67 protein-coding genes, 1 tRNA gene and 1 riboswitch (1 of these 69 cut by a window edge) are annotated in these 82476 nt (G+C 69.1%); of the genes, 30 read left to right on the forward strand and 38 right to left on the reverse strand.

All coding sequences use genetic code 11. From position 1 onward, the window contains the following. The 5 genes in view from ACI7BZ_RS13080 to ACI7BZ_RS13100 are tightly spaced (at most 32 nt apart) and all read right to left on the reverse strand, a layout consistent with a single transcriptional unit that may run on beyond the window. A protein-coding gene (locus tag ACI7BZ_RS13080) for a precorrin-8X methylmutase (RefSeq protein ID WP_414117581.1) crosses the window boundary here: on the reverse strand, nt 1-526 show its 5' portion. It extends 110 nt beyond the left edge of the window; 526 of the gene's 636 nt are visible here — the first part of the coding sequence; its start codon is at nt 524-526; the stop codon falls past the left edge of the window. Nucleotides 527-539: 13 nt separating this feature from the next. Continuing rightward, nucleotides 540-1835, reverse strand: a complete 1296-nt coding sequence (cobG, locus tag ACI7BZ_RS13085) for a precorrin-3B synthase (RefSeq protein ID WP_414117582.1) — start codon at nt 1833-1835, stop codon at nt 540-542. Next, entirely contained in the window at nt 1832-5179 is a 3348-nt protein-coding gene (gene cobN, locus ACI7BZ_RS13090) for a cobaltochelatase subunit CobN (protein WP_414117583.1), read from the reverse strand. Before cobN ends, cobG begins: the two co-directional genes overlap by 4 nt. Nucleotides 5180-5211: 32 nt before the next feature. Beyond that, nucleotides 5212-6249, reverse strand: coding sequence for a cobalamin biosynthesis protein CobW (cobW, locus tag ACI7BZ_RS13095; protein ID WP_414119165.1), 1038 nt, complete (start codon nt 6247-6249; stop codon nt 5212-5214). Continuing rightward, the gene (locus ACI7BZ_RS13100; RefSeq protein WP_414117584.1) at nt 6246-6713 is read right to left on the reverse strand and encodes a DUF1636 family protein; all 468 of its coding nucleotides are present in this window, start codon (nt 6711-6713) and stop codon (nt 6246-6248) included. Before ACI7BZ_RS13100 ends, cobW begins: the two co-directional genes overlap by 4 nt. Nucleotides 6714-6787: 74 nt before the next feature. Next, nucleotides 6788-6989: riboswitch (cobalamin riboswitch) on the reverse strand. Nucleotides 6990-7158: 169 nt separating this feature from the next. Between ACI7BZ_RS13100 and chpT the strand changes: the two genes are divergently transcribed. Continuing rightward, nucleotides 7159-7842: a histidine phosphotransferase ChpT gene (chpT, locus tag ACI7BZ_RS13105; protein WP_414117585.1), complete on the forward strand. Its 684-nt coding sequence runs from the start codon at nt 7159-7161 to the stop codon at nt 7840-7842. Nucleotides 7843-7928: 86 nt separating this feature from the next. On the opposite strand, the gene ctrA is transcribed toward chpT, so the two are convergent. Further along, entirely contained in the window at nt 7929-8630 is a 702-nt protein-coding gene (gene ctrA, locus ACI7BZ_RS13110; RefSeq protein WP_414117586.1) for a response regulator transcription factor CtrA, read from the reverse strand. 585 nt (nt 8631-9215) lie between these two features. Between ctrA and ACI7BZ_RS13115 the strand changes: the two genes are divergently transcribed. From ACI7BZ_RS13115 to ACI7BZ_RS13125, 3 genes are all read left to right on the forward strand, one after another. Next, the gene (locus ACI7BZ_RS13115; RefSeq protein ID WP_414117587.1) at nt 9216-9611 is read left to right on the forward strand and encodes a flagellar export protein FliJ; all 396 of its coding nucleotides are present in this window, start codon (nt 9216-9218) and stop codon (nt 9609-9611) included. Nucleotides 9612-9759: 148 nt separating this feature from the next. Continuing rightward, on the forward strand, nt 9760-10299 hold the full coding sequence (locus ACI7BZ_RS13120) for a sigma factor-like helix-turn-helix DNA-binding protein (RefSeq protein WP_414117588.1): 540 nt from the start codon (nt 9760-9762) through the stop codon (nt 10297-10299). After that, complete coding sequence (locus ACI7BZ_RS13125; protein ID WP_414117589.1) at nt 10296-12662, forward strand: hypothetical protein; 2367 nt, start codon at nt 10296-10298, stop codon at nt 12660-12662. Before ACI7BZ_RS13120 ends, ACI7BZ_RS13125 begins: the two co-directional genes overlap by 4 nt. 15 nt (nt 12663-12677) lie before the next feature. On the opposite strand, the gene ACI7BZ_RS13130 is transcribed toward ACI7BZ_RS13125, so the two are convergent. After that, nucleotides 12678-13883, reverse strand: coding sequence for a GGDEF domain-containing protein (locus tag ACI7BZ_RS13130; protein ID WP_414117590.1), 1206 nt, complete (start codon nt 13881-13883; stop codon nt 12678-12680). Nucleotides 13884-14098: 215 nt separating this feature from the next. Here ACI7BZ_RS13130 and speB point away from each other — a divergent pair, with 215 nt between their 5' ends. The 4 genes from speB (at nt 14099) to ACI7BZ_RS13150 (ending at nt 17668) form a co-directional block, all read left to right on the forward strand. Beyond that, on the forward strand, nt 14099-15079 hold the full coding sequence (gene speB, locus ACI7BZ_RS13135; protein WP_414117591.1) for an agmatinase: 981 nt from the start codon (nt 14099-14101) through the stop codon (nt 15077-15079). A gap of 90 nt (nt 15080-15169) precedes the next feature. Beyond that, the gene (locus tag ACI7BZ_RS13140) at nt 15170-16354 is read left to right on the forward strand and encodes a calcium:cation antiporter (RefSeq protein WP_414117592.1); all 1185 of its coding nucleotides are present in this window, start codon (nt 15170-15172) and stop codon (nt 16352-16354) included. Between the two features lie 89 nt (nt 16355-16443). Continuing rightward, nucleotides 16444-16854, forward strand: coding sequence for an NADH:ubiquinone oxidoreductase subunit NDUFA12 (locus ACI7BZ_RS13145; protein ID WP_414119166.1), 411 nt, complete (start codon nt 16444-16446; stop codon nt 16852-16854). Nucleotides 16855-17005: 151 nt separating this feature from the next. After that, complete coding sequence (locus tag ACI7BZ_RS13150; protein ID WP_414117593.1) at nt 17006-17668, forward strand: DUF2155 domain-containing protein; 663 nt, start codon at nt 17006-17008, stop codon at nt 17666-17668. On the opposite strand, the gene aat is transcribed toward ACI7BZ_RS13150, so the two are convergent. Both aat and ACI7BZ_RS13160 read right to left on the reverse strand, forming a co-directional pair. Next, entirely contained in the window at nt 17599-18276 is a 678-nt protein-coding gene (gene aat, locus ACI7BZ_RS13155; RefSeq protein WP_414117594.1) for a leucyl/phenylalanyl-tRNA--protein transferase, read from the reverse strand. The genes ACI7BZ_RS13150 and aat overlap by 70 nt on opposite strands. A gap of 55 nt (nt 18277-18331) precedes the next feature. Continuing rightward, complete coding sequence (locus tag ACI7BZ_RS13160) at nt 18332-19519, reverse strand: pyridoxal phosphate-dependent aminotransferase (protein ID WP_414117595.1); 1188 nt, start codon at nt 19517-19519, stop codon at nt 18332-18334. A 382-nt stretch (nt 19520-19901) separates the two neighbouring features. Here ACI7BZ_RS13160 and ACI7BZ_RS13165 point away from each other — a divergent pair, with 382 nt between their 5' ends. From ACI7BZ_RS13165 to ACI7BZ_RS13195, 7 genes are all read left to right on the forward strand, one after another. After that, nucleotides 19902-21287, forward strand: a complete 1386-nt coding sequence (locus tag ACI7BZ_RS13165) for a M48 family metalloprotease (RefSeq protein ID WP_414117596.1) — start codon at nt 19902-19904, stop codon at nt 21285-21287. Nucleotides 21288-21313: 26 nt separating this feature from the next. Then, on the forward strand, nt 21314-22111 hold the full coding sequence (locus tag ACI7BZ_RS13170; protein ID WP_414117598.1) for a DsbA family protein: 798 nt from the start codon (nt 21314-21316) through the stop codon (nt 22109-22111). A 220-nt stretch (nt 22112-22331) separates the two neighbouring features. Then, nucleotides 22332-22772 carry a type II 3-dehydroquinate dehydratase gene (gene aroQ / locus ACI7BZ_RS13175; RefSeq protein ID WP_414117599.1) on the forward strand — a complete coding sequence of 147 codons (441 nt, stop codon included), beginning with the start codon at nt 22332-22334 and terminating at the stop codon, nt 22770-22772. Between the two features lie 58 nt (nt 22773-22830). Continuing rightward, on the forward strand, nt 22831-23295 hold the full coding sequence (accB, locus tag ACI7BZ_RS13180) for an acetyl-CoA carboxylase biotin carboxyl carrier protein (RefSeq protein WP_414119167.1): 465 nt from the start codon (nt 22831-22833) through the stop codon (nt 23293-23295). 28 nt (nt 23296-23323) lie between these two features. Then, nucleotides 23324-24682, forward strand: a complete 1359-nt coding sequence (gene accC, locus ACI7BZ_RS13185; protein ID WP_414117600.1) for an acetyl-CoA carboxylase biotin carboxylase subunit — start codon at nt 23324-23326, stop codon at nt 24680-24682. Between the two features lie 93 nt (nt 24683-24775). Beyond that, nucleotides 24776-25012 carry a type II toxin-antitoxin system RelB/DinJ family antitoxin gene (locus tag ACI7BZ_RS13190; protein ID WP_414117601.1) on the forward strand — a complete coding sequence of 79 codons (237 nt, stop codon included), beginning with the start codon at nt 24776-24778 and terminating at the stop codon, nt 25010-25012. A gap of 7 nt (nt 25013-25019) precedes the next feature. Beyond that, on the forward strand, nt 25020-25202 hold the full coding sequence (locus tag ACI7BZ_RS13195; RefSeq protein ID WP_414117602.1) for a type II toxin-antitoxin system YafQ family toxin: 183 nt from the start codon (nt 25020-25022) through the stop codon (nt 25200-25202). Nucleotides 25203-25298: 96 nt separating this feature from the next. Here ACI7BZ_RS13195 and eda read toward each other — a convergent pair whose 3' ends face one another. From eda to ACI7BZ_RS13260, 13 genes are all read right to left on the reverse strand, one after another. Continuing rightward, nucleotides 25299-25946, reverse strand: coding sequence for a bifunctional 4-hydroxy-2-oxoglutarate aldolase/2-dehydro-3-deoxy-phosphogluconate aldolase (eda, locus tag ACI7BZ_RS13200; protein ID WP_414117603.1), 648 nt, complete (start codon nt 25944-25946; stop codon nt 25299-25301). A 123-nt stretch (nt 25947-26069) separates the two neighbouring features. After that, nucleotides 26070-27143 (reverse strand): CobW family GTP-binding protein, encoded by a 1074-nt coding sequence (locus ACI7BZ_RS13205; RefSeq protein ID WP_414117604.1) that lies wholly within the window; start codon nt 27141-27143, stop codon nt 26070-26072. Nucleotides 27144-27219: 76 nt separating this feature from the next. Further along, the gene (locus ACI7BZ_RS13210) at nt 27220-28203 is read right to left on the reverse strand and encodes a metal ABC transporter substrate-binding protein (protein WP_414117605.1); all 984 of its coding nucleotides are present in this window, start codon (nt 28201-28203) and stop codon (nt 27220-27222) included. A gap of 13 nt (nt 28204-28216) precedes the next feature. Beyond that, nucleotides 28217-29089, reverse strand: coding sequence for a metal ABC transporter permease (locus ACI7BZ_RS13215; RefSeq protein WP_414117606.1), 873 nt, complete (start codon nt 29087-29089; stop codon nt 28217-28219). Between the two features lie 296 nt (nt 29090-29385). Beyond that, nucleotides 29386-30126, reverse strand: coding sequence for a zinc ABC transporter ATP-binding protein AztA (aztA, locus tag ACI7BZ_RS13220; protein ID WP_414117607.1), 741 nt, complete (start codon nt 30124-30126; stop codon nt 29386-29388). 2 nt (nt 30127-30128) lie between these two features. Then, entirely contained in the window at nt 30129-30341 is a 213-nt protein-coding gene (locus ACI7BZ_RS13225) for a hypothetical protein (RefSeq protein WP_414117608.1), read from the reverse strand. A gap of 181 nt (nt 30342-30522) precedes the next feature. After that, entirely contained in the window at nt 30523-32313 is a 1791-nt protein-coding gene (gene atzF, locus ACI7BZ_RS13230; protein WP_414117610.1) for an allophanate hydrolase, read from the reverse strand. A gap of 317 nt (nt 32314-32630) precedes the next feature. Then, nucleotides 32631-32834 carry a hypothetical protein gene (locus ACI7BZ_RS13235; protein ID WP_414117611.1) on the reverse strand — a complete coding sequence of 68 codons (204 nt, stop codon included), beginning with the start codon at nt 32832-32834 and terminating at the stop codon, nt 32631-32633. A 68-nt stretch (nt 32835-32902) separates the two neighbouring features. Continuing rightward, entirely contained in the window at nt 32903-33772 is an 870-nt protein-coding gene (purU, locus tag ACI7BZ_RS13240) for a formyltetrahydrofolate deformylase (RefSeq protein ID WP_414117612.1), read from the reverse strand. A 100-nt stretch (nt 33773-33872) separates the two neighbouring features. After that, a complete protein-coding gene (locus tag ACI7BZ_RS13245) occupies nt 33873-34481 on the reverse strand; it encodes a sarcosine oxidase subunit gamma (RefSeq protein WP_414117613.1) in 609 nt (202 codons plus the stop codon). Beyond that, nucleotides 34474-37434 (reverse strand): sarcosine oxidase subunit alpha family protein, encoded by a 2961-nt coding sequence (locus tag ACI7BZ_RS13250; RefSeq protein WP_414117614.1) that lies wholly within the window; start codon nt 37432-37434, stop codon nt 34474-34476. Before ACI7BZ_RS13250 ends, ACI7BZ_RS13245 begins: the two co-directional genes overlap by 8 nt. Beyond that, nucleotides 37431-37691 (reverse strand): sarcosine oxidase subunit delta, encoded by a 261-nt coding sequence (locus tag ACI7BZ_RS13255; protein WP_414117615.1) that lies wholly within the window; start codon nt 37689-37691, stop codon nt 37431-37433. Before ACI7BZ_RS13255 ends, ACI7BZ_RS13250 begins: the two co-directional genes overlap by 4 nt. Before the next feature lie 176 nt (nt 37692-37867). Continuing rightward, nucleotides 37868-39121, reverse strand: a complete 1254-nt coding sequence (locus ACI7BZ_RS13260; protein ID WP_414117616.1) for a sarcosine oxidase subunit beta family protein — start codon at nt 39119-39121, stop codon at nt 37868-37870. Nucleotides 39122-39244: 123 nt separating this feature from the next. Between ACI7BZ_RS13260 and ACI7BZ_RS13265 the strand changes: the two genes are divergently transcribed. Beyond that, entirely contained in the window at nt 39245-40228 is a 984-nt protein-coding gene (locus ACI7BZ_RS13265; protein WP_414117617.1) for a LysR family transcriptional regulator, read from the forward strand. 137 nt (nt 40229-40365) lie between these two features. Here ACI7BZ_RS13265 and ACI7BZ_RS13270 read toward each other — a convergent pair whose 3' ends face one another. From ACI7BZ_RS13270 to ACI7BZ_RS13300, 7 genes are all read right to left on the reverse strand, one after another. Then, nucleotides 40366-40566, reverse strand: coding sequence for a hypothetical protein (locus ACI7BZ_RS13270; RefSeq protein ID WP_414117618.1), 201 nt, complete (start codon nt 40564-40566; stop codon nt 40366-40368). Nucleotides 40567-40588: 22 nt separating this feature from the next. Beyond that, on the reverse strand, nt 40589-41998 hold the full coding sequence (locus ACI7BZ_RS13275) for an ammonium transporter (RefSeq protein ID WP_414117619.1): 1410 nt from the start codon (nt 41996-41998) through the stop codon (nt 40589-40591). 730 nt (nt 41999-42728) lie between these two features. Then, nucleotides 42729-44084, reverse strand: a complete 1356-nt coding sequence (glnT, locus tag ACI7BZ_RS13280) for a type III glutamate--ammonia ligase (RefSeq protein ID WP_414117620.1) — start codon at nt 44082-44084, stop codon at nt 42729-42731. 84 nt (nt 44085-44168) lie between these two features. Then, on the reverse strand, nt 44169-45506 hold the full coding sequence (locus tag ACI7BZ_RS13285) for an FMN-binding glutamate synthase family protein (RefSeq protein ID WP_414117621.1): 1338 nt from the start codon (nt 45504-45506) through the stop codon (nt 44169-44171). Between the two features lie 203 nt (nt 45507-45709). Beyond that, nucleotides 45710-46417 carry a protein glxC gene (locus ACI7BZ_RS13290; RefSeq protein ID WP_414117622.1) on the reverse strand — a complete coding sequence of 236 codons (708 nt, stop codon included), beginning with the start codon at nt 46415-46417 and terminating at the stop codon, nt 45710-45712. Further along, complete coding sequence (locus ACI7BZ_RS13295) at nt 46414-47313, reverse strand: class II glutamine amidotransferase (protein WP_414117623.1); 900 nt, start codon at nt 47311-47313, stop codon at nt 46414-46416. Before ACI7BZ_RS13295 ends, ACI7BZ_RS13290 begins: the two co-directional genes overlap by 4 nt. Before the next feature lie 146 nt (nt 47314-47459). Next, on the reverse strand, nt 47460-48119 hold the full coding sequence (locus ACI7BZ_RS13300) for a helix-turn-helix domain-containing protein (RefSeq protein ID WP_414117624.1): 660 nt from the start codon (nt 48117-48119) through the stop codon (nt 47460-47462). Between the two features lie 425 nt (nt 48120-48544). Between ACI7BZ_RS13300 and ACI7BZ_RS13305 the strand changes: the two genes are divergently transcribed. After that, nucleotides 48545-48620, forward strand: a tRNA-Phe gene (locus tag ACI7BZ_RS13305). Nucleotides 48621-48844: 224 nt separating this feature from the next. Here the strand turns inward: ACI7BZ_RS13305 and ACI7BZ_RS13310 are convergent. From ACI7BZ_RS13310 to ACI7BZ_RS13335, 6 genes are all read right to left on the reverse strand, one after another. Then, a complete protein-coding gene (locus tag ACI7BZ_RS13310) occupies nt 48845-52063 on the reverse strand; it encodes a type I restriction endonuclease subunit R (protein ID WP_414117625.1) in 3219 nt (1072 codons plus the stop codon). Further along, nucleotides 52063-53397 carry a restriction endonuclease subunit S gene (locus ACI7BZ_RS13315; RefSeq protein WP_414117626.1) on the reverse strand — a complete coding sequence of 445 codons (1335 nt, stop codon included), beginning with the start codon at nt 53395-53397 and terminating at the stop codon, nt 52063-52065. Before ACI7BZ_RS13315 ends, ACI7BZ_RS13310 begins: the two co-directional genes overlap by 1 nt. Continuing rightward, complete coding sequence (locus ACI7BZ_RS13320) at nt 53390-55270, reverse strand: class I SAM-dependent DNA methyltransferase (RefSeq protein WP_414117627.1); 1881 nt, start codon at nt 55268-55270, stop codon at nt 53390-53392. Before ACI7BZ_RS13320 ends, ACI7BZ_RS13315 begins: the two co-directional genes overlap by 8 nt. A gap of 70 nt (nt 55271-55340) precedes the next feature. After that, entirely contained in the window at nt 55341-55472 is a 132-nt protein-coding gene (locus ACI7BZ_RS13325) for a hypothetical protein (RefSeq protein ID WP_414117628.1), read from the reverse strand. 211 nt (nt 55473-55683) lie between these two features. Then, a complete protein-coding gene (locus ACI7BZ_RS13330) occupies nt 55684-57450 on the reverse strand; it encodes a thiamine pyrophosphate-binding protein (RefSeq protein ID WP_414117629.1) in 1767 nt (588 codons plus the stop codon). Between the two features lie 33 nt (nt 57451-57483). Continuing rightward, a complete protein-coding gene (locus tag ACI7BZ_RS13335) occupies nt 57484-58461 on the reverse strand; it encodes a Bug family tripartite tricarboxylate transporter substrate binding protein (RefSeq protein WP_414117631.1) in 978 nt (325 codons plus the stop codon). A 165-nt stretch (nt 58462-58626) separates the two neighbouring features. Between ACI7BZ_RS13335 and ACI7BZ_RS13340 the strand changes: the two genes are divergently transcribed. Next, entirely contained in the window at nt 58627-59454 is an 828-nt protein-coding gene (locus ACI7BZ_RS13340; RefSeq protein ID WP_414117632.1) for an IclR family transcriptional regulator, read from the forward strand. A 119-nt stretch (nt 59455-59573) separates the two neighbouring features. On the opposite strand, the gene ACI7BZ_RS13345 is transcribed toward ACI7BZ_RS13340, so the two are convergent. Next, the gene (locus tag ACI7BZ_RS13345) at nt 59574-60608 is read right to left on the reverse strand and encodes a zinc-dependent alcohol dehydrogenase family protein (protein ID WP_414117633.1); all 1035 of its coding nucleotides are present in this window, start codon (nt 60606-60608) and stop codon (nt 59574-59576) included. 303 nt (nt 60609-60911) lie between these two features. Here ACI7BZ_RS13345 and ACI7BZ_RS13350 point away from each other — a divergent pair, with 303 nt between their 5' ends. Further along, entirely contained in the window at nt 60912-62090 is a 1179-nt protein-coding gene (locus ACI7BZ_RS13350; RefSeq protein ID WP_414117634.1) for an acetyl-CoA acetyltransferase, read from the forward strand. 35 nt (nt 62091-62125) lie between these two features. Here the strand turns inward: ACI7BZ_RS13350 and ACI7BZ_RS13355 are convergent, their stop codons facing one another. Next, entirely contained in the window at nt 62126-63337 is a 1212-nt protein-coding gene (locus tag ACI7BZ_RS13355; RefSeq protein ID WP_414117635.1) for a CobW family GTP-binding protein, read from the reverse strand. Nucleotides 63338-63795: 458 nt separating this feature from the next. On the opposite strand from ACI7BZ_RS13355, the gene ACI7BZ_RS13360 reads away from it, so the two are divergent. The 11 genes from ACI7BZ_RS13360 to ACI7BZ_RS13410 all read left to right on the forward strand — a co-directional run bounded on the left by ACI7BZ_RS13360 (nt 63796) and on the right by ACI7BZ_RS13410 (nt 80673). Next, nucleotides 63796-65832, forward strand: a complete 2037-nt coding sequence (locus ACI7BZ_RS13360; RefSeq protein ID WP_414117636.1) for a sigma-54-dependent Fis family transcriptional regulator — start codon at nt 63796-63798, stop codon at nt 65830-65832. Nucleotides 65833-66252: 420 nt separating this feature from the next. Further along, complete coding sequence (locus ACI7BZ_RS13365; RefSeq protein ID WP_414117637.1) at nt 66253-68184, forward strand: hydantoinase/oxoprolinase family protein; 1932 nt, start codon at nt 66253-66255, stop codon at nt 68182-68184. Between the two features lie 16 nt (nt 68185-68200). Next, the gene (locus ACI7BZ_RS13370) at nt 68201-68587 is read left to right on the forward strand and encodes an acetone carboxylase subunit gamma (RefSeq protein WP_414117638.1); all 387 of its coding nucleotides are present in this window, start codon (nt 68201-68203) and stop codon (nt 68585-68587) included. A gap of 100 nt (nt 68588-68687) precedes the next feature. Beyond that, a complete protein-coding gene (locus ACI7BZ_RS13375; protein WP_414117639.1) occupies nt 68688-70844 on the forward strand; it encodes a hydantoinase/oxoprolinase family protein in 2157 nt (718 codons plus the stop codon). 81 nt (nt 70845-70925) lie between these two features. Next, nucleotides 70926-73202, forward strand: coding sequence for a hydantoinase B/oxoprolinase family protein (locus ACI7BZ_RS13380; protein WP_414117640.1), 2277 nt, complete (start codon nt 70926-70928; stop codon nt 73200-73202). Beyond that, nucleotides 73199-74044, forward strand: coding sequence for a hypothetical protein (locus tag ACI7BZ_RS13385; RefSeq protein WP_414117642.1), 846 nt, complete (start codon nt 73199-73201; stop codon nt 74042-74044). The genes ACI7BZ_RS13380 and ACI7BZ_RS13385 overlap by 4 nt, the downstream gene beginning before the upstream one ends. A 77-nt stretch (nt 74045-74121) precedes the next feature. Beyond that, complete coding sequence (locus ACI7BZ_RS13390) at nt 74122-75009, forward strand: transporter (RefSeq protein ID WP_414117644.1); 888 nt, start codon at nt 74122-74124, stop codon at nt 75007-75009. A gap of 707 nt (nt 75010-75716) precedes the next feature. After that, the gene (locus tag ACI7BZ_RS13395) at nt 75717-77951 is read left to right on the forward strand and encodes a TonB-dependent siderophore receptor (RefSeq protein WP_414117645.1); all 2235 of its coding nucleotides are present in this window, start codon (nt 75717-75719) and stop codon (nt 77949-77951) included. Nucleotides 77952-77990: 39 nt separating this feature from the next. Beyond that, nucleotides 77991-78566, forward strand: coding sequence for a hypothetical protein (locus ACI7BZ_RS13400; protein ID WP_414117646.1), 576 nt, complete (start codon nt 77991-77993; stop codon nt 78564-78566). Beyond that, a complete protein-coding gene (locus ACI7BZ_RS13405; RefSeq protein WP_414117647.1) occupies nt 78566-80065 on the forward strand; it encodes a PepSY-associated TM helix domain-containing protein in 1500 nt (499 codons plus the stop codon). Before ACI7BZ_RS13400 ends, ACI7BZ_RS13405 begins: the two co-directional genes overlap by 1 nt. A gap of 344 nt (nt 80066-80409) precedes the next feature. Further along, nucleotides 80410-80673 carry a hypothetical protein gene (locus ACI7BZ_RS13410; protein ID WP_414117649.1) on the forward strand — a complete coding sequence of 88 codons (264 nt, stop codon included), beginning with the start codon at nt 80410-80412 and terminating at the stop codon, nt 80671-80673. A 223-nt stretch (nt 80674-80896) separates the two neighbouring features. On the opposite strand, the gene ACI7BZ_RS13415 is transcribed toward ACI7BZ_RS13410, so the two are convergent. Further along, a complete protein-coding gene (locus tag ACI7BZ_RS13415; RefSeq protein WP_414117651.1) occupies nt 80897-82144 on the reverse strand; it encodes an Hsp70 family protein in 1248 nt (415 codons plus the stop codon). Between the last annotated feature and the right edge of the window lie 332 nt (nt 82145-82476).

Here is an 82476-nt window from a genome sequence, read left to right on the forward strand (position 1 = left end):
CCTCCTTGGATTCCGCCGCCCCCACGAAGCCCACCGGCATGCCGAGGATGGCCGCCGGGCGCGGCGCGCCGCGGTCCAGCATCTCCAGCAGATGGAACAGGGCGGTGGGCGCATTGCCGATGGCCACCACGGCGCCGCCGAGGTGCGCGCCCCACAATTCCAGCGCCGCGGCCGAACGGGTGGTGCCCAACTGCGCGGCGAGGGCGGGAACGGCGGGATCGCGCAGGGTGCAGACCACCGCGTTGCCGGCGGGAAGCCGGGCGCGGGTGATGCCGTGGGCCACCATCTGCGCGTCGCACAAGATGGGCGCGCCGGCCTTCAGCGCGGCGCGGGCGGCAGCCACGAAGCCGGGGCCGAAGGTGAAGTCGCGCGCCGCCTCCACAAGGCCGCAGGCGTGGATCATGCGCACCGCCAGGTCCTCTTCCTCGGGCGGGAAGCGGGAGAGGTCGGCCTCGGCCCGGATGATGGCGAAGGAGCGCTCGTAGATGGCGGCGCCGTCGCGCACATAGTCGAAGGGAATGCTCATTCTGGCCGGCCCGTCACGTCCTCATCCTCGGTCCTGTTGCGTCCCCGGCCGCCGCCATGCCCCACCGGGCCGCCGGAATGCGGCGGGCGAGGAGGTCGCGGCCGCTCTCCCCGGGGGCGCGGGCGCCATCGGCGAGGTCGGCGAGGGCTGCCACCAGCCCATCGGGCGCAAGCCCCGGCGCCGCCGCCTGCGACGGAGCGCCCTCATGCACCAGCGCGACGCCCGCGTCCATGCCCACGAGGGTGAGTGTGGCCGGCGCGGGATGGGCGCAGCCCTTGGCGCAGGCGGAAAGGTGCACGCGCACCGTTCCATCCAGCAGCGGCGCCAGCGCCGCCGCCACAAGGGGGGCCAGAGCGCGGGCGGGAAAATGGGCGCAGGCGCAGGCCGGCGCACCGGGGCAGGCGGCGATGAAGGCGCGCGGGTCGTCCCGCCCGGTCAGGCAGCCCAGCTGTCGGGCGGCCGCGGCGAAGGCATCGGCGGACAGGCGGCCGGTGGCCAGGAGGGCGCGGCCTGGCGCCGGGCGCAGGTCGACGGCGCCGGCGGCCTGTGCCGCATCGGCAAGGGCGTGGAGCAGGCCGGCGTCCGCGGCGCCGAACGGCAGGCCGACGCCGAACGCCGCTTCGCCCTGCTTCAGGGGAATGAGGCCGAGGGGGGCGGGCGCGTCGGCGGCGTCATCCGGCCCGGCGGTGCATCCGGGCAGGTCGGTGGCGCGGGCGCGGCGGCCGAGGGTCGCGATGCAGGCGAGGGCATCCGCCGCGGCGGTGGCGGCTGCCTCCGCGCGCATGCGCTGCGGTGCGCCGCCGCCGATGGACACGGCCCAGAGCGGGCCGCCTTCCGCCGCCACGGCGCCAAGGCGCACGTCAGCCTTCTGGCCGTCGAGGCTTACCGCGCCGCCGCCGTCGATGACCACCGACACCTTCGGCCCCAGCCGCCCCTCCAGCGCCGCGGTGGCCGCGCGGATGGCCGCGGCGAGGGGGCGCGCGTCGGCGATCTCGCCGGGATCGCGGCCGGCGAGGGGCGACACGTCGATGGCGAGGCCGGTCCGCGGCGCGATGCCCAGCGCAAGGATGGCGTCCTGAAGCGGTGCCACCGTGTGCGGCTGCAGCCCGCGCACCTGCAGGCTGCCGCGGGCGGTGACCTCCACCAGGCCGTTGCCGAAGGCGGCCGCCGCCGTCGCCACGCCGCGCAGCTGGGTGGGCGAAAGGCCGCCGTCAAGCGGCACGAGGCGCAGCAGCAGGCCGTCGCCGGTTTCCATGGGGGAAAGAAAGGCGGGGCAGGCGCCCCGGCGGGCGGGCGGGCGCGGCATCATTCCGCCGCCTCCCGTCCTTGCGCCGCCGCCAGCAGCGCCGCGAGGTCGCCGTCAAGGTCGTTGCGGCGGGCATGCCACAGGCCGCGCCGCCGGGCATCGGCGAAGCGGCGGGCGATGGCGCCGGCGGCGGCGCAGTTCTGGTCGAGCAGGAAGGCGCGCACCGCCGGGTCGGCCAGATAGGCGCCGTGCAGCCGGTCGAGGAGAGCGGAGGGCACCTGCCCGGTGGTTTCGGTGAAGGCCACCAGCCGGTCCACCGTCTCCGCCAGTTCCGCCGCCCCGCGCGGGCCGTGGCGCATCTGGCCGGTGATGAAGGTGGCCGAGACGCGGCCATGCACCAGCCGCGCAAGGGCTTCCGCCAGCGGCCGGGCGCGGGGGCGGTCGGGATCGGTGGTGTCGAGGATCACGAGGTGCGCGGCGCTGTCCAGCGCCGCCCCCGCCGCGGCAAAACCGCCGATGAAGGCGGCATCCTCGCTGCCGTCCAGGAGGTCGCGGGCGGCATCGTCGGCACCATGGATCAGCGCGTCCGCCTGGGCGAGGCGCGTGGCGAACAGGCCGGGGGCGGGCCGCGCCGCGCCGTCGGCGCCGCCATAGGCGTGGGAGGCGGCGTCGAGATAGGCGCGCCCCAGCTCGGCCCGGTCCGCGAAGGCGCCGCGCTGGAGCTGGGCCTCGATGCCCGCGCCATAGGCCCCCGGCGCCGAGCCGAACAGCCGGTCGAGGGGCTCGCCCCGGCGCCGGGCGTCGGCGAGGGGGTTCTCGTCCGCCGCCTCCTCCCGCCCGGCCACGGCCCGCACGGCGGCGTCGAGGAGGGCGATCTGGGCCGGGAAGATGTCGCGGAACAGGCCGGAGATGCGGAAGGTCACGTCGATGCGCGGGCGCCCCAGCACTGCGGGCGGCAGTACCTCGATGCCGGTGACGCGCCCGGTGGCGGCCTCCCACACCGGCCGGCAGCCGAGGAAGGCGAGCCCCTGGGCGATCTCCTCGCCGCCGGTGCGCAGGGATGCGCTGCCCCACAGGTCCATCACCAGCGCGCGGGGCCAGTCGCCATGCTCCTGCAGCAGCAGGCGCAGGGCCTCGTCGGCGGCCTTGCGGGCGAGGTCGCAGGCGGTGGGGGTGGGCAGGGTGCGCGGATCTGCGGTGAAGAGATTGCGCCCGGTGGGCAGCACGTCGCGCCGCCCGCGGGCTGGGGCGCCGGCCGGCCCCGCCGGTATGAAGCGGCCATCGAGGGCGGCCAGCAGGGCGCGGGTTTCCGCCGCTCCGCTGGCGCGGCGGGCGGGGTCGGCCTCCGCCTCCGGCACGTGGCCGAAGACATGGAGCCCGTCCTTCACCGCCAGGTCCTTCAGGTCGCACAGCCAGGCGTCGATGCGGCGCAGGGCCTCGTCCGCATCGGTGGCGGTGGTGACGCCGGCGGTGGCGGCAAGGCCGGTTTCCCCCGCCGTCTCCACGATGAGGGCGGCGAGGCGCTCCCGGCGGCGGCGGTCGAGGCCGTCGGCCTGCGCATATTCGTCCACCAGCCGTTCCAGCCGCTGCTCGGCCGCGCCGAGGCCGGCGGCGGCGAGCGGCGGCGGCAGGTGGCCGATGGTGACGGCGGCGAGCCGCCGCTTGGCCTGCGCCGCCTCGCCGGGATTGGAGACGATGAAGGGATAGACCACCGGCAGCGCCCCCATCACCGCCTGTGGAAAGCAGGCGGGGGTGAGGGCGGCGGCCTTGCCCGGCAGCCATTCCAGCGTGCCGTGGGCGCCCAGGTGAACCACCGCGTGGGCGTCCAGCCCCTCCCGCAGCCACAGGCCGAAGGCCAGGAGGGCATGGCGCGGCGGCAGCGCGGCGTCGTGATAATCGGCGCGCCGGTCCAGGGCCGTGCCGCGATCCGGCGCGAAGGCGAGGGTGAGGTGGCCGAGCCGGGCGAGGCGGAAGTGGAAGGCGCCGTCCTTCAGCTCCGCATCCGCGTCGGCCGGCCCCCATGCGGCGATGACCGCGGCGCGCGCGGCCTGCGGCAGGGTGGCGAGGAAGCGCCGGTAGGTGTCGAGGGGCAGGGCCGGGGCCGGGTTTATGGCGGCCAGCAGCGCCTTCGCATCGGCGGGGGGCGGCGCGGTGGCATAGCCTGCCGCGCGCAGGGCTTCCAGGAGGCGGCGGGCGCTCTCCGGCACGTCGAGGCCCACCGCATAGCCGCTGCGGCCTTCCGCGCCCGGATAGTCCGGCAGGATCACCGCGATCCGCCGCTGTGCGCGCGGCGTGGCGGCAAGGCGCACGAGGGCGGCGGCGCGGGCCGCCACATGGGCCACCGCATCGGGCTCCGGCCGGTTCACGGCGGGGGCGAAGGCGAGGTCGGCGTCGGCCGGGGCGAAATCCTTGAAGGAGAGGGCGCCGGCCAGCACCCGCCCGTCCAGCTCCGGCAGCACCACATGCATGGCGAGGTCGGCGGCGGAGAGGCCGCGCGGGCTCGAAGCCCAGGCGGCGCGGGCGGTGGTGGCGGGCGCCGCCTGGAGCACCGGCGGCCCGCCCGCCGGGAACAGTTCCCCCGCATCGCCGGCCGCAAAGGCGGTGGTGGTGACGATGACGGCGGGATCAAGGGCGGCCACGCCCGCGCGCACCGCGGCGCGGGCCTCCGGCGCCTTCAGGCTGGGCAGGAACAGGGGCACGGCGCAGATGCCGTGGCGGGCGAGGGCCTCGGCCAGCGCGTCCACCGGCGCGGTGTCGCCCGCCAGCCATTGGGAGCGGTAGAACAGCACGAGCGCCTTCGGCCGCGGGTCGGCCCAGGCCGCGCGGAAGGCCGCGTCGGCCGGCGCCAGCGCGTGGCCGGCACGATGCACGGCGATGGCCGGCACGGCCTGCGGCGGGGGCACGGGGGCGCCGGCGCCGAACCCCGCCGCCTGCGCCATGCGCGCCAGCAATGCCGCCATGTTGTCCGGGCCGCCGGCGCGGAAATGGCCGAGCCACAGGGCCAGATCGTCCGCCGGCAGGGTGGAGAGGGCGGCGAGGCGCGGGTCGTCCTGGTCCTCCCCCGGCAGCAAAGCCAGCGCGATGCCGCGGGCGCGGGCCAGGGCGGCCAATTGCTCGGCGCCGTAGCGCCACCAGTCGAGCCCGCCCAGCTGGCGCACCAGCACCACCCGGGCGTGGCTCGCCACCTTGGCCGTCCACAGGTCCACGGACATGGGGTGCCGCAGGTCCTTCAGCCGGGCGAGGCGCAGGCTGGGCAGGCTGTCGCGCCGCGCCCGCCAGGCGGCGGAAAGGGCGAGCAGGTCGCTGTCGGTGAAGGAGAGCGCCACCATGTCGCCGGGCGGCTGGGCGAGATCCACCGGCTCGGCCAGATCCTCCAGCGTCGTCGATGTGGTGGAAAGGATGTGCATGGGTGTCCCTCGGCCCCGGCCCGGGCCTGTCTTCAGCCCAGGATGGCCCGCTCCACCGCGGCGCGGTCGAAGCCCTTCAGGCCGATGACCACCAGCGCCCCGCGCCGCGCCTCCTCCCCGCCCCACGGCCGGTCGAAATGGTGCGACACCCGCGGGCCCACCCCCTGCACCAGCAGGCGCATGGGCTTGCCCGCCACTGCGGCGAAGCCCTTCACCCGCAGCACGTCCGGCGTTGCCGCGGCCGCCACCACGCGGGCGGCGAGGGCGGCGGGGTCGGCAATCTCGGGGAGGGGGAGGACGACGCTCTCGAACTCGTCGTGGTCGTGGTCCGCCTCGTCGTCATGATGGGTGCGACGGGCGTCGATGGCGTCTTCCGCGCCGATGCCGAGGCCGAGCAGAACCGCCGGGTCCACCCGGCCGGCCACGGCGCGCACCAGCTTCACCGCGGGCGGCAGGCTGCGGGCCACCGCCGCCTGTGCCGCATCGAGGCCGGCGGCGTCCAGGAGGTCGCCCTTGGCGAGCACCACCAGGTCGGCGCAGGCGATCTGGTCCTCGAACACCTCTTCCACCGGGTCGTCGTGGTCGAGGCTGGCGTCGTCCGCCCGCTGGGCGGCGAGGGCGGCGAGGTCCGGCGCCACCCGGCCCTGGGCCAGCGCCGGGCCGTCCACCACCGCCACCACGCCGTCCACGGTGACGCGGCCCTTGATGGCCGGCCACTGGAATGCCTGCACCAGCGGCTTGGGCAAGGCGAGGCCCGAGGTCTCGATGAGGATGTGGTCCACCCGCGGCGTGCGGGCCAGGATGAGGTCCAGCGCCGGCACGAAATCGTCGGCCACGGTGCAGCACAGGCAGCCGTTGGCCAGCTCGACGATGGTGTCTTCGGCGCAGCTCTCGATGCCGCAGCCCTTCAGGATCTCGCCGTCGATGCCCACGTCGCCGAATTCATTGACGATCACCGCGAGGCGCCGGCCGCCGGCATGCTCCAGAAGGTGGCGGATGAGGGTGGTCTTTCCGGCACCGAGGAAGCCGGTGACGATGGTGCAGGGCACCCGGGCGAGGGACGACATCAGGTATCCTCGGAGAGGGAAAGGGGCGGGATGCGCACGATCATCCCGCGCTTGAGGGGATCGGGCCGGCCGCGCCACGGCATCAGCCCGTCGGGGGCCTCGCTCAAAAGACGGGCGCCTTCCAGGAGGGCGGGGGCATCGGCGGCGGAAAGGTCGCCGAACACATAGGTCCAGCCGTCGGCACGGACCATGGCGACGGACAGGCCGCGCTTGCAATTGGCAAGGCAGCGCACGCCCCGCACGCTCACGCCCGGCGCCGCGTCGCCGCCCGTGGCCGCCGCCGCAGCTGCGGCAAGGGCGGTGCCGTCGGCGGCAAGGTCGGCATCCGCCGCCGCGTCGCGGCAGCTGGTGCAGATGAAGAGGGTGACGGGGGCCGGTGCCGGGCCGGTGGCGGCCGGCGCCGGGGGAGCGCTGTCCTGCCCGGTCGCATCCACTGCCGCGGTTTCGTGAAGATTGCCGCGCTCCACCCGTTCCATCCCAAGGGTGCGCGCTGCCCGCGCGAGACGGGCTTAAGGGACGCAGAACCGGAGCACCCCGCCCGGCGCGGACCTCGTCGAAGGCAGGTCTCCTGGCTCGCGGGTCAGTGCCCCGGCCGCCTTCCCGGATGGCTCCAGTGGCGTCTGGCGGGGGCTCGCCGCTTACAGTTGCGGGGGCAGCCGCGGCATGAGGAGGGTTGCCCCGCCCGCACCGCATTCCCTTTTGCGCCCGTGGCAAAACACGGGACCTTCGACCCGGCCACTAAAGGCAGGGCGGGGGAGATTGTCAAATGCCGCCCGGGGCGCCCGCGGCGGTGCAGCTTTCGCCCCGGCGGCGGGCGGTGTATCAGAGCCGACCTTTGTCCAGACGGATTCGGGCACGCGTTCCGCTGGTGCCGCGCGCGGCCGCCCCCGCCGTCGCCGTCCGGGAGCCGCCATGTCCATGCCCGACAGGCCTTCGTCCACGTCGTCCCAGCCCGACGCCGACCGCAACGCCGGCTCGACCCTCGATTTCGCCGCGCTGCTGTGCTCGCGCGTCTGCCACGACGTGATCAGCCCGGTGGCCGCCATCATCAACGGTTTCGAGGTGCTGGAGGACGAGAAGGCGGCGGACATGCGCGAAGTCGCCCTCGACCTCATCGCCAGGAGCGCCCGGCAGGCCTCGGCGCGCCTGCAGTTCACCCGGCTGGCGTTCGGCGCCGCCGGCTCGGCCGGGGCGCGCCTCGACCTCGGCGACGCCGAGCAGGTGGTCCGCGGCGTCATCGAGGATGACCGCACCAAGGTGGACTGGGCCCTGCCGCGAGAGCTTCTGCCCAAGAACCGGGTGAAGCTGCTGTTGAACCTGGTGCTGCTGGCCGGCAATACCATTCCGCGCGGCGGCGTCATCCATGTGGGCGCGATCGGCGCGGGGGAGCAGATGGGCTTTGCTATCGCCTCCACCGGCGTCAGCGCGCGCATTCCGCAGGGGCTGGAGGCGCTGGTGGGCGGGGCGGTGCCGCCGGACGGGCTCGACGCCCATTCGGTGCAGCCCTTCTATGCCGGGATGCTGGCCCGCGACTGCGCCCTCGCGGTGGCCTTCGCCCAGGACGGCGACACGGTGACGCTCACCGCCCTGCCATGAGCCTCATGCCCCGGCCCGTGGCCGCGCCAAAAGAAAAGCCCCGCGGCTGCGGGGCTTGTTCGGCGGCGGATGCGAGGAGGGGGTGATCAGACGGCGATGCGCTCGGCGCCGGGCATGGGCTCGCGCAGCACGTAGCCGCGGCCCCAGACGGTTTCGATGTAGTTCTTGCCCGCGGAGGCATTGGCGAGCTTCTTGCGCAGCTTGCAGATGAACACGTCGATGATCTTCAGTTCGGGCTCGTCCATGCCGCCATAGAGATGGTTGAGGAACATCTCCTTGGTGAGGGTGGTGCCCTTGCGGAGCGAGAGCAGCTCCAGCATCTGGTATTCCTTGCCGGTGAGGTGCACCCGGTTGCCTTCCACCTCCACCGTCTTGGTGTCGAGGTTGACGATCAGGTCGCCAGTCTGGATCACCGATTGGGCGTGGCCCTTGGAGCGGCGCACGATGGCGTGGATGCGCGCCACCATCTCGTCCTTGTGGAAGGGCTTGGTGAGGTAGTCGTCGGCACCGAAGCCGAAGCCCTTCACCTTGTCTTCCGTGTTGGCGAGGCCGGAGAGGATGAGGATGGGAGTCTTCACCTTCGCCACGCGCAGGCAGCGCAGGACCTCGAACCCCGACATGTCGGGCAGGTTCAGGTCCAGAAGGATGATATCGTATTCGTAGACCTTGCCGAGATCCACGCCCTCCTCACCGAGGTTGGTGGTGTAGACGTTGAAGCTCTCGGTCTTCAGCATCAATTCGATGCCTCGGGCCGTAGCACTGTCGTCCTCGATGAGCAGAACGCGCATGGCTATCCCTTTCCTCGCAACTACGCGAAAGGCGGCGATGCCGACCTTCGTTGCTCGGCCGTCGGGGGTGATTCGCGATACGTGTGTAGAATCGTTAACAGAAGCCGATTCTCGTCCACAAGGCCCCGCGGAAAAAACTTTGTGCAGAGAGCTGAAGACTGAATCATCTTCAGGCACTTAAGGTTTTTCCACAGGCCGCCGCATCCACCGTCCCACGCCGCCCGAGCCTTGTGGGCGGTGCCCGGCTCCCGCACCCAAGGATGCGTGACCCGAACCGTAGCGTCATCATTAACGAAGGCGGTAAACGATTGGTTGCCGGGACCACCTTCTCCGCGATTTTCCTCAGGAAGCGGCGCGGAGGTAAGGAAAGGGCAACCCTCGCCGGACATTCTCTCCCGGTCGAAGGGCTCCGGGCATGGCCGGGCACGGACGGCGGCGCGGGATGCTAGTGGTTCGACCGCGACAGATGGACCCCATCTGTCGCGACCAGGTCGAACCACAACGCCTTGATCCACTAGGCGCCGGTCGTGTCTCCAGCTGCGCGCACGGGGCGCATTCCCTCGTGCGTACCCGGAGTAGACGGCGATGAAGTCGCATGACCCCCTGATCCGTGCCAAGAAGTTCCAGATCGAGGACGCCCGCCGCCGGCTCGGGCAGATCGACACCATGATCGCCGATTTCGAGCGCATGGCCGGCGACCTCGACCGCGATATCGCCGCCGAGGAGGAGCGATCCGGCCAGAGCGATCCGCGCCATTTCGCCTATCCGCCGCTGGCCCTGGCCGCCCGCACCCGGCGCGACAACCTGCGCCGCTCGGCGGAAGACCTGAAGGTGCAGCAGGAGGAGGCCCGCGCCGCCCTCGCCGCGGCCGAGGCCGAGCTCGCCCGCGTCGAGGCCGCCGGAGAGATGGAACGCGCGGTGCGACTCGAGGGGCCCGCCCGCCGTTCCGCGCCGCGCCACATCGACACCGCCCGCTTCTGACGTCCGGGGCGGTAGAGGGGTAACAACTGCTGCAATGCAGCGTGTTTTTTTACCCGCGTTGCGGGTGGCGACCCCGCTTCCAGGCTTCCAATACCGGCTCCCGCTCCGTTAGCCTCTGCCCGGCTTCATCTCCGAGCGAGGGCCATCCGTGACGCCAGCCCGCAAGGTCCACGCCCTCCTTGATGCGGTCGCCGCCGGCGACCGCCGCGCGTTCGAGGACGTGTACCACCTGACGAGTCCCCGGCTCTACGGCATCGTGCTCCGGCTGCTGCGGCGGCCGGAGCTGGCGGCGCTGGCGCTGCGCCAGGCCTACGGGCGCATCCATGCGGAGGCGCACACCCTCAAGCCACAGGAGGACCCGGTCTGCTGGATGGTCGCCATCGCCCGCAGCTGCGCCCTCGACATGGCGTGGCAGCGCCCGGTGGGCGATGCGTTCGAGCCGTTCGACGCCGCCCTGCGCGGCGACGATCCGCTGGCGACCGACCGGCACAGCCCGGCCCTCTCCCGCCTTCTGGCCTGCCTCGGTAAGCTGCCGGAGGAGCGGCGGCGCATGGTGCTGCTGGCCTTTTATGACGGCTGGAGCCGCGAGGCGCTCTCGGTCTATTTCGATGCGCCGGCCGCGGGCATAAGGGCGTGGATGGCCCGCAGCGTGGCCCAGCTCGGCGCCTGCCTCGGGCGGCGGGCATGAAGGCGCCTTCGCCCGCGCCCCGGGACCCGAGGTCGCCCGCCCTGGCAGTGGTGAGCGAGGCGGAGCGCACGCTGGCGGTGGAATATGTGCTCGGCACGCTGGACCCGGAGGAGCGCAGCCTCGCCCGGGCGCGGCTGCTGTCCGATCCCGGCTTCGCCAGCCTGGTGCGCCAGTGGGAGCGACGGCTGTCGCCGCTGCACGAGCTTGCCGTTCCGGTGGCGCCGCCCTCCGCCTTGTGGCGGGCCATCGCCGCCGACATCCGGGAGGCCACCCTTGCCGCGGCCCCTTCGGGCGGGCATCCACGCCCGGTTCCGCCAGCCCCGCCCGCCGAGCCGGGGCGTCCCGTGCTCCGCAGCCGCCCGCGCGAGCGGTCCGGGGCCTTCGCGAAGATCGGCCGCCTGCTGACGCGCCCGTTCAGCGGCGGGCGTGATGCGGCCGCCGGCGAGGCGGCGCCGCGCCGGCGCTGGCCGGCCGCCCCCGAGCCTGGGCCGGCGGCCGCCGCGCCGTCAGATGCGCGCACTGCGGAGGCGCGCGCCCCGGCCGTGCGAACCCTGGGCGCCGCCGTCCGGCAGGCCGCGGCGGAAGGATTCGTGGAGCGGGAGGGCCCGCGCCCGGCGCCCGCTCCGGCCGCAAAGCCGGTGCCGGCAGTGGCGGAGGCGCCGGCACCGAAGGCTGCGGGGCGTCCCGCCGTGAGCCCTGTGGCGAATCCTGTGGCGGGCTCTGAGGGACGTGCTGCGGGTGTCCCCGCCACCGGTCCTGCACCGAATCCAATCCCCGCGCCCCCTGCCGCGCCCCCTGCCGCGCCGCCCCGTCCGCGTCCGCCGCCGGAGCCCCTGACGCCGCCGCCGGCCTTCATGTTCCTTGAGCCGGCCACGCCGGTTGCCGAGGTGGAGGCGGGCGCCGTGGCAGACGGCGCGGCGCCGGGGCCGGGGCAGGAGGGGGCGGCATCGGCGCCCGTGCCGGAAGGATCTTCGCCTGCGTCGGGGCAGGGCGGCGCTGCGCCGGTGCTCGGGCGGGAGGGTGCGTCGCCTGCGCCGGAGGGTGTCGCGCCTGCGCTCGCGCTGGAAGGGACTGAGCCGACGCCGGAAGGCCCTGCACCCGCCCCCGCGCCGGATGGCGCTTCGCTCTCCCCCGCGCCGGAAGGCGCTTTACTCTTCCCCGTGCCGGAAGGCGCTTTACTCTTGCCCGCGCCGGAAGGCGCTTCGTTCACGCCCGCGGCGCCACCCGGCGCCGAGGGGCCGCCGCCATCCTTGCCAGTGCAGGGGCCGGTGCCGTTGGTGGCGGAGGCCGTGCCGGTCTCCGCCGCTGTGCTGGCGGCGGCTGGGGAAGCCGCGCTGTCCCTGTCCCTTGACGTTACGCAGGCCGGCGCCGCCCCCGTCCCCGCCGTCCCGGTGGCCGGCGCTGCTCCACCGGCTGTCGAGGCCCGCCTGTCCGTCATCGACGGCGGTGCGGCCGGAACCGCCGTGGCTTCGCCCGTTGTGACCCCCGGCGCGGCACCCGTGCAGGACGCGCCATCGCCTGTGCTCCTTGCGTCCATGCCGGCGGAGGCCGGCAAAACGCGAGTTCCGGCGGAGGCCGGCGAAATGCGAGTTCCGGCGGAGGCCGGCGAAACGCGAGTTCCGGCGGAGGCCGGCGAAACGCGGGTTCCGGCGGAGGCCGGCGAAACGCGAGTTCCGGCGGAGGCCGGCAAAACGCGAGTTGCTGCGGAGGCCGGCGAAGCCCCGGCGCCGGCCTCACAGGACGCCGCCCCCGCCGATGGTACCGGTGATGCCCCTTCCGCCTCTTCCGCCGATGGCACGGCGGACGGGCTTCCCCTGCCGCGCTGGGCCGAGGCGGTGGCCTCCGGCGCGGTGTCGGCCCTGCCCGATTCCGCCGCGCGGCCGGGCCCGGCGGCAGAGCCTGCCGCCCCGCCGGCGCGGACCGCCGCCCTGGCCCGCTGGCGGGCGGTGGCGCTGCTGCTGGCCGCTGTCGGCCTTGGCCTTGCGGCTTATACGGCCTATCGCGAATGGGTCTGGCCGCGTGGCGGGCACTGGGTGGGCGTGCTGCAGCCGGAGCCGCTGCCGGTGGTTGCCGTGCGGGTCGATCCGGCGAGCGGTGCCGTGTTCGTGCGGGCGTTCGCGCCGGCGCCGGGGGAGGGGCAGACCTACCGCCTCTGGCTGGTGGCGCAGGGGCGCGCGCCGCTCCATCTGGGCGCCTTTTCCGCCGGCCTGGCGGCGCGCGTGCCGGACCTGCCCCAGCTGGGAACGGCCGGGTTGCGGACATCGGAGGTGGTGGTCACGCAGGAGGCGGCGGAACGGGCCATCGAGGCCGGCGCCGGCCCCGGGGAGACGGTGGTCTATCGCGGGCGCCTCGCGCCGGAATGAGGCGCCGCCGCCGCTTCAGGTGGACGGGCCGGCGGCGATGCGGGCGTCGTCCAGCGGCAGCCGGCCGGCCTCCAGGGGCGAATGCCCGGAGCCGGCCACCCGGTTGCGACCGTCCAGCTTGGCCCGGTACAGGGCCGCATCGGACGCGCCGATGAGATCCTTCACCTCGCACAATTCGCCCGTGGCGCCGCTGAAGCAGGCGACGCCGATGGTGAGGGTGACGCGGGTTTCGTATCCGTCCACCCGGTACAATTCACGCTCGGCGAGATGGCGCAGATGTTCGGCGACGGCGAGGGCGGCGGGCCCATCCGCGCCCGGCAGGACGATGCAGAATTCCTCGCCGCCGTGGCGACCCACCACGTCCCGTGGACGCACGGCGGAGCGCAGCACCCAGGCGAAATGGCGCAGCACCGTGTCGCCCACCTCATGGCCGAACCGGTCGTTCACCGACTTGAAATGGTCGAGGTCGGCCAGCAGCACCGCCAGCGGGCGGCCGTGGCCCTTGGCTGCCGAAAGCAGCCGCTGCGCCTGCTGCAGCGTGGCGCGGCGATTGAGCAGGCCGGTGAGGTCATCCACCGAGGCGAGCCGTTCCAGCACCATGAACAGGCTGCCGAAGCTCCAGGCGACCACCAGCACGGTGGCCGCCAGAATCATCATCAGGTCCGCAAGATTGTTCAGCGCGCCCAAATCCGGGGCAAAGCCGGACCAGGCGACGAGACCACGCACGGCAAAGGCGGCCGCCACCCCCAGAAGGAGCACGCCGGACGCGAAGCGCGACAGCAGCGGGCCGAAATCGCTGCGCCGGATCAAGGCGGAGCCGGCCATGGCGGCGAGCACGGCCACCAGCAGCGAGGCGATGGTGACGCGCTCCGCCATCCGGTCGCCTTCCGCCACGGACACGGCGAGGGCCGCAACCCCGGCGAGGGACACCAGCACCACCAGGTCGAGCCGGGCGCGGCGGCCGTCGAACGTGCGGATGCCGCTGAGCAGCAGGCCGGTGCCGAGGAAGACAAGCCCATTGCCCGCCAGCACGCTGACCGGAATGCCCAGCTCGCGGCGCAGGGCGAAGAAGGCGCACGCGGATGAAAGGGAAAGGCTCGCTGCCGCCCAGTAGGCGAGGGGGGTGGCCTGCAGCCGCTGGCTGGCAAGCAATTGCATGCCCCCGAGCATCACGCCGACCAGAGCCGCTATGAGAAGTGTGGTCTGGACGTGAAAGAACATGAGGTCGGGTTCTCGATGCTCCGCTACACGCAACGTCACTTATTGCCACCTACATGCACCATGGGCGTGTAGGCCACAAGGGGCAAAAATTGCGTCGATGGTCGGTCTGCAAGCAATTTTGTAACGGGGCGGCCGCCCGCGGCCCCCATGGCGCGGCCGGCCGGTGCCGGTATGATGCCGGCGCTTCGCCCCCCTCTTGCTACCGCGAGGATCTCATGGCCGCCCCGTCCCTTCCCCGCCCGGTGGACCGCGCCCTCGAACCCGGCTTTCGCCACGGCCAGTCCACGGAGCCGAACTATTCCGGCGTCACCTCCTTCCTGCGCCGGCGCTATGCGCGCGACGGCGGCGGGGCGCAGGTGGTGGTATGGGGCGTGCCGCTGGACGTGGCGGTGTCGAACCGGCCGGGCACCCGCTTCGGCCCGCGGGCGATCCGCGCCGCCTCCTCCATCCTGGACGGCGACCCTTTCTTTCCCTTCGGCTTCGATCCTTTCGCCACGCTGGACGTGGCCGACGGCGGCGACTGCGTGTTCGACTACGGCCTGCCCGCCGGCATCCCCGAGGCCATCGCCTCGCAGGCGGCGGCCCATTACGGGCGCGGCGCCCATCTGGTGACCCTGGGGGGCGACCATTTTCTGACCTATCCGGTGCTGCGCGCCCTCACCGCGCGGCTCGGCGGGCCGGTGGCGCTGGTGCAATTCGACGCCCATCAAGACACCTGGGACGATGCCGGTGACCGCGTGGACCACGGCACCATGATCACCCGCGCGGTGAAGGACGGGCTGATCCGGGTGGACCGCTCCATCCAGGTGGGCATCCGCACCCACGCGCCGCAGACCTATGGAATCGACATCGTGGACGCGCTGACCGCCGGCGAGATGGGGCCGGCCGCCCTGGCCCGTCGCATCACCGAGCGGGTGGGGGATGTGCCGGTCTACCTCTCCTTCGACATCGACGCCCTCGACCCCGCCTTTGCGCCGGGCACAGGCACGCCGGTGTGCGGCGGGCTGTCCACCCGGGAGGTCATCTGCTGCCTGCGTCGGCTCGGCGGCCTGGACCTGAAGGGGTTCGACGTGGTGGAGGTGTCGCCGCCCTACGACCACGCGGAGATCACCGCTTTGGCCGGGGCCACCCTCGCCTCCGTCTATCTGTGCCTGCTGGCCGACCGGGCGCAGCGGGGCCACGCGGTTTCGCCCTGAGCGCGGAGCCGGCCCGCGGCGGCTTGCCGCGCTGCAGCAAATGTGGGAGAGCGACGGGCGAAGCGGGCACGAAAGCACGGGAGCGCAGACGTGACGGGGAGCCGGCCGGGAGCCTTCAGCTATATCCTGCCGGTCGCGGCGCTGGTGCTGGCGGCGGCGCTCGCCGCATGGCCCGCCCTGGCGCCGGCGGCGCACGGCCCGGCGGCGCCCTTTGCCGCGCTGCTGGCGGTGGCCCTGCTGTGCGGCGCGGCCTTCTGCACCGTCGCCCATGCGGACCTGGTGGCCGATCGCGTCGGCCAGCCCTTCGGCACGCTGGTGCTCACCTTGTCGGTCACGGTGATCGAAGTGTCGGTGATCGCCTCCATGATGCTGCACAAGGGCAACAACCCGACCCTCGCCCGCGAATCGGTGCTGTCGGTGCTGATGATCGTGAACACGGCCATCGTCGGCCTGTGCCTGCTGCTCGGCGGGCTGAAGCACCGGGAGCAGACCATCCAGCAGCAGGGGGTCTCCGGCTATCTCTCGGTAATGATCGCGCTGGGGGTGATGCTGCTGATTCTGCCCAGCGAGACGCGGGCCGGAGCCACCGGCACCTTCTCCACGGTCCAGCTGGTCTATGTGGCGGCCATCGCCATCGCCCTCTACGGCGCCTTCCTCTACATGCAGACCGTGCGCCACCGCGAGGATTTTGAGGGGACGCCGGGAGCGGGCCATGCGGGCGGGACGCCCGGGGCCGGTCATGCGGGCGGGGCGCCCGGGGCCGGTCATGCGGGCGGGACGCCCGGAGCCGGTCATGCGGCGGGGGCTGTTTCCGCCGGCCGGTTCGTCCTGGCGCTGGCCATGCTGGTGCTCTGCCTGTGCGCCGTGGTGCTGCTTTCGAAGCATGTGGCGGCGGGGTTCGAGGATTTCCTCGCCCATTTCGCGCTGGAGGACCCGGACGCGGTGACCGGCGCGCTGGTGGCGGCCCTCGTGCTCATGCCGGAGGCCATCGGCGCGGTGCGGGCGGCGGCGCGCAACCATCTGCAGCAGTCCCTGAACATCGCCCTCGGCTCGGCGCTGGCCACCATCGCGCTGACCATTCCCGCCATGGCGGCCATCAGCGTGCTGATCGGCGAACCCATGGTGCTCGGCCTCGACAATGAGGACCGCACCATGCTGCTGCTCACCTTCGTGCTGGCCATCCTGTCGTTCGGCACGGGCAAGACCAACGCGCTCAACGGCGTGGTGCACCTCATCGTCTTCTGCGTCTATGTGCTGCTGCTGTTCGCGCCCTGAGGCGCCAGCCCCCGTGCGGCGGCAAGGCGGGTGGACATGGCAGGGGCCAGATGGCATGTTCCGCCCGAATTTCCAACGAGGCGCGGGCCGTGAAGACCTTCCTGCTCTACATCTTCACCTGGTGGCACAAGCAGACGGCCGGCACCTGGCTGTGGACCCGCCGCTATGGCGAGTTCGTCGGCGAGGACGAGCTGGGCAACCGCTACTTCCGCACCAAGGGCGGCGCGGTGGACCCCACCCTCGGCTTTGAGCGCCGCTGGGTGATCTATCCCGGCTATGCGGAGGCCTCCACCATTCCGCCGGGCTGGTGGGGCTGGATTCATCACCGCGTGGACACCCCGCCGGTGGACGAAACCTATGCTCCCCGCTCCTGGCAGAAGCCGCATCGCCGCAACATGACCGGCACCCCCGGCGCCTACCGGCCCAAGGGCTCGGTGCTGGCGGGCGGCCTGCGGCCCCGCGTCACCGGCGACTACAAGGCCTGGTCCCCCGGCGAATAGGCCGTTCCGGCGGGGACGCCCGCGCACGGCGGCTTGCCGCCGGCCCGTTTGCGTCCGGAGCCGGAGTGCCCGCCTTGCCGCTGCCCGATTTGGGCGATCAGAAGGGGCTGGGCCCGGGCCGGCCGTTCCCTTTCGACAGGTTGATGACCTTATGCGCTTGATCCGCACTGTTCCGCTTCTCGCCGCGGCGCTTCTTCTCGGCGCGGCGTCGCAGGCGATTGCGCAGTCGCGCGGCGTCATCGAGCAGTCGCCTTTGCCGCCGCCGGGCACCATTCCTGCCCCGCGGCAGGCGGTGCCCGCCGCTCCCCCGGCCCCGCGCCCCACCACCCCCGGCGTGGTCCAGCGCGCGCCGCTGGGGGCGCCGCAGGTGTCCCCGGGGGGCGGCCCGCCCCAGCCCTCCGCCGCCCCGCCCATGGCGCCCGCCCCCGGTTCCGACGCGGGCGGCGACGTGATGGTGGTGCAGCCGCCGGCGCAGAAGATTCCCAACGCCTTCGCCGTCTATGCCGGGCTCGACAAGATCACCGGGCGCATCACCTCGTTCGACGTGGCCATGGGCGAAACCGCCCAGTTCGGCGCGCTGCAGGTGACGCCGCGGGCCTGCTACACCCGCCCGGTCACCGAGACGCAGAACACCACCTCCTTCACCGAGGTGAACGAGGTGACGCTGAAGGGCCAGGCCAAGCGCATCTTCACCGGCTGGATGTTCGCCTCCAGCCCGGGCCTCCACGCGGTGGAGCACCCCATCTATGACGTGTGGCTGATCGGCTGCAGGGCCAGCGCCCCGGTCACGGCCCGGTCGGCGGGCCAGCAATAGAAATCGCCTTCCGTCTGCAGCGCGTGGTCGAGCATGCGGTGATACTGGCGCCGCGACACCTCCACCGCGCCGAAGGTGGTGAGGTGGCTGGTGACGAACTGGGTGTCCAGCAGCCGGAAGCCGCCGGCGATGAGGCGCCCCACCAGATGGACGAGGGCCACCTTCGAGGCGTCCCGCTCGCGGTGGAACATGCTTTCGCCGAAGAAGGCGGCGCCGAGCCGCACCCCGTAGAGCCCGCCCACCAGCTTGCCGTCGCGCCAGGCTTCCACCGTGTGGCAGCGCCCGCGGGCGAATAGCTCGCCGTAGAGCTTGCGGATGCGCTCGTTGATCCAGGTCTTGTCCCGCCCCTCCTGCGGCTCGGCGCACCCGTCGATGACGCCTTCGAAGTCGTGGTCCACCCGCACCTCGAACTTGTCCGAGCGCACCGTCCGGGCGAGGCGGGAGGAGAGGCGGAAGCCGTCCAGCGGGATGATGCCGCGCCGCTCGGGCTCGATCCAGTAGAGCCCGGGGTCGTCGGCGCTCTCGGCCATGGGGAAGATGCCGCAGGCATAGGCCTTCAGCAGCACCTCGGGGGTGATCTCGACGATCTGGTCGCTCAGCCGGCTCATGCCTGCCAGATTAGCAGCAAATCTTGCAACTGTATGGCGCGATGCGGCGCCGGCCTCACCCGCGCTTCAGGAAGGCGCCGATGCGCTCCACCGCCTGCGCCATGTGCGCCGGCGAGCCGGCATAGGAGAAACGCAGGAAGCGGCGGCCGTGGAAGGGGTCGAAATCCACCCCGGGGGTCGCCGCCACATGGGCCTCGTCCAGCATGCGGCGGGCGAAGGCGGCGGAATCGTCGGTGAAGTCGGACACGTCGGCATAAAGATAGAAGGCGCCATCGGCCGGCAGGAAGCGCGAGAGCCCCGCCGCGGGCAGGCCCTGGGTGAGGATGCGGCGGTTCTCCACATAGCCTGCCTTCACGCCGTCCATCTCGGCGCGGCCCTCGAAGGCGGCGTCGGCGGCGATCTGCGAGAGGGTGGGCACGCAGATGGAGAAATTCTGCTGCAGCCGCTCCATGGTGCGCGATACGCCGGGGGGAACCACCATCCAGCCCACGCGCCAGCCGGTCATGCAGAAATATTTGGAGAAGGAATTGATGACGGTCACATCCTCGCCGATCTGCGCCGCGCTCACGGCGGGGAAGGCGTAGTCCAGGCCGTGATAGATCTCGTCGGAGATGAAGGCGAGGTTCAGGTCGCGGGCGCAGGCGTGCAGGGCGGCCAGCGCCGGCCGGTCCATCATGGTGCCGGTGGGGTTGGCCGGGCTTGCCACCAGCACCCCCTTCAGCGGCGCCTGCCGGTGGGCGGCCAAGAGCTGGGCGGGGGTGAGGGCGTGGCGGTCCTCGGCGCGGGTCTCGATCAGCACCGGCTCGCAGCCCAGCGCCGTGAGCACGTGCCGGTAGGGCGGATAGCCGGGGGCGGCGATGGCCACCCGGTCGCCGGGCTCGAACAGGGCGAGGAAGGCTAGCACGAAGCCGCCGGACGAGCCGTTGGTGACGACGATGCGCTCCGGGTCCACCGCCAGGCCATGCACCTCGCCATAATGGCGGGCGATGCGGGCGCGCAGGGCCGGAATGCCGAGGGCGGCGGTGTAGCCCACCTGTCCGGCCGCCAGGGCGGCTGCGGCGGCCTGTCGCGCCACCAGCGGCGCGGGCGCGGCGGGCTGGCCCACTTCCAGGTGGATCACATGGCCGCCGGCCGCCTCGATGCGCGCGGCATGCTCCATCACGTCCATGACGATGAAGGGCTCCACGGCGCTGCGCCGGGACAGCACGGTGGCGCGGGCGGGGGAAACGGGCGCTGCGGCCATGACGTGGGGTCTTTCCTGCTGCGGCAGGGGCCGCCGGGTGCCCCAGGCGCCGGGTTGCCGCGCTGCCGCCTTAATCTGACTGTCCCTGAGGCCTGTTCGCCCCAACGTGAAGCCCGGTGCATTGACCGGTGGGCCGGCGGGCGCCAGTGTCCGGCGGTTTCGTAGCGCGGGATTTTCCATGCGCCAAGGGGGCTGCCGGTGCCGGCTGCCGGGGCGGCGGACGCCCCGGGGGGGCATTGTGAGTCGGGTTGAAGGAACGGAGCGAAGCCGAGCAGCCATGGGCATGGGTTTTCTCAGCATGTCTTCCCTGTGCAGAACCCCGCCGGTGCCGCGCTGCGGCGTGGCGGTCCCGGGGCGCTGGTCGATCGTGGGACGCTGGGCGATGCTGGGACGCTGGGCGGCGCTCGTCGCCGCGCTGGCGCTGCCGCTCCATGGCGCGCTGGCGCAGGAGCAGGGGCAGCGGCGCCCCACCACCATCCGCGACACCGAGATCGAGGCGCTGCTGCGCGACTACACCCGGCCCATCCTGAAGGCCGCGGGCCTCGCCCAGCAGAATGTGGAGGTGGTGCTCATCTCCGATCGCTCGTTCAACGCCTTCGTGGCGGACGGGCGGCGCATCTTCGTCAACACCGGCGCGCTGGTGGATTCGACCACGCCGAACCAGATCATCGGCGTGCTCGCCCATGAGACCGGGCACATCGCCGGCGGCCATCTGGCGCGCATGCGCGAGCAGCTGGCCGGCGCCCAGACCATGGCCATCGTGGCCATGCTGCTGGCGGCCGGCGGCATGGCGGCCGGCGCTGCCGGCGGCGTGAGCGGGCGCGACCTGGGCAGCATGGGCGCGGCCGCCATGACCGCCCCGCAGGAGGCGATCCGTCGCTCCCTGCTCAGCTACCAGCGCGGCGAGGAGCAGGCGGCGGACCGCTCGGCGGTGAAATATCTCAACGCCACCGGCCAGTCCGCCAAGGGCATGATCGAGACGTTCGAGCGCTTCCAGAGCGACCAGCTCTTCATCAACCAGAGGGTGGACCCCTATCTGCTCAGCCATCCCATGGCGCGCGAGCGCATCGCCGCGCTGGAGGAGCTGGCTAAGGCGAGCCCCTATTACAACACCAAGGACCCGCCGGCCCTGCAGGCGCGGCATGACCTGATGCGGGCCAAGCTCATCGGCTTCACCGAGCGGCCGGAGGTGGTGGCGCGGCGCTATCCCGCCAGCGACGGTTCCATGGCCGCCCAATATGCGCGGGCGATCTCCGCCTTTCGCTTCGGCAACGTCTCCTCCGCCATCGCCCAGATCGACGCGCTGATCGCCCGCGAGCCGGCCAATCCCTATTTCCAGGAGCTGAAGGGCCAGGCCCTGCTGGAGAGCGGGCGGGCCGCCGAATCGGTGGCGCCCCTGCGCAAGGTGGTGGCCATGACCAACGGCGCGCCGCTCATCCGCTCCATGCTGGGGCAGGCGCTGGTGCAGTCGGGCAATCCCGCCTACACCGCCGAGGCCATCCGCGAGCTGGTGCAGGCCACCCAGCGCGATCCCAATTCGGCGAGCGCGTGGCGCTCGCTGGCCATGGCCTATGGCCGCAACGGCGACGTGGCCAATGCGGACCTCGCCGCCGCCCACGGCTATTTCGCCTCGGGCGAGTTCAAGACCGGCCGCGAGCTTGCCGCGCGGGCGCGCCAGCGCTTCCCGCAGGGCACCCCCGGCTGGCTGAAGGCCGACGACCTCGTGAACTACAAGCCGCCCAAGAGCGCGGCCAATCGAGACCAGTGATGCCCTCTCACCACCAGGAGAATTTCATGTCCCCGCATCCGGGCTCGCCCCGCACCGGCCTCAAGCGCCTCGCCGCCCGCTTCGCCTCGCTGGCGCTGGCGGCCGCTTCGGCCGTCGCCCTTCTGGCGAGCCCCGCAGCCGCCTTCACCGATGCGGAGAAGAAGGAGCTGGGCACCATCATCCGTGAGTATCTCGTCCAGAATCCCGAAGTGCTGCAGGAGGCCATCTCCGTTCTGGAATCGCGCCAGATGGTGGCGGAGGCCTCCCAGCGCAGCAAGGCGGTGGCCGAGCTGAGGCCGCTCCTGGTGAGCTCGCCGCGGGGTATCGTCATCGGCAATCCGAAGGGCGATGTGACGCTGGTGGAGTTCTTTGATTATAATTGCGGATACTGCAAGAAGGCGCTGTCCGACCTGCAGGAGCTGATCAAGCAGGACCCGAACCTGCGGGTGGTGCTGAAGGAATTCCCGGTGCTCGGCCAGGGCTCGGTGGAAGCCGCCCAGGTGGCGGTGGCGGTGCGCCTCGCCGCGCCGGACAAGTACATGGCCTTCCATCAGGCCCTGCTCGGCAGCCGCGGCCAGGTGGACCGCGCCAAGGCGCTGCAGGTGGCGAAGGACGTGGGCATCGACCCCGCCGCGATCCAGAAGCAGGCCACCTCGCCGGAGCTGAACGCCACGCTGGACGAGAGCATGAAGATTGCCGAGGCCCTCGCCCTGAACGGCACCCCCTCTTACGTGGTGGGCGACCAGGTGGTGATCGGCGCCGTCGGCTTCGACAAGCTGAAGGCCGCCGTGGGCGAGGCCCGCAAGCAGCAGGCGGGCAAGTAGCAGGCGGGCAAGTAGCATCGCCGCTCCCTGGCGGCGGCCGCCCGCCCGGCCGCCGGCCGCGCCGCGCGCGCAACCCTCCCGCCCCGCCCGCCGTGGCGGGGCGGGGGGCCGGCGCCCGTCCACAGCGCCGCGCGGCGCGCGCGCCGCTCTTTCCTTGCGGGCCGCGCACCCCTATAAGGCAGCAATCCGGCCGAAGGGGCCGGTGGCAGATCAGTCACGGATGTCCGATACCGTCCACGTCCTGAACGGGCCGAATCTCAACCTCCTCGGCACACGCGAGCCAGGCATCTATGGTGCCGCGACCCTTGCCGACGTGGAGGCGCTTTGCCACGCCGAAGGCGCGGCGCTGGGCTTTGCCATCGTCTTCCGCCAGACCAATTCGGAAGGCGCGCTGGTGGACCTGATCCAGGCGGCGCGCGGGGCGCGGGGCATCGTGCTGAATGCGGCGGCCTACACCCACACCTCCGTCGCTTTGCGCGACGCGGTGGCCGCGGTGGGGGTGCCCACCATCGAGGTGCACCTCTCCAACGTGTTCGCGCGGGAGGCGTTCCGCCACCACTCCTTCCTCTCGCCGGTGGCGCGCGGCGTGATCTGCGGCTTCGGGCCGCAGAGCTACGTTCTGGGCCTGCGCGCCCTTGCCGGCCTGCCGCCGACGCCGTGAGGCGTCCTATCCCACATCCCTCGTGCGGCCGCGACCGGCCGTCCAGAGCAGGACCATGATGAACCCCAACAAGCCCCCCATCGACACCGCCATCGTCAAGGAGATTGCGGACCTCCTGTCCGGCAGCGATCTCACCGAGATCGAGGTGGAGCACGAGGGCCTGCGCATCCGCGTGGTGCGCGCGCCTGCGCCCATCACCATCGCCCAGGGCGCCGCGCTTGCCGCGCCGGCCGTGGCGGCGGCGCCGGCCGCCGTGGCGGCGGAGGCCGTGGCGGATTTCTCCAAGCATCCCGGCGTGGTCAATTCGCCCATGGTGGGCACGGCCTATCTCGCCGCCGAGCCCGGCGCCGCCCCCTTCATCGAGGTGGGCGCCAGCGTGCGCGAGGGCCAGACGGTGCTCATCGTCGAGGCCATGAAGACGATGAACGCCATTCCCGCGCCGCGCTCGGGAACGGTCACGCGCATCCTCGTGGGCAACGCCCAGCCCGTGGAATATGGCGAGCCGCTGCTCATCATCGAATGAACGCGTCCGGATCAGGCAGGCACCGCTGATGTTCAGAAAAATCCTCATCGCCAACCGCGGCGAGATCGCCCTGCGCATCCTGCGCGCCTGCAAGGAGCTGGGCATCGCCACGGTCGCGGTGCATTCCACCGCCGATGCCGACGCCATGCATGTGCGCCTCGCCGACGAGAGCGTGTGCATCGGCCCGCCGCCGGCCCGCGAGAGCTACCTCAACATTCCCTCGCTGCTCGCGGCCTGCGAGATCACGGGGGCGGATGCGGTGCATCCCGGCTACGGCTTCCTGGCGGAGAATGCCCGCTTCGCCGAGATCCTGGCCGACCACAACATCCATTTCATCGGCCCCAAGGCGGAGCACATCCGCATCATGGGCGACAAGATCGAGGCCAAGAAGACCGCGCAGAGCCTCGGCATTCCCGTGGTGCCGGGCTCCGACGGCGGCATCCATTCGGACGAGGAGGCCCACCGGGTCGCGGCCGAGATCGGCTTTCCCGTGCTGGTGAAGGCCGCCGCCGGCGGCGGCGGGCGCGGCATGAAGGTGGCGATGACCAAGGAGGACCTCTCCCAGGCCCTCTCCACCGCCCGCACCGAGGCCAAGGCGGCATTCGGCGACGATGCCGTATATCTGGAGAAATACCTCTCCACCCCGCGCCACATCGAAGTGCAGGTGCTGGGCGACGGCAAGGGCCACGCCATCCATGTGGGCGAGCGCGACTGCTCTCTCCAGCGCCGGCACCAGAAGGTGTGGGAAGAGGCGCCCTCGCCGGTGATCACCGCCGCCCAGCGCGAGGAAATCGGCGAGACCTGCGCGAGCGCCATGCGCAAGCTGGGCTACATCGGCGTGGGCACCATCGAATTCCTGTACGAGAACGGGAAGTTCTACTTCATCGAGATGAACACCCGCATCCAGGTGGAGCATCCGGTGACGGAGATGGTCACCGGCATCGACCTGATCAACGAGCAGATCCGCGTGGCGGCCGGCGAGCCGCTGACGCTGACCCAGAAGGATGTGGTGATCGAGGGCCACGCCATCGAGTGCCGCGTGAACGCCGAGCATCCCACCACCTTCCGCCCGTCCCCGGGCCGGATCACCCATTACCACGTGCCCGGCGGCCTCGGCATCCGCGTGGATTCCAACGCCTATCAGGGCTACGTCATCCCCCCCACCTACGACAGCCTGGTGGGAAAGCTGATCGTGCACGGCAAGACCCGGGACGAGTGCCTGCGCCGCCTGCGCCGGGCGCTGGACGAGTTCGTGGTGGACGGCATCGACACCACGCTGCCTTTGTTCCGCGTGCTGGTGCGCACCCGGGACATCGCCGAGGGCAAATATGACATCCACTGGCTGGAGCACTTCCTGGCCGAGGGCGAGGGCAGCAAGGGCGTGTGAGGGGCGCGCTCTGTGAGCGTCTCGGTGCCATTCCGGGCCTCTTGTTTGTGTAGCTCAATTGAGCGACAGAAGGCTCAGGAATGGAGGCGCATCGTGGCGACGACGACATTTGTTCGCGCCCGGGTCGATGAAAGCGTGAAGGACGAGGCCGAGGCCGTCCTGAACTATTTCGGATTGACCGTTTCGGATGCGATCCGGCTGACCTTGACGCGCATTGCCCGTGACAAGGCGCTGCCTCTGGAAATGAAGATTCCGAATGCCGAAACGCAAGCAGCCATGGCCGAGTCGCGTGCCATGATGGAGGCGCGACAGGCCCGGGCTGCGTCTTAAAGATGTCATGTTGCAGCTGGTTGCGAATGACATGCCGTTAGGGCCGGAATGGCTGGACCACCCCCTGAAAGGCGACTGGGCCGATCACCGTGAATGCCACATCGGCGGCGATTTTCTTCTGCTCTATCAGGTCGTAGGCAATTCGATAAATTTCGTTCGGGCGGGGACCCACGCCGAGCTCTTCGAATAGAAGCAGCACCAGGGCCGGCACCCGCCCGCCGCACAGGTGGCGATGCAAGCCGTGCGGCGCGTGCGCCAGGGGCCGGGCCGTAGCCGAACTCTTGTTTCAGCCGAACTGCGCCGCCCGCTTCAGCCCGGCCGCCGCGGCGGCAAGCTCGCGCACCCTGGCGAAGTCGCCGGCCTTGATGGCGTCCGCCGGCACCACCCACGAGCCGCCCACCGCCACCACATTGGGCAGGGCCAGATAGTCCGCCACATTGGCCGGGCCGATGCCGCCGGTGGGGCAGAAGCGCAGGTGGGGCAGGGGGCCGGCGATGGATTTCAGGAAGGCGGCGCCGCCCGAGGCTTCGGCGGGGAAGAATTTCAGCACCTCGAAGCCACGCTCGGCAAGGCGCATGGCCTCGGATGCGGTGGCGCAGCCGGCCATCACCGGAATGGGGCATTCCGCGAAGGCATCCAAAAGGTTGGGCGTGGTGCCGGGGCTGACGAGGAAGGTGGCCCCGGCGGCGATGGAGCTTGCGATCTGCGCTTCGCTCACCACCGTGCCGGCGCCGACGATGGCGCCTTCCACCTCGCGCGCCACCCGCTGAATGGCATCCAGCGCCACCGGCGTGCGCAGCGTCACCTCGATGAGGGGCAGGCCGCCCTCCACCAGCGCGCGGGCCAGGGGCACCGCATCTTCGATGCGCTCGATGACGACGACGGGGACAACCGGGGCTTTCGCCACAAAGGCGAGCGGGCTCGGCAGGCTCATGACGTGTGTTCTCCCAATGCCGCCGCCGTTGAACCGCATTCCGCGGCCGCTGTCGAGTGCCATACACTGGTATGGTGGAGCGGGGAGGGGCAGCCCCGCCCCGCCATGCCCGGTGTCGCGGCCTCAGGCGACGCAGGAGAGGAAACCGGCCTCCAAAGCCTTGCCGTCCAGCTTGCGGCCGATGAAGACGATGCGGCTCGATCGCGCCTCGTCATCCTTCCAGGGGCGCTGGTGGTCGCCGTCCAGGATCATGTGGACGCCCTGGAACACGAAGCGGTCCGGGTCGTTGGCGAAGGAGAGGATGCCCTTGGAGCGCAGGATGTTGGGGCCCTCGGTGGCGACGAGATTCTGCACCCAGGGGAAGAATTTGTCCGGGTCCAGGGGCTTGTCGGTGGCAAACGACACCGATTGCATCTCCGCGTCGTGCACCGCCTTCAGGCCGTGATGGTGGTGGCCATGGTCGTGCCCATGGCCGTGCCCGTGGTCATCGCCGCAGCCGCAGTCCGGCCCGTGCTCGTGATCATGGTGGTGGTGCTCCTCCTCCTCCAGGAAGGCGGGCTCGATCTCCAGGATGCGGTCGAGGTCGAAGGCGCCCTGGTTCAGCACCCGGGAGACGTCGATCTGCGACTTCTGCGTCCGGTAGAGCTTGGCATAGGGGTTGATGCCGCGGATGCGGGCTTCCACCTCGTCCAGCTCGGCGGCGGTGACGAGATCGGTCTTGTTGAGCAGGATCACGTCGGCGAACGCCACCTGGTTCTTGGCCTCGGGCGCGTCCTTCAGCCGGTCGCTGAGCCATTTGGCGTCGGCCACCGTGACCACGGCGTCGAGCCGGGTCCTGGCCTGCACCTCCTCGTCCACGAAGAAGGTCTGGGCGACGGGCGCGGGGTCGGCAAGGCCGGTGGTCTCCACGATGATGCCGTCGAAGGCCCCCTTGCGGCGCAGCAGCCCGTCGATGACGCGGATGAGGTCGCCGCGCACGGTGCAGCACACGCAGCCGTTGTTCATCTCGAACACTTCCTCGTCGGCGCCGACCACGAGGTCGTTGTCGATGCCGATCTCGCCGAATTCGTTCACGATCACCGCGAACTTCTTGCCGTGCGGCTGGGAGAGGATGCTGTTGAGCAGCGTGGTCTTGCCTGCGCCGAGATAGCCGGTGAGGACGGTGACGGGGATCTTCTCGGCCTGCGTTTCAGCCATGGGGTCACACCTCGAATGGCGGCGGGCGGCCCGCTGCTGTCGGCCGCCGCGCCTCGTCGTCGGGAGATGCGTGCCTTCAGCTCGCCAGGGCGGCGGAAAGGGCGCGCACGTTGGAGTTCATCATGTCGATGTAGGTGCTCGCCGGGCCTTTGTCATCGGACAGGGCGTCGGAATAGAGATCGCCGCCGATCTTGGCGCCGGTTTCCTTGGCGATGCGCTGCATCAGCCGCGGGTCGGAGATGTTCTCCATGAACACGGCGGGGATCTTCTGCGCCTTGATCTGGCGGATGATGCGCGCCACGTCCTTGGCCGAGGCCTCGCTCTCGGTGGAGACGCCTTCGGGGGAGATGAGGATGAGGCCATAGGCCTCGCCGAAATAGCCGAAGGCGTCGTGCGAGGTGATGATGCGCCGCTGCGCCTCGGGAATGGCGGCGATGGCGGCCTTCACCTGCGTCTCCAGCGCGTCGAGCCTGGCGAGGTAGGCGGCGGCGTTGGCGTCATAGGTGGTGCGGCCGTCGGGATCGGCGGCGATCAGCCCGTCGCGGATGTTGGCCACATAGACCTTGGCGTTGGCGATGGACTGCCAGGCGTGGGGGTCGATGCCGCCGTGGTCGTGGCCATGCTTGTCCTTGCCATGGTCATGCTTGTCGGCGCCCTTGGCCGCGCCCTTGCCGTGGTCCTTGTCGTCGTCATCGTCCGCATCGGTGCGCGGGGTGACGCCCTTGGTGGCCACCACGATGGTGGCCTTGGTGCCGGAGGCCTTGATGAGGCGGTCCATCCAGCCCTCGAAGCCCAGGCCGTTCACGAACACCACCTTGGCCGCGGCCACGCGCTTCGCATCGGCCGGGGTGGGCTGGTAGACGTGGGCGTCGCCGTTGGGGCCGACGATGGTGGCGACGGACACGCGGTCGCCGCCCACCTGCTTCACGAAATCACCGAGGATGGAGAAGGAGGCCACCACCGGCAGCTTCCCGGCGGCCTCCGGCGCACCCTGCGCGAAGGCGGGGCCGGCCAGGGCCGCGCCGGCGAGTATGCCGAGGAGAAGGCGTCGCGTGAACATGGGCAATTCCCTTTCAGGCTTCGAGATGGCGCCGCGGCAGGATGCGGAACAGGAGGCCGCCTGCCGGGCCGAAGATCACGGCAAGTCCGTAGGCGAGGCCGGCCACCAGGATGATGGACGGCCCGGACGGCGTGCCGAGGTGGTAGGAGACGAGAAGGCCGATGGTGCCCGAGACGAAGGCCACGAGGGTGGCCAGGGCCACCAGGGAGGTAAGGTCGCGGGCGAAGAAGCGCCCGGTCGCCGCCGGCAGCATCATCAGCCCCACCGCCAGCAGGGTGCCCAAAGCGTGGAAACCGCCCACCAGGTTCATCACCACCAGCGACAGGAAGGCGATGTGGCTCACTCCGCCGGCCCGGCTCACCGAGGCCAGGAAGGTGGGGTCCACGCATTCCAGCACCAGCGGGCGCCAGATGACGGCGAGGGTGAGAAGGGTGAGGGTGCTGATGACGGCGATCAGGATGAGGGTCGCATCGTCGATGCCCAGCACGGTGCCGAACAGCACGTGCAGCAGGTCCACGTTCGAGCCCTTCAGCGACACGATGAGCACGCCAAGGGCCAAAGAGATGAGATAGAAGGCGGCGAGGGAGGCGTCTTCCTTCATGCCCGTGGCCCGCGCCACCACGCCGGCGCCCACCGCCACCAGCAGCCCGGCGGCCAGCCCGCCGGCGGTCATGGCGTAAAGGTTGAGGCCGGCGAACAGGAAGCCGATGGCCGCGCCGGGCAGGATGGCATGGGCCATGGCGTCGCCGGTCAGCGACATGCGCCGCAACATGAGGAACGCCCCGAGCGGCCCCGCCCCCAGCGACAGGGCGAACACGCCCGCCAGCGCCCGGCGCATGAATTCGAACTCCACGAAGGGAGCGATGAGGGTCTCATAGAGGTTCATTCGGGTCTCTTGCGGCCGGGTCTCTGGCGCCCGCGCCTTCTGCAGGGAGGACGGTGGTCCCGGCCCGGCCCCCATCGAGGGCTGGTGGCCGGGCATTGTCTCCGGGCGCTTCTTGGCTTGGCCGGGAGGCCGGAACCCGAGGGTTGGAGCGTGTCGGGCCGGCCTCCCGAAGAAGCCGAGCCGGCTCCCGGTCAAGCCAAGAAGCGGTGGCGGTGCCGCGCCGGCCACCAAGCGGTGACGCGCACGCAGCGCACGTGGCGGCGGCACCGTGCCGCCGGAAGGCAGGCGCAGCCGGTTCAGGCCGCGTTGGAACAGGTTCCGGCATCCTCCCGCCAGGCCTCACCGAGGCGGCGGGCCTTCAGAAGGTTGTCCGGGCCGAGGGCCTCCGGGGTGGGGCCCCAGGCCACCGGGGTGCGCGCGAGCAGCAGGGTTTCCGGGAAGGTGGCGCGCACCAGGTCGAAATCGTGCAGCACGGCGATGACGGTGCGCTTCTCCCCGTGCCAGCGGCGCACCAGGGCCACAAGGTCGGCCACGGTCTTGGCGTCGAGGGCGGTGAAGGGCTCGTCCAAAAGGATCACGCGGGCGTCCTGCAGCAGCAGGCGCGCGAACAGGGTGCGCTGCATCTGCCCGCCGGAAAGGGTGCCGATGGGCCGCGCCTCGAAGCCTTCAAGGCCCACGGCGGCGATGGCCTCCGCGATGCGCTGGCGATCGGCGCGGCCGATGCCGCCGAACAGCCCGGCCTGCCGCCACAGGCCCATGGCCACCATGTCGTAGACCTGGATGGGGAAGCTGCGGTCGATCTCCGCCCCCTGCGGCAGATAGGCGATGTCGCGCGGGGACAGGCCATGGCGGTCGATGGCGCCGCCCAGCGGGCGCAGCGCGCCGCAGATGCCCTTGAGCAAAGTGGATTTGCCGGCGCCGTTGGAGCCGCACACCGCCAGCAGCGCGCCCGCGCGCACATCGCCGGTGAGGTGATGCACCGCCGGGTGGCGCTCATAGCCCAGGGTGAGATTGCGAAAGGAAATCTGCGCGGTCATGGCTATCCCCGCACCACCAGGAAAACCGCCACCCACAGGGGAAGGAGCAGCGCCGCGACAATGCCCAGGCGCGCGGCCAGCGACAGGCGCAGCACCGAGGGGCCGATGCGTGGCCGGCGGGCGTCCCTATGCCCCGCGGCGGCGGCATGGAGATGTGCGCCGCTGTCCTGCGCGGAGGGCGCGATGGCGGGGGCGACAGGAGACGGCATGGACATGAGGGGCTCTGGAACGCTTCGGACAGGCATTCTGATATAGTGTATCAGATCGACTGTCCAGCACTCCTCGCGGCCTCGTGTCCTGCCCGTCCGGCAGCTGCCGCAGCGCGATTGTGCTGCATCTTCACCGCGCCGCCGGCCCTTTCGCCGCTCCCCCGCGGGGGCGGCCTCAGGTCCCGCCTCAGGCCCCGGCGGGGGTGTTCAGGAAGGCGCGGAAGCCGCCGTGGGCGGTGATGTCCGCCGCATCCACCAGCGCCGCCGCCTCGGCGAGGAAGCCGGTGACGCGGCTGGCGTCCTCCAGCTCCACCTGGCCGAGGCCGAGGGGCGCGGGGATGGTGGCCAGCAACTGGCCCACCCCGGCCATGGGCAGGGACCAGATTTCGCCAGCGATGGCGGCGCCGTCTGCGCACACCCGCACCACGCCCGGCCGTGGCACGGCGCCGGGCAGCAGCTTCATGCGATAGGCCGGGGCGGTGGCGGCGGTGCGCACGAAGCGCCCGCCCATGGCCTTCAGGTCGCCATTCAGCGCCATGCCGGAGAGGTGGGCGCCGAACACGCAGATGTCGAGTCGGCCCGGCTCGCTGCGCGCGGGCAGGGGCGGGGCGGGCGGCGCGGGCGCGGTGTCGGCGCCCAGCGGCAGCGCGGCGGTGGCGACGAAGGCGCGGCCGAGGGCGGCCATCTGCGCGTCCTGTCCGGCCGGCGCCAGAAAGGTGATGCCATAGGGCACCGCGTTGGGCGCGATGGCGGCCGGCACGGCAATGCCGCACAGGTCCATGAGATTGACGAAATTGGTGTAGGTGCCATTGCGCGAATTGAGGCGGATGGGGTCGGCCAGCACCTGCGCCACCGTATAGGCCGAGGGCGCGGTGGGCAGCACCAGCGCGTCGATGCCGGCCAGGGTGGGCGCCACCTGCGCCCGCAATTCCTTCAGCCGGTACAGGGCGCGGAAGGCGTCCGCGGCGCTCGCCTTGCCGCCGGGCTCGGTGATGGCGCGGGTGACCTCGTGCACCGCCTGCGGATCGGTGGTGAGCAGCTTTTCCGCCACGATCCAGCGCTCCGCCACCCAGGGCCCCTCATAAAGCAGACGGGCAGTCTCGGCGAAGGGGGCGAAGTCGATCTCCTTCAGCACGGCGCCCATGGTGCCAAGGCGCGCAAGCGCGTCGGCATAGGCGCGGGCGGCCGCGTCGTCGCCGAAGAATTCGCGCTGGCCTGGCGCCAGCACCCCCAGCACCGGCACCGGCGGCGCGGCGCACAGGGGCGCCAGGGGCAGGTCGCGGGAATAGGCATCCTGCGGATCGAAGCCGGACATCACCTCCAGCACCGCCATGGTGTCGTCCACCGTGAGGGCGAAGACGGAGATGCAGTCGAGGGTCCGGCAGGCGGGCACGAGGCCGGTGTTGGGCACAAGGCCCAGGGAGGGCTTCAGGCCCACGATGTTGTTCAGCATGGCCGGCACCCGCCCCGAGCCCGCCGTGTCGGTGCCCAGCGCAACCGGCACGATGCCCGCCGCCACCGCCACCGCCGAGCCGGAGGAGGAGCCCCCCGGCACCAGCTGCGGATTGAACGCGTTGCGCGGAATGCCATAAGGCGAGCGCACGCCCACGAGGCCGGTGGCGAACTGGTCCAGATTGGTCTTGCCGATGATGAGGGCGCCGGCCGCCTTCAGCCGCGCCACGGCGGTGGCGTCGTGCTCCGGCACATAAGCGAAGGCGGGGCAGGCGGCGGTGGTGGGCAGGCCGGCAACGTCGATGTTGTCCTTCACCGCCACCGGGATGCCGTAGAGGGGAAGGGCCGTGTTCCCCGCCGCCGCCAGCGCCGCGGCGTCTGCCAGCACCGCGGCTTCCGGGCGCAGGGTGATGAACATGGCCGGATCGTCGTGCTGCGCGATCCGGGCGTAGACGCCGCGCACCGTCTCGGCGACGGAACGGGCGCCGGACCTGTGGGCGGAAAGAAGGCTGGCGACGGTCTGCATGGAAGGCCCGCATCTGTGCCGCACCGGCGCGGCAGCAGGGAGCTAGCAGGAAACGCGCCAATTGTATGCAATTTTATGAAGTGTGTTTTATATCAATGATATGACTGAAAATGAAACGCCCACCGCGGCTTGTGTCCGGCCGTGGCGGGCGGTGTTTGAGGCGGTGTGTGCACAAAATTAGTGCAGCCTAGTCGGATCGCGCGCTAGAGCACGCGCCGACCAGCTTGCACCGCAAGCTGGTCGGATAACGCGTTCTCTATCCTTAAGTGAGCGGGCGATTGACCGATCAAATTGACTCAATTTGATCGGATCGCGCCCTAACGCACCGGCTCGGACGGGGTGCGGCCGGGCGGGGTTTCCGGCGAGGTGGTCAGCGGCGGCGGGTTGCCGCTGGGGGTGGTGATGTTCTCCGGCGCGGTCTCGCTCGGCTCCGGGCCGCCGCGGTTGGAGAAGAGGCTCGCCGAGAACAGGGCCAGGACGAGCACCAGGCCTGCGGCGATGAGCACGGCATTGCGGGGCATGGGGGCTCCTCGTGTCGGGTCGTCCCCAAGACAACGCAGGCGCCCCCTTGTGGTTCGATCGCCCCCGCTCAGTCGCGGAACACCACCGTGCGCGTGCCGTTCAGGAGAACCCGGTCCTCCACATGCCAGGCGATGGCGCGGGCCAGCACCCGGCGTTCGATGTCGCGGCCCTTGCGCACCAGGTCGTCGGGGGAATCCTGATGGGAGATGCGCTCCACGTCCTGCTCGATGATCGGCCCCTCGTCCAGGTCGGAGGTGACGTAATGGGCGGTCGCGCCCATCAGCTTCACGCCGCGCGCATGGGCCTGGTGATAGGGCTTGGCGCCCTTGAACCCGGGCAGGAAGGAATGGTGGATGTTGATGCACTTGCCCGACAGCTTGGCGGAGAGCCCGTCCGAGAGCACCTGCATGTAGCGCGCGAGCACCGCGAGTTCCGAGCGGCTCTGCTGGAAGATCTCCCAGATCTGCGTCTCCTGCTCCAGCTTGGTGGCCTTGGTGACCGGCAGATAGTGGAAGGGGATGCCGTCGAAATCGAGATGGGCGTAAGTCTCGCGCGGGTGGTTGGAGACGATGCCGGTGATCTCCATGGCAATCTCGCCGATGCGCCAGCGATAGAGCAGGTCGGCCAGGCAGTGGTCGAACTTCGACACCAGCAGCAGCACCCGCCGCTTCTCCGCCTGCGGGCGCAGGGTCCAGGTGAGGGAGAAGCCCTGCGCCACCGTGGCGAAGCCGTCGCGGATCTCGTCGAGGCCGGCAGGGCCCTCCACCACGTTGAACACCACGCGCATGAAGAAGCGGCCGGTCTCGGTGGCGTCGTATTGCTGCGCCTCCAGGATGTTGCAGCCCTTCTCGAACAGGAAGGTGGAAACCCCCGCCACGATGCCCGGCCGGTTGGGGCAGGAGAGGGTGAGAATGAAATGATCGCTCGGCGTGGTCATCTTGCTTAGGCTTCTCGGCTGGCGCGGCGTGCGACGGGCGCAGGCGGGCGCGCGTGAAGGAAAACAGGGCGGAAAAGGCGGGGCGCGCGCCGCGCTGCGGTCAACCTCGCCCGGTGCCGGCGAGGGCGAAGCCGTATTCGGCCGCCGCGGCGCACAGCGCCCGCAGGACGGCCGGCGCGAACGAGCGCGGCACGGCGAAGCGGAACACCGGCGCGGCATCGGCCAGCCAGAAGGTCACGCCCGCATGGGCGGCCAGGGTGGTGGCCGCATCCCCCGCGCGGAACGCCGACGGGTGGAGGTCCACCGCCACGCATTTGGCCAAGGCGTCGCGCGCCTTCGCGCCGGAAATATCGAACACCAGGTTGGCGTCGCTCTGGTCGGTGACGGCGGCAAGGTCTGCGGCCAGGGCGGCGAGGCGGGAGCGCAGCGCGGCGCCGCCGGTTTCGGGCGCGAACACCAGCCAGCGGCCGGGGCCGGTGCCCACCGCCTCCAGCCCCGCCCCGGCGTAAAGGCGCGGCGCGTCGGCGAGGGGCAGGCCGGCGGCGGCGCAGGCCGCGGCGAGGCGGCCGGCGGCGCCCCTGCGGGCCACCAGCGTGGCGGCGGCAAGGCCCTCCACCAGCCGCGCGGACACGCCGGCGGCGCCATCGGCCCCATAGTGGCCTTCCGGCAGGAGGCGGGTGGGCGCGAGGTGTGCGATGAGGTCAGCCACGCTGCTTCTCCCCTTCCGGGTCAACGAATGCGGGAGAGCACACCTCGACCGCCATGTCACCGCCCCGCACCGGGTCATAGGCGCGCACCGTCTCGCCCAGGCGCGCGGGTCCGCGCTTCAGCAGGCCGAGGCCGATGGCGTGGCCGAGGGTGGGGGAAAAGGCCACCGAGGTGATGTATCCCTCGTCATTGGCGGTGGTGGGCGCCGCGCCGGGGCTGAGCAGGATGGCGCCGGCCCGCAGCCGGGCGCCGCGGTCCACCGGCCGCAGGCCCACCAAGGCGGGCCGGTCGGGATCGGCGATGCCGGGGCGCGCCGCCATGACGCGGCCGATGTGGTCCTTCCTGGTGGAGGCCATGCGTCCCAGCCCCAGGTCGCGGGCGCTGGTGCGCCCGCTCAGCTCGTTGCCGGAGACGTGCCCCTTCTCGATGCGCATCACCCCCAGCGCCTCGGTGCCGTAGGGGGTGATGCCGAACGGTTCGCCCGCCGCCATCAGCGCCCGCATGAGGGCCTCGCCGTGCCGCGCCGGCACCGCGATTTCATAGCCCAGCTCGCCGGAGAAGGAGAGGCGGAAGATGCGTGCCGCCACGCCGCCCATCACCGTGCCCTCCACCGCGCCCATGAAGGGCAAAGCGGCGTTGGAGACGTCGCGCCCGTCGGCGATCCGCGCCAGCACCTCCCGGGCGCGGGGGCCGGATATGGCGATCTGCGCCCATTGCTCGGACACCGAGGCCAGCGCCACGTCCAGCTCCGGCCACAGCACCTGCAGGCAGAATTCCAGGTGCTGGAACACCTTGGCGGCGTTGGCGGTGGTCGTGGTCATCACGAAATGGTGGTCGGCGAGGCGGGCGGTGGTGCCGTCGTCCATCACCAGCCCGTCCTCGCGCAGCATCACGCCATAGCGCGCCTTGCCCACCGGCAGGGTGGAGAAGGTGTTGATGTAGACGCGATCCAGCAGGGCGCCCACGTCCGGCCCCTGGAGGTCGATCTTGCCGAAGGTGGACACGTCGATGACGCCCACCGCCGAGCGGGTGGCCATCACCTCGCGGTTCACGCTCTGCTGCCAGTCGGTTTCGCCGGGCTGCGGGAAATACTGGGCGCGCAGCCACAGGCCCGCCTCCACGAACACCGCCCCCTGCGCCTGCGCCCAGGCATGGGTGGGGGTGGGCCGCGTCGGCTTGAAATCCACGCCGCGATGGTGGCCGGCCAGCGTGCCGAGGGCCACCGGCGTGTAGGGCGGGCGGAACAGGGTGGTGCCGGTGGTGGGAATGGACTGCCCGGTCAGCTCGGCCATGATGGCGAGGCCGGCCATGTTGGAGGTCTTGCCCTGGTCGGTGGCCATGCCCAGCGTGGTGTAGCGCTTCAGCAGCTCCACCGCGCGGAAGCCCTCAAGGTGGGCGATGGCCACATCCTTGGCGCTCACGTCGTTCTGCAGGTCCACGAAGGCGAGGTCGCCCTTGGCCTTCACCTGCCAGAAGGAGGCAAGGCCGGCGGGGGTTTCGTCCGCCACCGGGGCGGGGGCGGGGGTGGCGGCAAAGCCGGCGTCGGCCGCGGCGGCGGCGCCGGCCGCGGTGCCGTCGGCCAGGCAGCGCGCCAGCGTTCCGCGCCCGGCCACGGCGCCGGCCACCGCCATGCCCGGGGGCAGGGCGCCGGGCACGAAGGCGGCGATGTCCTCCTGCCAGCGGGGCTTGCCGCCCATATGGCAGGCGAGGTTGACATTGGGCGTGGCGCCGCCGGAAACGCCGAGCGCCTCCACCGCCAGCCGCTCGCTTCCCCCCGGGGTGCGGACGGTGATGGACGACAGGCACTTGCCGGACGTGGCCACCACCTCGCCCGAGGCGATGAGGCGGACCCCCAGCGCCTTCGCCCGCGCCGCCAGCCCCTCCGCCACGGCGGGCCGCACGTCGATGAGGGCTTCCAGCCGCAGGCCCGCGGCGGCGGCATCCAGCGCGGCGGCGACGGCATGGTCGTTGTTGCAGAACACGGCGGCGCTGGCCCCGGCGCCGACGCCGTAGCGGTTGGCATAGGTGGCCAAAGCGAGGGCGGACATGACCCCCGGCCGGTCGTTGCCGGGAAACACGATGGGCCGGTCGAAGGCGCCCGCCGCCAGCACGCAGCGCTTCGCCACGATGCGCCACAGGCGCTGGCGCGGCTGGAACGGGGCGGGCACCGGCAGATGGTCGGCCATGCGTTCCACGGCGCCATATTCGCCGCCGTCATAGGCACCGAATACGGTGGTGCGGGGCATGAGGCGCACCTGGGGCAGGCTCGAAAGCTCGGCTTCGGCCTTGGCCACGAAATCCAGCGCCGGGGCGTCGTCGATGGTGGCGCGCTCGGCCAGCAGCCGCCCGCCCAGGCGGAAATCCTCCTCCGCCAGGATCACCCGCGCCCCGGCGCGCCCGGCGGCGAGGGCGGCGGCAAGGCCCGCCGCGCCGGAGCCGATGACCAGCACGTCACAGAAGGCCGTCGCCTTCTCATACGTGTCCGGGTCCGGCGCATCGGCGGCGCGGCCGAGGCCGGCGGCACGCCGGATCATGGGCTCGTAGACCTTTTCCCAGAAGGCGGCGGGCCACATGAAGGTCTTGTAGTAGAAGCCGGCGCCGAGGACCGGCGCGGCGAGGCGGTTCACGCTCAGCAGGTCGAAGGCGAGGGAGGGCCAGCGGTTCTGGCTGGCCGCCTCCAGCCCGTCGAACACTTCCACCGTGGTGGCGCGGGTGTTGGGCTCGCGCCGGGCGCCGCTGCGCAGCTCCACCAGAGCGTTGGGCTCCTCGGAGCCGGCGGTCACCACGCCGCGCGGACGGTGATATTTGAACGAGCGGCCCATGAGGCGCACGCCATTGGCCAGCAGGGCCGAGGCCAGCGTGTCGCCGGGGTGGCCGCTGTAGCGCCGGCCGTCGAAGGTGAAGGAAAGGGTGCGGCTGCGGTCGATGAGCCCGCCTGCGGAAAGCCTCGTCATTCGGCCGCCTCCGTGCGGGTGAATCTCACCGCGGTGATGTCGTGGGTGCGGGTGTCGCGCGTCACCGTCAGCCAGCGGCGGCAGCCGCCGGCGTGGTACCACAGCTCCTCCATCACGCCGGCGATGTTGTCGCGCTCGTGGAGATAGGCGTGGAAGGCGTCCGCATCCGCCGTGTCCGGCCGTTTCGGCGCGGCATCGCCGAGATAGGCGAATTCGTGGGACGACCTCGCGCCGCAATAGGGACAGGTGATGCGCATGGGTCAGGTCCGGCTGGGGTGGTGGGGATGGAATGGCAGGCGGGTTTCACGCGCTGCCCGCCGCCGTCGCCCTCCGGCTTGACCGGAGGGCCCATGCGCGGGCCGGACGCGGTGTCCGGCGGAGAGATGGGGGCTCCGGTCAAGCCGGAGCACGACGGCTTTTGCGTCCGTCGCCTTCAATGCAGGTTCGGCTGGGGGCCGACTCCCTTTTCGTCGATCACATGGCCGGAGCGGAAGCGGTCCAGCCGGAAGGCGGCGTTGAGGGGGTGGGCCTCCTCCCGCGCGATGGTGTGGGCGAAGCACCAGCCCGAGGCCGGGGTTGCCTTGAAGCCCCCGTAGTTCCACGCGGTGTTGAGATAGAGCCCGGGCAACGGACCCACGTCGATGATGGGCGAGCCGTCCATGGACATGTCCACGAGGCCGCCCCAGGACCTGAGCATCCGCAGCCGGCCGATGCGGGGCATGATGGCCATTCCGCCCTCGGCCACATCCTCCACCACCGGCAGGTTGCCGCGCTGGGCATAGGAATTGTAGCCCTCGATGTCGCCGCCGAAGACGAGGCCGCCCTTGTCCGACTGGCTGACGTAGAAATGCCCCATGCCGAAGGTGATGACCCCCGGCACCAGCGGCTTCAGTCCCTCGGAGACGAAGGCCTGCAATGCATGGCTCTCGATGGGCAGGCGCAGGCCGAGATGGCGGGCGAGGCGCGAGGTGGAGCCGGCCACCGCCAGGCCCACCTTTCCGGCGCGGATGGGGCCGCGGGTGGTTTCCACCCCCACCACCGCCTCGCCCGCACGCAGGAAGCCGGTGACCTCGCAATTCTGCACGATGTCCACGCCCAGCCGGTCGGCGCCGCGGGCATAGCCCCACACCACCGCATCATGGCGCGCGGTGCCGGCGCGGGCCTGCAGGAGCCCGCCGCGGATGGGAAAGCGGGAATTGTCGAAATCGAGGAAGGGACACAGCGCCTGCACCTGGCCGCGGTCCAGAAGCTCGGCATCGGCGCCGGCAAGGCGCATGGCATTGCCGCGCCGCGCATAGGCGTCGCGCTGGGCATCGGAATGGTAGAGGTTGATGATGCCGCGCTGGGAAACCATGGCGTTGTAGTTGAGCTCCTGCTCCAGCCCCTCCCACAATTTCATGGACCATTCGTAGAACGGCTCGTTGCCCGGCAGCAGGTAGTTCGACCGGATGATGGTGGTGTTGCGCCCGGCATTGCCGGAGCCGATATGGCCCTTCTCCAGCACCGCCACGTTGCGGATGCCGTGCTCCTTGGCGAGGTAATAGGCGGTGGCGAGCCCATGGCCGCCGCCGCCGACGATGATCACGTCATAGGCCGGCTGCGGCGCGCCATCGCGCCAGGCCGGGACCCAGCCGGTCTGGCCGTTGAGCGCGTTGGCGATGAGGCTCAGGACGGAATAGCGGGACATGGGCGCTCACTGGAACGGGCGCGCCGGGACCGGCGCGGCGGCGGGGCAAACCCCGTGACCCTCTATATCTCGCTGGCAAACGAGGGTTAATATAAATCCTGCTTATAGTAGGGAGCGTGCGCCGTGCGGGAGCTTTTGCCGTTCGATCTCAAGACCCTGGAGATCTTCCTCGCGGTCTGCGAGGCGGGGGCCATGGCCGGGGCGGCGCGGCGGCTGGGGCTGACCCAGCCGGCGGTTTCGCAGGCGGTGGCGGAACTGGAGGGGCGCATGGGGCTTGCCCTGTTCGACCGCTCGGTGCGGCCGCTTGGCCTCACCGCCGCGGGCGGGGTGCTGCGGCAGAAGGCCAGCGCCCTGCTCTCCGAGGCGCGGCAGATCGTGCCCGCCCTGAAGGAGACCGAGCACGGCCGGCTGCCCCTCATCCGCGCCGGGCTGGTGGATTCCCTCACCCGCGCGCTGGCGGCGCCTTTGGCCGGGCGGCTGGCGGCGCTGGCGGAGCAGGTTTCGGTGCTCTCCGGCCTCACCGCCTCCCATGCCAGTGCGCTGCTCTCGCGCCAGCTGGACATGCTGGCGGGGGTGGACGAACTGGCGGACATCGAGGGGCTGGAGCGCTTTCCTTTGCTCACCGAACCCTATGTGCTGCTGCTGCCCGCCGGCACCGAGCCGCCGGCGCGGGTGGACGACCTCGCCCGCCTCGCCCGGCGCCTGCCGCTGGTGCGCTTCTCGGCGCGCTCCAAGACCGGGATCGAGGTGGAGCGGCATCTGCGGCGGCTGCGGCTCGACCTGCCGCGGCGGATGGAGTTCGACACGCCGCAGGGGGTGACGGCCACGGTGGCGGCGGGGGAGGGGTTTGCGGTGACGACGCCCCTGTGCATCCACGAGGCGGGGGTGGACCTGGCGCGCCTCGCCGCCGGTCCGCTGCCGGGACCGGCCTTTTCGCGCAGCCTCATCCTGGTGGCGCGGCGGCAGGAATTGGGACGCCTGCCGCGGGAGGCCGCCGCCTTCTGCCGGGAGGAGCTGGAAGCGCGGGTCCTGCCGGCGCTGCGCCCGGCCCTGCCGTGGCTCGATGCCATCGCGGTGCCCGACGGCGCGGCCGGGACAGAGCCGTAGCCCCCTCTCACGGCGCATCGCGCGGCCCTTGCGAAGGCCCGCGCGATGCCCGGTGGTGCGGGCGGGGCCAAGCCCCGCAAGATGGTGCGTACGGGCGGGGCCACGCCCCGCCCGTGGGCCACGCGGCCCGGCGCCGGCTATTCGGCCGGGGTGGCCATGGCTTCGGCGGTGTGGTCGATCTGTTCCTCGTGCAGCACCTTGTCCATGGAGATCTGCTTGGCGATGAACGCCACGAAGAACACCAGAGCGATGACGGAGAACAGCGGCTCGTATCCGGCGAAGGGATAGACCTCGGCCATCTCGGTGAGCTTGGCGAGGGAGGTGACGCCCGTATTCATTGGATTTCTCCTTGCAAGACGGTCAGAGCTTGGCTTCCCGGCGCTGGATGGCCTCGAAGGCCTCTTCCATGCCGGAGTGGTGGGGGTAGGTGGCGGGAACGTGCTTGCCGTCGAGGCCCTTCACCTCGGTGGAGGCGGGCACCCGCAGCAGGCCGGCCATGGCCAGCAGCTTCGAGATCACGTAGCCGGGGATGAAGCCGAAGCCGATGGCGAACACCAGCGAGCCGATGATGTTGCCCATGGGGGTGATGATGGGCAGGCCCTCGGCATTGACGCCGAACCAGCCCACGCCCTCGCCCAGGGTGATGAGCGCGCCGGAGGAGGGCAGCACCGCCGGATAGCCCCACAGGGCGAAGCCAGCGACGATGCCGCCGAACAGGCCGCAATAGCCGTGCACCGCGACGGCGCCCACCGCGTCGTCGATCTTGAACTTCCGCTCCACCCAATAATGCAGCTTGTAGGCCATGATGGTGCCGGCGACCGCGATCACCAAAGCGATGATGGGGTGGTAGAAGTCGTTGCCGGCGGAGGCGGAGATGAGCCCGGTCAGGCCGCCCGAATAGGTCCAGTAGGCATTGCCGTTGGAGACCATGTAAGCCGCGACCATGCCGCCGAACAGGGCAAGCAGGAAGTTCATGGTCACGCCCGACAAGGTGATCGGAACGCCATAGATGTTGGTGGCGGTGAAATAGGGCGCACCGGCGGTGCCCACGTCCACGATCGGGATGTGGCAGGCGGCATAGAAGCCCCAGAAGCCCACATAGATCATGAACAGGCCGATGGTGACGAGCCAGGGGTTGTGCGCCGGAATCTCGCGCGGCGTGCCGTCGGCGGCGAACTTGCCGATGCGCGGGCCGAGGTTGATCAGGACGCCCAGGGTCGCAAAGCCCGCCACCGAGTGCAGGACGGCGGAGCAATACTGGTCATGGAAGCCGAGATACTGGGCCATCCAGCCGTTTCCGGCCCAGGCCCAGGCGGCGGGGATGACCCAGGCGATGGCGCCCACATAGATGGCCAGGATGAAGAAGCCCGAAGTCTTGGTGCGCTCGATGAGGGCGCCGGAGACGATGGAGGCCGCGGTCATGCCGAACAGGGCGAAGGCCGCCCAGAACACGCCCGAGATGCGGTCGGTGAGGTTGGGCGCGATCTTGGTGGACCAGGGCTCGAAGCCCGTGGTGAAGGTCAGCGAGGACGTGGAGATGGGCCAGCCCTGGAAGGCGATGTAGATCCACATGCCGAACAGGAAGAAAGCCAGGCCCACCAGCGGAATCGCCATGGTGTTCTTGAGTAGCGTGTGTTGCACGTTCTTCACGCGGGCGGCACCCACCTCGTACATGCAGAAGCCGACATGAATGAAGAACATGAGGACGACCGTCAGGAAATAATAGAATTCCGTGAAGATGGTCGTCAGCGCGGCCAATTGATCCGTCATGGAGATCCCCGAACGCTGTTGCCTGTGACAGGGTGCGAGCGGCCGCCGTCATGCGGTGCCCCCCTCCGACCCTGAGTTCACTCAGGAGCAACTCTTATGCCAGAGAGTTATAATCGGCTCCCGGCCGCCCCCGCCGCCGCCCCGGAACCGGCGGGGACGGGAAAATGCGTTGATCGCGAAGGGCTTTTCGGGGCGCCATCCCGATGCAGTCCGTGCTTGCGGGGGGCGCGCGGGGCGGGGTAATGACCATTCCATGACGCAGAGGAGGACAAATCTTGCCCGCAAAAGAGGCGTCATTCCCCAGAAATCATGAAATAATGATGTAATTCAATGCTGTAGAAATGCAGGTCGGCGGCGCCAAAATGCCCAAACGACAGGCGTCCCCTCCGGGTGCGTCAGGGGCCCGCCGCCGCGCGCCAGGGGCGCGGGTTCGGGCGCGGGTTCGCCCCGGTGCCGCGCCGGCCGGCGGCGGATGGCGCGCAAGACAGAAAAAGGCCCCGGAGTGGTCTCCGGGGCCTTAAAAATGCAGCGGCTTAGAGCCTGATCCGATCAGGTTGAATCAACCTGATCGGTGAATCAGTCTCTAAATTATTGATAGAGAACGTTTTACCGCTCAGCTTGCGATGCAAGCTGAGCGGAACGTGCTCTAGAGCCTGATCCGATCAGGTTGAATCAACCTGATCGGTGAATCAGTCTCTAAATTATTGATAGAGCCGGTCGCCCGTGGGGGTCAGATGTCCAGCGTGTTGTCCCGCTCCCACTGGGTGAGGTGGCGGGAGAAGGCGTTCCATTCCTCGGTCTTCAGCTTCAGGTAGCCGGAGACGAAGGGGGTGCCGAGCCGGTCGGCGAGAACCCGCGATTTCTCCAGCGCCCGCAGGGCGTCCAGCATGTTCAGGGGCAGCCGCTTGGCGCCCTTCACCTTGTGCCCCTCGGTATACATGTTGATGTCGAGGCGCTTGCCGGGGTCACGCTCGTTGACGATGCCGTCGAGCCCCGCCGCCAGCAGGCCCGCCTGCAGCAGATAGGGGTTCGCCGCCCCGTCGGCCAGGCGGAACTCGAAGCGGCCCGCGTCGGGAATGCGGATCATGTGGGTGCGGTTGTTGCCGGTGTAGGTCACCGTATTGGGCGCCCAGGTGGCACCGGAAAGGGTGCGCGGGGCGTTGATGCGCTTGTAGGAATTCACCGTGGGATTGGTGATGGCGCACAGGGCGTCCGCATTGTGGATCAGCCCGCCGATGAAATGGTAGCCGAGCCGGGACACCCCCAGCTCGCCCTTGGGATCGGAGAAGGCATTCTTGCCCTTCTGCCACAAGGAGACATGGGCGTGGCAGCCCGAGCCGGTCAGGTTGATGAACGGCTTGGGCATGAAGGTGGCGCGCAGCCCATGCCTCTCGGCAATGGACTTCACCATGTATTTGAAGAACACGTGCCGGTCGGCGGTGAGGAGGGCGTGGTCATAGTTCCAGTTCATCTCGAACTGGCCGTTGGCGTCCTCATGGTCGTTCTGGTAGGCGCCCCAGCCCAGCTTGAGCATGGCATCGCAGATGTCCTTGATGACATCGTAGCGGCGCATCAGGGCGGACTGGTCGTAGCAGGGCTTTTCCGCAGTGTCCGAGCCGTCCGAAATGGCCTTGCCGTCGGGGCTGATGAGGAAATACTCGCATTCGACGCCGGTCTTCATGGCGTAGCCGAGGTCGGCGGCGTCGGCCAGCTGCTTCTTCAGCACCGTGCGCGGGGCCTGCGCCACCTCCTTGCCTTCCATGAACAGGTCGGCGGCGAGCCAGCCGATTTCCTCGTTCCACGGCAGCTGGATGAGGCTGGAAGGGTCCGGCACCGCGAACAGGTCCGGGTCGGCCGGCGACATGTCGAGCCAGGTGGCGAAACCGGCAAAGCCGGCCCCCTCCTTCTGCATGGGGCCGATGGCGGCGGCGGGCACCAGCTTGGCCCGCAGCGCGCCGAACAGGTCCACATAGGAGATGAGGAAATACTTGATGCCCCGCTCCTTCGCCGCCTTGGCGAGGTCGGTGCTGGCGGAGACGGCGGCGCGCCCCTCCGCCTCCCGTGCGATTTCGGCAGTGCGTCTCATGTTCGATCCCCGGAAAGGACAGGTCTTGTTTTGATTTGGCCCCGCCGGTCGAGCGGCGGGGCCGGGTCTGCGGCGGGGCGCGGCTCAGTAGCCGCCGGTCTTCCCCGGTATCCAGCTGGTGCCGGCCAGTGGCACGCCGGCCATGGCGGCGGCCTCAACCGTGAGGGCCACGAGGTCCTCCGGCTCCAGGTTGTGCACATGGCTCTTGCCGCAGGCGCGGGCGATGGTCTGCGCCTCCAGGGTCAACACCGAGAGGTAGTTGGCAAGGCGCCGGCCGGCCTTCACCGGGTCGAGCCGCGCCGCCAGCTCCGGGTCCTGGGTGGTGATGCCGGCGGGGTCGCGGCCCTCGTGCCAGTCGTCATAGGCTCCGGCGGTGGTGCCCAGCGCCTGGTATTCGTCTTCATAGTGCGGGTCGTTGTCGCCCAGCGCCACCAGTGCCGCGGTGCCGATGGCCACCGCATCCGCCCCCAGCGCCAGCGCCTTGGCCACGTCCGCGCCGGTGCGGATACCGCCGGAGACGATCAGCTGCACCTTGCGGTGCATTCCAAGGTCCTGCAGCGCCTGCACCGCCGGGCGGATGGCGGCGAGAATGGGAATGCCCACATGCTCGATGAACACGTCCTGGGTGGCCGCGGTGCCGCCCTGCATGCCGTCCAGCACCACCACGTCGGCCCCCGACTTCACCGCCAGCGCCACGTCGTAATAGGGACGGGAGGCGCCCACCTTCACATAGATGGGCTTTTCCCAATCGGTGATCTCGCGCAGTTCCTCGATCTTGATTTCCAGGTCGTCCGGCCCGGTCCAGTCGGGATGGCGGCAGGCCGAGCGCTGGTCGATGCCCTTGGGCAGGGTGCGCATGGCGGCCACGCGATCGGAAATCTTCTGCCCCAGCAGCATGCCGCCGCCGCCGGGCTTGGCGCCCTGGCCGATGACGATCTCGATGGCGTCGGCCTTGCGCAGGTCCACCGGGTTCATGCCGTAGCGCGACGGCAGATACTGGTAGACCAGGGTCTGCGACTGGCCGCGCTCCTCGGCCGTCATGCCGCCGTCGCCGGTGGTGGTGGAGGTGCCCACCGTGGAGGCGCCGCGCCCCAGCGCTTCCTTCGCCTGCGCCGAAAGGGCGCCGAAGCTCATGCCGGCGATGGTGACCGGGATCTTCAGGTGAACGGGCTTCTTCGCAAAGCGGGTGCCCAGCACCACCTCGGTGCCGCACTTCTCGCGGTAGCCTTCCAGCGGATAGCGCGACATGGAGGCGCCGAGGAACAGGAGGTCGTCGAAATGGGGCACCTTGCGCTTGGTGCCGCCGCCACGGATGTCATAGATGCCGGTGGCCGCGGCGCGACGGATTTCCGCCAGGGTGGCGGGATCGAAGGTAGCGGAGAAGCGCGGCGGCGTGCGCGGCGTGTTGCTGTGGGCGGTCATGGGGTCCTCACCCGGAACGGCGTTGATTGCGAACGGTGAACTCCCTCTCCCGCTGGCGGGGGAGGGTAGGGGAGGGGGGCGCGGTGCTGCCACGCGGCGCCGGTCCACGATCCTGGCGCCTTCCCCTCCCCGGTCCTCCCCCTCCGTGGCCCTCCCCCGCCAGCGGGAGAGGGAAAGCGCGGCTCGGGAGAGGCCGGTGTCGCTCAATAGGCGTCCACATTGTCCACGTGGAAATTGTAGAGGCGGCGGGCCGAGCCGTAGCGGCGGAACTCGCCCACATCCACCGCGCCCTCCAGGCCGGCGGCCTTCAGCTTTTCGGCCAGAAGCGCCTTGTGCGCGTCCCGCATCTCCTTCTCGATGCAGTCGGCCCCCAGGCTCTTCACCGTGCCGCGCACGAACAGCTTCGCCTCGTACAGGCTGTCGCCCAGCGCCTCGCCGGCGTCGCCCAGCACCACCAGGCTGCCGGCCTGGCCCATGAAGGCGCTCATGTGGCCCACCGAGCCCTTCACCACGATGTCCACCCCCTTCATGGAGATGCCGCAGCGGGCGGAGGCGTTGCCGTCGATCACCAGCAGGCCGCCATGGGCGGTGGCCCCGGCCGACTGGCTGGCATCGCCGCGCACATGGACGAAGCCGCTCATCATGTTCTCGGCGACGCCGACGCCGGCATTGCCATGGATGATCACCGACGCCTCGGCATTCATGCCGGCGCAGTAATAGCCCACGTGCCCCTCGATCTCGATGGTGAGCGGCGCGGCCACCCCCGCCGCCACCGCATGGCGGCCGCCGGGGTTGAGCACCCGCCAGCGGCGCGCATTGCTCTCGCCGGTGGCCTGGTGGAGGGCGGCGTTGAGCTCGCGCAGGGGGGTGGCGGCAAGGTCGAACGTCACGTCGGGGGAGATGGCGTTCATTGGGGGCGCTCCCAGAAATAGACGGTCGCCGGCTCCGGCTCGAACACGCGGGCCTTGTCGATGCCCGGCAGGCCCACCAGGGCGCGGTACTCGGAGCCGAAGGCCACATAGCTGTCGGTTTCGGCCATGACGGCCGGCTTGCAGGCGATGGGATCGCGCAGCACGCCGAAGCCGGTCTGCGTGCCGACGACGAAGGTGTAGAATCCGTCGAGGTCCTTGAGGCCGGCTTCCAGCGCCTCGCCCAAAGAGGCACCCTGCTTCATGCGCCAGGTGAGGTATCCAGCGGCCACTTCGCTGTCGTTCTCGGTCTCGAAGCTCACCCCCTCGCGCGTCAGCGACCGGCGCAAGGCATTGTGATTGGAGAGGGAACCGTTGTGCACCAGGCACTGGTCGGCGCCGGTGGAGAAGGGGTGCGCGCCGGCGGTGGTCACCGCGCTTTCCGTGGCCATGCGGGTATGGCCGATGCCATGGGTGCCGCGCATTCCGGCCAGGCCAAAGGTGTCCGCCACCGAAGACGGCAGGCCAACTTCCTTGAAGATCTCCATGCGCGCGCCCGTGCCCACAATGGCCACCTCGGGGTGCCGCTCGGCCAGGAACGCCCGGACCGCCGTCTCGCGCAGCGCCGGCACCTCGACGACCGCATGGGTGCCGCGCACGGTGAGTCCCGGCAATCCATCTGCCGGAAGGGAAAGGCCGGCATTGAGCGCGGCAAAATCATAGCCCCGCGCCGCGCGCAGCGAGAGCTTCACCTTGTCCTTGGCGCCCGAGCCGTAGACCGCGAAGCCTGCGCTGTCGGGGCCGCGATCCGTCATCACGCAGAGCATGGACGCGAGCAGGCCCCCCAGCTCGCCTTCGAGCTTGGGATCCTTCAAGAAAAGTCCGACGATGCCGCACATGGCGCTGTCACTGTCTCCGTTTTCGGCCGCGCAGGCGGCTCTGGGAAGAAGTGGTACGCCGGATGGAGAGGTGCGTCAACGATAAAGAATAAAAGTTTCGTTTGAAGAAAAATGTCGAAGGAACAAGGACCCGCACGGGGGTCGGATCAGTGCCGGTCCCGCCCGTAGACGATGATGGAGAGGTAGGTCATGGGGGTGGCGAGGAGCGTCTCCGGGCCGTGGGCGGCACCGGAATCGAACATCAGCGCATCGCCGGGCCGCAGGTGATAAGTGCGGTCCGCGTGGCGATAGATCACCTCTCCGCTCAGCATGTAGAGGAACTCCACCCCGGCATGGCGGAATCCGGTGTAGGGGGCGGCCTCCTGCGAAAGGGTAATGAGGTAGGGTTCCACCACGATGTCGCCGCCGAGGCCATGGCCCAGAAGCTCGTATTGGTGGCCCACCTTGGTGCCGCGCCGCTCGATGATGACGCCCTGGCGGGCGCGCACGAACGAGCAGTCCCGCCGTTCCTCGAAGGCGGAGAACAGGGTGGTGATGGGCACGTTGAGGGCCTTCGAGATGGCCTGCAACGTGGCGAGGGAGGGGGAGATCTGCCCGTTCTCGATCTTGGAGAGCATGCCCACCGAGATGCCCGCGGCGCCGGCGAGGTCGGAAACGGTGAGGTCCAGCTCCCGGCGGATGGAGCGCACCTGGACGCCGAGGGCCTGCTCCAAGGTTGCCGCCTCGGCGGCCGGCGCGCCGGATCCGGTGGTGTAGTCTGCCGGTTCCGGCGTTTCTGCGGTGCCCCGCGCCTTCCTCTCCGCCACTTTTCCCCCCGAAACTGCCGCCTGGATGGCGATGCATCCGATGGCGCACTGTGCCAGTTTCCGCAGAAGAAAACACGCCAAAATCGGCGGCTCCGGCCCGCGCCGCCCCCCTTCCCGCACAGCGCGGCGCCGGGCCGGCGGGGCGCGTTGTGGGCAGGCATCGCGCCATCCAAACCCTTCCTGGCGCTGCCAGGCCGTCGCGACGAAGCCCGCTTGCGCGCGGGGCCGCGAAGGCGAGGCGCCGCCCAAAACCGCACCCCGCGCCCGCCGACAGGCCCCGGCCGGCCCCCCGCCGATGCAGGGCCGGCACCGCTTTTCCACAGCTCCTGCCTTCGGGCAGCGATGATGTGGCCGACCCTATGGACAGCCCCCATCTTCCTCTCTATACACTCGCGGCTCTCGGGACGTGCTCACCACGTCCCGACGCCCAGGTAGCTCAGTTGGTAGAGCATGCGACTGAAAATCGCAGTGTCGGTGGTTCGATTCCGCCCCTGGGCACCATTCCCCATTGAAATCATAGCCTTTTATCGGCTGGCGAGCTTGGCAAGCTCCCGCTTGGCCCCGGTTTGGTTTTGCGCTTTCAGGGCTGATTCAGGTCAATTAAGCTGACCCGTTTGCCGCATTTTCGCCACCGTGCCAGGGCGACGGGCGCGCCGGTGCACATGTGCGTCGGTTGCCCGCGGGGAGCATTGGGCGGAACCGGCCTGGAGGGGGAAGGGGTGAAGCTACGCCCAACTCGCTGAGAGTACCTCGGCTTGTCGCAGAACCGTCTGGACCGCCGCATCCTGAAGATCGGGCGGATATCCGTGCTTCCGCAAAACCCGCTTCACCAGCACCCGCATTTTGGCTCGCGCGCTCTCCCGGTGCGACCAATCCACCGAGGCGCTACCCTTGAGGCCGACGAGCAGCTCATGGGCAATCACCTTCAGCGAATTGTTGCCCATCACCTGGACCGCACTCTCATTCTCGGCGAGCGCGTCATAAAAGGCGATTTCGTCAGGCGACAGGCCTTCTTCCTCGCCGCGCACGCGGGCTGCCCGCACATCCCTTGCAAGGCCGATGAGTTCCTGTAGCACCTCAACAGTGCTGATCGCATTCGTGTGGTAGCGCGCGATTGCCGCCTCAAGGCGCTCCGAAAATCTCTTGGTCTCGACGACGTTCGTCCGGGTACGCGAGTGGATTTCATCGTTCAGCAGCTTGCGCAGGGCCTCAAGGGCCAGGTTCTTTTTCTCCAGCTGCTGCACTTCGGCGAGAAACTCGTCCGACAGGATCGAGATGTCGGGCGTCTGGAGCCCCGCGGCGCCGAGGATATCGACGATCTCCGTCGAAACCACGGCCCGGTCGAGAATCTGCTGGATGGCGAACGCGCGGCCGGCGCTGCTGCCTCCGCCGACTGCTGCCGTCTTGAGGAGCGCGGCGCGCACCGCCTGGAAGAAGCCCACCTCGTCCCTGATCTCGCGCGCCGCGTCGCTGGCGGCAGCCAAGGCGAAGGCCATCGAGAGCGCCAGCACCGCATCCTGATAGCGGCGATGCTCGCGCCTCTTGTCCTCTTCACTGGTGACGCGCGCTGCGGCCTCCTGCTGGCGCGTCAATATCCATTCCATGGCCTCGGCCAGCATGGCGAGACGCTCATAAGGCGTGCCGGTGATGCCGCGCTGATAGTCGAAGCCGTGATACATGGCCGCGACGACCTCGTGCGTCTCAAGCAGGGCCGCAACGGCCTCGGCCTCACAGATGCCGGTCTGCCGCTGGTCGGCGCCGGAATATTGGCCGAGCGCGGCCTTCAGATTCTGGGCGATGCCGATATAGTCCACCACGAGGCCCGCGGGCTTGTCGCGAAAGACGCGGTTCACGCGGGCGATGGCCTGCATCAGGCCGTGGCCCTTCATGGGCTTGTCCACATACATGGTGTGCATGGACGGGGCGTCGAAGCCGGTCAGCCACATGTCGCGCACGATCACCAGCTTGAGCGGATCGTTGGCGTCCTTTGCCCGCGCGGCGAGCTTTTCGCGCCGCGCCTTGCCGCCGATATGCTGCTGCCAGGCGGGTGGATCGGCGGCCGAGCCCGTCATCACCACCTTGATTGCGCCGGCCGCGTCGTCGGCGCTGTGCCAGTCGGGGCGAAGCGCGATGATCTCGTCATAGAGCGCGACGCAGATGCGCCGGCTCATGCACACCACCATGGCCTTGCCGTCCAGCGCCGCCATGCGGTTCTCGAAATGCTGCACCAGATCCTTGGCCACCATCTCCAGCCGCTTGCGGGAGCCGACGAGGGCCTCAATGGTCGCCCATTTGCGCTTGATGGCCTCCTGCGCGGTGACTTCCTCGTCCTCCGTCAGTTCCTCGATCTCGGCGTCGATGCGGGGCTTCTCGTCCTCGGGCAACGTGATGCGGGCGAGGCGGCTTTCGTAATAGATCGGCACCGTGGCGCCGTCCTCCACCGCGCGGGAGATGTCGTAGATGTCGATATAGTCGCCGAACACCATCGGCGTGTTCACGTCGTCCTTCTCGATGGGCGTTCCGGTGAAGCCGATGAAGGAGGCGTTGGGCAACGCGTCGCGCAGGTGCTTGGCGAAGCCGTAGGCCATGGCGCCTGACTTCTCCACCCGCGCGCCGAAGCCGTACTGGCTACGGTGGGCCTCGTCGGCGATGACCACCACGTTGCGGCGGGGGGTGAGGGTGGGGTAGCTCGCCTCGCCGATGCCGGGAGCAAATTTCTGGATGGTGGTGAAGATCACGCCGCCGGAGGCGCGTTGCAGCTCAGCTTGCAGCGCCTCGCGGCTGTCCACCCGCACCGGCGTCTGGCGGATGAGGTCGCGGCACATGGCGAAGGTGTTGAACAGCTGCTCGTCGAGATCGTTGCGGTCGGTGACGACGACGATGGTCGGGTTCTCCATGCCGGGATGGCGCACCAATTGGCCGGCATAGAAGGCCATGAGCAGGCTCTTGCCGGAGCCTTGGGTATGCCAGATGACGCCGATGCGCTTGTCGCCCGCGGCGTGGTTCTCCACGTCAGGAAGTCCATACTTTGCCGGCTCCTCATGGAAGCCGTCTGGCTCTTCGGGGGCGATCCCCGCGTTCAGCGCCAGCGCGCGCAGGGTGGAGGCGACGGCGCGCTTCACGGCGTGGAACTGGTGGTAGCCGGCAATGATTTTTGCGAGGCCCGATCCCGTCTCGCCGAACACGGTGAAGTCCCGCACCAGATCGAGCAGGCGGCGGCGCTCGAACACGCCTTCGATCAGCACGGAAAGTTCCGGCTGGCCCTTGGGGGCGATGGCGGTTCCGTCCGTGGTGCGCCAGGGCATGAAGCGCTCCTGGTCGGCGGTGAGCGAGCCGATGCGGGCGGAAAGGCCGTCGGAGGTGACGAGCACGGCATTGGTGTTAAACAGGGCCGGGATCTGCGCCTTGTAGGTCTGGAGCTGGGTATAGGCGCCGGCAAGCGTGGCATTCTCGCTGCCCGGCGCCTTCAGCTCGATGACGCCCAGCGGCAGGCCGTTGACGAACACCACCACATCCGGCCGCCGGCTGAAGCCGCCCGCGACGATGGGGAACTGGCGGGTGGCGAGCCAGTCGTTGGCGTCCACCGCGTCGAAATCAATCAGCCGCACGGTATCGCCGCGGATGGTGCCGTCCGCGGCGTAATATTCCACCGGCACGCCTTCCACCATCAGACGGCAGAGGCGGCGGTTCTCCGCGATGAGGGAGGGCATCTCGGTGGCGCGCACCTTGCGCAGCGCATCGCCGCGCGCCTCGGCGGGGATCAAAGGGTTGAGCCGGTCGATGGCGGCCGCAAGGCGCTTCAGGAGGATGACGTCGGAATTGCTCTCCCGCTCCGGCGCCCTGCCGTCCGGCCCGATCTCCCCCTCGCTGGCGCAGGCATAGCCGAGCGCGCCGAGCTGATCGAGCACGGCCTGTTCGAGGGCGGCTTCGGAGAGATAGGCCATCAGAGGACATCCTCTACCATGCGCTCGGCGTCCTTCACCCGAACCTCGCCCGACATGAGCTTGGGGAGGAGGAGGTCGCGGGTGGCGGCGAGGGTGATGTTTTCTTTCTCGTTCGCGACGATGCGATCGAATAAAGGCACCACAGCATCGTCAAAAGCTCGAAGAATATCTGGCGCCGCGATCGTCACCGCGATCGGTCGGAAGTTGCCTTTGCTGATCTCTTGAAATGTCGATCCGTTGGCCTTCTGGTGAACCTGATCCATGTTCGCTTGCGTCCACAGCCAGACAAATACGTTGGAGAGTTGCTTCCTACAAACCATTGCGATGAAGCCTTGGTTCACCGCAACTGGCATCTGGGTGATCGCCACGTATCCGATCGGTGCGCGCGATGAAAGGAGCACCGTTCCAACCGGCAGCAGCCCCGAGCTGATCTGCGAAAGGCCGGCATCCGTTATCCGCCGTTCGGTGCTGAGCAGTACCGGAGCGCTCAAAGATGAGAGGTCCTTCGGTGTCGCCCAGGCGATGTCCCCGTCCCAGAAGGCAGCCTCCTTTGTGCTGGGTGTCGATCCGCCGACGACCTCGACTTCTCGCCCAATGGTCGAGCCTGTCCACCCCTTCGGACTCCCCTTCTCATCAAGCCGGTCGGGAAACAGCGACCAGATGTCCGGAGCGAGGTAGGGCGCGCGGCCTTCCATCTTGGCGCGGGTGGGGCCGAAATCGACGAACCAATCCTTGAAGATCGCCCGCGCCATCGCCTCCAGCGTCACGTTCATCCGGCGGTTGAGCTCGATCTTGTCGTCGAGGGCGCCGAGGACGGAGGCGATCAACTTCTGCTCGAGTAGACGCGGAACTGGAACCAACAAAGATCGAAGTCCCGTCAGATTAAACCCCGGAACCGAACTGCCAATAGTCTTATCAAGAATCGCCGCTTGACCCATGGGCGAAGAAAAATAGTAATATATAAATAATGGATCTGCAATATTTTCATTTATTGTCAACTTCATTTGTTTATTACTTATTATGTACTCATCATATTTGCTCCTGGAGTCGATTATTCCAACCTGCCCTATCGTGCCCCAGCAAGTAAAAATAATGTCCCCAAACCGAACGCGCGAACGCTCGAAGCGCTCTGCCAATGCAGGATCGACGAAGACGAGCCCATCATCACTGAGCCTTTGCGATATTTTTTCGCTGAGGTTGGCTCCACGGATCACTGGAACGCCTATATCCCTAAAGGTGCTCAGGCCGATGCTTGACCCAAATGGTCCCGTCGCTAGGGCGCCCTTTCGAGGGGCAGCGATCTCTTCGACGGGCAGATAGCTCCATTCATTCATCGGCGAAGACCTGAGCTAGCCTGCGCCGGATCTCGCCACTCAGAATTTCATTCTCTACGAAGTGCTTATCAAGTTGCTTCTGTAGCTCCGCAAACCGCTCCGCGAACGGCACCGCGTCTTCTTCCGCCTCCTGCGCCCCCACATAGCGCCCCGGCGTCAGCACGAAGCCGTGGGCCTTGATCTCCTCCAGCGTCGCCGCCTTGCAGAAGCCGGGCACGTCCGCGTAAGCCCCGGCGTCGGCCTCGCCGCGCCAGGCGTGGTAGGTGCGGGCGATCCTTTCGATGTCGGCGTCGGCGAGTTCCTTGCGGGTGCGGTCCACCATGTGGCCGAGCTTGCGGGCATCGATGAACAACACCTCGCCGCGCCGGTCGCGCAGCTTGGCGTTGCGGGCGATGCCGTTGGAGCGGTCGCGGGCCAGGAACCACAGGCAGGCGGGAATCTGGGTGGAATAAAAGAGCTGCCCCGGCAGCGCCACCATGCAATCCACCACCCCTGCCACCACCCCCGGCGCGCCCTTCACCCCCTCGATCAGCGCCCGGCGGATCTCGCCCTCCCCATTCTGGGTGGAGGACATGGAGCCGTTGGCCAGCACCACACCGGCCACGCCCGCCGGGGCGAGGTGATGCACGATATGCTGCACCCAGGCGAAATTGGCGTTGCCGGCGGGCGGCACGCCATAGCGCCAGCGCACATCCTCCTTCAGCCGGTCGCCGCCCCAATCGGAGATGTTGAAGGGCGGATTGGCGAGGATGAAATCGGCCTTGAGGTCCCGCAGCTCATCCTTGTGGAAGCTGCCTTCGTTGTTCCACTTGATGTCGGCGTCGATGCCGCGCACCGCAAGGTTCATCTTGGCGAGGCGCCAGGTGGTGTTGTTGCTCTCCTGCCCGTAGATGGCGATGTCGCCGATGCGCCCGCCGTGCTCCGCCACGAAGCGTTCCGACTGCACGAACATGCCGCCCGAGCCGCAGCACGGATCGTAGATGCGCCCCTTGAAGGGCTCCAGCATCTCCACCATCACCCGCACCACCGAGCGCGGCGTATAGAACTCGCCGCCCCTTTTCCCCTCGGAGCCGGCGAACTGGCCGAGGAAATATTCATAGACCCGGCCGAGCAGGTCCCGCGCCGTGCCCTTCTCCTGGCCGAGCGCGATATTGGACACGAGGTCGATCAGCTCCCCCAGCATCACCGCATTGAGGGCGGGGCGCGCATAATCCTTGGGCAGCACGCCCTTCAGGTTCTCATTGTCCTTCTCGATGGCGATCATCGCCTCGTCGATGAGCTTTCCGATGCCGGGCAGCTTCGCATTCGCCTGAAGGTGCGACCAGCGGGCCGCGGGCGGCACCCAGAAGACATTGTCTGCGGCGTATTCGTCCCGGTCCTCGGCGCCATCGGGATAGGTCGCGAGCAACTCGGCACGCTTGGCCTCGAAGCTGTCCGAGATGTGCTTCAGAAAAATGAGACCGAGGGCGACATGCTTGTAGTCCGACGGCTCCATGTTGCCGCGCAGCTTGTCCGCGGTCTTGAACAGCTCCGCCTCGATGCCGAGATCGCCGCCCTTGCCGTTGCCCTTGCCGTTGCCGGTCGTCGGCGCGCGGGGCGCCTTCGGCCGGGCGGGCGCTGCTGGCGGGTCCTCAACGGGCGTGTCTTCGGCCGGGGGCTCATCGACTTCCATATCCGCTGCATCAGCGAGCCGAACCGAGCCGCCCCGTCCCCGGCCGGAAAGAATGACGCCCTCGTCGATCAGCTCCGCCTTTACGGCGTCATAGGTCGCCTTTTCCCATGCAAGGGCTTCGAGCAGGCGTCCATTGCCGGCGGACCCGCCAAGCTCCGCGAGAAGGGCGGTGAATTTGTCCTTGAGCACCTGCCGCGCCATTTCGCCTCTTATCCCCATTCCGGCCGCGTGCGATGTGCCATCACGACTCAAACCGTCCGATCGCCCATATTCAGGGTTGCCGGAATGGCGGCAATACCCCTCTGCGCTCCGGCGCATATTCCGCCAGCCGCTCGGCGGTCGCGTCGCGATGCTTCAGCTTGAAGGTGATGAGCGCGTGGTCGCAGGCGCCGGTGAAAGGCATCCCTTCACCGCCTGCGGCTCTGTGCCGGTGCATCGGCAGGGGGGAAAGCTCGGCTCGCGCCGCGGGCAGGCGGTGCCGGCCGCATCAGCAGCGCTGAAGGCCGCAACCTGCTGCTTGAGCCCGCGCGCCGGCGGGGGCGGGGGCAGGCCAGGTGAGCACCTTGCTCACCCCGCACGAACAGCCGGAGAGCAAGGCCCTCCGGCCGTCCCTGTCACGCGATGCGGTCGCCGGGCTTGATCTGCACGGTGCGGCTGTCCACGCCCGGCAGCATGCGCGCCGGGTCGCGCGTCACCACCACGTCGAGCACGGTGGGGCCGCCGCACCGCTCCATGGAGGTGCGCAGGGCGGCGGCGATGTCCTGCGGCCGCTCCACGCGGATGCCGCGGCAGCCCATGGCATTGGCGACGGCGGCATAGTCGATTTCGCTGAGGTCGGAGGACTGGTAGGCGCCCTGGCCATACATGAGGTGCTGGAGCGCCTTCACATAGCCGGAGGCGGCGTTGTTGATGACGATGACGGTGAAGTCGAGCTTCAGCCGGCGCGCCGTCTCCAGTTCGCCCAGCATCATGTTGAACCCGCCATCGCCGGTGAGCGCGAAGACGGGAGCGTCCGGCGCCGCCAGGGCGGCACCCATGGCGCCGGGCAGGCCATAGCCGATGGAGGCGGAGCCGCGATCCGGCACGAAGGAACGGCCGGCCCGCGGGGAGTTGAACAGCAGGCCGCCCCAATGGGCCGCGAAGCCGCCGTCGGCGATGAGATAGCCGTTCTGCGGGAGGGTGGCGTTGATCTCCGTGAGCAGCCGCGCGATGTCGATTGGCGTCTCGTTGGAATTGAGCCGCTCGCCCACCTTTTCCCGCCACGCCGCCATGCGCGCGGAGATGTCGGCCGGCCGGCCGGCCCAGCGGGCGGAAAGCTCCGCCTGCCGTGTGTGCAGGGCCGCCTGCAGGTCCTCGATGCCGAGGCGCGCGTCGCCCCACAGCTTCACGGCGGCGGGCACGGTGCGGTCGAATTCCTCCGCCACGCAGTCGAGGTGGATCAGGGTCTTGCCGGGCGAGGGGATGGTGTAGCGCTTGGTCGCGATCTCGCCGAGCTTGCAGCCGACGACGACCAGAAGGTCGGAGCCCTCGATCAGCGGGTTGGCGATGCGGTCATAGCGCCCGAACAGGCCTGCATTCAGCGGGTCCGCGCAGGGAATGGCGCCCTTGCCGCTCAGCGTGTGGGCGACGGGAATGTTGAGGCCGCGCGCAAAGGCGGTGAGCGTGTCGGCGGCCCCCGAAATGTGCACGCCGCCGCCGGCGAGGATGATGGGGGACTTCGCCCCGGCGATGAGATCCGCCGCCCGGGCGATGCTTGCGCCGTCGGGACGGGTGCGCAACGCCGGCACGCACTGAAAGATCGGATCGACCTCGAACTCGCTGGCCGGGAAGGGATAGACGGCGTGGGAGATGTCTTCCGGCACGTCGATCACCACCGGGCCGGGCCGGCCCGAGGTCGCCACCGTGAAGGCGCGCTTCACCAGCTCGGGGATGCGGTTCACCATCTCCACGCGCAGCAGTTCCTTGCAGACCGGGCGCAGCAGGTCCACCTGCCGGCATTCCTGGGTCATGTTCTTCCAGGAATGAGCGCGGTGGGTGTCGCCGGCGAGGATGACCATGGGCGTCCCGGCATTCAGCGCTTCCATGAGGCCGGTGACGAGATTGGTCGCGCCCGGGCCGAGCGTCGCATCCGCAAGGCCCACGCGGCCCGACACCTTGGCATAGGCGTCCGCGGCAAAGATGCCGGCGCGCTCGTCGTTCACAAGGAAATGCCGCAGGCCGAGCCGGCGGGCCGCATCATAGAAGGGAAGCAGCTGGAAGCCGCCCATGCCGAACACGACCCCGCCGCCGAAGGCGAGGAACATGCGCGCGATGGCTTCACCACCCGTGATGGAGAGAACTTCTGGGCCGGCACCAGCCTGAAGCTCGACATGCTGATTCATGGGATAAAATCTCTTCGTGCAGGGAAGTAAGGGTCAATCGTTGGTCGCGCCGGAGGCCTGGACCACCTTCGCCCACTTGGCGGTTTCCGAGCTGATGAAGGTGGCGAGTTCCGCGGGCGAGCTGGGGACCGGGTCGGCGCCCAGCGCCGAGAACTGCTGCCGGATGGCGGGATCGTTCAGCGCCTTCACGGTCGCCGCATTGAGGCGGTCGATGATGGGCTGCGGGGTCTTGGCCGGGGCGACGAGGGCGAACCAGGAGAGAACCTCGCACTCCGGCAGGCCTTCTTCCGCCATGGTGGGAATGTCGGGCGCGGCGGGCGAGCGCTTGGCGCTGGTGACGGCGAGCGCGCGCAGCTTGCCGGACTTGATGAAGGGCAGGGAGGTGGAGAGGTTGTCGAACATGGCCTGGATCTGGCCGCTGATCAGATCCACCGTCGCCGGTCCGCTGCCCTTGTAGGGCACATGGGTGAGCTTGACGCCGGTCACCATGTTGAAAAGCTCGCCGGTGAGATGGACCGAGGAGCCGCTGCCCGACGAGCCGAAGAAGATCTCGCCCGGCTTGCTCTTCGCGAGCGCGATGAATTCCTTCACCGTCTTGGCCGGGACATTCGGATTGAGCACGAGAACGTTCGGCACCGTGGCGACCAGGGAGATGGGCGCGAAATCCCGTTCGAAATCGAAGGTCAGCCGCTTGTAGAGCGTTGTGTTGATCGTGTTCGCGATCGTGCTCATGAACAGCGTGTAGCCGTCCGGCGCAGACCTCGCGACGAATTCGGAGGCGACGGTCGCGCCGGCGCCGGGCTTGTTGTCCACGACCACGGGCTGGCCGAGCTCCTCGGAGAGCTTCTGGCCGAGGATGCGCGCGACCTGATCGGTCGAGCCGCCGGGCGCATAGCCGACCACAAGACGAAGGGGCTTGGAGGGATAGGTCTGCGCCCAGCTCTCGACCGGCGCGGCCGCAAGCGTGGCGGCGCAGATCAGCGAGGACAGCAACAGGCTTCTACGGTTCATGGCGTTTCTCCTTCAGTCTTTTTAAGTCCATTATGTGGACTATTTTATTTGTGTTCGTTCCGTGAAAACTTATAATTTGTAACGATACTGTCAATGAAAAGATTCATTGACAGGCGCAATTCTAAAATTTAGTCCGTATCATGGACTAATTGGCGGGAGGGTGGAATGGCCGGTGTCACCAGCGACATGGCGGGGGTGCAGAGCATCCGGCGTGCGGCGAGTGTCCTGCGCGCCCTGGCGCAGCGCAGCCAGTCGGGCGCGCGCATGGTGGACATCACGCGGGAGACCGGCCTCATTCATGCGACCGCCCATCGCATCCTTCAGGGGCTCATCGCCGAGGGGCTGGCGAGCCAGAACCCCGGGACGCGCCGCTATCATCTCGGCCCCTATGTCTATGAGCTGGGGCTGTTGGCGGAGCCGCGCCTCGCCTTGAGCGGGCTTGCCGAGCAATCGGTGGATCTGCTGGCGGAGCGCACCGGCGATACCGCTTTTGCCGCCGTGCGCGCGGGCGCGGATGCGCTGTGCATCCGGCGCAAGGCGGGAAGCTTCCCCATCCAGGCCTTCACCATCGATGTGGGGGTGCGCATTCCGCTCGGGGTCGGCTGCGGCGGGCTCGCCATGCTCTCGGCGCTGCCGGAGGAGGAAGCCAACAGCATCATGGCGGCGAACGCGCCGCGCCTTGCGAGCATCACCGCCCTTGAGCCGCAGGCCCTCGCGCGCCTGGTCGGGGAGGCGCGTGCGCGCGGCTATGCGGTGAATGCCAGCCGCGCGCCCGGGGTGGCGGCGGTGGGGGTCGCGGTGCGGGGGCCCGATGGCGCGCTCGCGGGCTCCCTCAGCGTCGCCGCCATCGAAAGCCGGCTGTCGCCGGAGCGCATCGAGCAGGTCGCCCGCCTGCTGCGTGCCGAGGCGCGGCGCATCGAGAAGGCGCACCAGCCGGCACGCAAGCCGGAGGCGGGGGAGGATCTGAGTTCGCCCCCGGTTGCGGGCTCATAGGTCCGCCAAGGGCGGGTGGCACAGGGAGGGGAGGGGGCTCGGCCGGCGGTGCTTGCGTCGCGGTGCGAGGCGTGGTGGCGGCCGGCCGGAGCCGCCCGCCACCGTGTCAAGACGTCCCCTCAGCCGATGATCACCTTTAAGGCCTTCGTCTGTGCCGCCTTCTCGAAGGTCTCGTAGGCATCGAGGATATCGGCGAGGGCGAAGCGGTGGGTGATCAGCTTGCTCGGGTCGAGCTTTCTGGACTGCACCGTCTTCAGCAGCATGGGCGTCGTCACCGTGTCCACCAGGCGGGTGGTGAGGGTGATGTTGTGCGCCCACAGGCGCTCCAGGTGGAGGTCCGCCTTGGTGCCGTGGACGCCCACATTCGCGATGGTGCCGCCGGGGGCGACGATGTCCTGGCACAGCACGAAGGTGGCGGGGATGCCCACGGCCTCGATGGCGGTGTCCACGCCGATGCCGCCGGTGAGTTCCTTCACCCGCTCGATGGCATTCTCGCGTCCGCTGTTGACGGTCTTCGTCGCCCCGAAGGTGAGCGCAACCTCAAGCCGGTTGTCGTCGAGATCTATCATGATGATCTCTGCGGGGGAGTAGAATTGCGCGGTCAGCAGTGCCGCAAGACCTACCGGCCCGGCGCCGACGATGGCCACCGTGCTTCCCGGCTGCACCTTGCCGTTCAGGACGCCGCACTCGAAGCCGGTGGGCAGGATGTCGCTGAGCATCACCAGGGCCTCTTCGTCCATGCCGTCGGGGATGCGATGGAGGGAGGTGTCGGCGAACGGGATGCGGACATATTCGGCCTGCGTCCCGTGGATGGTGTGGCCGAGCATCCAGCCCGCGACGGAACAATGGGAATACATGCCGCGCCTGCAGTATTCGCACCTTCCGCAGGAGGAGATGCAGGAAATGAGGACGTGGTCCCCCTTCTTGAAGGCCGAAACCGCAAGGCCCACCTCCTCGATGACGCCGACGCCTTCATGGCCGAGCACGGTGCCGGGCTTCACCGTCGGTACGTCGCCCTTCAGGATGTGCAGGTCGCTGCCGCAGATGGTCGTGCGCAGGATCTTCACGACGGCGTCGGTGGGCTGCTCGATCCGCGGATCCGCCACCTCCTCCAGAGCCTTCCTGCCGGGGCCGCGATACACCAGACCCTTCATGGGGGAACCTCCCTCTCTTCATTGGCTTGAGCGGGCGGCATGCCGAATGGCGGCCGCGGCGCTGCGGCGCATCCACGGCAAAAGGAGTGCCACGCCTGCAAATGCCGCCGGCCGGGCATTCGTGCGCCGGGAAACGGCGGCGGCCCGCCATCGTCGTCTGTTTTCGCGACACCGGCGTACGGATATCGGCCGCCGGGACGGCGCCGGCCGGGGCTTTTCTGCTGCGGCGGAACGGGCCGCGCGATGGCACGGCAGGTGCAGACGCTCGGCGGCAACGACCACGCGACACGGGCAGGAAGCAACATGAAATGCGGCAACGGCGTATCCATCGTCGGCTGGGGACACTCCCCCTTCGGCCGGCTCGCCCACATGGACATCGAGGCGCTCATCACCAGCGTCTGCCAGGAGGCGCTGGCCCATTCCGGCTTCCCGGCCGAGCGCATGGACGGTGTGTGGCTGGGCCAGCTCAACGGCGGCTTCGTGCCGGAGATCTTCTGCTCCTCCCTGCCCATGAACGGCGAGCCCGGCCTGCGCTGGAAGCCGGCCACGCGCGTCGAGAATGCCTGCGCCTCCGGGGCCGGCGCCATCTTCGCCGCCTGTGATGCCATCCAGTCCGGCCGTGCGCGCCTTGCCCTCGTGGTCGGCGCCGAGAAGATGACCGCAGTCGGCGGCGAGGAGGTGACCCGCATCCTCGGCTCGGCCTCCTACGTGAAGGAGGAGGCAAGCTGCGGCAAGACCTTCCCCTCCATCTTCGGCGAGATCGCCGCCGCCTATTTCGAGCGCTACGGCGACCATTCGCAGGCCCTGGCGCGGATCGCGGTGAAGAACCACGCCAACGGCGTCGCCAATCCGTTTGCCCAGATGCGCAAGGCGCTCGACTTCGCGTTCTGCAACACCGTCTCGGACAAGAACCCGCTCATCGCCGGACCGCTGCGCAAGACGGATTGTTCCCTTGTGTCCGATGGTGCCGCCGCGCTGGTGCTGGCGTCGGACGACCTCGTGGACGAGGCGCGGCGGGCCGTGCGCATCCGTGCGCGGGCGCAGGTGAACGACCTCCTGCCCCTGTCGCGGCGGGACCCGGTGGGGTTCGAGGGGCCGCGCCGCGCCTTCTCCATGGCCTTCGCGGACGCCGGGATCACGGTCGATGACCTCTCGTTCGCGGAGGTGCACGACTGCTTCACCATCGCCGAGCTGCTCGCCTACGAGGCCATGGGGCTTGCGCCGCAGGGGCAGGGGGCGCGGCTGCTGGAGGACGGCACGGTGATGCGCGAGGGCCGGCTGCCGGTGAATGTCTCCGGCGGGTTGAAGGCCAAGGGCCACCCCATCGGCGCCACCGGCGTTTCCATGCACGCTTTGTGCGCCATGCAGCTCACCGGCACCGCCGGCGACATGCAGGTGCCGGGGGCGAGCCTTGCCGGGGTGTTCAACATGGGCGGCTCGGCCGTGGCCAATTATGTGTGCATTCTCGAACCGGTGAAGTGAGGCGCAGGGCGCGGGGCCGGCATCGCCCCGCGCCTTCAGGGCTGCCCCGCCGCGCGCCGGGCACCGCCCAGCGCAAGGGGCTGGACGTGCCAGCCTTCCGTCTCCATGTCGGCGCGGCCCTGCACCGGCATGCGCGCGCCGAGCCAGCAGCGGGTCGGCAGCATGGGCGAGCGGGCGGCGGCCCGCAGGGCGGCGGCATCGCCGGGAAGGTCGGCAAGGCGGCGCCGAATGTCGTCCATCGCCCCCTCCGGCAGGTCCCGGCCGATGAAGACGAGCCGCCCGCGCATATCGAAGCGCGTTCCCTGCGAGGGCCAGCGCGCCAGCCGCACCGGCGGGTAGGCGACACGCTCCACGCACTGGACCACCACCGGCCCGCTGAGGCCGGCCACGCCCATGAGGCCCTTCACCCGCAGGAGGCGCGACCCGTATTCCGCCAGGATTTCGCCCATGGCCACCGCGAAGCCGCGCCAGGGCACCTGACGGTCGAAATAGCGGGTGAAGCTCGTGGCGGCAGCCCCCGCGGCATGGGCCGAGGGCTCGGCGGCGCCGTCGCGTGCCGCGGCCTCGACCTCGGCGGCCCAGCGCGCCACTTCGGCCGGGCGGCTGCCGGCGGCGTAGAGGCCGGCACCGAGGATGCGGCCGGGCTCCACCTCGCCATGGGCCGCGGCGAGGCGCGGGGCGGAGGGGTTGAGGGCATCGAGCGCTGCGGCGAGGCGCTCGCGGGCGCTGCGGTCCGCCAGGTCGGGCTTGGTGAGGAGGATGCGGTCGGCCAACGCCACCTGCCGGCGCGCCTCTTCATGCTGCGCCAGCTGGTCGGCGCCGAGGCGGGTGTCCACCAGCGTCACCACGCCGTCGCAGCGAAAGCGCGCGGCAACGAAGCGCTCTTCCATCAGGGTCCACACCACCGGCACCGGATCGGCAAGGCCGGTGGTCTCGATCAGCACCCGGCGGATCTGCGGAATCTCCCGGCGCGCGAGCTTGCCATGCAGCTGCGCCAGCGCTTCCACCAGGTCGCCGCGGACGGTGCAGCAGACGCAGCCGGACTCCAGCAGCACCATGGTTTCGCCGATCCGCTCCACCAGGTGGTGGTCAATGCCCACCGCGCCGAATTCGTTGATGAGCAAGGCCGTTCCGGCCATGTCCGGGTGGGTGACGAGGCGGTTCAGCAAGGTGGTCTTGCCGGCGCCGAGGAAGCCGGTGAGCAGGGTCACCGGGATGCGCGGGTCGGCGGGATCGCTTTCGGCCATGGCAGCCTCGCAAGGGTGGCGCCGGCGGGCCGGCGGTGAGGCCGGTCTCAGCAACGCCCGTGCCAGCATCGAAAGCACTTGCCTGCAGCGTCGGGCGGGCCGACCCTGCGTTCGATTATCAGCCGGCATGGCGTTTCAAAGTCGAACGCTGTGCGACGCCTGCCGCAACGGTGCGCCGCGCCTGAGGGCGCGCAAAGCCGTGGCCTCGGCGGCAGCGCGGCGTGGCACGAACAATGCTAGTCCCACGCTTGGGGCATGGCAGGCTTGCGTTTGCCATGCGCAGGGTCATCGTGGTTTTCGAGGAAGGTGGCGTCACCCGCAGACGGCTGCAGCGAGCGCCGGCATGCTTGCTATAAGATACGGGAAACGGAAGTCCGCCCAAGAGGACGCAGACACCAGATCTGCCCCGGGCGGCGCACCGGCCGGCGCAAGGCGCCGGACCGGGGGGAGGACACAAAATGCCTTTCGGACGGCCCGGACAGAAGTTCTCGGTGCCCGAGAACGACGAGAAGGTGATGGCGTCGTGGGAGAAGTTCCTCGGCGGTGACGAGTTCGGCTCCGACGCGCTGCGCCGGTTGGTGGACGATTCCTGGCGGCGCTGCCTCGACAATGCCGTGGACCCGCAGCGGGTGCAGGCGCCGCCACCCATGCGCGAGGATCGCCTGCATTCCCTGCGCGACGATTGCCGCGAGCTGCTGGAGGCGAGCCAGCCGGTGATGGCCTCGGCCCGCGAGCTGCTCGCCGAGACCGGTACCGTGATGGTGCTCACCGATGGTGCCGGCGTCATCCTCAATCTGGAGGGCGATCCGCGGCTGCGCGACGCCGCCGCCGACATCCACCTCATCTCGGGCGCGAGCTGGAACGAGCTTGCCTGCGGCACCAACGCCATCGGCACCGCCATTGAGGTCGGGCAGCCGATCCAGATCCATTCGGCCGAGCATTACTGCTCCGGCATCAAGCGCTGGTCGTGCTCCGCCAACGTCATCCGCGACCCGTATGACGGCGCCATCCTCGGCGTCATTGATGTCTCCGGCCTCTCGGAGACCTTCAATCGCCACAGCCTCGCGCTCGTGGTGGCGACGGCCGGGCGCATCGAGAACCGGCTTGCCCAGCAGGAGATGGATTTCCGCCTGCGGCTGCTCGACCATTGCATGGACCGCCTTTCAGGATCGAGCAGCGAGGGGGTGATCGTGTTCGACCGCCGCGGCCGGGCCGTGAAGGCCAACGGCGCTGCCACCGACGCCCTCATCGACCTGCAGCGCCAGCGCGGCGAGGTGGCGGGCGCCGACCTCTCCCGGCTCCGCCTCAACTGGCGCAAGCAGGCCGACCTGCCCGACGAGCTGCCGCCCTGGATGCGGCGCGAATGGCTGGAGCCGGTGGTGACCGAGGGGGAGCGGCTCGGCATCGTGCTGCGCCTGCCCACGCGCCGCACCGCGCCGTCACGCACCGCGGGCGCCGACACCGCCGCCGCCACGGAGCGGGAGGCGGACAGCGGGGCTTTCGCGCGCATCGCGGGCGATGCGCCGTCCCTGCGGCACGCCATCGGCCGCGCCCGGCAGCTGGCCAAGAGCCGGGCGCCGGTGCTGCTGCTCGGCGAGACCGGGGTGGGCAAGGACGTGTTCGCCCAGTGCCTCCACGCCGCCAGCGCCGGCAGCGAGGGCGCGTTCGTGGCGCTCAATTGCGGGGGCTTCTCACGGGAGCTGTTGACGAGCGAGCTGTTCGGCTATGCGGAAGGCGCCTTCACCGGCGCACGCCGCGGCGGCATGACCGGCAAGATCGAGGCCGCCGACGGCGGCACGCTGTTCCTCGACGAGATCGGCGAGATGCCGAAGGATCTGCAGCCGCACTTCCTGCGGGTGCTGGAATCCGGCGAGGTCTACCGCATCGGCGAGACACGCCCGCGCAAGGTGAACTTCCGCCTCATCGCCGCCACCAACCGCGACCTGAGGGGCGAGGTGGAGGCCGGGCGCTTCCGCATGGACCTGTTCTATCGGGTGGCCGTCACCAGCATCGCCATTCCCCCTTTGCGCGACCGCGCGTCGGATATCCCGCTCCTTGCCGCGCGCCTCATTCAGGAGCTTGCGCGGCGGCAGGGGGTGGCGCCGCGCGGGCTCTCGGCGCGGGCGATCGAGGTGCTCAAGGCCTATGCCTGGCCGGGAAACGTGCGCGAGTTGCGCAACGTGATCGAGAGCAGGCTCCTCACCGCCGAGGGGGAGGAACTGGGCGAGGTGGACATCCCCGACGAGATCTGGACGGTGCCGGACGCCGACATCGTGCCGCCGCCTGCCACTGCGAGCCCGGGCGAGCCCCTGCGCGGGCTCACCGGCATGGAGAATGCCGAGCGCCTGGCGCTCCTGCGCGCCATGCAGGCGCACAAGGGCAACATGACCGCCGTGGCCCGCGACCTGGGCATCGCCAAGAGCACGGTCTACGCCAAGCTCCGCCGCTTCGGCCTCGAAGGCGTGGTGGGGGAGGCGCGGCGGTTCCAGATCTGACAGCCTCCGCCGCCCGCCCGGCACGCACGTTGCTTGGGAAAGGTGGCTTTCGTCGTCCCTTCCGAAAGTCTTCCTCCACACCGCCGGCCTCCACCGGCGGTGTTTTTTTGTCCGGCCGGGCATGGTGCGGTGCGGGGCAGTGCCCACTGCGTCGCACAAGATAGACCGATTTCCGAACGGGTATTCGCAAAGACGTCGGCCCATGGGGCGTTGAAATAAATCCCCGCCGCTAAAGTCGATGCAAATAGATGAAAAACAAAAGCCTCCCACCTTCCGCCGTCCTGGCACGGCCCTTGCGATCCGGTGCGGGAGCCGCGCGGATCGCGCCCCGCCCAGTTCGGCAGGCGCGGCCACCCGGTCATCCGAAGATGCCGGCCCCTGCGGCCGCAGCCGGAGAAAAGGTGGGAGGAGAAAGAGCGTATGTCCCTGCAGATCAACATCGACAACGGCGGCACGCTGACGGACATCTGTATTCTGTCCGACGATCAGGTGCGGAAGACCAAGGTCCTCACCACCCCTTATGATCTCAGCAAATGCTTCTTCGAAGGCCTGACCAAGGCTTCCGGCGTGCTTTACGGCGCGCCGGACGTGAAGCGGCTGCTGGAGGAGGTGGACCTCATCCGCTATTCCACCACCCAGGGCACCAACGCCATTTGCGAGCGCAAGGGCCCGCGCCTCGGCCTCATCCTCGATGCCCGTGCGCACGACCTGCCGAGCCGCCTTGCCGCCCACGACCAGGACGTGTTCGAGGCGCTGGTCGGCGATCGCATCGCCTTCCTCGACGTCGGCACCATCCATGGCGAGGATGCGGACGTGGAGGTGGTGAAGGCCATCAACAGGCTCACCGCCGCCGGCGCCAACCGCCTGGTGGTGAGCTTCTCCGGCACCGATTTCCATGCGCTGGAGAACCGCTTCCGCCTGGTCGCCCTGCGCAAGTATCCGCGCCACCTGCTCGGCGCCGTGCCGATCCTATACGGGTCCGACCTCACCACCGATACGGACGGCGAGCGGCGCACCTGGACCGCGCTCATCAATTCCTTCCTCCATCCCTCCATGGAGGCGTTCCTCTTCAATGCCGAGAACCGGCTGCGGGCCTACCGCACCAAGAACCCGCTGCTGATCTTCCGCAATGACGGCGACGCCTCGCGCGTGGCCAAGACGATCGCCATCAAGACCTATTCCTCCGGCCCGCGCGGCGGCATGGAGGGGGTGAAGGCCTTCTCGCGCCGCTACGGCTTCACCGACACGGTTTCCATCGACGTGGGCGGCACCACCACCGACATCGGCCAGTATCGCGACGGCACGGTGGCCGAGGTGCGGCGGGGCCACGTGGAAGGCATCTCGGTTTCGTTCCCCCTGTGCGAAATCCTGAGCGCGGGCGCGGGCGGCTCCTCCATCTTCAAGGTGGTGGACGGGCGCATCGTCATCGGGCCGGAGAGCGTCGGCGCGGTGCCGGGGCCGGCCTGCTTCGGGCGCGGCGGGCGCGAGGCCACCATCACCGATGCGAGCCTGCTCACCGGCCTGTTCGACCCCGCCTCCTATTTCGGCGGCGGCATGGGGCTGGACGTGGACCGGGCGGCGGCCGCCGTGACCGCCAATGTGGCGACTGCGCTCGGCCTCGGCCTCGACGATGCGCTGCTGCGCATGGAATTCGCCTATGAGGAGAAGATCGCGGCGGAGCTGCACCGCTTCACCAGGATCTCCGACGAAACGGTGATGCTCGCCTTCGGCGGGGCCGGCCCGCTCAATGCCTGCGGCGTTGCCGACAAGGCGGGCATCCGCCGGGTGGCGATCCCGCAGATGGCGGCGGTGTTCTCCGCCTATGGCATCGGCGCCTGCGACATCTCCCAGCGGTATGCCGTGGCCCTCTCCGATCCCGCGGTGCTGGCGGATACCATCGCGGCGCTCAAGGTGAAGGCCGCCCGCGACATGTTCGCGGAAGGCTGCGCCGCCGGTAGCTACACGGTGGAGGCCCGGCTCGTGGCCGATTTCGGCGAGGGCCGCACCGAGGTGCAGGCGCTGGGCGACCAGCCGCAGGTGCCGGACGCCTTCGCCGGCGCGCGCGCCCTGGAGGTGGAACTGAAGGCGGTGAAGAGCCTGCGCGAGGGCGCCGAGCGGTCCGCCTCCTTCGCCCCGGGCTCCGCCGCCGCCGCCCATGGCAAGCGCAACGTGCTGATCCGCGAGCGCGGCCGCATCGACGTGCCGGTCTATCGCCTCGCCGACCTGGCCGCCGGTGATTTCGCCTGCGGGCCGGCCATCCTGGAGGAAGATTACTTCACCTGCCGCGTTCCCGAGAACTGGCAGTTCGTCATCAGCGATGCAGGCGACATCCTGCTTAGCCGGGAGGATTGAAACAATGAAAGTCGCAATGACTGAATATCTCCGTATCGACCTGACATCGGAGAAGTGGGAGTGCCGGGTGTGCGGCCACGAGATCGCGCCGGCCCGCGGCAACTACAAGGAAGGCCTGCTGGTCCACAATCGCGACCCGCGGGAGATCCATCCTCCCATCATCGACCCGGACAAGTACCGCTTCACCTTCAGCCCCGACCCGGAATGGGTGCGCATCCTTGAATATTGCTGCCCCGGCTGCGGCACGCAGGTGGAGACGGAATATGCCGTGCCCGGCCATCCCCCGCTCCACGACATGGAAGTGGACGTGGATGCGCTGAAGGCCCAGTGGGCCGCCCGCGGGGAGGCGGCCGCCCCCTTCGCCGGCCCTGCCGTGGTGCGCGACGAGAGCCACGGGCACTGACGCCCCAAGCCGGCGCCGCCAACCCGGGAAGGGCGCGGCGGCGTCCTGCAGCGCAATGAACGGGGCGCAACGCGCCCGCCAGAATCCTCAGGGAGGAAGCATGAAACGCGTTTCCGTGGACATCGGTGGCACCTTCACCGACTGCTTCGTGGTCTGGGACAAGCAATATATCGAGGCCAAGGCCCTCACCACCCACCACAACCTCGCCATGGGCTTCAACGAGGCCCTGGGCAAGGCCTGCGGCGTGCTGGGGCTGCAGCTTGAGGAGATCCTCAGCGCGGTGGACAGCGTGCGCTATGCCACCACGCTCGGCACCAATGCCCTCATCGAGCACAAGGGCCCCAAGATCGGCATGCTGGTGACGGCGGGCTACGAGGCCACCGTTCCTTTGAGCCGCGCCCGTGGCTATGGCGAGGGGCTCGACAATCTGGGCCAGCAGGACATGCCCAATGCCCGCCGGCCGGACCCGCTGGTGGAGGCCCACATGATCCGCGGCGTGCGCGAGCGCGTGGACTTCCAGGGCAAGCTGGTGATGCCCCTGGACGAAGAGGACGTGCGCAGCCAGATCCGCGAACTGGTGGACCGCGGTGCGCAGATCATCGTGGTGGCGCTGGTGAACGCAGTGGTGAGCCCCACCCACGAGCAGCGCATCGAGGAGATCATCCTGGAGGAATATCCCTCCCACCTGCTCGGTGCCATCCCGGTCATCCTCTCCCACCAGGTGGCGGGGCGCAAAGGCGAATATGTGCGGGCGACCTCGGCCATCGTGGACGGCTACCTGCATTCCACCATGTACCACGCGCTCTCGGCGCTGGAGCAGAACCTGCGGGCCCATCGCTATGAGAAGCCCATGCTGGTGATCCACAATTCCGGCGGTATGGCGCAGCTCAATTCCACCGACGCGCTGCAGACCATCCATTCCGGCCCGGTCTCCGGCATCGGCGCGTCCGAGCACCTGGCGATGCTCACCGGCCTCGGCAATGTGGTGGCCACCGACATGGGCGGCACCAGCTACGATATCGGCATCGTGGTGGACGGCGGGGTGAAGCATTACGATTTCAACCCCGTCATCGACCGCTGGCTGGTCTCGGTGCCCATGGTGCACCTCGTGACGCTCGGCGCCGGCGGCGGCTCCATCGCCGCTTATGACCGCATGTACAAGACCGTCAAATGCGGCCCGGAAAGCGCCGGCTCGGACCCCGGCCCCGCCTGCTACGACCGCGGCGGCATGCGGCCCACCGTCACCGATGCGGATCTGCTGCTGGGCTATCTCGACCCGGAGAATTACGCGGGCGGCTCCATTCCGCTCAATCCGCGCCGGGCCAAGGCTGCCATCGAGGACACCTTGTGCGACGAGCTCGACTGCTCGGTGATCGAGGCGGCGCTGCTGATCCGCGAGAAGGTGGACGACAACATGGCCAACGGCCTGTTCACCGAGCTGCGCGCCCGGGGCTACGACCCCAAGGACTTCACCATGCTCGCCTATGGCGGCAACGGCCCGCTCCACTGCTGCGGCATCGCCCAGAACCTCAATATCGACCGCATCCTCGCCCCTCCGCTCTCCTCGGTCTTCTCGGCGGTGGGCGCGGGCAACATGCACCAGCTCCATATCCACGAGCAGTCGCTCTACATGGTGCTGTACGACAGCAACACCCGCGCTTTGTTCGACGATTACGACCGCTTCAACGCCATCGTCGCCGAGCTGAAGGCGCGCGGCACCCAGGACCTCCTGCGCCAGGGCGTGGCGCTGGAGGACATCCGCCACAATCTCGAGCTGGACATGCGCTACGGCAACCAGCTGGTGCAGACCACGGCGGTGATCGACAAGCATGCGGTGGATGGCGCGGCCGATGTGCTCGCCATCATCGCCCAGTTCTCCGCCGACTACGGCAAGCGCTTCGGCGAGGGCTCGCAGGCGCCGGAGGCGGGCATCCGCATCAACACCATCCGGGTGGCCGCCTACGTGCACCACGAGACGGTCCAGTTCGAGGACATCAAGCCGGTGCCGGAAGCCGAGCGAAAGGCGCCGCCGGCGCCCGCCTCCACCCGCGTGTGCCATTTCGTGGGCCAGGATGGTCCGGTGGCAACGCCGGTGTGGAGCCGCGCCGCCATCGCCCCCGGCGTCGCCATCGAGGGGCCGGCTATCATCGCCTCGGAGGTGACCACCTTCCTGGTCAATCCGGGCTGGACCTTCGTGGCGGCCAAGCAGGGCGCCTCCTGGTTCCTGCGCGCCAAGACGCCCGCCACCACCCACTGACGCCATCCCTCTCCCCGCCCCGGGCGGGGAGAGCGCGCCTCAATGCGCTGCGATCACAGACATATTCCGGGAGGATACCCCATGAACGACATGAGCATCGCCGGCCGCGGCAAGCTGCCCAGCGCCGAAGAGATGGCCCTCGTCAAGAAGTTCCTGAACGACACCACCCTGTTCCTCGGCCCCGACCCCGAGATCATGCAGAACCACGACCTCATGCCGCGCTCGGCGGAAGAGGAGGAGGCCATCGGCCAGGTCGCCGACAGCCATATCATCGCCAAGATCCGCGACCGCATCCAGTCGGGCTGCGATGAAGGCTATGAGATGGTGGAGCAGATGGGCGCGGCCCCCGGCGCCAAGTGGGGCGACGTGATCACCGGCGTCTATTCCGCCTCCGGGGACCTTGCCATTGCTTCCGCCGGCGGCGTGCTGATCTTCTCGGCGCTGGTGCACCACCCCATCAAGTTCATCATCAAGAACTGGATCAACGACCCCACCGTGGGCGTGCGCGAGGGTGACGGCTTCATCCATAACGACAGCCGCTACGGCAATGTGCACAACACCGACCAGTCCATGATCCTGCCCATCTTCCACAAGGGCAAGCTGGTGTGCTGGGTGGCCTCCACCGTGCACGAGGGCGAGAACGGCGCCATCGAGCCGGGCGGCATGCCCTCCATGGCCGAGAGCCCCTCGGACGAGGGCTTGAAGATGTCGCCCTTCCGCGTGGTGGAAAACTACCAGATCAAGCGCGACATCCTCACCTTCCTGCAGAATTCCGTGCGCGAGCCGAAGCTGCAGTATGAGGACATGAAGGTGAAGCTGTTCGCCTGCCTGCGCATCAAGCAGCGCATCGAGGAGACGCTGAACACCGACGGGCCGGAGGCGCTCATCTCGACCCTGCGCTTGACCATGGAGAATGTGCGCGCCGAGGTGAAGCGCCGCATTTCCCAATGGCCGGACATGACGGTGCGCACCTACATCATCCAGGATTCGACCCTGCGCGAGAATTGCGTAGTCAAGATCAATTGCAAGCTCACCAAGACCGGCGACCGGCTGATCTTCGATTTCCGCGGCTCCGCGCCCGAATTCACCAACCGCGCTACCAATACCATCGTCGCCGGCCTCAAGGGCATGCTGGCGCAGGTGTTCCTCTGTTATGTGTGGCCGGACCTGCCGCGCGGTCAGGCGGCCTTCGCCCCCATCGAGGTCATCACCGACCCCCACTCCATCGTCAACTGCTCCTATGACGCGCCGAACTCCCAGTCGCTGATGTCCATCTTCACGGGCTTCACGGCGGGCCAGCACGCGGTGGCGAAGTTTCTTTATTCCTGCCCGGAGAAGTTCACGAAGGTGCATGCGCCCACCTTCAACATGATCAACACCTTCGTGTGGGGCGGCGTGTCCCAGCACGGCGAGACCCTCGGCAACCTCTGTGCCGACCTCAACGGCATGGGCGCCGGCGCCACGGTGGACCGCGACGGCGAGCATGCGCTGGCCCCCATCTTCGCCACCATGGCCGATATCGGCGAGCAGGAGCTGAATGAAGAGGAAGTGCCGTTCCTCCAGCTTGTCTCCAAGAAGATGACGCGGGACGCCGTCGCCCCCGGCAAGTATCGCGGCGGCCAGGGCTACACCATGATGGTGGCCACCAAGGACAGCGAGCAATGGGGCTTCATGACGGTGTGCCAGGGCGCCAAGATCCCGCCGCTCCAGGGCCTGTTCGGCGGCTATGCCTGCGGCTGCTACCCGCTTTCCAAGGTGAAGGGCGTGGATGTCTACGACGTGCTGCTCAACACGCCGGAGAAGTTCAAGCACTCCATCGAGGAGATCATGAACGAGCAGCCCTTTGAGGGGGCGAGCTACACCACCCACCACATGGGCATGGGCTTTGAAATCTCCAAGCGCGGCGAGCTGTTCATGATTTCCCAGGGCGCCGGCGCCGGCTATGGCGACCTGCTGGAGCGCGACGCCAAGGGGGTGATCAAGGATATCGAGGAGGGCCTCATCTCCCCCGGGGTCGCCGCTCGTCTCTACAAGGTGGTGTTCGACCCCGAGACCCTCGCCATCGACGACAAGGCGACGCAAGAGGCCCGCGCCGCCGAGCGTCAGGCCCGCATCAAGCGCTCGCGGCCCTATTCGGAGTTCGTGAAGGACTGGAGCAAGCCCACGCCCCCGTCCCACCTGCAGTATTTCGGTGCCTGGGGCGACGATGTCTCGGTGCTCTACATGGGCTCGCCGGCGAAGACCCGCGCCGCCGACACCCCGCGCCCGAACTACATGCCGCACCCCAAGGACGTGCGCATCGCCGAGCTGGAGGCGCGGCTGGCGGACCTCGGCGGCATGGGGGGCGAGAAGCAATGAGCCCTCGCCTCGTGGATGACCTGCCCCGGCCATCCGGGGCGCCGGGCCTGCGCGTGTGGCTGAAGTCGTCGGGCTATGCCCGGCGGCTTCTGCTGGGCGAGGACGGCGACCCGTGGGAAAGCGCGCCGCGCTATCTGTCCTTCTTCATCCAGGCCCACGGCCTGCTGCGGCCGGACGTGGCGGTGGTGGATGTGGGCGATCTCTATCGCTCCTGGGTGGCCCGCCATCCCGCGCTGACAGCGGAGATGGGCGCGAAGAAGCGCCCGGCCTTTCCCCTGAAGCGCATGCTGGAGGAGGCGGGGCCGCGCAAGCTCCTCGCCGAAGTGGTGGAGGCGGTGTCCGCAAGCCTGCGCGGCGCGACGCCTCTGGTGCTCGCCGCCCCCGCGCCCCGGCGCTGGCTTATGCAGGCGGCCGAGGCCGCCGGCCGCGGTGCGCCCGAGCTCGATGCGGACGCCATCGAGGGCGCGGCCATGTACATGGCCGACCTGGCGCGCTCCGTGTCCCACCTCGCCATCGGCGGCCTGCTGCTGGAAGAGGGGGTGGACGGTGCCGCCGATGGCGATGGCGCTGCGTATCGTCCCCTCGTGAACGTGGCGCGGCACTATCGCTGGGGCCTTGCCTTGCGGGGCCGGCCCGGACGGATGGCGGAGGATTTCGACACGGTGATCTCCACCGCCTTGCCCGAGAGTGGCGACCTCGCCCTCGGCCTCGACGTCAGCGGGCCCTTGTGGGCCGCCGCGCCCCTCGCGCCCCTCGATGCGGGGCAATTCTACTTCGCCGAAATCCCGGTGGGGGCGGAGCCGGAGGCGGTTCTGCAGAATCTGGCGCGCCTGCGGGCGTGACATGTCCGGCCCCGCGCCGGGGGAACAAGGCCGGCTCCCCAACGGGCCGGCAGACAGCAAAATGTCCAGGAGGAAACATGACCCGCCTTTGGAGCGCCGGCATTCTCGCCGGCTTCGCCGCCATGTCCCTTGCGACCGGGGCCGCCCGCGCCGCAGATGTCAATTCCGGCGACTATCTGCCGGCGCCGGCCGGCACCAACCTGCTGGTCTTCTACAGCCAATATGCCACCCGCAGTGCCTATGAGACCACATCCGGCCAGACCTATTCGGACGACACGGGCCTCGATTCCTATGTGAACATCCTGCGTTACGTGCACTATTTAGACGTCGGCGGCTTCACGGTGGCGCCGCAGGTGCTGGTGCCGGCGGGCACGCTCTACAATCTTCGCCTTGCGGGCACCTCGTTCGATGCGGCGGCCGGGCTTGGGGACCCCATTCTGGCGACCACCGTCTGGGTGGTGAACAACAAGGCCACGCAGACCTACATCGGCATCATGCCCTATCTGTTCGTGCCCCTTGGCCAGTACAGCGCCGGGGACGCGCTGAACCTTGGCGAGAATCGCTGGAAGCTTGACCTGCAGGCCGGTTGGTACCAGGGTCTCGCGAGCGGCCTCGCGCTCCAGCTGACTGGCGATGTCATCTGGTATGGCGACAATACAGAGGCGGGCAACGGGACGCAGACCCTGTCCCAGGACCCCACATACCAGTTCCAGGCGTGGCTTTCCTACGCCTTCGCCCCCACTTGGTCAGCTGCCGTCGGCTATTCCCAGTTCTGGGGCGGAACCGAATATCTCGCCGGTGTGGCCACCGGCAACGCGACGGAACGCTCGCAGGTTCGGCTGGAACTCTCCAAGTTCATTACGCCGAGCTTTCAGGTGCTGGGCCTGGTGCAGCGGGATGTGGCAACCTCGGGTGGCTTCCCCGAGGCCTTCCGCGGCACGGTGCGCCTGCTCCAGGTCTTCTAGAGCACGCGCCGATCAGCTTGCACCGCAAGCTGGTCGGATAACGCGTTCTCTATCCTTAAGTGAGAGGGCGATTGACCGATCAAATTGAGTCAATTTGATCGGATCGCGCTCAAGAGCACGTTCCGCTCAGCTTGCATCGCAAGATGATCGGTAAAACGTTCTCTATCAATAATTTAGAGACTGATTCACCGATCAGGTTGATTCAACCTGATCGGATCAGGCTCTAAGCAGCGGCCCCGCCCGGATGTATCGCCGCCATGCCGGCGACGGGCGGAGGGGCCGGCGCTCGCGCTCCGCGGTGCCGGCCCGGTGCGCTGCGAACGGTGCGGCGAGGAGCGAAGGCACAGCCCCGAGGGCCGGAGAGCAGATCTTCAACCGGCTCAGGCTTGATTTATAATAAATATAAACTGTAGCGGTCGTTTATTTCACAGAATATGTAGTATAATTTTCAATCCCGGAATTCTCGCGGACTCGACATCTTGCCCAGAATGTGGCAGAATTTGTGCGTTGGGATGATCAGCCATTGCGCTCGGCTGTTGAGCCGAATTTGCCAGCCAAGATCTTGACACTTGCCCGGGGGCATAGGTTGGGGGCTGGCAATTATGGTTGTAACCTTTCGCAAGGTGGCGAATTCTTTCGTTCTGGGTGTGGCCGTTATCGGGGCTGGACTTATAGAGGCCCAGGCCCAGCAGGCCGAAACCGTTGCGTTGGACACGGTTGTCGTCGCCGGCGAGGGCGCCGCGAGGGCGACGCCATCCTCAGCCGGGCCGGTCATTGATTATGTCGCCGAGGATTCGCGGGTCGGCACAAAGACCGACACCCCGCTGGCGGAAACACCCCAGTCCATCACCGTCGTCGGCAGCGAGCAGATGCGCGATCAGGGCGTGCAGAATCTGCAGGAAGCGATTCGCTATGTTCCCGGCGTCCTGGCCGATGGGTTTGGCGTGGATACGCGCGGCGACTATGCCGTCATTCGCGGTGTTCCGGCGGAATATTTCATCGACGGGCTGCGCAGCAGTTACGGCTACTATGTCAATACGATCGCCGTCGAGCCCTATGCGCTCGACCGGGTGGAGGTTCTGCGCGGACCCGCATCCATGCTTTACGGCCAGACGCCGGTGGGCGGCATCATCAATGGCGCGTCCAAGCTGCCCCTTGCCACCCCCCGCAACGAGGCCACTGTCGAATATGGCACGTTCGACTTCGCGCAGTTCAAGTTCGACAGCAGCGGGCCGCTGACGAAGGACGGAACCTGGCTCTATCGCGTCGTGGGCCTTGCGCGCGATGCCGGCACCCAGGTGGACTATGTGGACAACGACCGGCTCATGATCGCGCCGTCGCTGACCTATCGCCCGACCGACGACACCTCCATCACCGTGCTGGCCAACATCCGCGACGACAAGAGCGGTTCCACCCAGCAGTTTCTGCCGCAGATCGGCACGCTCACGCCGAACAAGTTCGGCCAGCGGGCGGATTTCAGCACATTCGTCGGCGAGCCGGATGATTATTACAACACAAGGGCTCAATCCGGCACGGTGTTCTTCGACCACAAATTCAACGACAATCTCAAGTTGCACAGCGTAACGCGCTATTCGCATGTGGAGAATGACTATAAATCCACTTACGGCGCCATTCTGACGCCAGCGCGGATGGCCTATTTCAATTCCGTGTTCGGGCCGATCTTCAACCCGGCCGATGCGCCCTTCCTCAATGCCGGGCAGAGCGAGATCGCCCGTGCGGTGACGCAGCAATTCACGGATACCGGGATCTTCAACACCGACAACAACCTGACCGGCACCTTTCAGACCGGACTGTTCTCGCACGAAGTCACGGCCGGCGTGGATTACATGCGGTTCGCCGTCGATACGGTTACGGCCGGAACCTTGGTGGACAATGCTTTGCCCGGCCAGCCGCGGTTCGACATGTACGCGCCCACCTATGGGCAGAGCACCTATCTCTTCAGCCTTTACGGCTTTGCCGTCTCGCCCGATGCAATCCCCATGTATGTGCTCCCGCACGAGGTGCAGAGCGATACCGGTGTCTACATCCAGGATCAGATCAAGGCGGGGCCGTGGAGGTTCATCCTCGGTGCGCGGCAGGACTGGCTGACCATCGAGCAGGAGGGCTCGCCCACCGAGACGGAGACCGCCACCTCCACCCGGGCGGCCGTATTGTATGAAACGGACTTCGGCCTCAATCCCTACCTGAGCTACTCCACCTCCTTCACGCCCCAGCCGGGCTCGGTGGTGGGCACCAGCATCTATTCGTCGGTCATGGGCCAGACGCTGAAGCCTGCAAAGCCGTTGCTGGGCGAGCAGGTGGAAGCCGGCTTCAAATACCAGCATCCGACCCTGCCCCTGGTCATCAACGGTGCGATCTACGAGCTGGAGCAGCGCAACCAGATCGTGCAGCCCGATGTCCTGTTCGACGCGGTGCAGGGCGCCAACATCAACGTGCGCGGCTTCGAGATCGAGGCCATCGGCAAGATCCTGCCGGAGCTGAAGATCGTCGCCTCCTATTCCTATACGGACGCCACCTATTCCGAATATCCCGAGCTCTATGGCTATCCCACCGGCATCTCGCAATTCATGGTGGGCAAGCCGGTAGACGGCATTCCCCAGCACCTGGCATCGCTGTGGGGGGTCTATACGGTGCAGGGTGGGCCGCTGCGGGGCTGGTCCGCGGGTGGCGGCGTGCGATATGTCGGGTCGTCGCAGAGCTACGGGCGCGACATCGCCACCCAGAAGACGATCGACGTGCAGACCCCCTCCTATACTCTGTTCGACGCCATGGTGGCGTTCGAGAACGAGCATTGGCGCTGGCAGCTCACCGCGCAGAACCTTGCGAACACATTCTACGTCACCTCCTGCCTCGCCTATCGCGGCGACTGCGGCGTCGGTCAGGCGCGCACGGTCATCACCGCCCTCACCTACAAATTCTGAAGGCTGCTCCTCTCCACCAATCCCGTGCTGATGGATTTCATGCTGGACCAGACCACGATCGCAAGCCTCGCCGGCTCTGTTCTCCTGCTGTCGGGCGTGCTTGCACTGCGCATGTGCTGGCAACGGAAGCCGGTGTCCGGGCCTTTGCTGACCATGGCGGGGTGGGGGCTGATTGCCGCCGGGCTCACGGTCTTCGTCCAGGCCTGGAACGGTGTGCTCGGAACCGCATATGCGCTGCTGGCCCTCTCCATCGTGGCTTATGTCGTGGTCGCGGGCGGCATCCAGGTCCGCCCCGCCCGCCGGCCGCCCCTGGCCAGCCGCGCGCTGGAGCCGGAGGACCGGCGGACCAACTGGGTGCGCGGCACCTTCAAGGCCTTCCTGGCCATCGTGCTTGCAGGGATCGCCGCCATGGGGCTCGGCCTCGCCTTCGCCATCGCCATGCCCCTCGACACCCATGACAGGATCGTCATCGGCGGCTTGCTGGTGCCGATCCTGTGGGGGGCGGGGATGGCCTGGACGTTGAGCGATGCGAAGCTGCTGCGTGCCGCCGTGGTGCTGCTTAGCGCCTCGGTCTTCGGCTATGGCGTGGCCTTCCTGCCCAAGGTGCTGGCCTGATGGACGCGCTCACACAAGCCAGGCCTCCCCGGCGTCAGCTGCTGTCGGCGCCATTCGTGCGGGCGATGCTCGCCGGCCATTCCGCGCTCGGCATCGCCTTTGCCGCGCTGATCTACATCGTCTGCTTCAGCGGCGCCGTCCTTGTTTTCCTCAACGACTGGCAGCGCTGGGAGCAGCCGGACACGCCCCTTCTTGTTGCCGTGACGCCCGAGCAGGTCAATTCCGCCCTTGCCACGATCCACGCCCAGGCGCGTGGCGAGGGTTCGGCGCACGACATCTATCTGGCGGGTCCCGGACCCACCAATCCGCGCTTCGCCGGTTATTATCACGACGACGATACGGGCGTGGAGGGCGAGCGCTTCCTCGATGCGGAGGGCTATCTGGATGCGCCCATCGAGGCCCCATGGTCCGAATTCATCGCGGAGCTTCACACCTCGCTTCATCTGCCGCGCACCTGGGGGCTGCTGATCGTCGGGCTCACCGGCGTTGCCCTGCTCTCGTCGCTGATCTCCGGCGTGCTGTCGCACCCGCGCGTGTTCAAGGATGCCTTCGCCTTCCGATGGGGCGGAAGCCGGCGCCTGGGTGAGGCTGACCTGCACAACCGCATCGGCGTATGGGGGCTTCCCTTCCATGTGGCGGTGTCGCTGACGGGCGCCTTGCTCGGTCTTTCGACCCTCATCATCGGCCTGCTGGCCTTTGCGGCCTATGACGGCAATTCCGAGAAGGCCTTTGCCGCCATCCTCGGTCCCATGGCGGGGGCGGACCGCTCCCCGGCGCCGCTGCCGGACCTTGCAGCCATGATCCGGCAGGTTCAGGCGCAGGCGCCGACGGCACAATTCGTCAGCGCGAACATCAAGGAAATCGGCACCGCCGGGCAGATCGTGCACCTCGGCATGAAGGTGCCGGGTTATCTGCCCATGGCCAACATGTATTATTTCGACGGGGCAGGGCGGTTCCTGGGCGATGGTGGGCTGGAGACAGGCACGGTGGGCCAGCAGGTCCTCGGCGCGCTTCAGCCCCTGCATTTCGGCTGGTTCGGCGGCGTGCCGGTTCGGCTGGCCTATGGCCTGCTCGGTCTTGCCCTGACCTATATTGCCTATAATGGGGTCACCATCTGGCTCGTGCGTCGCCGGGAGAAGGGCCGCCCCGCGCCGCAGCTGGAAAAGATCTGGCCTGCCCTGGGCTGGAGCCAGCCCCTGGCCTTCGGCATCACCGCCGGCGCCAGCCTGATCCTTGGCGACGCGCCCTTGCTGGCGATCTATGGGGCGGCGGTCGCCGCAACCCTGACGGTTGCCCTTATGGCAGGCTCGGGCGCCGTGGTGGCGCGCCTGTTGCGCCTCGCCAGCGCGGCGGTGCTGCTGGCCGTGGCGGCGGTTCATATGGCGGTGTGGATGGGGCAGGTCACCGACCCCATGGCCCACTGGATCAACGCTGCCCTGGTGGCAGGTGCGGTTGTGATCGCGCTTCCCGTGCTCACCCGCGCGCCGAGGCAGGGCTGATCCGCCCGCGGGGACCGGCCCGGAAGGCTGCTGCGCCCCGGTCGCGATCTGCCCGCACGGCGGATGCGCCGACGGTGCCGCGAGGTGCCGGAATCGTGCCGCACGAAGCGATTTCCCTTGGAAAAACAGGGGGTACGTCACGCAAGGGCAGCCGCGTGCTGCCGGCTTCTGCGCACCTCGGCGAGAGGGGAGGGGAGGCCTGGCCGGGCGGAGGAAGGTGCGACGTTGGTGCAGCCTCGCCGGCCGGGACGCGCGCTTGATCCAACCGGCGGCATCGGCCAATGTGCCTGCGATGGCAGGCCATTTCGGGCCTGCCCTTATTCCACCGTCAATCGAGGCTTGTCATGCGATCTGCCGCGCGTGCATTCCTTCATGTTCCCGTTTTCGGATGGTTCCTCAGGGATGCCATCAACGGGCTTCCGGATGCAAAGTATTATTTCATCGTAAATCTCGTATTTCTGTTCGCCGGGCTCGTTTATCTGTTCGGATACGCCTTTTTGATCATCTACGGCTTGACGATGACTGCGCTGGCGATGACCGCCCTCATCATCCTTACCGCGTCGGACATGCTGTCGAAGAAGGGCAAGCCCGGCGGCGGCGGCCATTGAGGCGCGCGGTTTGCGAATTGGTCCGGCGCGCCGGACCGGAGCGGGAACCGGGCTTCAATCATGAAGACTGCCGAGCGCCGGCTGCCTTGAGATGCACGGCGGCCGGCGCTCGGTTCAAGGTCCGTCCAGCCGGAATGCGGCGCGGACTTGCGCGCCGGCAGGTAATGGGCGCCTGTTCGGCGAACAGGCTCCATCACCATAGAGAGGCCGATCGGCCCAGGCTTCAGCGGTAGCGGCGGCTCGCTTCGATGGCGAGGCCGGTGCCGACCGAGCCGAAGGTGTCGCCCTCGATCACCCGGGCCCCGGGCACGCAGGTGCAGATGGCCGCGCGCACATGGGACAGGCGGGTCGAGCCGCCGGTGAGGAACAGGGCGTCGATATCGTCCGCCTTCAGGCCCGCCGTGGTGAGGCAGGAGGCGATCCGCCCGGCGATGCGATCCGCCAGCAGGCCGGTGTGCGCCACCAGATCCTCATGGGCGATGCCCACGGAAAGGCCGGCCTCCAGCACCGCGAGGTCGAGCTGGGTGGCGCCGGCCTCCGCCACGCGGATCTTCGCCGCCTCCACATCCAGCGCAAGGCCGTGGCCCCGTTCGTCCTCCACCGCCCGCGCGAGGCGCGACACCAGATCCGGCCGCGCCGCCTCGCGCTCCAGCTCGCGGATGGCCCGGGCGGTGCGCCCGTCATAGAGCCGGTTGATGGCCGACCAGGTGGCGAGGTCCTGATAGATCCCCACCGGCATGGACAGGCCCTTGCGCTTCAGGGGGCTGCCGTGGCCCAGCAGCGGCATCACCATGGACAGCGAAAGCTGCCGGTCGAAATCCGTGCCGCCCACCCGCACGCCTTCGTTTGCAAGGATGTCGGAGGCGCGATCCGCGCGGCCTGCATGGCCGGGGGCAATCCGCACGATGGAGAAGTCGGAGGTGCCGCCGCCGATGTCGGCGATCAGCGCGAGTTCCTCGCCAGCCACCTGCCGCTCGTAATCGAGGCCCGCGGCGATGGGTTCGAACTGGAACGAGATGTCGGCAAAGCCGATCTGGCGGGCAATGTCGCCGAGCACCTCCTGGGCGCGCAGGTCTCCCGCCGGATCGCCATCCACGAAATGGACCGGCCGGCCGAGCACCACCTGGTCGAGCCGGTCGCCGGCTGCCGCCTCGCCCCGTTCCTTCACCGCATGGAGAAAGGCAGCGATGACCGCCCTGAAGCCGAGGCGGGAGCGGCCCACCGGCGTGGTCTCGTCCACCAGCGAAGTGCCGAGCACGGATTTCAGGGCCCGCATCAGGCGTCCCTGCTGGCCGGAAACATAGGCGGCCATGGCCGCGCGCCCCACCACGGCCTCGCCGGTCCATGGAAAAAAGATGGCGCTTGGCAGGGTGTCGGCTGCGCCTTCCAGCGGTGCCAGCCGTGGGCCTTGCGGGCCGATGAAGCCGAGCGTGGTGTTGGACGTGCCGAAATCGAGGCCGCAGGCGGGCATGGGACCTCCCTGGCAGAAGCAGGATGCAATAGGGCCGCGCTTGCTAGAGCAAGTCTTGCTGCAACGCAAGAGCGCCGGCCGGCAGGTCGTGGGGGCGTTTGAAATGCAGCGTGGCAGGCCGGTGCGGTGCTTTCTCGGCTTCGCTGCGGTGGGGGTGGTGGAGGCGGTGGGGCCGCCTGGAGAGGAGGCGGCGCGAGGTGCTCGGGCCCTTTACGGCCGAGAGCCTGCGCAAGGCCCATGCCCTGTTGGAAAGCGGGCACAGCATCGGCGACGCCGTGCTGGTGGGCTGGCGATTGCGCATCTATTGCCAGACCTGGGCCGGTTCGACCGCT

This window comes from Xanthobacter sp. AM11, assembly GCF_047444035.1.
GTDB lineage: Bacteria > Pseudomonadota > Alphaproteobacteria > Rhizobiales > Xanthobacteraceae > Xanthobacter.

What these genes read in the sequence shown, in the direction of transcription:
- cobG (WP_414117582.1), bottom strand. Translation starts at nt 1,835, where the DNA reads ATGATGCCGCGCCCGCCCGCCCGCCGGGGCGCCTGCCCCGCCTTTCTT.
- cobN (WP_414117583.1), bottom strand. Translation starts at nt 5,179, where the DNA reads ATGCACATCCTTTCCACCACATCGACGACGCTGGAGGATCTGGCCGAG.
- chpT (WP_414117585.1), top strand. Translation starts at nt 7,159, where the DNA reads ATGTCCATGCCCGACAGGCCTTCGTCCACGTCGTCCCAGCCCGACGCC.
- ctrA (WP_414117586.1), bottom strand. Translation starts at nt 8,630, where the DNA reads ATGCGCGTTCTGCTCATCGAGGACGACAGTGCTACGGCCCGAGGCATC.
- ACI7BZ_RS13115 (WP_414117587.1), top strand. Translation starts at nt 9,216, where the DNA reads ATGAAGTCGCATGACCCCCTGATCCGTGCCAAGAAGTTCCAGATCGAG.
- ACI7BZ_RS13125 (WP_414117589.1), top strand. Translation starts at nt 10,296, where the DNA reads ATGAAGGCGCCTTCGCCCGCGCCCCGGGACCCGAGGTCGCCCGCCCTG.
- ACI7BZ_RS13130 (WP_414117590.1), bottom strand. Translation starts at nt 13,883, where the DNA reads ATGTTCTTTCACGTCCAGACCACACTTCTCATAGCGGCTCTGGTCGGC.
- speB (WP_414117591.1), top strand. Translation starts at nt 14,099, where the DNA reads ATGGCCGCCCCGTCCCTTCCCCGCCCGGTGGACCGCGCCCTCGAACCC.
- ACI7BZ_RS13150 (WP_414117593.1), top strand. Translation starts at nt 17,006, where the DNA reads ATGCGCTTGATCCGCACTGTTCCGCTTCTCGCCGCGGCGCTTCTTCTC.
- aat (WP_414117594.1), bottom strand. Translation starts at nt 18,276, where the DNA reads ATGAGCCGGCTGAGCGACCAGATCGTCGAGATCACCCCCGAGGTGCTG.
- ACI7BZ_RS13160 (WP_414117595.1), bottom strand. Translation starts at nt 19,519, where the DNA reads ATGGCCGCAGCGCCCGTTTCCCCCGCCCGCGCCACCGTGCTGTCCCGG.
- ACI7BZ_RS13165 (WP_414117596.1), top strand. Translation starts at nt 19,902, where the DNA reads ATGCTGGGACGCTGGGCGGCGCTCGTCGCCGCGCTGGCGCTGCCGCTC.
- ACI7BZ_RS13170 (WP_414117598.1), top strand. Translation starts at nt 21,314, where the DNA reads ATGTCCCCGCATCCGGGCTCGCCCCGCACCGGCCTCAAGCGCCTCGCC.
- aroQ (WP_414117599.1), top strand. Translation starts at nt 22,332, where the DNA reads ATGTCCGATACCGTCCACGTCCTGAACGGGCCGAATCTCAACCTCCTC.
- accB (WP_414119167.1), top strand. Translation starts at nt 22,831, where the DNA reads ATGAACCCCAACAAGCCCCCCATCGACACCGCCATCGTCAAGGAGATT.
- accC (WP_414117600.1), top strand. Translation starts at nt 23,324, where the DNA reads ATGTTCAGAAAAATCCTCATCGCCAACCGCGGCGAGATCGCCCTGCGC.
- ACI7BZ_RS13195 (WP_414117602.1), top strand. Translation starts at nt 25,020, where the DNA reads ATGTTGCAGCTGGTTGCGAATGACATGCCGTTAGGGCCGGAATGGCTG.
- eda (WP_414117603.1), bottom strand. Translation starts at nt 25,946, where the DNA reads ATGAGCCTGCCGAGCCCGCTCGCCTTTGTGGCGAAAGCCCCGGTTGTC.
- ACI7BZ_RS13205 (WP_414117604.1), bottom strand. Translation starts at nt 27,143, where the DNA reads ATGGCTGAAACGCAGGCCGAGAAGATCCCCGTCACCGTCCTCACCGGC.
- ACI7BZ_RS13210 (WP_414117605.1), bottom strand. Translation starts at nt 28,203, where the DNA reads ATGTTCACGCGACGCCTTCTCCTCGGCATACTCGCCGGCGCGGCCCTG.
- ACI7BZ_RS13215 (WP_414117606.1), bottom strand. Translation starts at nt 29,089, where the DNA reads ATGAACCTCTATGAGACCCTCATCGCTCCCTTCGTGGAGTTCGAATTC.
- aztA (WP_414117607.1), bottom strand. Translation starts at nt 30,126, where the DNA reads ATGACCGCGCAGATTTCCTTTCGCAATCTCACCCTGGGCTATGAGCGC.
- ACI7BZ_RS13225 (WP_414117608.1), bottom strand. Translation starts at nt 30,341, where the DNA reads ATGTCCATGCCGTCTCCTGTCGCCCCCGCCATCGCGCCCTCCGCGCAG.
- atzF (WP_414117610.1), bottom strand. Translation starts at nt 32,313, where the DNA reads ATGCAGACCGTCGCCAGCCTTCTTTCCGCCCACAGGTCCGGCGCCCGT.
- ACI7BZ_RS13235 (WP_414117611.1), bottom strand. Translation starts at nt 32,834, where the DNA reads ATGCCCCGCAATGCCGTGCTCATCGCCGCAGGCCTGGTGCTCGTCCTG.
- purU (WP_414117612.1), bottom strand. Translation starts at nt 33,772, where the DNA reads ATGACCACGCCGAGCGATCATTTCATTCTCACCCTCTCCTGCCCCAAC.
- ACI7BZ_RS13250 (WP_414117614.1), bottom strand. Translation starts at nt 37,434, where the DNA reads ATGACGAGGCTTTCCGCAGGCGGGCTCATCGACCGCAGCCGCACCCTT.
- ACI7BZ_RS13255 (WP_414117615.1), bottom strand. Translation starts at nt 37,691, where the DNA reads ATGCGCATCACCTGTCCCTATTGCGGCGCGAGGTCGTCCCACGAATTC.
- ACI7BZ_RS13260 (WP_414117616.1), bottom strand. Translation starts at nt 39,121, where the DNA reads ATGTCCCGCTATTCCGTCCTGAGCCTCATCGCCAACGCGCTCAACGGC.
- ACI7BZ_RS13270 (WP_414117618.1), bottom strand. Translation starts at nt 40,566, where the DNA reads ATGAATACGGGCGTCACCTCCCTCGCCAAGCTCACCGAGATGGCCGAG.
- ACI7BZ_RS13275 (WP_414117619.1), bottom strand. Translation starts at nt 41,998, where the DNA reads ATGACGGATCAATTGGCCGCGCTGACGACCATCTTCACGGAATTCTAT.
- glnT (WP_414117620.1), bottom strand. Translation starts at nt 44,084, where the DNA reads ATGAGACGCACTGCCGAAATCGCACGGGAGGCGGAGGGGCGCGCCGCC.
- ACI7BZ_RS13285 (WP_414117621.1), bottom strand. Translation starts at nt 45,506, where the DNA reads ATGACCGCCCACAGCAACACGCCGCGCACGCCGCCGCGCTTCTCCGCT.
- ACI7BZ_RS13290 (WP_414117622.1), bottom strand. Translation starts at nt 46,417, where the DNA reads ATGAACGCCATCTCCCCCGACGTGACGTTCGACCTTGCCGCCACCCCC.
- ACI7BZ_RS13295 (WP_414117623.1), bottom strand. Translation starts at nt 47,313, where the DNA reads ATGTGCGGCATCGTCGGACTTTTCTTGAAGGATCCCAAGCTCGAAGGC.
- ACI7BZ_RS13310 (WP_414117625.1), bottom strand. Translation starts at nt 52,063, where the DNA reads ATGGCCTATCTCTCCGAAGCCGCCCTCGAACAGGCCGTGCTCGATCAG.
- ACI7BZ_RS13315 (WP_414117626.1), bottom strand. Translation starts at nt 53,397, where the DNA reads ATGAATGAATGGAGCTATCTGCCCGTCGAAGAGATCGCTGCCCCTCGA.
- ACI7BZ_RS13320 (WP_414117627.1), bottom strand. Translation starts at nt 55,270, where the DNA reads ATGGCGCGGCAGGTGCTCAAGGACAAATTCACCGCCCTTCTCGCGGAG.
- ACI7BZ_RS13325 (WP_414117628.1), bottom strand. Translation starts at nt 55,472, where the DNA reads ATGCCTTTCACCGGCGCCTGCGACCACGCGCTCATCACCTTCAAGCTG.
- ACI7BZ_RS13330 (WP_414117629.1), bottom strand. Translation starts at nt 57,450, where the DNA reads ATGAATCAGCATGTCGAGCTTCAGGCTGGTGCCGGCCCAGAAGTTCTC.
- ACI7BZ_RS13335 (WP_414117631.1), bottom strand. Translation starts at nt 58,461, where the DNA reads ATGAACCGTAGAAGCCTGTTGCTGTCCTCGCTGATCTGCGCCGCCACG.
- ACI7BZ_RS13340 (WP_414117632.1), top strand. Translation starts at nt 58,627, where the DNA reads ATGGCCGGTGTCACCAGCGACATGGCGGGGGTGCAGAGCATCCGGCGT.
- ACI7BZ_RS13345 (WP_414117633.1), bottom strand. Translation starts at nt 60,608, where the DNA reads ATGAAGGGTCTGGTGTATCGCGGCCCCGGCAGGAAGGCTCTGGAGGAG.
- ACI7BZ_RS13350 (WP_414117634.1), top strand. Translation starts at nt 60,912, where the DNA reads ATGAAATGCGGCAACGGCGTATCCATCGTCGGCTGGGGACACTCCCCC.
- ACI7BZ_RS13355 (WP_414117635.1), bottom strand. Translation starts at nt 63,337, where the DNA reads ATGGCCGAAAGCGATCCCGCCGACCCGCGCATCCCGGTGACCCTGCTC.
- ACI7BZ_RS13360 (WP_414117636.1), top strand. Translation starts at nt 63,796, where the DNA reads ATGCCTTTCGGACGGCCCGGACAGAAGTTCTCGGTGCCCGAGAACGAC.
- ACI7BZ_RS13365 (WP_414117637.1), top strand. Translation starts at nt 66,253, where the DNA reads ATGTCCCTGCAGATCAACATCGACAACGGCGGCACGCTGACGGACATC.
- ACI7BZ_RS13370 (WP_414117638.1), top strand. Translation starts at nt 68,201, where the DNA reads ATGACTGAATATCTCCGTATCGACCTGACATCGGAGAAGTGGGAGTGC.
- ACI7BZ_RS13375 (WP_414117639.1), top strand. Translation starts at nt 68,688, where the DNA reads ATGAAACGCGTTTCCGTGGACATCGGTGGCACCTTCACCGACTGCTTC.
- ACI7BZ_RS13380 (WP_414117640.1), top strand. Translation starts at nt 70,926, where the DNA reads ATGAACGACATGAGCATCGCCGGCCGCGGCAAGCTGCCCAGCGCCGAA.
- ACI7BZ_RS13385 (WP_414117642.1), top strand. Translation starts at nt 73,199, where the DNA reads ATGAGCCCTCGCCTCGTGGATGACCTGCCCCGGCCATCCGGGGCGCCG.
- ACI7BZ_RS13390 (WP_414117644.1), top strand. Translation starts at nt 74,122, where the DNA reads ATGACCCGCCTTTGGAGCGCCGGCATTCTCGCCGGCTTCGCCGCCATG.
- ACI7BZ_RS13400 (WP_414117646.1), top strand. Translation starts at nt 77,991, where the DNA reads ATGCTGGACCAGACCACGATCGCAAGCCTCGCCGGCTCTGTTCTCCTG.
- ACI7BZ_RS13405 (WP_414117647.1), top strand. Translation starts at nt 78,566, where the DNA reads ATGGACGCGCTCACACAAGCCAGGCCTCCCCGGCGTCAGCTGCTGTCG.
- ACI7BZ_RS13410 (WP_414117649.1), top strand. Translation starts at nt 80,410, where the DNA reads ATGCGATCTGCCGCGCGTGCATTCCTTCATGTTCCCGTTTTCGGATGG.
- ACI7BZ_RS13415 (WP_414117651.1), bottom strand. Translation starts at nt 82,144, where the DNA reads ATGCCCGCCTGCGGCCTCGATTTCGGCACGTCCAACACCACGCTCGGC.